Annotated in this window: 114 protein-coding genes and 3 tRNA genes (1 of these 117 only partly in view); 57 read left to right on the top strand and 60 right to left on the bottom strand. The window is 61.7% G+C overall.

Translation table 11 applies throughout. The features are described 5' to 3' along the window. The 8 genes from ACK1VC_RS10060 to ACK1VC_RS10025 form a co-directional block, all read right to left on the bottom strand. Positions 1-514, bottom strand: partial view of a DNA topoisomerase III gene (locus tag ACK1VC_RS10060; RefSeq protein WP_016488133.1) — the beginning only. It extends 1,448 nt beyond the left edge of the window; the window shows 514 of its 1,962 coding nt (coding positions 1-514); the start codon lies at positions 512-514; its stop codon lies beyond the left edge, outside the window. Positions 515-715: 201 nt separating this feature from the next. Continuing rightward, positions 716-1,144: a GNAT family N-acetyltransferase gene (locus tag ACK1VC_RS10055; protein ID WP_016488132.1), complete on the bottom strand. Its 429-nt coding sequence runs from the start codon at positions 1,142-1,144 to the stop codon at positions 716-718. Beyond that, entirely contained in the window at positions 1,137-2,303 is a 1,167-nt protein-coding gene (locus tag ACK1VC_RS10050) for a ribosomal protein uL16 3-hydroxylase (protein WP_016488131.1), read from the bottom strand. The genes ACK1VC_RS10055 and ACK1VC_RS10050 overlap by 8 nt, the downstream gene beginning before the upstream one ends. Before the next feature lie 81 nt (positions 2,304-2,384). Beyond that, on the bottom strand, positions 2,385-3,755 hold the full coding sequence (gene purB / locus ACK1VC_RS10045; RefSeq protein ID WP_024717417.1) for an adenylosuccinate lyase: 1,371 nt from the start codon (positions 3,753-3,755) through the stop codon (positions 2,385-2,387). A 214-nt stretch (positions 3,756-3,969) separates the two neighbouring features. After that, positions 3,970-4,596, bottom strand: coding sequence for a high frequency lysogenization protein HflD (gene hflD, locus ACK1VC_RS10040; RefSeq protein ID WP_016488130.1), 627 nt, complete (start codon positions 4,594-4,596; stop codon positions 3,970-3,972). Then, positions 4,593-5,717, bottom strand: a complete 1,125-nt coding sequence (gene mnmA, locus ACK1VC_RS10035; RefSeq protein WP_191086787.1) for a tRNA 2-thiouridine(34) synthase MnmA — start codon at positions 5,715-5,717, stop codon at positions 4,593-4,595. The genes hflD and mnmA overlap by 4 nt, the downstream gene beginning before the upstream one ends. Before the next feature lie 57 nt (positions 5,718-5,774). Then, positions 5,775-6,215: an NUDIX hydrolase gene (locus ACK1VC_RS10030; protein ID WP_095115618.1), complete on the bottom strand. Its 441-nt coding sequence runs from the start codon at positions 6,213-6,215 to the stop codon at positions 5,775-5,777. Between the two features lie 124 nt (positions 6,216-6,339). Beyond that, positions 6,340-8,565 carry an NADP-dependent isocitrate dehydrogenase gene (locus tag ACK1VC_RS10025; RefSeq protein WP_060517044.1) on the bottom strand — a complete coding sequence of 742 codons (2,226 nt, stop codon included), beginning with the start codon at positions 8,563-8,565 and terminating at the stop codon, positions 6,340-6,342. Positions 8,566-8,978: 413 nt separating this feature from the next. Here ACK1VC_RS10025 and icd point away from each other — a divergent pair, with 413 nt between their 5' ends. Continuing rightward, positions 8,979-10,235 (top strand): NADP-dependent isocitrate dehydrogenase, encoded by a 1,257-nt coding sequence (icd, locus tag ACK1VC_RS10020; protein WP_016488126.1) that lies wholly within the window; start codon positions 8,979-8,981, stop codon positions 10,233-10,235. 71 nt (positions 10,236-10,306) lie between these two features. Here icd and cspD read toward each other — a convergent pair whose 3' ends face one another. Then, positions 10,307-10,573 (bottom strand): cold shock domain-containing protein CspD, encoded by a 267-nt coding sequence (cspD, locus tag ACK1VC_RS10015; protein ID WP_016488125.1) that lies wholly within the window; start codon positions 10,571-10,573, stop codon positions 10,307-10,309. 230 nt (positions 10,574-10,803) lie between these two features. Between cspD and clpS the strand changes: the two genes are divergently transcribed. Beyond that, positions 10,804-11,166 (top strand): ATP-dependent Clp protease adapter ClpS, encoded by a 363-nt coding sequence (gene clpS / locus ACK1VC_RS10010; RefSeq protein ID WP_016488124.1) that lies wholly within the window; start codon positions 10,804-10,806, stop codon positions 11,164-11,166. 30 nt (positions 11,167-11,196) lie between these two features. Beyond that, positions 11,197-13,467 carry an ATP-dependent Clp protease ATP-binding subunit ClpA gene (gene clpA, locus ACK1VC_RS10005; protein ID WP_016488123.1) on the top strand — a complete coding sequence of 757 codons (2,271 nt, stop codon included), beginning with the start codon at positions 11,197-11,199 and terminating at the stop codon, positions 13,465-13,467. A 174-nt stretch (positions 13,468-13,641) separates the two neighbouring features. Here the strand turns inward: clpA and infA are convergent, their stop codons facing one another. The 3 genes from infA to aat form a co-directional block, all read right to left on the bottom strand. Continuing rightward, entirely contained in the window at positions 13,642-13,860 is a 219-nt protein-coding gene (gene infA, locus ACK1VC_RS10000) for a translation initiation factor IF-1 (RefSeq protein WP_002553999.1), read from the bottom strand. Positions 13,861-13,961: 101 nt separating this feature from the next. Further along, positions 13,962-14,669 carry an arginyltransferase gene (locus ACK1VC_RS09995; RefSeq protein ID WP_016488122.1) on the bottom strand — a complete coding sequence of 236 codons (708 nt, stop codon included), beginning with the start codon at positions 14,667-14,669 and terminating at the stop codon, positions 13,962-13,964. 56 nt (positions 14,670-14,725) lie between these two features. Beyond that, complete coding sequence (gene aat, locus ACK1VC_RS09990; protein ID WP_060517045.1) at positions 14,726-15,406, bottom strand: leucyl/phenylalanyl-tRNA--protein transferase; 681 nt, start codon at positions 15,404-15,406, stop codon at positions 14,726-14,728. Positions 15,407-15,788: 382 nt separating this feature from the next. On the opposite strand from aat, the gene ACK1VC_RS09985 reads away from it, so the two are divergent. The 6 genes from ACK1VC_RS09985 to cysG all read left to right on the top strand — a co-directional run bounded on the left by ACK1VC_RS09985 (position 15,789) and on the right by cysG (position 23,433). Next, the gene (locus ACK1VC_RS09985) at positions 15,789-18,335 is read left to right on the top strand and encodes a DNA translocase FtsK (RefSeq protein ID WP_371918306.1); all 2,547 of its coding nucleotides are present in this window, start codon (positions 15,789-15,791) and stop codon (positions 18,333-18,335) included. A 62-nt stretch (positions 18,336-18,397) separates the two neighbouring features. Beyond that, a complete protein-coding gene (gene lolA, locus ACK1VC_RS09980) occupies positions 18,398-19,021 on the top strand; it encodes an outer membrane lipoprotein chaperone LolA (protein WP_016488119.1) in 624 nt (207 codons plus the stop codon). Between the two features lie 12 nt (positions 19,022-19,033). Then, positions 19,034-20,359, top strand: coding sequence for a replication-associated recombination protein A (locus ACK1VC_RS09975; RefSeq protein ID WP_016488118.1), 1,326 nt, complete (start codon positions 19,034-19,036; stop codon positions 20,357-20,359). After that, complete coding sequence (gene crcB, locus ACK1VC_RS09970) at positions 20,356-20,730, top strand: fluoride efflux transporter CrcB (RefSeq protein WP_060517049.1); 375 nt, start codon at positions 20,356-20,358, stop codon at positions 20,728-20,730. The genes ACK1VC_RS09975 and crcB overlap by 4 nt, the downstream gene beginning before the upstream one ends. 30 nt (positions 20,731-20,760) lie before the next feature. After that, positions 20,761-22,041, top strand: a complete 1,281-nt coding sequence (gene serS / locus ACK1VC_RS09965; RefSeq protein WP_016488116.1) for a serine--tRNA ligase — start codon at positions 20,761-20,763, stop codon at positions 22,039-22,041. Continuing rightward, positions 22,042-23,433, top strand: coding sequence for a siroheme synthase CysG (gene cysG, locus ACK1VC_RS09960; protein ID WP_191086786.1), 1,392 nt, complete (start codon positions 22,042-22,044; stop codon positions 23,431-23,433). 130 nt (positions 23,434-23,563) lie between these two features. Here the strand turns inward: cysG and ACK1VC_RS09955 are convergent, their stop codons facing one another. The 8 genes from ACK1VC_RS09955 to ACK1VC_RS09920 all read right to left on the bottom strand — a co-directional run bounded on the left by ACK1VC_RS09955 (position 23,564) and on the right by ACK1VC_RS09920 (position 29,560). Continuing rightward, a complete protein-coding gene (locus tag ACK1VC_RS09955) occupies positions 23,564-24,523 on the bottom strand; it encodes a glutathione S-transferase family protein (protein WP_191086785.1) in 960 nt (319 codons plus the stop codon). A 94-nt stretch (positions 24,524-24,617) separates the two neighbouring features. Beyond that, entirely contained in the window at positions 24,618-25,619 is a 1,002-nt protein-coding gene (locus ACK1VC_RS09950; protein ID WP_095115714.1) for a glycosyl transferase family protein, read from the bottom strand. 11 nt (positions 25,620-25,630) lie between these two features. Next, positions 25,631-25,966, bottom strand: a complete 336-nt coding sequence (locus tag ACK1VC_RS09945) for a TusE/DsrC/DsvC family sulfur relay protein (RefSeq protein ID WP_016488112.1) — start codon at positions 25,964-25,966, stop codon at positions 25,631-25,633. Continuing rightward, positions 25,963-26,259, bottom strand: coding sequence for a sulfurtransferase complex subunit TusB (tusB, locus tag ACK1VC_RS09940; RefSeq protein ID WP_016488111.1), 297 nt, complete (start codon positions 26,257-26,259; stop codon positions 25,963-25,965). Before tusB ends, ACK1VC_RS09945 begins: the two co-directional genes overlap by 4 nt. Then, positions 26,259-26,618 (bottom strand): sulfurtransferase complex subunit TusC, encoded by a 360-nt coding sequence (gene tusC / locus ACK1VC_RS09935; RefSeq protein WP_191086783.1) that lies wholly within the window; start codon positions 26,616-26,618, stop codon positions 26,259-26,261. Before tusC ends, tusB begins: the two co-directional genes overlap by 1 nt. 1 nt (position 26,619) lies before the next feature. Then, positions 26,620-27,012, bottom strand: a complete 393-nt coding sequence (gene tusD / locus ACK1VC_RS09930) for a sulfurtransferase complex subunit TusD (protein ID WP_016488109.1) — start codon at positions 27,010-27,012, stop codon at positions 26,620-26,622. Positions 27,013-27,187: 175 nt separating this feature from the next. After that, complete coding sequence (locus ACK1VC_RS09925) at positions 27,188-28,567, bottom strand: nucleobase:cation symporter-2 family protein (RefSeq protein ID WP_023047266.1); 1,380 nt, start codon at positions 28,565-28,567, stop codon at positions 27,188-27,190. Positions 28,568-28,888: 321 nt separating this feature from the next. Continuing rightward, a complete protein-coding gene (locus ACK1VC_RS09920; RefSeq protein WP_003251184.1) occupies positions 28,889-29,560 on the bottom strand; it encodes a Bax inhibitor-1/YccA family protein in 672 nt (223 codons plus the stop codon). A gap of 134 nt (positions 29,561-29,694) precedes the next feature. On the opposite strand from ACK1VC_RS09920, the gene ACK1VC_RS09915 reads away from it, so the two are divergent. Then, positions 29,695-29,782: transfer RNA gene (locus tag ACK1VC_RS09915), tRNA-Ser, on the top strand. 90 nt (positions 29,783-29,872) lie between these two features. Further along, on the top strand, positions 29,873-30,121 hold the full coding sequence (gene trbK, locus ACK1VC_RS09910) for an entry exclusion lipoprotein TrbK (RefSeq protein WP_016488012.1): 249 nt from the start codon (positions 29,873-29,875) through the stop codon (positions 30,119-30,121). 367 nt (positions 30,122-30,488) lie between these two features. Here the strand turns inward: trbK and ACK1VC_RS09905 are convergent, their stop codons facing one another. The 3 genes from ACK1VC_RS09905 to ACK1VC_RS09895 are packed head-to-tail and all read right to left on the bottom strand — an operon-like array spanning position 30,489 to position 33,507. Continuing rightward, positions 30,489-31,799: an MFS transporter gene (locus tag ACK1VC_RS09905; RefSeq protein WP_096426452.1), complete on the bottom strand. Its 1,311-nt coding sequence runs from the start codon at positions 31,797-31,799 to the stop codon at positions 30,489-30,491. Positions 31,800-31,837: 38 nt separating this feature from the next. Then, positions 31,838-32,617 (bottom strand): SDR family NAD(P)-dependent oxidoreductase, encoded by a 780-nt coding sequence (locus ACK1VC_RS09900; protein ID WP_191086766.1) that lies wholly within the window; start codon positions 32,615-32,617, stop codon positions 31,838-31,840. Then, complete coding sequence (locus tag ACK1VC_RS09895) at positions 32,614-33,507, bottom strand: sugar phosphate isomerase/epimerase family protein (RefSeq protein WP_224372344.1); 894 nt, start codon at positions 33,505-33,507, stop codon at positions 32,614-32,616. Before ACK1VC_RS09895 ends, ACK1VC_RS09900 begins: the two co-directional genes overlap by 4 nt. Positions 33,508-33,633: 126 nt before the next feature. Between ACK1VC_RS09895 and ACK1VC_RS09890 the strand changes: the two genes are divergently transcribed. Then, positions 33,634-34,554: a LysR substrate-binding domain-containing protein gene (locus ACK1VC_RS09890; protein ID WP_096426450.1), complete on the top strand. Its 921-nt coding sequence runs from the start codon at positions 33,634-33,636 to the stop codon at positions 34,552-34,554. Between the two features lie 99 nt (positions 34,555-34,653). Here ACK1VC_RS09890 and ACK1VC_RS09885 read toward each other — a convergent pair whose 3' ends face one another. Then, positions 34,654-34,923 (bottom strand): DUF3077 domain-containing protein, encoded by a 270-nt coding sequence (locus ACK1VC_RS09885; RefSeq protein WP_145913974.1) that lies wholly within the window; start codon positions 34,921-34,923, stop codon positions 34,654-34,656. A 21-nt stretch (positions 34,924-34,944) separates the two neighbouring features. After that, positions 34,945-35,187, bottom strand: a complete 243-nt coding sequence (locus ACK1VC_RS09880) for a hypothetical protein (protein ID WP_060517118.1) — start codon at positions 35,185-35,187, stop codon at positions 34,945-34,947. Between the two features lie 405 nt (positions 35,188-35,592). Here ACK1VC_RS09880 and arfB point away from each other — a divergent pair, with 405 nt between their 5' ends. Continuing rightward, positions 35,593-36,006: an alternative ribosome rescue aminoacyl-tRNA hydrolase ArfB gene (gene arfB, locus ACK1VC_RS09875; protein ID WP_060517119.1), complete on the top strand. Its 414-nt coding sequence runs from the start codon at positions 35,593-35,595 to the stop codon at positions 36,004-36,006. 175 nt (positions 36,007-36,181) lie between these two features. Here the strand turns inward: arfB and ACK1VC_RS09870 are convergent, their stop codons facing one another. Continuing rightward, the gene (locus tag ACK1VC_RS09870; RefSeq protein WP_003251131.1) at positions 36,182-36,823 is read right to left on the bottom strand and encodes a 3-oxoacid CoA-transferase subunit B; all 642 of its coding nucleotides are present in this window, start codon (positions 36,821-36,823) and stop codon (positions 36,182-36,184) included. Positions 36,824-36,831: 8 nt separating this feature from the next. Continuing rightward, complete coding sequence (locus ACK1VC_RS09865; RefSeq protein ID WP_016488002.1) at positions 36,832-37,527, bottom strand: 3-oxoacid CoA-transferase subunit A; 696 nt, start codon at positions 37,525-37,527, stop codon at positions 36,832-36,834. A 367-nt stretch (positions 37,528-37,894) separates the two neighbouring features. Here ACK1VC_RS09865 and ACK1VC_RS09860 point away from each other — a divergent pair, with 367 nt between their 5' ends. Beyond that, positions 37,895-40,081: a methyl-accepting chemotaxis protein gene (locus ACK1VC_RS09860; protein WP_411911046.1), complete on the top strand. Its 2,187-nt coding sequence runs from the start codon at positions 37,895-37,897 to the stop codon at positions 40,079-40,081. Positions 40,082-40,210: 129 nt separating this feature from the next. Beyond that, positions 40,211-41,089, top strand: a complete 879-nt coding sequence (locus ACK1VC_RS09855) for a LysR substrate-binding domain-containing protein (RefSeq protein WP_191086765.1) — start codon at positions 40,211-40,213, stop codon at positions 41,087-41,089. A 222-nt stretch (positions 41,090-41,311) separates the two neighbouring features. Here the strand turns inward: ACK1VC_RS09855 and ACK1VC_RS09850 are convergent, their stop codons facing one another. After that, entirely contained in the window at positions 41,312-42,529 is a 1,218-nt protein-coding gene (locus ACK1VC_RS09850; RefSeq protein WP_191086764.1) for an amidohydrolase family protein, read from the bottom strand. A 282-nt stretch (positions 42,530-42,811) separates the two neighbouring features. On the opposite strand from ACK1VC_RS09850, the gene ACK1VC_RS09845 reads away from it, so the two are divergent. Next, positions 42,812-43,966, top strand: a complete 1,155-nt coding sequence (locus tag ACK1VC_RS09845; protein ID WP_191086763.1) for an MFS transporter — start codon at positions 42,812-42,814, stop codon at positions 43,964-43,966. A gap of 36 nt (positions 43,967-44,002) precedes the next feature. Here the strand turns inward: ACK1VC_RS09845 and ACK1VC_RS09840 are convergent, their stop codons facing one another. From ACK1VC_RS09840 to ACK1VC_RS09830, 3 genes are all read right to left on the bottom strand, one after another. Then, positions 44,003-44,896, bottom strand: coding sequence for an SMP-30/gluconolactonase/LRE family protein (locus ACK1VC_RS09840; RefSeq protein WP_060517130.1), 894 nt, complete (start codon positions 44,894-44,896; stop codon positions 44,003-44,005). A 26-nt stretch (positions 44,897-44,922) separates the two neighbouring features. Next, complete coding sequence (locus ACK1VC_RS09835) at positions 44,923-45,741, bottom strand: NAD-dependent epimerase/dehydratase family protein (RefSeq protein WP_016487995.1); 819 nt, start codon at positions 45,739-45,741, stop codon at positions 44,923-44,925. 74 nt (positions 45,742-45,815) lie between these two features. Continuing rightward, entirely contained in the window at positions 45,816-46,541 is a 726-nt protein-coding gene (locus ACK1VC_RS09830) for an oligogalacturonate-specific porin KdgM family protein (protein WP_016487994.1), read from the bottom strand. Positions 46,542-46,881: 340 nt separating this feature from the next. Between ACK1VC_RS09830 and ACK1VC_RS09825 the strand changes: the two genes are divergently transcribed. From ACK1VC_RS09825 to ACK1VC_RS09785, 9 genes are all read left to right on the top strand, one after another. Next, positions 46,882-48,036, top strand: a complete 1,155-nt coding sequence (locus ACK1VC_RS09825; protein ID WP_016487993.1) for a mandelate racemase family protein — start codon at positions 46,882-46,884, stop codon at positions 48,034-48,036. 69 nt (positions 48,037-48,105) lie between these two features. Continuing rightward, the gene (locus ACK1VC_RS09820; protein WP_019472022.1) at positions 48,106-49,716 is read left to right on the top strand and encodes an ABC transporter substrate-binding protein; all 1,611 of its coding nucleotides are present in this window, start codon (positions 48,106-48,108) and stop codon (positions 49,714-49,716) included. Between the two features lie 66 nt (positions 49,717-49,782). Next, positions 49,783-50,820, top strand: coding sequence for an ABC transporter permease (locus ACK1VC_RS09815; protein ID WP_023047279.1), 1,038 nt, complete (start codon positions 49,783-49,785; stop codon positions 50,818-50,820). Between the two features lie 55 nt (positions 50,821-50,875). Then, positions 50,876-52,486, top strand: a complete 1,611-nt coding sequence (locus ACK1VC_RS09810) for an ABC transporter substrate-binding protein (RefSeq protein WP_016487990.1) — start codon at positions 50,876-50,878, stop codon at positions 52,484-52,486. Positions 52,487-52,548: 62 nt separating this feature from the next. After that, positions 52,549-53,466, top strand: coding sequence for an ABC transporter permease (locus tag ACK1VC_RS09805; protein WP_023047280.1), 918 nt, complete (start codon positions 52,549-52,551; stop codon positions 53,464-53,466). Positions 53,467-53,477: 11 nt separating this feature from the next. Then, entirely contained in the window at positions 53,478-54,317 is an 840-nt protein-coding gene (locus ACK1VC_RS09800) for an ABC transporter ATP-binding protein (protein WP_031311759.1), read from the top strand. Between the two features lie 10 nt (positions 54,318-54,327). Further along, positions 54,328-55,104, top strand: a complete 777-nt coding sequence (locus tag ACK1VC_RS09795) for an ABC transporter ATP-binding protein (protein WP_191086761.1) — start codon at positions 54,328-54,330, stop codon at positions 55,102-55,104. Positions 55,105-55,173: 69 nt separating this feature from the next. Beyond that, positions 55,174-55,542, top strand: coding sequence for a 5-carboxymethyl-2-hydroxymuconate Delta-isomerase (locus ACK1VC_RS09790; protein ID WP_070086361.1), 369 nt, complete (start codon positions 55,174-55,176; stop codon positions 55,540-55,542). Between the two features lie 63 nt (positions 55,543-55,605). Beyond that, positions 55,606-57,420, top strand: coding sequence for a glycosyl hydrolase family 28 protein (locus tag ACK1VC_RS09785; RefSeq protein WP_095115595.1), 1,815 nt, complete (start codon positions 55,606-55,608; stop codon positions 57,418-57,420). Positions 57,421-57,423: 3 nt separating this feature from the next. Here the strand turns inward: ACK1VC_RS09785 and ACK1VC_RS09780 are convergent, their stop codons facing one another. After that, positions 57,424-58,170 carry a FadR/GntR family transcriptional regulator gene (locus ACK1VC_RS09780; protein ID WP_016487986.1) on the bottom strand — a complete coding sequence of 249 codons (747 nt, stop codon included), beginning with the start codon at positions 58,168-58,170 and terminating at the stop codon, positions 57,424-57,426. 96 nt (positions 58,171-58,266) lie between these two features. On the opposite strand from ACK1VC_RS09780, the gene ACK1VC_RS09775 reads away from it, so the two are divergent. Both ACK1VC_RS09775 and ACK1VC_RS09770 read left to right on the top strand, forming a co-directional pair. Continuing rightward, positions 58,267-58,986 (top strand): FadR/GntR family transcriptional regulator, encoded by a 720-nt coding sequence (locus tag ACK1VC_RS09775; RefSeq protein ID WP_191086760.1) that lies wholly within the window; start codon positions 58,267-58,269, stop codon positions 58,984-58,986. A gap of 171 nt (positions 58,987-59,157) precedes the next feature. Continuing rightward, positions 59,158-59,796 (top strand): TetR family transcriptional regulator, encoded by a 639-nt coding sequence (locus ACK1VC_RS09770; protein ID WP_016487984.1) that lies wholly within the window; start codon positions 59,158-59,160, stop codon positions 59,794-59,796. A 3-nt stretch (positions 59,797-59,799) separates the two neighbouring features. On the opposite strand, the gene ACK1VC_RS09765 is transcribed toward ACK1VC_RS09770, so the two are convergent. The 4 genes from ACK1VC_RS09765 to ACK1VC_RS09750 all read right to left on the bottom strand — a co-directional run bounded on the left by ACK1VC_RS09765 (position 59,800) and on the right by ACK1VC_RS09750 (position 65,669). Beyond that, positions 59,800-63,357, bottom strand: coding sequence for a molybdopterin cofactor-binding domain-containing protein (locus ACK1VC_RS09765; protein WP_191086759.1), 3,558 nt, complete (start codon positions 63,355-63,357; stop codon positions 59,800-59,802). Continuing rightward, positions 63,354-63,827, bottom strand: coding sequence for a (2Fe-2S)-binding protein (locus ACK1VC_RS09760; RefSeq protein WP_023048615.1), 474 nt, complete (start codon positions 63,825-63,827; stop codon positions 63,354-63,356). Before ACK1VC_RS09760 ends, ACK1VC_RS09765 begins: the two co-directional genes overlap by 4 nt. Before the next feature lie 243 nt (positions 63,828-64,070). After that, positions 64,071-64,547, bottom strand: coding sequence for a MarR family winged helix-turn-helix transcriptional regulator (locus ACK1VC_RS09755; protein WP_016487981.1), 477 nt, complete (start codon positions 64,545-64,547; stop codon positions 64,071-64,073). A 69-nt stretch (positions 64,548-64,616) separates the two neighbouring features. Next, a complete protein-coding gene (locus tag ACK1VC_RS09750; protein ID WP_016487980.1) occupies positions 64,617-65,669 on the bottom strand; it encodes a 2,5-dihydroxypyridine 5,6-dioxygenase in 1,053 nt (350 codons plus the stop codon). 321 nt (positions 65,670-65,990) lie between these two features. Between ACK1VC_RS09750 and nicC the strand changes: the two genes are divergently transcribed. From nicC to ACK1VC_RS09720, 6 genes are all read left to right on the top strand, one after another. Then, entirely contained in the window at positions 65,991-67,139 is a 1,149-nt protein-coding gene (gene nicC, locus ACK1VC_RS09745) for a 6-hydroxynicotinate 3-monooxygenase (protein ID WP_016487979.1), read from the top strand. Then, entirely contained in the window at positions 67,136-67,942 is an 807-nt protein-coding gene (gene nicD, locus ACK1VC_RS09740; RefSeq protein WP_060517150.1) for an N-formylmaleamate deformylase, read from the top strand. Before nicC ends, nicD begins: the two co-directional genes overlap by 4 nt. Before the next feature lie 13 nt (positions 67,943-67,955). Further along, entirely contained in the window at positions 67,956-68,708 is a 753-nt protein-coding gene (locus ACK1VC_RS09735; RefSeq protein WP_016487977.1) for a maleate cis-trans isomerase family protein, read from the top strand. Positions 68,709-68,722: 14 nt separating this feature from the next. After that, a complete protein-coding gene (locus ACK1VC_RS09730) occupies positions 68,723-69,364 on the top strand; it encodes an N-carbamoylsarcosine amidohydrolase (protein ID WP_016487976.1) in 642 nt (213 codons plus the stop codon). A gap of 207 nt (positions 69,365-69,571) precedes the next feature. Then, positions 69,572-70,885 (top strand): MFS transporter, encoded by a 1,314-nt coding sequence (locus tag ACK1VC_RS09725; protein ID WP_016487975.1) that lies wholly within the window; start codon positions 69,572-69,574, stop codon positions 70,883-70,885. A gap of 139 nt (positions 70,886-71,024) precedes the next feature. Continuing rightward, positions 71,025-72,317, top strand: coding sequence for an OprD family porin (locus tag ACK1VC_RS09720; protein WP_016487974.1), 1,293 nt, complete (start codon positions 71,025-71,027; stop codon positions 72,315-72,317). A gap of 97 nt (positions 72,318-72,414) precedes the next feature. On the opposite strand, the gene ACK1VC_RS09715 is transcribed toward ACK1VC_RS09720, so the two are convergent. Beyond that, positions 72,415-72,600: a hypothetical protein gene (locus ACK1VC_RS09715; RefSeq protein ID WP_016487973.1), complete on the bottom strand. Its 186-nt coding sequence runs from the start codon at positions 72,598-72,600 to the stop codon at positions 72,415-72,417. A 777-nt stretch (positions 72,601-73,377) separates the two neighbouring features. Between ACK1VC_RS09715 and ACK1VC_RS09710 the strand changes: the two genes are divergently transcribed. Beyond that, positions 73,378-73,572, top strand: coding sequence for a hypothetical protein (locus ACK1VC_RS09710; RefSeq protein ID WP_016487972.1), 195 nt, complete (start codon positions 73,378-73,380; stop codon positions 73,570-73,572). A 131-nt stretch (positions 73,573-73,703) separates the two neighbouring features. Here ACK1VC_RS09710 and ACK1VC_RS09705 read toward each other — a convergent pair whose 3' ends face one another. Continuing rightward, entirely contained in the window at positions 73,704-74,609 is a 906-nt protein-coding gene (locus ACK1VC_RS09705; RefSeq protein ID WP_016487971.1) for a LysR family transcriptional regulator, read from the bottom strand. Positions 74,610-74,707: 98 nt separating this feature from the next. On the opposite strand from ACK1VC_RS09705, the gene ACK1VC_RS09700 reads away from it, so the two are divergent. Continuing rightward, complete coding sequence (locus ACK1VC_RS09700; RefSeq protein ID WP_060517156.1) at positions 74,708-75,469, top strand: sulfite exporter TauE/SafE family protein; 762 nt, start codon at positions 74,708-74,710, stop codon at positions 75,467-75,469. Here the strand turns inward: ACK1VC_RS09700 and ACK1VC_RS09695 are convergent. The 4 genes from ACK1VC_RS09695 to ACK1VC_RS09680 all read right to left on the bottom strand — a co-directional run bounded on the left by ACK1VC_RS09695 (position 75,443) and on the right by ACK1VC_RS09680 (position 79,638). Then, positions 75,443-76,894 carry a GGDEF domain-containing protein gene (locus ACK1VC_RS09695; RefSeq protein ID WP_095115583.1) on the bottom strand — a complete coding sequence of 484 codons (1,452 nt, stop codon included), beginning with the start codon at positions 76,892-76,894 and terminating at the stop codon, positions 75,443-75,445. The two genes, ACK1VC_RS09700 and ACK1VC_RS09695, sit on opposite strands and share 27 nt — an antisense overlap. 137 nt (positions 76,895-77,031) lie before the next feature. Beyond that, a complete protein-coding gene (locus ACK1VC_RS09690) occupies positions 77,032-78,861 on the bottom strand; it encodes an SLC13 family permease (RefSeq protein WP_016487968.1) in 1,830 nt (609 codons plus the stop codon). Positions 78,862-78,986: 125 nt separating this feature from the next. Then, a complete protein-coding gene (locus ACK1VC_RS09685; RefSeq protein WP_060517179.1) occupies positions 78,987-79,379 on the bottom strand; it encodes a glycine zipper domain-containing protein in 393 nt (130 codons plus the stop codon). Between the two features lie 73 nt (positions 79,380-79,452). After that, entirely contained in the window at positions 79,453-79,638 is a 186-nt protein-coding gene (locus ACK1VC_RS09680; RefSeq protein ID WP_016487966.1) for a hypothetical protein, read from the bottom strand. Between the two features lie 224 nt (positions 79,639-79,862). Between ACK1VC_RS09680 and ACK1VC_RS09675 the strand changes: the two genes are divergently transcribed. Further along, a complete protein-coding gene (locus tag ACK1VC_RS09675; protein ID WP_016487965.1) occupies positions 79,863-81,023 on the top strand; it encodes a GGDEF domain-containing protein in 1,161 nt (386 codons plus the stop codon). A gap of 1 nt (position 81,024) precedes the next feature. Here the strand turns inward: ACK1VC_RS09675 and ACK1VC_RS09670 are convergent, their stop codons facing one another. Further along, positions 81,025-81,315: an RcnB family protein gene (locus ACK1VC_RS09670; protein ID WP_016487964.1), complete on the bottom strand. Its 291-nt coding sequence runs from the start codon at positions 81,313-81,315 to the stop codon at positions 81,025-81,027. A 116-nt stretch (positions 81,316-81,431) separates the two neighbouring features. On the opposite strand from ACK1VC_RS09670, the gene ACK1VC_RS09665 reads away from it, so the two are divergent. Beyond that, positions 81,432-81,782, top strand: coding sequence for a hypothetical protein (locus ACK1VC_RS09665; RefSeq protein WP_016487963.1), 351 nt, complete (start codon positions 81,432-81,434; stop codon positions 81,780-81,782). Positions 81,783-81,949: 167 nt separating this feature from the next. After that, entirely contained in the window at positions 81,950-82,771 is an 822-nt protein-coding gene (locus tag ACK1VC_RS09660) for a class I SAM-dependent methyltransferase (RefSeq protein WP_095115579.1), read from the top strand. On the opposite strand, the gene ACK1VC_RS09655 is transcribed toward ACK1VC_RS09660, so the two are convergent. The 4 genes from ACK1VC_RS09655 to ACK1VC_RS09640 form a co-directional block, all read right to left on the bottom strand. Next, positions 82,772-83,539, bottom strand: coding sequence for an SDR family oxidoreductase (locus tag ACK1VC_RS09655; protein ID WP_016487961.1), 768 nt, complete (start codon positions 83,537-83,539; stop codon positions 82,772-82,774). A gap of 36 nt (positions 83,540-83,575) precedes the next feature. After that, positions 83,576-84,643 carry a phosphotransferase family protein gene (locus tag ACK1VC_RS09650; RefSeq protein WP_016487960.1) on the bottom strand — a complete coding sequence of 356 codons (1,068 nt, stop codon included), beginning with the start codon at positions 84,641-84,643 and terminating at the stop codon, positions 83,576-83,578. Between the two features lie 217 nt (positions 84,644-84,860). Further along, entirely contained in the window at positions 84,861-85,178 is a 318-nt protein-coding gene (locus tag ACK1VC_RS09645) for an SCP2 sterol-binding domain-containing protein (RefSeq protein ID WP_016487959.1), read from the bottom strand. A 56-nt stretch (positions 85,179-85,234) separates the two neighbouring features. Then, positions 85,235-85,945 (bottom strand): histidine phosphatase family protein, encoded by a 711-nt coding sequence (locus tag ACK1VC_RS09640; protein ID WP_016487958.1) that lies wholly within the window; start codon positions 85,943-85,945, stop codon positions 85,235-85,237. Between the two features lie 436 nt (positions 85,946-86,381). Between ACK1VC_RS09640 and ACK1VC_RS09635 the strand changes: the two genes are divergently transcribed. The 12 genes from ACK1VC_RS09635 to ACK1VC_RS09580 all read left to right on the top strand — a co-directional run bounded on the left by ACK1VC_RS09635 (position 86,382) and on the right by ACK1VC_RS09580 (position 95,447). Next, entirely contained in the window at positions 86,382-87,662 is a 1,281-nt protein-coding gene (locus ACK1VC_RS09635; RefSeq protein WP_054903458.1) for a tyrosine-type recombinase/integrase, read from the top strand. A 205-nt stretch (positions 87,663-87,867) separates the two neighbouring features. After that, a complete protein-coding gene (locus tag ACK1VC_RS09630; RefSeq protein WP_135192339.1) occupies positions 87,868-88,305 on the top strand; it encodes a hypothetical protein in 438 nt (145 codons plus the stop codon). A gap of 97 nt (positions 88,306-88,402) precedes the next feature. Then, entirely contained in the window at positions 88,403-89,038 is a 636-nt protein-coding gene (locus ACK1VC_RS09625; RefSeq protein WP_054903457.1) for a hypothetical protein, read from the top strand. 765 nt (positions 89,039-89,803) lie between these two features. Beyond that, positions 89,804-90,205: a DUF6971 family protein gene (locus ACK1VC_RS09620; protein ID WP_054903696.1), complete on the top strand. Its 402-nt coding sequence runs from the start codon at positions 89,804-89,806 to the stop codon at positions 90,203-90,205. A gap of 54 nt (positions 90,206-90,259) precedes the next feature. Then, positions 90,260-91,261, top strand: a complete 1,002-nt coding sequence (locus tag ACK1VC_RS09615) for a hypothetical protein (RefSeq protein WP_054903676.1) — start codon at positions 90,260-90,262, stop codon at positions 91,259-91,261. 237 nt (positions 91,262-91,498) lie between these two features. After that, positions 91,499-91,972: a Rha family transcriptional regulator gene (locus ACK1VC_RS09610; protein WP_054903677.1), complete on the top strand. Its 474-nt coding sequence runs from the start codon at positions 91,499-91,501 to the stop codon at positions 91,970-91,972. 645 nt (positions 91,973-92,617) lie between these two features. After that, on the top strand, positions 92,618-93,637 hold the full coding sequence (gene sohB, locus ACK1VC_RS09605; protein ID WP_016487957.1) for a protease SohB: 1,020 nt from the start codon (positions 92,618-92,620) through the stop codon (positions 93,635-93,637). Between the two features lie 154 nt (positions 93,638-93,791). After that, a tRNA-Cys gene (locus tag ACK1VC_RS09600) sits at positions 93,792-93,865 on the top strand. A 42-nt stretch (positions 93,866-93,907) separates the two neighbouring features. Next, positions 93,908-94,114, top strand: coding sequence for a hypothetical protein (locus tag ACK1VC_RS09595; protein WP_191086758.1), 207 nt, complete (start codon positions 93,908-93,910; stop codon positions 94,112-94,114). A gap of 276 nt (positions 94,115-94,390) precedes the next feature. Continuing rightward, positions 94,391-94,699 (top strand): hypothetical protein, encoded by a 309-nt coding sequence (locus tag ACK1VC_RS09590; protein WP_023047941.1) that lies wholly within the window; start codon positions 94,391-94,393, stop codon positions 94,697-94,699. A 92-nt stretch (positions 94,700-94,791) separates the two neighbouring features. Then, positions 94,792-95,121: a hypothetical protein gene (locus ACK1VC_RS09585; RefSeq protein ID WP_082421997.1), complete on the top strand. Its 330-nt coding sequence runs from the start codon at positions 94,792-94,794 to the stop codon at positions 95,119-95,121. Between the two features lie 86 nt (positions 95,122-95,207). Next, entirely contained in the window at positions 95,208-95,447 is a 240-nt protein-coding gene (locus ACK1VC_RS09580; protein ID WP_016487953.1) for a hypothetical protein, read from the top strand. Positions 95,448-95,585: 138 nt separating this feature from the next. Here ACK1VC_RS09580 and ACK1VC_RS09575 read toward each other — a convergent pair whose 3' ends face one another. The 3 genes from ACK1VC_RS09575 to ACK1VC_RS09565 all read right to left on the bottom strand — a co-directional run bounded on the left by ACK1VC_RS09575 (position 95,586) and on the right by ACK1VC_RS09565 (position 97,181). After that, positions 95,586-95,948, bottom strand: coding sequence for a YceK/YidQ family lipoprotein (locus tag ACK1VC_RS09575; protein WP_016487952.1), 363 nt, complete (start codon positions 95,946-95,948; stop codon positions 95,586-95,588). 164 nt (positions 95,949-96,112) lie between these two features. Beyond that, a complete protein-coding gene (locus tag ACK1VC_RS09570) occupies positions 96,113-96,433 on the bottom strand; it encodes a hypothetical protein (RefSeq protein WP_016487951.1) in 321 nt (106 codons plus the stop codon). Between the two features lie 28 nt (positions 96,434-96,461). After that, a complete protein-coding gene (locus tag ACK1VC_RS09565) occupies positions 96,462-97,181 on the bottom strand; it encodes an SOS response-associated peptidase (protein ID WP_191086757.1) in 720 nt (239 codons plus the stop codon). Positions 97,182-97,283: 102 nt separating this feature from the next. On the opposite strand from ACK1VC_RS09565, the gene ACK1VC_RS09560 reads away from it, so the two are divergent. Then, positions 97,284-97,712: a LexA family protein gene (locus ACK1VC_RS09560; RefSeq protein WP_016487949.1), complete on the top strand. Its 429-nt coding sequence runs from the start codon at positions 97,284-97,286 to the stop codon at positions 97,710-97,712. Further along, a complete protein-coding gene (locus ACK1VC_RS09555) occupies positions 97,702-98,976 on the top strand; it encodes a Y-family DNA polymerase (protein WP_191086756.1) in 1,275 nt (424 codons plus the stop codon). Before ACK1VC_RS09560 ends, ACK1VC_RS09555 begins: the two co-directional genes overlap by 11 nt. A 106-nt stretch (positions 98,977-99,082) precedes the next feature. Here ACK1VC_RS09555 and ACK1VC_RS09550 read toward each other — a convergent pair whose 3' ends face one another. The 3 genes from ACK1VC_RS09550 to adhP all read right to left on the bottom strand — a co-directional run bounded on the left by ACK1VC_RS09550 (position 99,083) and on the right by adhP (position 101,164). After that, the gene (locus ACK1VC_RS09550) at positions 99,083-99,337 is read right to left on the bottom strand and encodes a hypothetical protein (RefSeq protein WP_191087917.1); all 255 of its coding nucleotides are present in this window, start codon (positions 99,335-99,337) and stop codon (positions 99,083-99,085) included. 532 nt (positions 99,338-99,869) lie between these two features. After that, on the bottom strand, positions 99,870-100,076 hold the full coding sequence (locus ACK1VC_RS09545) for a DUF6434 domain-containing protein (RefSeq protein WP_016487945.1): 207 nt from the start codon (positions 100,074-100,076) through the stop codon (positions 99,870-99,872). A 77-nt stretch (positions 100,077-100,153) separates the two neighbouring features. Further along, entirely contained in the window at positions 100,154-101,164 is a 1,011-nt protein-coding gene (gene adhP, locus ACK1VC_RS09540) for an alcohol dehydrogenase AdhP (protein WP_016487944.1), read from the bottom strand. 422 nt (positions 101,165-101,586) lie between these two features. Between adhP and ACK1VC_RS09535 the strand changes: the two genes are divergently transcribed. Continuing rightward, positions 101,587-101,784 carry a hypothetical protein gene (locus ACK1VC_RS09535; RefSeq protein ID WP_016487943.1) on the top strand — a complete coding sequence of 66 codons (198 nt, stop codon included), beginning with the start codon at positions 101,587-101,589 and terminating at the stop codon, positions 101,782-101,784. Position 101,785: 1 nt separating this feature from the next. Here the strand turns inward: ACK1VC_RS09535 and ACK1VC_RS09530 are convergent, their stop codons facing one another. Together ACK1VC_RS09530 and ACK1VC_RS09525 are read right to left on the bottom strand one after the other, a co-directional pair. After that, on the bottom strand, positions 101,786-102,199 hold the full coding sequence (locus tag ACK1VC_RS09530) for a DoxX family protein (protein ID WP_016487942.1): 414 nt from the start codon (positions 102,197-102,199) through the stop codon (positions 101,786-101,788). A 104-nt stretch (positions 102,200-102,303) separates the two neighbouring features. Then, positions 102,304-102,388, bottom strand: a tRNA-Leu gene (locus ACK1VC_RS09525). Positions 102,389-102,586: 198 nt separating this feature from the next. Between ACK1VC_RS09525 and ACK1VC_RS09520 the strand changes: the two genes are divergently transcribed. The 4 genes from ACK1VC_RS09520 (at position 102,587) to ACK1VC_RS09505 (ending at position 105,910) form a co-directional block, all read left to right on the top strand. Continuing rightward, positions 102,587-102,862 (top strand): hypothetical protein, encoded by a 276-nt coding sequence (locus ACK1VC_RS09520; RefSeq protein ID WP_016487941.1) that lies wholly within the window; start codon positions 102,587-102,589, stop codon positions 102,860-102,862. A gap of 70 nt (positions 102,863-102,932) precedes the next feature. Further along, the gene (locus tag ACK1VC_RS09515; protein ID WP_449117948.1) at positions 102,933-104,093 is read left to right on the top strand and encodes a two-component system sensor histidine kinase NtrB; all 1,161 of its coding nucleotides are present in this window, start codon (positions 102,933-102,935) and stop codon (positions 104,091-104,093) included. A 5-nt stretch (positions 104,094-104,098) separates the two neighbouring features. Then, positions 104,099-105,544 (top strand): ATPase domain-containing protein, encoded by a 1,446-nt coding sequence (locus ACK1VC_RS09510; protein WP_016487939.1) that lies wholly within the window; start codon positions 104,099-104,101, stop codon positions 105,542-105,544. A 12-nt stretch (positions 105,545-105,556) separates the two neighbouring features. Further along, the gene (locus tag ACK1VC_RS09505) at positions 105,557-105,910 is read left to right on the top strand and encodes a response regulator (RefSeq protein WP_016487938.1); all 354 of its coding nucleotides are present in this window, start codon (positions 105,557-105,559) and stop codon (positions 105,908-105,910) included. A gap of 36 nt (positions 105,911-105,946) precedes the next feature. On the opposite strand, the gene csrA is transcribed toward ACK1VC_RS09505, so the two are convergent. From csrA to modA, 5 genes are all read right to left on the bottom strand, one after another. After that, on the bottom strand, positions 105,947-106,144 hold the full coding sequence (gene csrA, locus ACK1VC_RS09500; protein ID WP_012051904.1) for a carbon storage regulator CsrA: 198 nt from the start codon (positions 106,142-106,144) through the stop codon (positions 105,947-105,949). A 253-nt stretch (positions 106,145-106,397) separates the two neighbouring features. Further along, positions 106,398-107,420: a DNA topoisomerase IB gene (locus tag ACK1VC_RS09495; RefSeq protein ID WP_197884532.1), complete on the bottom strand. Its 1,023-nt coding sequence runs from the start codon at positions 107,418-107,420 to the stop codon at positions 106,398-106,400. A gap of 57 nt (positions 107,421-107,477) precedes the next feature. Continuing rightward, positions 107,478-108,569 (bottom strand): molybdenum ABC transporter ATP-binding protein, encoded by a 1,092-nt coding sequence (modC, locus tag ACK1VC_RS09490; protein WP_016487936.1) that lies wholly within the window; start codon positions 108,567-108,569, stop codon positions 107,478-107,480. 1 nt (position 108,570) lies between these two features. Beyond that, a complete protein-coding gene (gene modB / locus ACK1VC_RS09485) occupies positions 108,571-109,251 on the bottom strand; it encodes a molybdate ABC transporter permease subunit (RefSeq protein WP_191086754.1) in 681 nt (226 codons plus the stop codon). Continuing rightward, the gene (gene modA / locus ACK1VC_RS09480; protein ID WP_060517203.1) at positions 109,251-110,009 is read right to left on the bottom strand and encodes a molybdate ABC transporter substrate-binding protein; all 759 of its coding nucleotides are present in this window, start codon (positions 110,007-110,009) and stop codon (positions 109,251-109,253) included. The genes modB and modA overlap by 1 nt, the downstream gene beginning before the upstream one ends. Between the last annotated feature and the right edge of the window lie 51 nt (positions 110,010-110,060).

Here is a 110,060-nt window from a genome sequence, read left to right as displayed (position 1 = left end):
GGCTCATGTTCATGCCGATGAGCCAGTCGGCGCGGGAGCGGCCCAGCGCCGAGTGGTACAGGTTGAACGTTTCGTGGCCTGGCAGCAGGCGCGCCAGGGCCTTGCGGATGGAGGTGTCATCCAGCGCCGACAGCCAAAGGCGCTGCACCGGGCCGCGGTAGCGGCAATGCTCGACCAGCTCGCGGGCGATCATTTCGCCTTCGCGGTCGGCATCGGTGGCAATTATCAGCTCCCGGGCTTCGCCGAGCAGGCGCTTCACCGCCTTGAACTGGCTGGCGGTTTTGGGCTTGACCAGCATCTTCCACGTGTCCGGGATGATCGGCAGGTCGGCCAGGTTCCAGCGCTTGTAGCGTTCGTCGTAGCTGTCGGGCGGGGCGGTTTCCAGCAGATGGCCGATGCACCAGGTTACGCAGACATCGGTACCTTGCCAGCAGCCGTCGCCCTTGCGAGTGGCGCCAAGCACTTTGGCGATGTCTTTTGCCTGTGAGGGTTTTTCGCAGAGGAACAGGCGCATGGCCGGGAACGCTTCATCGGGGGTGATGGGCACTAGGATGCGCAAGCGGGGGCGCGGAGGCAAGTTTTATCTGGATGGATGTACAGGTTTTTGTCAGGGGAAGTATCTTGGGCCTGTTCCGGCCCTTTCCCGGTTGAACCCGCTGCCACAAGGGCCCCCACAATTTGCAGATGTATGGGGCCCCTGTGGGCTGGTCATGGATCAGGCGTGCGAGTCGCGCACCATGTCCACGTGCGGGATGCCGGCTTCGAGGAATTCCTCGCTGACCACGCGAAAGCCCAGCCGCTCGTAGAACGGGGTGGCGTGCACCTGGGCGCTGAGCGTCTGCTGCTTCAGGTCGCGGTTCTGTGCTTCGACGATGACTGCATTGACCAACGCATCGCCAACCTTCAGGCCCCGCCAGTCCTTGAGCACGGAGATGCGACCGATGGTGCCGTCAGCCAGCAGGCGCGCGGTACCAATCGGATAGTCGCCTTCCTGGGCCAGGAAGTGGACGGCGTCCTGATCTTCCGAATCGAACTCCAGCTCTGGTGGAATGTGCTGCTCGGCGACGAACACCGCTTCACGGATACGGCGGATGTCGGCGTTGTCTTTGTGCCAGTCGGCAAGGCGAACGCTGATCTTATTCATTGGCGAATCCCAGGCTTCCTTGTTTGACCAGCTGCTGTACAAGCATAAGGCCATCTTCATCCTGCAGCCACTCGGCGAGGTTGTCGACATGCAGGGCATCGGCCGCGCACACCAGCTTCAGCAGCTCGCGCAGTTTGCCTGGCAGTGGGCAGCTACGGCCGCTGGCGAACAGCAGCAAGTCGTCTTCGAACTCTGACCAGGCCATGCGGGCGCTCGGGTTGCGGATCAGGATGGCGCCTTGCTCGAGGGCGTCGACCAGCTCCTGCTCGCTCAGCTCTTCGCCAACGATCTGTTCGGGGTAACGCGGCTCGGTCATGAACTGGCCGAACCAGGTCAGCAGCAGGTCCTTGTCGCCCATGTGCTTGTCGAGCAGGGCCTTGAGGCGGTCGAGGGCGTCGTGCTGGATCTGGTGTGGGTCGCTGACCGGCTGGGCGTCGGCGTCACTGTAGCGTTCTTCGTCCGGCAGGAACTGGCCCAGGAAATCGGTGAAGTGGGTCAGTACTTCGGCGGCGCTTGGCGCGCGGAAGCCGACCGAGTAGGTCAGGCAGTCGTCCACGGCTACACCGTAGTGGGCCAGGCGTGGCGGCAGGTAGAGCATGTCACCTGGTTCCAGGGTCCATTCGCCGCTCTGCTCGAAGTCGGCAAGGATACGCAGGTCGGCGTGCTCCAGCAGCGGGCTGTCGCTGCTGCACATCTGGCCGATCTTCCAGTTGCGCTGGCCGTGGCCCTGCAGCAGGAACACGTCGTAATTGTCGAAGTGCGGGCCAACGCTGCCACCGGGGGCGGCGAAGCTGATCATCACATCGTCGATACGCCAGCTGGGCAGGAAGCGGAAGTTTTCCAGCAGTTCGGCCACTTCCGGGACGAACTGGTCCACGGCCTGTACCAGCAGGGTCCAGTCCTTTTCCGGCAGCTCGGCGAAGGTGTCTTCATTGAACGGGCCGCGGCGCAGCTCCCACGGGTGTGCACCGTGTTCAAGCACGATACGCGACTCGACTTCCTCTTCCAGGGCCAGGCCAGCCAGTTCGTCGGGGTCGATCGGGCTGATGAAGTCCGGGAAGGCCTGGCGCACCAGCAGGGGCTTCTTCTGCCAGTAGTCGCGCATGAATTCGCGGGCCGAGATGCCGCCGAGCAGCTGCAGTGGAGTATCAGGATTCATGTTCAACCTATTGAAAAAACGTAGTTTTCGTCCGGGAATAAAAACGCCCGGCCAGGCCGGGCGTTGTATGCGACGGTCAGCTTAGATGCGTTTGGCCTGGGCTGCCGCGTTACCGATGTAGGTAGCGGGGGTCAGCTGCTTGAGCTCGGCCTTGGCTTCGGCTGGCATGTCGAGGCCGTCGATGAAGGTGAGCAGCGCGTCCGGGGTGATGCCCTTGCCACGGGTCAGCTCTTTGAGCTTCTCGTAGGGGTTTTCGATGTTGAAGCGGCGCATCACGGTCTGGATCGGCTCGGCCAGCACTTCCCAGCAGGCGTCCAGGTCGGCGGCGATGCGGGCTTCGTTGACTTCCAGCTTGCCGATGCCTTTCAGGCTGGCTTCGTAGGCAATGACGCTGTGGGCAAAGCCCACGCCCAGGTTGCGCAGCACGGTGGAGTCGGTCAGGTCGCGCTGCCAGCGCGAGATCGGCAGCTTGCTGGCCAGGTGCTGGAACAACGCATTGGCGATACCCAGGTTGCCTTCGGAGTTTTCGAAGTCGATCGGGTTGACCTTGTGCGGCATGGTCGAGGAGCCGATTTCGCCGGCAACGGTCTTCTGCTTGAAGTAGCCCAGCGAGATGTAGCCCCACACATCACGGTCGAAGTCGATCAGGATGGTGTTGAAGCGGGCGATGGCGTCGAACAGCTCGGCGATGTAGTCGTGCGGCTCGATCTGGGTGGTGTACGGGTTGAACTGCAGGCCCAGCTCGTCTTCGATGAAGGCGCGGGCGTTCTCTTCCCAGTCGATCTGCGAGTAGGCCGACAGGTGGGCGTTGTAGTTGCCCACGGCGCCGTTGATCTTGCCCAGCAGTGGTACGGCAGCGACCTGGGCGATCTGGCGCTCCAGGCGATACACGACGTTGGCCAGCTCTTTACCCAGGGTAGTCGGCGAAGCCGGCTGGCCGTGGGTGCGCGACAGCATTGGCACGGCGGCGTGTGTGTGGGCCAGGGTGCGGATGGCGTCGGCGATCTGGCGCATCAGTGGCAGCAGCACGTCGTCACGGCCGGCGCGCAGCATCAGCGCGTGGGACAGGTTGTTGATGTCTTCGCTGGTGCAGGCGAAGTGGATGAACTCGCTGACCTTGGCCAGCTCAGGCAGCTTGGCAGCCTGCTCCTTGAGGAGGTATTCGATCGCCTTGACGTCGTGGTTGGTGGTGCGCTCGATTTCCTTGACGCGCTCGGCGTGCTCAAGTTTGAAATCGGTGGCCAGGTTGTCCAGCAGGGCATTGGCTTCGGCGGTGAACGCCGGCACTTCGCCGATCTGCGGGTGGGCGGCCAGGCGCTGCAGCCAGCGCACTTCGACCAGGGCGCGGAAACGGATCAGGCCGAATTCGCTGAAAATGGGGCGCAAGGCCTGGGTTTTGCCGGCATAACGGCCGTCTACAGGGGAAACCGCAGTGAGCGAAGAGAGCTGCATGGGGTGTTCTCGGACAGTCAGGCTTTTGGAGGGCGCATATCATACATGAAAAATACGCCGAGGTCGGGTGGCTGACCAAAGGTCGGGCCTATTTGATGCTGGTGGCAAACCCTGTGGGAGCGGGCTTGCCCGCGAACACCGGCGAAGCCGGTGCCATCCACCGAGTCGCCTGCTTCGCGGGCAAGCCCGCTCCCACAAGGATCAGCGCAGCCCCTCAGCTGGCGCTGCGCATCATGTCGTACAGTTCGTTCAGCAGCTTGCGCCGGCTGAACACCAGCTGCCAGCGGTGACCGCCCAGCTGGCGCCACAGGCGTGCGGCGCGGATACCGGCCAGCAGCAGGGCGCGGATTTTCGAGGCGTTGCTGGCCTGCTGCAGGAAGCGCATGTCGCCATGCACCTGAATACGCTGGCGCAGGGTGCTCAGGGTGTCCTGGTACAAGGCTCCACTGGAAGCAATGACGTTTTCGTGAACCAGGCCAAAATGGTCAGCCTGGGACTGGATTTGTGGCAGGCGGTTGCCGATGGTGTCGAGCAGGTCGCCACGTTTGTTCAGCTGGCGCTCCAGGCCCAGCATCGACAGGGCATAGCGCAGTGGCTCGCGCTGCAGGCTGCTGGGGTCGCGCTCCAGGGCACCGGCCAGCGCACGGTAGCCGTCACGCAGGTTCAGGTCGTCACCGCCGAACACCTCCAGGGTGTTCTTGGGGTCGCGGACCAGCAGGCTGCCGAGCATGCAGCCGATGTTGGCCTCACTGGCCTGGCCGGTGCGGGCGATGCGGTCTACCAATACGGCGGCCTGAAACACACCGCCCAATGCAATCAGCTGCTCCTGCAGGTTGCTCATGCGCGCGGGCTCCAGGGCTCGGCGGCTTCGATCACGCCGCCGCCCAGGCATACTTCACCGTCATAGAACACTACCGACTGGCCTGGGGTAACGGCGCGTTGCGGTTCGTCGAACACAGCGCAGTAGCCGCTGGCCGTAAGCGCCAGGGTGCACTGCTGGTCGCTCTGGCGGTAGCGGACCTTGGCGGTGAGCTGGCGCGGGCTGCTGAGGTCGATGGGGTTGACCCAGAAGATGTCCGAGGCGAGCAGGGCGCGGGAGAACAGCCAAGGGTGTTCGTTACCCTGGCCGACCACCAGCACGTTGCGGGCCAGGTCCTTGTGCAGCACGTACCACGGCTCGTCACCGGCATCCTTCAGGCCGCCGATGCCAAGGCCCTGGCGCTGGCCGATGGTGTGGTACATCAGGCCATGGTGGCGGCCGATCACTTCACCTTCGGTGGTTTCGATGTTGCCCGGCTGGGCTGGCAGGTACTGCTTGAGGAAGTCGCTGAAGCGGCGCTCGCCAATGAAGCAGATGCCGGTGGAATCTTTTTTCTTGGCGGTGGCCAGGCCGTGTTTTTCGGCGATGGCGCGCACTGCCGGTTTTTCCAGCTCACCGACCGGGAACAGGGTGCGGGCAATTTCCTTCCCGCCGACGGCGTGCAGGAAGTAGCTCTGGTCCTTGTTCGGGTCCAGGCCCTTGAGCAGTTCGGTGAGCGCGCCAGTGTCACGACGGCGCACGTAGTGGCCGGTGGCGATCAGGTCGGCACCCAGTGACAGGGCGTAGTCGAGGAACGCCTTGAACTTGATTTCGCGGTTGCAGAGGATGTCCGGGTTGGGCGTGCGGCCGGCCTTGTATTCTTCAAGGAAGTGCTCGAACACGTTGTCCCAGTATTCGGCGGCGAAGTTGGCGGTGTGCAGCTTGATGCCGATGCGGTCGCAGACGGCCTGGGCGTCGGCCAGGTCTTCACGGGCGGTGCAGTATTCGGTGCCGTCGTCTTCTTCCCAGTTCTTCATGAACAGCCCTTCCACCTGGTAGCCCTGCTCGATGAGCAGAAGGGCGGAGACGGAAGAGTCCACGCCGCCGGACATGCCGACGATGACGCGGGTCTTGGCGGGGTCTTTGAGTGCTGGGCTGGTCATGGTTACCGGTGTGTATCAAGGGAAAAACGTCGATTCTATCAAACCCGTGGCGACGCGTCAGTCGCGTAGCAGGGTAAGGCTGTGCAAGGGGCCTTTGAGGTAGTCGTCAAGGCAACGTGGCACCAGCTCGCTGCGCCAGCGGGCCGGGTCGGCCAGCAGCTCGTCGCGGGTCAGCCACACGGCGCGGACGATGTCGCTGTCCAGCGCCAGGTCGGCGTGATGGCACACCGGGCGGGCAGCAAAGCAGATGCGCTGGTAGGTCACGCCGTTGCTGGGGGCAGTGTAGAGATAGATACCGACCACGCCGGTGAGCTCGACTTCCCAGGCGGTTTCTTCCAGGGTTTCGCGCAGCGCGGCCTGGGGCAAGGTTTCGTTGGGCTCCAGGTGGCCGGCGGGCTGATTGAAGACGTGCAGGCCGGCTTTGAATTCTTCGACGAAGAGGAACTTGCCCTCGTGCTCGACGATGGTGGCGACGGTGATGTGGGGTTGCCAGGTCATTTGCGGTGTCCTTTCAGAGGGTCGGGACCGCTTTGCCGGCGATGGCCCGCAAAGCAGCCCCAATGTCCAGAACGCAAAAACCCCGGTGCGTGGCCGGGGTTTTTGCTGTTACTTCAAGCGAACCTTACAGGGCAGCAATGGCGCTGTTCAGGGTCTGGCTTGGGCGCATCACCTTGGCGGTCAGCTCGGCATCCGGGGCATAGTAGCCACCGATATCGGCCGGCTTGCCCTGAACGGCGTTGAGCTCGGCGACGATGGTCGCTTCGTTCTCGGCCAGGGTTTTTGCCAGCGGTGCGAAGCGCGCTTGCAGCGCAGCGTCGTCGGTTTGAGCGGCCAGGGCTTCAGCCCAGTACAGGGTCAGGTAGAAGTGGCTGCCGCGGTTGTCGATACCGCCAACTTTGCGCGAAGGCGACTTGTTGGTGTCGAGGAACTTGCCGGTGGCCTGGTCCAGGGTGCTGGCCAGAACCTTGGCGCGCGGGTTGTCGTAGGTGTTGCCCAGGTGCTCCAGGGAAGCGGCCAGGGCCAGGAATTCACCCAGCGAGTCCCAACGCAGGAAGTTCTCTTCAACCAGCTGCTGCACGTGCTTGGGCGCCGAACCGCCGGCGCCGGTCTCGAACAGGCCACCACCGTTCATCAGCGGCACGATCGACAGCATCTTGGCGCTGGTGCCCAGTTCCATGATCGGGAACAGGTCGGTCAGGTAGTCGCGCAGCACGTTGCCGGTCACCGAAATGGTGTCCTTGCCTTCGCGGATGCGGGCCAGGGAGAACTTGATGGCGTCGACCGGAGCCAGAACACGGATGTCCAGGCCAGTGGTGTCGTGATCCTTCAGGTACTGCTGCACCTTCTCGATCATCACGCCGTCGTGGGCGCGGGCCGGGTCCAGCCAGAACACCGCAGGGGTGTTGCTCAGGCGGGCACGGTTGACAGCCAGCTTGACCCAGTCCTGGATCGGCGCGTCTTTGGTCTGGCACATGCGGAAGATGTCACCGGCTTCGACGTTCTGCTCCAGCACAACGTTGCCTTTGCCATCGACCACGCGCACGACGCCGTCGGCCTTGATCTGGAAGGTCTTGTCGTGGGAACCGTACTCTTCGGCTTTTTGCGCCATCAGGCCAACGTTCGGCACGCTGCCCATGGTGGTCGGGTCGAAGGCGCCGTGCTGCTTGCAGTCTTCGATGGTGGCTTGGTAGATACCGGCGTAGCAACGGTCCGGGATCACGGCCTTGGCGTCTTGCAGTTCACCGGCGGTGTTCCACATCTTGCCCGAGTCACGGATCATGGCCGGCATCGAGGCGTCGACGATCACGTCGCTCGGCACGTGCAGGTTGGTGATGCCTTTGTCGGAGTTGACCATGGCCAGGGCCGGGCGCTGGGCGTACAGGGCCTGGATGTCAGCCTCGATCTCGGCCTGCTTGTCGGCTGGCAGGTCCTTGATGCGGGCGTACAGGTCGCCGATACCGTTGTTGGCGTTGAAGCCTACTTCGGCCAGGGCTGCGGCGTGCTTGGTCAGCACGTCGTTGTAGAACTCTTCGACGATGACGCCGAACATGATCGGGTCGGAAACCTTCATCATGGTGGCTTTCAGGTGCACCGACAGCAGCACGCCGGCGGCCTTGGCATCAGCGATCTGCTCGGCGATGAAGGCTTTCAGGGCCTTGCGGCTCATGGTGGCGCAGTCGATGATTTCGGCGGCCTTGACGGCGGTTTTTTCTTTCAGGACGGTGGTGCTGCCGTCTTTGCCAACCAGCTCGATGCGCAGGCTGTCGTCAGCTTCGATCAGTGCGGCTTTTTCGCTGCCGTAGAAGTCGCCCTGGGTCATGTGGGCAACGTGCGACTTGGAGTCAGCGGACCAGGCGCCCATCTTGTGCGGGTGCTTGCGGGCGTAGTTCTTGACCGACAGCGGCGCGCGGCGGTCAGAGTTGCCTTCGCGCAGCACCGGGTTCACGGCGGAGCCCTTGATGCGGTCGTAGCGGGCGCGGGACTCTTTTTCGTCCGCGGTGGCCGGCTCGTCGGCGTAGTCAGGGATGTTGAAGCCCTTGCCTTGCAGTTCCTTGATCGCGGCCTTGAGCTGCGGTACCGAGGCGCTGATGTTCGGCAGCTTGATGATGTTGGCTTCAGGGGTGGTAGCCAGCTGGCCCAGTTCCGCCAGGTGATCGCCTACTCGCTTCTCTGCGCCCAGTTGCTCCGGGAAGGCGGCGAGGATACGGCCGGCCAGGGAGATGTCGCGAGTTTCGACGGCGATGTCGGCCGAAGCGGTGAAGGCTTCGACGATCGGCAGCAGCGAGTAGGTGGCGAGGGCGGGGGCTTCGTCGGTGAAGGTATAGATGATCTTGGAACGGGTGGGCATGCGGGTTAACTCTCTGTGTGCTGAGCGTGCTCGAGTCTCGTGGTGCGCAGGGTAGGCGCATCGCCCTGGCAGCGCCATGAGCGGAAAGTCGAGAGGCTGCGAGCGGTGATGGTGGATGCATCAGTCGAGCGTCAAGTGCTGGGGTGCGGTAACAGCCCAGGCTTTGTGGCCATTGCTGGCCTAGGGCGGTCCGCATTTTCCTGGGATTCGCCCCGATGACCCTTCGGTCGCGGCGGAGTATACCAAACCATTCGGGCTAATCAGCAAGGCCAAGTGATATCGGCCCATTTATAAGACCAAAGACGTAGCGGCAATGTGGCCGGTTGTCGCATGCCTTGCAGGTCGGCAGATGTGGTTTAGGCTCAGTGGATCGCACGATGTCCAATCACACCCGACAGCGGAGTAGTGCAAGCATGGGATACCAGAAAATCAAGGTTCCGACCGACGGCACCAAGATCACCGTCAATGCAGACCATTCGCTCAACGTTCCTGACAACCCCATCATTCCTTATATCGAAGGCGACGGGATTGGCGTGGACGTCTCGCCGGTCATGATCAAAGTGGTCGATGCCGCCGTGCAGAAGGCCTACGGCGGCAAGCGCAAGATCGCCTGGATGGAGGTGTATGCTGGCGAAAAAGCCACCCAGGTGTACGACCAGGACACCTGGTTGCCGCAGGAAACCCTCGATGCCGTGCGTGATTACGTGGTGTCGATCAAGGGCCCCCTGACCACCCCGGTGGGGGGTGGCATCCGTTCGCTCAACGTGGCCCTGCGCCAGCAACTGGACTTGTACGTGTGCCTGCGCCCGGTACTGTGGTTCCAGGGTGTGCCGAGCCCGGTGAAAAAGCCCGGTGATGTCGACATGGTGATCTTCCGGGAAAACTCCGAGGACATCTATGCCGGTATCGAGTGGAAGGCCGGTTCGCCTGAGGCGAACAAGGTGATCAAGTTCCTCAAGGAGGAAATGGGCGTCACCAAGATCCGCTTCGACCAGGACTGCGGCATCGGCGTCAAGCCGGTATCCCGCGAGGGCACCAAGCGCCTGGTGCGCAAGGCCCTGCAGTACGTGGTGGACAACGACCGCGAATCGCTGACCCTGGTGCACAAGGGCAACATCATGAAGTTCACCGAGGGGGCCTTCAAGGACTGGGGCTACGAGGTGGCCAGGGACGAGTTTGGTGCCGAATTGCTCGATGGCGGCCCGTGGATGAAGTTCAAGAACCCCAAGACCGGCCGCGAGGTCATCGTCAAGGACGCCATCGCCGACGCCATGCTGCAGCAGATCCTGCTGCGCCCGGCCGAGTACGACGTGATCGCCACCCTCAACCTCAACGGTGACTACCTGTCCGACGCCCTGGCGGCGGAAGTGGGCGGTATCGGCATCGCGCCGGGGGCCAACCTGTCCGACACCGTGGCCATGTTCGAGGCTACCCACGGCACCGCGCCCAAGTATGCCGGGCAGGACAAAGTGAACCCTGGCTCGGTGATTCTCTCGGCAGAGATGATGCTGCGGCACATGGGCTGGGCCGAGGCGGCCGACCTGATCATCAAAGGCACCAACGGTGCGATCGGTGCCAAGACCGTGACCTACGACTTTGAGCGCCTGATGGACGGCGCCACGCTGGTGAGCAGTTCAGGCTTTGGCGATGAAATGATCAAGCATATGTAGGCAATGCAAAACCGGCCGCTTCCAGGTAAAGAAGCGGCCGGTTGTTTCGTATACCGGCACAGCGCAGGCAGTCAGGCTTTGGCAGTTTCGCTCTGCGGCTCGCCCAGGGTTCTGGCACCCTCTGCCGCGGCCACCGCAGCGTCTTTGATGTCGACGGCGTGCAGACCTTTGGGGCCCTGTACGATGTCGAACACTACGCACTGGCCTGCCTTGAGGGTCTTGTATCCGTCCATTCGGATGGCCGAATAATGGGCGAACAGGTCATCGGATTTACCTTCTTCATTGATGAACCCATAGCCCTTGGCATTGTTGAACCACTTGACTTTACCGCTTGCCATCCCTATGTCCCTCTGCAAAGGACTCCATCACTGGAGTATCATCCACTTCATCCGCATACGAACCTTGCGAAAAATCTAGTTGACTGCGCGGATCTTTATCGACCACGGTGGGTTCTTATTGGTTGTAACACCGTTTTGCCGATAGTCAAGGTCGCCCGGCGCCTGCGCTGGATGCGGCCTGTGCCGTCAACCCACAACCTTAACCTGACGCTCATGATGAAATTCTTTCCATGCATGCACCTAGTGAGATTCGACTAACATTCAATCAGGATCGCCCGCAAACGAATGAGGACGACGGCTCGGGTCTTGCAGTCCAGGAAGCCAAGCCGATCCTGCAGGCGCCACCGATGTACAAGGTGGTTTTGTTCAACGATGACTACACGCCAATGGATTTCGTCGTCGAAGTGCTCGAGACGTTCTTCAGTCTGAACCGCGAGCTGGCGACCAAGATCATGCTGACCGTCCATACAGAAGGGCGGGCAGTGTGCGGATTGTTTACCCGTGACATCGCCGAAACAAAGGCTATGCAGGTCAACCAATACGCCAGGGAAAGCCAGCATCCGCTACTCTGTGAAATCGAGAAGGACGGTTAATCGCCGACCACTTGGGTATGAGGTGAAGCTATGTTAAACCGCGAGCTCGAAGTCACCCTCAATCTGGCCTTCAAGGAGGCCCGTTCGAAACGTCATGAGTTCATGACCGTCGAACATCTGCTGCTGGCACTCCTTGACAATGAGGCTGCCGCGACCGTTCTGCGCGCCTGTGGCGCCAATCTCGACAAGCTCAAGCACGACCTGCAAGAGTTCATCGATTCCACCACCCCGTTGATCCCTGTCAACGATGAAGACCGTGAAACCCAGCCGACCCTGGGCTTCCAGCGCGTGCTGCAGCGTGCCGTGTTCCACGTGCAAAGCTCTGGCAAGCGCGAAGTGACCGGCGCCAACGTGCTGGTGGCGATCTTCAGCGAACAGGAAAGCCAGGCCGTATTCCTGCTCAAGCAACAGAGCGTGGCCCGCATCGACGTCGTGAACTACATCGCCCATGGCATCTCCAAGGTGCCTGGCCATGGTTCGCACGCTGACAGCGATCAGGAAATGCAGGACGAAGAGGGCGGCGAAACGTCCTCGTCGAGCAACCCGCTGGACGCTTATGCCAGCAACCTGAACGAGCTGGCCCGTGCCGGCCGTATCGACCCGCTGGTAGGTCGCGAGCAGGAAGTTGAGCGCGTGGCGCAAATCCTTGCCCGCCGGCGCAAGAACAACCCGCTGCTGGTGGGTGAGGCGGGCGTGGGCAAAACCGCCATCGCCGAAGGCCTGGCCAAGCGCATTGTCGATGGCCAGGTGCCCGACCTGCTGGCGCAGAGCGTGGTGTACTCCCTCGACCTTGGCGCACTGCTGGCCGGTACCAAGTACCGCGGTGACTTCGAGAAACGCTTCAAGGCGCTGCTCGGCGAGCTGCGCAAGCGCCCGCAGGCGATCCTGTTCATCGACGAAATCCACACCATCATCGGTGCCGGTGCGGCGTCGGGCGGGGTGATGGATGCCTCCAACCTGCTCAAACCGTTGCTGTCGTCGGGTGAGATCCGTTGCATTGGCTCCACCACCTTCCAGGAGTTTCGCGGCATCTTCGAGAAGGATCGTGCCTTGGCACGGCGCTTCCAGAAGGTGGATGTCAGCGAGCCGTCGGTCGAAGACACCGTGGGCATTCTGCGCGGCCTTAAAGGGCGCTTCGAGAGCCACCACAACATCGAGTACAGCGACGAAGCCCTGCGCGCCGCCGCCGAACTGGCCTCGCGCTACATCAATGACCGGCACATGCCGGACAAGGCCATCGACGTGATCGACGAAGCGGGTGCCTACCAGCGCCTGCAGCCGGAAGCCAACCGCGTCAAACGCATCGACGTGCCGCAGGTCGAGGACATCGTTGCCAAGATTGCGCGCATTCCGCCGAAGCATGTCAGCAGTTCCGACAAAGAGCTGCTGCGTAATCTCGAGCGTGACCTGAAACTGACCGTGTTTGGCCAGGACCAGGCGATCGATTCGCTGTCGACTGCCATCAAGCTGTCCCGTGCCGGCCTCAAGGCGCCAGACAAGCCTGTCGGTTCGTTCCTGTTCGCCGGCCCAACCGGCGTCGGCAAGACCGAAGCGGCGCGGCAGCTGGCCAAGGCGCTGGGTGTGGAGCTGGTGCGTTTCGACATGTCCGAGTACATGGAGCGCCACACGGTGTCCCGCCTGATCGGTGCGCCTCCTGGTTACGTTGGCTTTGACCAGGGTGGCTTGTTGACCGAGGCGATCACCAAGCAACCGCACTGCGTCTTGCTGCTCGATGAAATCGAGAAGGCCCACCCGGAAGTCTTCAACCTGCTGCTGCAGGTGATGGACCACGGTACCCTGACCGACAACAACGGGCGCAAGGCCGACTTCCGTAACGTGATTTTGATCATGACCACCAACGCTGGCGCGGAAACCGCGGCACGGGCCTCGATCGGCTTCACCCATCAGGACCATGCGTCCGATGCCATGGAAGTCATCCGCAAGAGCTTCACGCCAGAGTTCCGCAACCGCCTGGACACCATCATCCAGTTCGGCCGCCTGAGCCACGAGACGATCAAGAGCATCGTCGACAAGTTCCTTATCGAACTGCAGGCGCAGCTGGAAGACAAGCGTGTGCTGCTGGAAGTCAGTGATGACGCCCGCGGCTGGCTGGCGGCGTCGGGCTACGATGTGCAGATGGGCGCGCGGCCGATGGCGCGGCTGATCCAGGACAAGATCAAACGGCCGTTGGCCGAGGAGATCCTGTTTGGCGAACTGGCCGAGCATGGCGGTGTGGTGCACATCGACCTGCGCGATGGCGAACTGGTGTTCGACTTCGAGACCACGGCTGAGGTTGCCTGACAAGCGAGGCCCTGTGGGAGCGGGCTTGCCCCGCGAACACCGGCGAAGCCGGTGCCATGCGCCGCGGGGCCTGCTTCGCGGGGCAAGTCCGCTCCCACAGAGAGGGTTGCAACCGTACAATTTCACAGGCACAAAAAAGCCCGGCACATGGCCGGGCTTTTTCATGGCTGGAGCTTAGCGCGCACGGTAGGTGATGCGGCCCTTGCTCAGGTCGTAGGGCGTCAGCTCGACGCGGACCTTGTCGCCAGTGAGAATACGGATGTAGTTTTTGCGCATCTTTCCGGAGATGTGCGCGGTTACGACGTGCCCGTTTTCCAACTCCACGCGGAACATGGTGTTGGGCAGGGTGTCGACGACAGTACCTTCCATTTCGAAGCTGTCTTCTTTCGACATGCAGTTGAGCCCTCGGATCCAGTGTTAGCCCGACGCATATCCGCACCGGGCAAAAAAGTGGCGCCGATTATGCCGGAAATCTGCGTGTCAAGCCAATGCTTTCAGTTAAGGGTGACCCAGCGCTGGTTTATCAGCAGCTCGATAGGCCGATACTGCGTCTTGTAGTTCATTTTCTTGCAGTTCTTGATCCAGTAGCCCAGGTAAACCGCCTCCAGGTCCTGGCGCACGGCTTCGGTGATCTGCCAGAGGATGGCGAAGCGGCCAAGGCTGCGTCGCTCCTCGTCCGGCTCGTAGAAGGTGTACACCGCCGACAGGCCGTTGGGCAGCAGGTCGCACACGGCCACCGCCATCAACCGGCCTTCCAGGCGGAACTCGTAGAACCAGCAGAACGGCAGGTCGCGTACCAGAAAGGTGGAAAACTGATCACGGCTGGGCGGGTACATGTCACCGTCGGCGTGGCGCGTTTCGATATAGCGCCGGTACAGCTCGAAGTACTCCTCCTTGAACGTGGGGCGCGCCGCGCTCACGGTCAGGTCGGCATTGCGCTTGAGAATGCGCCGTTGCTGGCGGTTGGGAATAAAGCGCGCCGCCGGGATGCGCGCCGGCACACAGGCGTTGCAGTTCTGGCAGTGGGGGCGGTACAGGTGGTCGCCACTGCGCCGAAAGCCCATTTCCGACAGGTCGGCGTACACCTTTACGTCCATCGGCTGGCTGGGGTCGAGGAACAGTGTGGTCGCCTGCTCGTCAGGCAGGTAGCTGCAGGAGTGGGGCTGAGTGGCATAAAACTTCAAGCGCGCCAACTCTGTCATGATCAACCCCTTCGGTGAGACTTTGTTTTAAGTGTAAGCCAGCTATGGCAACTCGCCTAGGCAACCCACGTTGCGCTGTTGGGCTGGTCGAGGTGGCGTGCCAGGTAGCCGGCGAACTCGGCGCGGCTGATGGCATGGGCGCCCAGGCTGTGCAGGTGGTTGGTGGGCATCTGGCAGTCGATCAGCACGAACCCGGCTTCACGTAGGTGGTTGACCAAGGTCACGAAGCCGACCTTGGAGGCGTTGTCGGCGCGGCTGAACATCGATTCGCCGAAGAACAGCTGGCCCATGGCCAGGCCGTACAGGCCGCCGACCAGCTCGCCGTCCTGGCGTACCTCCACCGAATGCGCGATGCCACGGCGGTACAGTTCGCAGTAGGCGTTGCGCATGGTGTCGGTGATCCAGGTGCCGTCGGCGTAGTCGCGTGGTGCGGCGCAGGCAGCGATGACGGCGGCAAAGTCGGTGTCGAAGCTGACCTGGTAGCGGCCTTGGCGTATCAGCTTGGCCAGCGAGCGGGAAACGTGCAGTTGGTCGGGCAGCAGCACCGTGCGCGGGTCGGGTGACCACCACAGAATGGGCTGGCCGTCCTGGTACCACGGGAAACAGCCATGGCGGTAGGCCTGCACCAGGCGCTCGGGGCTCAGGTCGCCGCCAGCGGCCAGCAGGCCGTTGGGGTCGTGCAGGGCCTTTTCCAGGGGCGGGAAGGTCAGCGAGTCGCGGGTCAGCCAGGTGAGCATGGTCTATCGTGCGGTGGGGGAGGGGAGAGGGCAGCATGGCGCGGGTGAAAAGCAGGGTCAATCTCTTTGGCTGCTTCGCGGGCACGCCCGCTCCCACAGAAACCCCACGGTCTTCAGGCTTGCGCAGGCCTGTGGGAGCGGGCGAGCCCGCGAAGAGGCCGGCACAGGCCAGGAAATCAGGCAATTTCCTGCACATTTATCAAGCCGCAGGCACCATCCGCTATATTTGCGGTCACACCTGTGCAAAAACACAGCATAAGCCTTTGTCACAAAAGAAAATGCATGCTCAAATTGCAGCCATGTGAAAGTCGCCCCCGGCAAACACCCATGCGGCGTGCCGCCATGGCGGCTGGCGGGCAGTAATGTTAAAAGTAGTGGTTCATTGGCCGCACAGCCGGCCGATCACTATTGGACGCGCACCACGCGCAGGAATAGACGCGTTTTGAAGAAATCCACCGCAACCCCAGCTCCTTTGCCTGTGCCCCTGTGGCGGCAGCAGCTGCATTATCGCCTCAAGGAAGGTGCGTTGATCGCGATCGGCGCCTTGTGCCTGTACCTGTGGATGGCGCTGCTGACCTACGACACTTCCGACCCGGGCTTCAGCCACACCAGCAACGTCGAGCAGGTGCAGAACGCCGCCGGGCGCGCCGGCGCCTACTTCGCCGACATCCTGTTCATGGTGCTGGGTTACTTTGCCTACATCTTCCCGCTGTTGCTGGGGGTCAAGACCTGGCAGATCTTCCGTGAGCGCCATCAGCCCTGGGACTGGAGCGGCTGGCTGTTCTCCTGGCGGCTGATCGGCCTGGTGTTCCTGGTGCTATCCGGCGCAGCGCTGGCACATATCCACTTCCATCCGCCGGCGAGCATGCCGTTTTCCGCGGGCGGCGCGCTGGGCGAAAGCCTGGGCGAGCTGGCGCGCAACCTGCTGAACGTGCAGGGCAGCACGCTGATGTTCATAGCCCTGTTCCTGTTCGGCCTGACCGTGTTCACCGATTTGTCGTGGTTCAAGGTGATGGACCTGACCGGCAAGATCACCCTTGACCTGTTCGAGTTGGTGCAGGGTGCCGCCAACCGCTGGTGGGAAGCGCGTAATGAGCGTAAACGCCTGGAGGCCCAGCTGCGTGAGGACGAGCCGGTGTTCAAGGCGCCGCCGATGGCCGCCGACAAGCGCGAGCCTGCCAAGCCGGCGTTGCGCGAGCGTCTTTTCAAGCGCGAAGAAGCGCCTGCTCAACCTGCCGCGCCACGCGAACCGACCTTGGCCCGTGAGCCCGTTGTGCCGCGCGAGCCGGTTGTACCGCGTGAAACCGTGCTGCCCCGCGAGCAGCCTGCAGCCCCGACGATCGTGCCTCCGGCAGCGGCCAGGGCGCCGGAGCCGAGCAAGCGGGTGATGAAGGAGAAGCAGGCGCCGCTGTTCGTCGACAGCGCCGTCGAAGGCACCCTGCCGTCGATTTCCATCCTCGACCCGGCCGAGCAGAAAAAGATCGAGTACTCGCCAGAGTCCCTGGCCAGTGTCGGCCAGTTGCTGGAAATCAAACTCAAGGAATTCGGCGTTGAAGTCTCGGTGGACTCGATCCACCCAGGCCCGGTGATTACCCGTTACGAAATCCAGCCGGCCGCTGGCGTCAAGGTCAGCCGTATCGCCAACCTGGCCAAGGACCTGGCGCGCTCGCTGGCCGTGACCAGCGTGCGGGTGGTCGAGGTCATCCCTGGCAAGACCACCGTGGGTATCGAGATCCCCAACGAAAACCGGCAGATGGTGCGGTTTTCCGAAGTGCTGGCCACGCCGCAGTTCGAGGAGCAGAAGTCCCCGGTCACCCTGGCCCTGGGCCACGACATCGGCGGCAAGCCGGTGATCACCGACCTGGCCAAGATGCCACACCTGCTGGTGGCCGGTACCACCGGCTCCGGTAAGTCGGTGGGTGTGAACGCGATGATCCTGTCGATCCTGTTCAAATCCGGCCCGGAAGACGCGCGGTTGATCATGATTGACCCGAAAATGCTCGAACTGTCGATCTACGAAGGCATCCCGCATTTGCTGTGCCCAGTGGTCACCGACATGAAGGATGCTGCCAACGCCCTGCGCTGGAGCGTGGCCGAGATGGAGCGCCGCTACAAGCTGATGGCGGCCATGGGCGTGCGTAACCTTGGCGGCTTCAACCGCAAGATCAAGGATGCCCAGGAGGCCGGCGAGATCATCCATGACCCGCTGTACCGCCGCGAGAGCATGGACGACGAGCCGCCTGCGCTGAAAACCCTGCCGACCATCGTGGTGGTGGTCGACGAATTCGCCGACATGATGATGATCGTCGGCAAGAAGGTCGAAGAGCTGATCGCCCGTATCGCCCAGAAGGCGCGGGCGGCCGGTATCCACCTGATTCTTGCCACCCAGCGCCCGTCGGTGGACGTGATCACCGGCCTGATCAAGGCCAACATCCCGACCCGCATGGCGTTCCAGGTATCGAGCAAGATCGACTCGCGCACCATCATCGACCAAGGTGGTGCCGAGCAGCTGCTGGGCCACGGTGACATGCTGTACATGCCGCCGGGTACCAGCCTGCCGATCCGGGTGCACGGTGCGTTCGTCTCCGACGACGAAGTGCACCGCGTGGTGGAAGCGTGGAAGCTGCGCGGCGCGCCGGACTACAACGACGACATCCTCAACGGCGTGGAAGAGGCCGGCAGCGGCTTCGAAGGCGGCGGTGGCGGTGGGGATGGCGAAGATTCGGAAAGCGACGCCCTGTATGATGAGGCCGTGCAGTTCGTGCTGGAAAGCCGCCGTGCGTCGATCTCGGCCGTGCAGCGCAAGCTGAAGATCGGCTACAACCGCGCCGCCCGCATGATCGAAGCCATGGAAATGGCTGGCGTGGTCACCCCGATGAACAGCAACGGCTCGCGGGAAGTGATTGCTCCGGGCGGCCCGCGCGACTGATGAACACCTTGCCGGGCGCCAACGGTGGCGCCCGGTCTTTTCAATGCTCAATGAGGATTACCATGCGCGCGATTCGCATGCTGTTGGTTTCTGCCCTTGCTCTGGGCAGCGTTTCGGCTTTTGCCGGTGAGCAAGATGTACAACGCCTGACCCAGCTGCTGGAAAAGTCGCAGACCATCGAGGCCAATTTCTCTCAATTGACCTTGGGTGCCGACGGCGCCAGCCTGCAGGAAACCGCTGGCCAGATGACAGTCAAGCGCCCGGGCCTGTTCTACTGGCACACCGATGCGCCGCAGGAGCAGGTGGTGGTGTCTGATGGCAAGATGGTTACCCTGTGGGACCCGGACCTGGAACAGGCCACCATCAAGAAGCTCGACGTGCGCCTGAACCAGACCCCGGCACTGCTGCTGTCCGGTGACGTGTCGAAGATCAGCCAGAGCTTCGATATCACCTCCAAGGAGCAGGGCGAAGTCATGGACTTCACCCTCAAGCCGAAGACCAAGGACACCCTGTTCGACTCGCTGCGCGTGTCGTTCCGCAAAGGCCTGATCAATGACATGCAGTTGGTCGACAGCGTCGGCCAACGCACCAACATCCTGTTCAATGGCGTCAAGGCCAACCAGGCGGTGCCGGACAGCAGGTTCAAGTTCGACATCCCCAAAGGTGCGGACGTGATCAAGGAGTAAGCGGAGCTCGTCATGGACCTGTTTCGAAGCGAACCCGTCGCCCAGCCCCTGGCTGCTCGCCTGCGCCCGTCCAACCTGGACGAGTACGTGGGCCAGGAGCACCTGCTGGCGCGCGGCAAACCGCTGCGTGAGGCGCTGGAGCAGGGGGCGCTGCACTCGATGATCTTCTGGGGGCCGCCTGGGGTGGGCAAGACCACTCTGGCGCGGCTGCTGGCGCAGTTTTGCGATGCGCACTTCGAAACCGTGTCGGCGGTGCTGGCCGGGGTGAAAGAGATTCGCCAGGCGGTCGAGGTGGCCAAGCAGCAGGCTGGGCAGTATGGCCGGCGCACCATCCTGTTCGTTGACGAGGTGCACCGCTTCAACAAGTCGCAGCAGGACGCCTTTTTGCCCTACGTCGAAGACGGCACCCTGCTGTTCATCGGCGCTACCACCGAAAACCCGTCGTTCGAGCTGAACAACGCGCTGTTGTCGCGGGCGCGGGTGTATGTGCTCAAGAGCCTGGACGAGGCGGCCCTGCGCAAGCTGGTCAACCGTGCGCTGACCGAAGAGCGTGGCCTGGGCAAGCGCAACCTGCAGGTGGGCGACGAGGCCTTCAAGATGCTCATGGCCGCTGCCGACGGGGATGGCCGGCGCATGCTCAACTTCCTCGAGAACGCCTCGGACCTGGCGGAAGACGGCAGCGAGATCGACGTCGAGATGCTGCAGAGCCTGCTGGGTGACAGCCGCCGCCGCTTCGACAAGGGCGGCGAGGCGTTCTACGACCAGATTTCCGCGCTGCACAAGTCGGTGCGCGGCTCCAACCCCGATGGCGCCCTGTACTGGTTTGCCCGCATGCTCGACGGCGGCTGCGACCCGCTGTACATCGCCCGCCGTGTGGTGCGCATGGCCAGCGAGGACATCGGCAACGCCGACCCGCGCGCGCTCAGCCTGTGCCTGGCAGCCTGGGACGTGCAGGAGCGCCTGGGCAGCCCCGAGGGCGAACTGGCGGTGGCGCAGGCCATCACGTACCTGGCCTGTGCGCCGAAAAGCAACGCGGTGTACATGGGCTTCAAGACTGCCCTGCGTGAAGCGGCCGAGCATGGCTCGCTGGAGGTGCCGTTGCACCTGCGCAACGCCCCGACCAAGCTGATGAAGCAACTGGGGTATGGCGACGAGTATCGCTATGCCCACGATGAACCTGATGCCTACGCCGCCGGTGAGGATTACTTCCCCGATGCGCTGGAGCCGCGCCAGTACTACCAGCCGGTGCCCCGTGGCCTGGAGCTGAAGATTGGCGAGAAGCTGCGCCACCTGGCCGACCTGGACCGTAACAGCCCCCGCCAGCGGAGAAAACCGTGATTGCACTCATTGCCGCGGTCAGCGCGGGCGGTGTTGCCGGCACCCTGTTGCGCTTCGCTACCGCCAACTGGGTAGCGGCCCACTGGCCACGGCACTTTTATGCCGGTACGCTGGCGGTCAACCTGGTTGGCTGCCTGCTGATCGGCTTGCTCTATGGCTTGTTCTTGCACAAGCCGCTGGCGCCGGTCGAATTACGCGCCGGCCTGATTGTCGGCTTCCTCGGTGGCCTGACGACCTTTTCCTCTTTCTCGCTCGATACCGTGCGCCTGATGGAAAGCGGGCAAATGCCCCTTGCCTTGGGCTATACCAGTATCAGCGTGGTGGGCGGGCTGCTCGCAACCTGGGCCGGCCTGTCCCTGACCCGATTCTGAACCAACACCTACCTATAACGAGAGAACGATATGCTCGATTCCAAACTGTTACGCGGCCAACTTCAGGAAGTGGCGCAACGCCTGGCCTCCCGTGGCTTCAGCCTGGATGTCGCGCGCATCGAATCACTGGAAGAGCGCCGCAAGGCGGTGCAGACCCGCACCGAGCAATTGCAGGCCGAGCGTAACGCCCGTTCCAAGTCCATCGGCCAGGCCAAGGCCAAGGGCGAAGACATCGCGCCACTGATGGCCGACGTCGAGCGCATGGCCAACGAACTGGCTGCCGGCAAGACCGAGCTGGACGGCATTCAGGCCGAACTGGACGGTATCCTGCTGACCATCCCCAACCTGCCGGACGCCAGCGTACCGGTCGGTGCCAGCGAAGACGACAACGTCGAAGTGCGCCGTTGGGGTACGCCGACCGCCTTTGACTTCGAAATCAAGGACCACGTCGCCCTCGGCGAAGTCAGCGGTGGCCTGGACTTCGAGGCCGCAGCCAAACTGTCTGGTGCCCGTTTTGCTGTACTGCGCGGCCCGATCGCCCGCCTGCACCGCGCCCTGGCGCAGTTCATGATCAACCTGCACACCGGCGAGCACGGCTACGAGGAGCACTACACCCCGTACCTGGTGCAGGCGCCTGCCTTGCAGGGTACTGGCCAGCTGCCGAAGTTCGAGGAAGACCTGTTCAAGATCACCCGCGAAGGTGAAGCTGACTTCTACCTGATCCCGACTGCCGAAGTGTCGCTGACCAACTTGGTAGCGGGTGAAATCCTCGACGCCAAGCAGCTGCCGCTGAAACTGGTTGCCCACACCCCTTGCTTCCGCAGTGAAGCCGGTGCTTCTGGCCGTGACACCCGCGGCATGATCCGTCAGCATCAGTTCGACAAAGTCGAGATGGTGCAGGTGGTAGAGCCGGCCAAGTCGATGGAAGCCCTGGAAGGCCTGACCGCCAACGCCGAGCGCGTGCTGCAGCTGCTCGAGCTGCCGTACCGCGTGCTGGCCCTGTGCACCGGCGACATGGGCTTTGGCGCCGTGAAAACCTACGACCTGGAAGTGTGGGTGCCGAGCCAGGACAAATACCGCGAAATCAGCTCGTGCTCCAACTGCGGCGACTTCCAGGCGCGCCGCATGCAGGCCCGCTGGCGCAACCCGGAAACCGGCAAGCCAGAGCTGGTGCACACCCTCAACGGCTCCGGCCTGGCCGTAGGCCGTACCCTGGTTGCCGTGCTGGAAAACTACCAGCAGGCTGACGGTTCTATCCGTGTACCAGACGTGCTGAAGCCGTACATGGGCGGCGTTGAGGTCATCCGCTAAATGGATTACCTGCCGCTGTTCCACAAGCTGCAGGGCGGCCGCGTGCTGGTCGTCGGTGGCGGTGAGATCGCCTTGCGCAAGGCGCGCCTGCTGGCGGATGCCGGTAGCGAGCTGCGCGTGGTGGCGCCGGACGTCGACGGCCAGTTGGCTGCGTTGGCCCGGGAAGGTGGCGGCGAGGTGCTGGTGCGTGGCTATCAGGCAGCCGACCTGGTCGGTTGCCGGCTGGTGATCGCGGCTACCGACGACCCTGGGCTGAACGCCCAGGTGTCGGCCGATGCGCAGGCCCTCAGCCTGCCGGTCAACGTGGTGGATGCGCCGGCCCTGTGCACGGTGATCTTCCCGGCGATCGTCGACCGTTCACCGCTGGTGATTGCGGTATCCAGTGGCGGTGACGCCCCGGTGCTGGCGCGTTTGATCCGCGCCAAGCTGGAGGCCTGGATTCCGTCGGCCTATGGTGAACTGGCCGGGCTGGCGGCGCGTTTCCGGCACAAGGTCAAAACCTTGTACCCGGACGTCAACCAGCGTCGCGGCTTCTGGGAAACCGTGTTCCAGGGGCCGATTGCCGAGCGCCAGCTGGCCGGGCAGGGTGCTGAAGCTGAACGCCTGTTGCAGGCGATGGTAGATGGCGCGCCGGTGCAGCAGGGTGGTGAGGTGTACCTGGTAGGTGCTGGCCCGGGCGACCCGGACTTGCTCACCTTCCGCGCCTTGCGCCTGATGCAGCAGGCCGATGTGGTGCTGTACGACCGCCTGGTGGCGCCTGCCATTATCGAGATGTGCCGGCGTGATGCCGAGCGCATCTACGTGGGCAAGCGCCGTGCTGACCATTCCGTGCCGCAGGACCAGATCAACCGCCTGCTGGTCGACCTGGCCAAGCAGGGCAAGCGCGTGTTGCGCCTGAAGGGTGGCGATCCGTTCATTTTCGGCCGGGGTGGCGAAGAGATCGAAGAGCTGGCCGAGCATGGCATCCCGTTCCAGGTAGTGCCGGGCATTACTGCGGCCAGTGGCTGTTCCGCTTATGGCGGCATACCGCTGACTCACCGCGACTACGCCCAGTCGGTGCGCTTTGTCACCGGGCACCTGAAAGATGGCACCAGCAACCTGCCGTGGAATGACCTGGTGGCGCCGGCGCAGACCTTGGTGTTCTACATGGGCTTGGTCGGTTTGCCGACCATCTGTGCCGAGCTGATTCGCCATGGGCGGGCGGCGAATACCCCGGCGGCGTTGGTGCAGCAGGGGACTACGCGTAACCAACGGGTGTTTACCGGTACCCTGGCGGATTTGCCGGAGCTGGTGGCCCAGCATGAAGTGCATGCACCGACCCTGGTGATTGTGGGGGAAGTGGTGCAGTTGCGTGACAAGCTGGCCTGGTTTGAAGGGGCGCAGAACAGCTGAAGTTGTTGGGGCCGCTTTGCGGCCCATTCGCAGCACAAGGCTGCTCCTACAGGGATCGCGTGAAGGCTTGCGTGATTCCTGTAGGAGCAGCCTTGTGCTGCGAATGGGCTGCAAAGCAGCCCCGACTTTCTCAAGCCTGCCAAATCCCTTTGCCCACCAACTTCTCCCGATCATGCGGCAAGCCAAAGTCCTGCAACGGCCCCTTAGGCACGATCCCGGTCGGGTTGATGGTCTTGTGGCTCATGTAATAGTGCTTCTGGATATGCTCCATATCCACCGTGCCCGCTACCCCCGGCCACTGGTACAGCTCGCGCAGCCAGTTCGACAGGTTGTGGTAGTCGCTGAGGCGGCGCAGGTTGCACTTGAAGTGCCCGTGGTACACCGCATCGAAGCGCACCAGCGTGGTAAACAGGCGTACATCGGCCTCGGTCAGGTACTCACCGGCCAGGTAGCGATTGCGGCTTAGCAAGTCTTCCAGGTAATCCAGCTCGTTGAACACATCGTCGAACGCCGCCTCGTAGGCGTCTTGCGTGGTGGCAAAGCCTGCGCGGTACACGCCATTGTTCACCGCCGGGTAAATGCGCTCGTTCAATGCCTCGATGGTCGGCCGCAGTGGCTCGGGGTAGAGGTCTAGCGTATTGCCGGTCAGCTCGTTGAACGCGCTGTTGAAGATACGGATGATCTCCGACGACTCGTTGTTGACGATGCGTTTCTCTTGCTTGTCCCACAACACAGGCACGGTCACGCGGCCCGTGTAATGCGGGTCATCCTGGGTATAGCGCTGGTGCAGGTACTGCAGGCCGTCTAGGTGGTCACCGCTGGAGCCTTGCTGCTGGTCGAAGGTCCAGCCATTGTCTTGCATCAGCCAGCTCACTACCGACACATCGATCAATGGCTCAAGGCCTTTGAGTGCGCGCAAGATCAGGGTGCGGTGGGCCCATGGGCAGGCCAGCGAGACGTACAGGTGGTAACGGCCGGCCTCGGGGGCGGGCAGCTGATTGCGGCGCTGGGCGTTTTCGCGTTTGAACGTGCCGTCCTTGCCGTTTTCATACCACTGGTCGTGCCAGCGGCCGTCGATCAAAAGGCCCATGGTGAGCTCCTGAAACAAAGTGGTTTGTCGTTGGAGCCCAGTCTAGGCCAAATCGTTCGAACAAATAGCGCAAAGATCGGGGTGCTATTATCGGCTAAATCGATCTATTGCGCGTATCCCAATAGCCTTGCGCTGTCGCGAACGCCTGCTCGCGGTCTTGCCCCAGGCCACGCAGGGCCAGGGCCATGGTCGCGATCAGGGCTTTTTCGCCATAACTGTCTTCCACTTCACCGCGCCAGAACGCCAGCAAGTGCTCGGCCTGCAGGCTGGCCGGTTTGACATGGCGGCGCTCGCTCAGCGCTGGCCATTCTTCGTCCCATGCTTCGCCCGCCGTCGTCCCGTAGAGGTGGCTGATGACATCGGGGTTGACTTCGATCTCACCGCCATCGCCCTTGATCACCACGGCATGGTCGCCCAGCAGGCGGCTGGCCTCACGGTGCACGGCCTGGTAACCCGGGTGGAAGATGCTTTGCAGGCCACAGCGTGCGCCCAGCGGGTTGAGCACCCGGGCCAGTGAGTGGATGGGCGAGCGCAGGCCCAAGGTGTTGCGCAGGTCGATCATGCGCTGCAACTGCGGCGCCCAGTCGTGCAGCGGGAAAAACGCCAGGTGATGCTGGTCCAGTGTATTGCCCACAGCAGCCCAGTCGCGGCACAGCGGGATCTGCAACAGGTCGAGCAGTTGCTCTGTATACATCCGCCCGGCGGTATGCGCGCCACCGCCGTGCATCAGGATGCGCACGCCATTGCCGGCCAGGCACTTGGCCGCCAGCAGGTACCAGGGCAGGTGGCGCTTCTTGCCGGCGTAAGTGGGCCAGTCCAGGTCCACCGCAATGCTCGGCGCCTGCAGGTGGGCGCGCAGGGCCTCGGTGAAGCCGGCCAGCTCTTCGGCGCTTTCTTCCTTGTGGCGCAGCAGCATGAGGAAGGCGCCCAGCTGGGTGTCCTCGACCTTGCCTTCCAGCAGCAGGGTCATGGCCGCGCGGGCCTCTTCACGGGTCAGGCCGCGCGCGCCGCGCTTGCCTTTGCCGAGAATGCGCACGAATTCGGCGAACGGGTGCTCGGCAGGGGTTTCAAGCGTGAGCGGGCGAACTTCTTTCAAGAGGGGCTGGGTCATATGCAGTTGGTCGGCTTGGGCAGGCCCGCCAGCTTGGCGGCAAGTTTGGCGGGGGTGCCATTGAACAGGCGGTTCAGGTGAGGGCTGTTGCCCTTTTCCGGGCCCAGCTTCAGGGCCGTGTACTTGATCAGTGGGCGCGTGGCCGGGGACAGCTGGTATTCCTGGTAGAACTGGCGCAGCAGTTCGAGGATTTCCCAATGGTCCGCCGTCAACGGGATACCCTCGCGCTCGGCTAAAGCCTCGGCGGCGGCGCGGGACCAGTCTTGCAGGTCGACCAGAAAGCCGTCCTTGTCCAGGGCGATCGCCTGATCGCCAACGTTGAGCGTACTCATAGCCAGCTGTTGACCTTGTCGTAAAGCAGCGACAGTTCGACGAACCCGGCGTAGTCCACGGCTTTGGCCAAGTCGTTGCCGACCGCGCGAGCTTGCACATCCTCATCCAGGGCGAACAGGCGCCGGGCCAGGCCGGCAGCTTGCAGTTGGCGATGCGGCTCGCTGCCGCTGCGCAGGGCATACACCGCATCGCCGCACAGCAGCAACGCGTCGTCTGTGCCGAGAAGGCGCAGGCAGCTGGCCAGGCGCTCGTCGCCAAACGGGGAGTGGGCAATTACATGCAGGGTTGTCATCAGAGCGTTACCACCTGGTCGAAACGGGCGATCAGCGCGGCCAGTGCCGCGTCATCCAGCACTTGCACCGGCAGCACCAGGGCATCGGCTGCCAGGCCGCGGCGGTTGAGGCTGTGGCTGCAGGCGAACAGTTCCTCGACCCCGAACATTGGCAGCGCCTGTAGGTTGGCGGCCAGGTTCTTCTGTTGCACGGCGGCGGGTTGCTGGCCGGGAGCGAGCTGGAACACCCCGTCGTCCAGGAACAGCATGCCTAACGGCAGGTCGAACGCCCCGCCGGCCAGGGCAATGTCCAGCGCTTCGCGGGCCGATGGGCCATTCCACGGGGCCTGACGGCTGATGATCAATAACGATTTGGCCATTTCAGTCGCCTCCGAAGCAGACAAGGCGGTCGGCAACCTGCGCCGCTTCATGCAGCTGGCCAAGCCCCGACAGTTCCCAAGGTTTGGGCAGGTTCACCGCCGGGCGCTGGTAACGGTTGGCTTCGGCCTCGTCGAGCACGCCACGGCGCAGGGCGGCGGCGATGCACACCACCGCGTCCAGCTGGTGGGTCTGGATAAAGGTACGCCATTGGCCTGCCACGTCCAGTTCGTCCTGGGGCGCGACCACGTTGGCCGAGGCACTGTGCACCCCGTCCTGATAAAAGAACAGCCGGGCAATCTCATGCCCGCCAGCCAGCACCGCCTCGGCGTAGCGCAAGGCGCGCCGCGAGGAGGGCGCATGGGCCGGGGAGAACACCGCGATAGCGAATTTCATGGCTAACTCATGCAAAGGAATGCCGCCATGATAAAGCAAAAAAGCCCGCGCCCGCTTGTGCAAGCGGCGCGGGCTTTCTGTGTATCCGTGTGTCCTACGCGACCCCTGTAGGAGCGGCCTTGTGTCGCGATGGGCTGCAAAGCAGCCCCATGGCCCTGTCAGAAGGCCACAAGACTCAACCCTGCTCCTTGCTCTCCGGCAAGAACCAGTTCAGCACCAGCGCACAGATCCCCCCGGTAGCCACACCCGACTCCAGCACATTGCGAATCGCCGCCGGCATATGCGCCAGGAACTCCGGCACCTGCGCCACGCCCAGGCCCAGCGCCAACGACACGGCAATGATCAGCAGTGCACGACGGTCCAGCCGGGTGCTGGCCAGAATGTTGATACCCGAAGCCGCAACCGCCCCGAACATCACCATGGCCGCACCACCCAGCACCGGCTCCGGCACCGCCTGGATCACCCCGGCAACGCTTGGGAACAGCCCCAGCAGCACCAGCATCACGGCAATCCACATGCCGATGTGGCGGCTGGCAATACCGGTCAGCTGAATCACCCCGTTGTTCTGGGCAAAGATCGAGCTGGGGAAGGTGTTGAACACACCGGCCAGCAGCGAGTTGGCACCGTTGACCAGCACGCCACCTTTGATCCGCTGCATCCACACCGGCCCTTCGACCGGCTGGCGCGACACCTTGCTTGTGGCGGTAACGTCACCGATGGCTTCCAGCGAAGTCACCAGGTAAATCACCAGCATCGGAATGAACAGCGCCCACGAGAAGCCCAGGCCAAAGTGCAGCGGGGTCGGCACCTGGAACAGCGCGGCTTCATGCATGCCGGTGAAGTCCAGGCGGCCCATGTAGCCGGCCAGCGCGTAACCGACCGCCAGGGCGATGACGATGGCGCAACTGCGCATCCACACTACGGGTACGCGGTTGAGGATCACGATGATCGCCAGCACCACGCCCGACAGCAGCAGGTTATCGCCATTGGCAAAGGTGCCATTGGCCATGGCGCCAAAGCCACCGCCCATGCTGATCAGGCCGACCTTGATCAAGGTCAGGCCGATCATCAGCACCACGATACCGGTCACCAGCGGGGTGATCAGGCGTTTGACGAACGGCAGGATGCGCGACACGCCCATCTCCACGAACGAGCCTGCAATCACCACGCCGAAGATGGCTGCCATTACACCCTCTACCGGCGTGCCTTGCTTGACCATCAGCGCGCCGCCCGCAATCAGCGGGCCAACGAAGTTGAAGCTGGTGCCCTGCACGATCAGCAGCCCGGCGCCGAACGGGCCAAAGCGCTTGCACTGGACGAAGGTGGCGATACCCGAGATCACCAGCGACATGGAAACGATCAGGTTGGTATCACGCGCAGAAACGCCCAGCGCCTGGCAGATCAGCAGGCCAGGAGTGACGATCGGCACGATGATCGCCAGCAGGTGCTGCAGGGCAGCCAGCAGGCCGATCAGCAGCCGTGGCTTGTCCTCCAGGCCAAGCACCAGTTCATTGGCAGGCGCCGCTGCGCCTGGGCTGTGTTCGTGTGAGCTCATTGCTGAAAGCCGCCCCGAAAGAAAAAAGGAGCGCATTCTACGGGGTGATAAGCGATTGCGGTAGAGAAAAGCACGATGTCTGCATGATCGGCGAGCATTTGCCTGATTATCTGACTTTTTAGTCAGCAATTGCGGTTGGCAGGGTTTTGAGGGGCAGGTGTCCTCCCTGAGTTATAGGGAGGGGCAGAAATCGAGCGCCGCCCGCGCGGCGCTCGATTTATCAGGCGCTGAACCTCTATCGACGTACACCCCGGACCCCAGTCCCCTTTCGAAAACCCACAAAAAAGCCCGCCGAAGCAGGCTTTCTCACACAGCAATCAATCAGTCATCACGACCCATGATGCCAAACAGCTGCAGCAGGCTGACAAACAGGTTGTAGATCGACACATACAGGCTGATGGTCGCCATGATGTAGTTACGCTCGCCGCCATGAATGATCGCGCTGGTCTGGAACAGGATGCAGACCGACGAGAACAGCACGAAGCCAGCGCTGATCGCCAGTTGCAGGCCGCTGATCTGGAAGAAGAAGCTGGCAACGACAGCACCCAGCAACACGAAGAAGCCTGCGGTGATGAAACCGCTGAGGAAGCTCATGTCCTTGCGGGTGATCAGCACATAGGCCGACAGACCACCAAACACCAGCGCAGTCATGGCAAACGCAGAGCTCACCACTTCAGCGCCACCGGCCATGCCCAGGTAACGGTTCAGGATAGGGCCGAGGATGAAGCCCATGAAACCGGTGAGGGCGAAGGTAGACACCAGGCCCCAGGCCGAATCACGCAGCTTGTTGGTCAGGAAGAACAGCCCGTAGAAGCCGATCAGCACCACGAACACGTTCGGGTAGCCGACGCGCATCTGCTGGGCAACGAATGCCATGACACCGCTGAAGGCGAGGGTAAGCGCCAGCAGGCTGTACGTGTTGCGCAGGACCTTGCTGATCTCCTGCTGCTCGACCTGCTGGCCGTGGTGGACGGCGTAATCCTGTTCGCGCATGGCGACACTCCTTGGTAAAACCTGTGGTTTCAGACGTTCAGATGCTAGGAGTCTAACAGAGCTCCTGCAACCCGCGACACAGAGAGTTTGACAGCGTGTTTCATTACGGTATTATGGCGGCCGCAAAACGAGCTGGAAGCGTGGCCGAGTGGTTTAAGGCAACGGTCTTGAAAACCGTCGATGGGCAACTATCCTAGAGTTCGAATCTCTACGCTTCCGCCATATTCAAAGCCCTGATTATTCAGGGCTTTTTGCGTTTTGGGGGCCTGTAAAACGGGCTTCTGAAGCGGGTTCATTCAAAGGAGTGAGTGAATGCCCAGTGTGCCTTTTGCACGTCTGGTTGCAGCGCGTGGCGTTGCCGTGAGCGTTACAGCCATTGCCGAAGACAGGGTGCCTGAACCCAACGAAGCGAATTGCTCGGGTGAAACCTATGAGCAAATCCTGGCGAGCCTCTCCAAGGAGTGGGACCGCAATGAGTTCATCGCCAACTGCAAGAGCTTCCATGCTGCCAAAAAGATGACCAAGTGGAAGTTCGAAAAGAGCCCACCTGACAGCTTCTGAGCCCAGCCCAAGCCCCGGCAGTGATGCTGGGTTTTTTTTGCATTAGATCGGGGCATTCGCGCTGCCTCGATGGCATACGAGGCCAGTGTCGATGACACCTCGATTGGCATAGGGGGCTGTGCGTTCCTCGGAGCACACGGAAGATGGTTTCAACCGCATTTACTTCGAAAAATCCCTCACATAACTGAGCGCGGTTCGCCTCAGGCCGGCCTTGCAGGCAATTTTGCGTGATGTGGGTTGGTGAGACGCACTGAACGGTATCTGCCGATAGTTGGAGGAGAGCTAGCGCCGCTCCCCCCGTGTAGGCTCAGTCTTGAACAAAGACGCTGATCAGCGCTTTGCCGCAGATACCAATCACTCCTTCACGTCAGTGCTGTGATTGCGGTTGCAGGCTGTAAGTTGGAGCTGAAGTGGCAAGGCTGGCAGGCCTTGACGACAAGGCTGCGATCGCCGCTATCAAGGCGAGGCCGCCAATGAAGCATGCGACCGGAATCCAATCGCTGCCGTTGGACATCAGCGCGTAGCACAGACTTGGCGAGAAGCCGGCAACGATGAAGCTCAGCTGAGTCGCCAGACCGACACCGGTGTAGCGCACGCGGATGCTGAACATCTCGGCGTAGAACGATGGCCACAGCGCATTGGGGGCGCTGTAAAGCACAGATTTGAGTACAACAGTGCTGAAGATGATCAGGCCGATGCTCCCGGTGGTGATTGACCACAGGAAGAAGAACACCCCCGCACTACAAGCGAATGCGCCAACCGTGAAAATTGTCTTGCGCCCGATTCGGTCTCCCAGCAAGCCGAACAAAGGCTGACAGACCAAGGCTACTGCCTGACTCGCTGCAATCGCAGTGAGCATGGATGGCCGATCGATCCCTTGGTTGTTGGTGGCCCAGGACAGCCCGAAAATCATCACAAGGGAGGAAACTGAACAGATCAATGCGCAGCAAAATACCGTAAAGAAAGCGCGACGTTCGTTGCGCATGAGTTCGACGACAGGCGGAAGGTCATTTGCTGGTTGGCTTGCTTTGAACTCGGGGCTTTCTTCCACGCCCCGACGGATGATCCAAGTGATCACGACCATTACTGCACTGAGCAAGAACGGAATGCGCCACCCCCAGCTTAGAAGCTGCTCTTCACTCAACATCGATAGAGGGATGAACACTGAGGTGGCGAGGATAGACCCCATCGAGGCGCCATTGATCAACCAGCTGGTGTAGAACCCCTTACTCTTACCCGGAGCATGCTCCATCGTCAGCAAGCTTGCCCCCACCTGCTCGCCACCTGCAGAGAACCCTTGGAGCAATCGACAAAACACCAACAGAGCGGGTGCCCACGCGCCGACAGTTGCATAGGTGGGCAGAAGGCCAATGGTAAACGTCGCTAAACCCATCAATAGCAGCGTCATCATCAGCACTTGTTTGCGGCCCCATTTATCACCCAGGTGCCCGCAAACCAATGCGCCGATTGGGCGCGCTATGTAGCCAACGCCGAAGGTGGCAAGCGCAGCAAGCGTTCCCGCCATAGGGTCGTTCGAGGGGAAGAACAGGGTGCTGAAAACCAGGGCCGCGGCTGAGCCGTAAATGAAGAAGTCGTAATACTCGACAACGCTACCCAGGAAGCTGCCGAAGGCAGCCCTGCGGGCCATGCGCCGTTGGTTCGTGGCATCTGAATGCATGATGGGACCTTTATTGTAATTGTCTTTTTCAGGAGAACTCAGCGACTGCCAAATGGCGCGAGCTGGCTGCCGCCGCAGACATGGATGACTTCGGCAGTTACGAATGCGGCGTCCTCAGATGCCAGATATGAAGTTGTTCCAGCGATGTCTTCTGGCTTGGCCAGGCGCTTGAGCGGTGTATTGCTGATTGATCCCTGCGCCATACGCTCGAAGCTCTCTGCATCACGCCCATCCAGTGTGAATGCGGAGGGTAAAAGGCCTGGCGCGATGGCATTCACCGTGACGTTGTGTGCGGCTAATTCTCTGGCCATCGATCGTGTCAGGCCTACCAAACCAGCCTTGCATGCCACATAAGCTGGAGGGCCGCCCGCGACCCAGCACCGCGAAACCATGTTGATCACTCGACCACTGGCCTGGCGCTGCCAGTAAGGTGCGACGTGCTGGCAGATCAGGGCTGGAGCGCGCAGGTTCACGGCCATCATGTGATCCCATTTCGCCACGTCGAAATCGTAGATAGAGCCTCGGTGATTGACCGCAGCGTTGTTGACCACGACGTCGATGCGACCGAACCGCTGCCCCACCTGCTCGACCATTTCACTGATCGATGAGGGGAGGCCGAGATCAGCCTGGACTGCCACCGCACTTTGGCCGGGCGCCAGTTGAAGCTGCTGGAGAAAGGCCTGAGTTGTGTCCAGGTCGATATCAACTGCGGCAATGTGCAACCCGTCTCTGGCCAAGCGAACGCAGATTGCGCGCCCCAGTTCTCCAGCGGCGCCGGTGACGAGTGCAACGCGGCGGGTTTCATGTGTTGTATTCATTGGCACGGTACCTCAAGGCTTGTATCGGAAGCGACGGTGGTCATTTTCATGTAGCGACGCACGAGATCCCGGTTCCGGGACAGCTTCGTTACGTCCGGATGGCTCGAGTCAAAATCCTCAATCGAGATCCAATCGTCGAAACCGTTTTTTTGGAGCGTTTTCAGCATGGATTGAAGTGGCAGCACCCCCTCATCTGGCGGACACCATTCCCAGCTCCAGCCCTCGCCCGGGGCCTGCGGGACATACGCGACATTTTTAACCTGTACGTGAGCGAGGTGATCGCCCATCAGGTCGAGGGATAACTGCACGTCCTCTCGGCCCTCGATTGCGAGGTTGCCAAGGTCGTAAATGATGCCTAGCTGGTGCGTGGGATAGTGCTCAGCGACGCGCATCGCAAGCGAAGGGCTTGAGCAGATGGTTCGCTGGTGGACTTCAAGGGCGAGCTGGATGCCCGATTGTTCGGCCAGCGGGACGATGTCATCCAGGAAGCGGCGCATTCTGGAGTAGCCCACGGCGTAACGCTGATGCTGGTAGCCAGGCGCCCAGAGTCGAAGCCGTGCTTGACCCGCTTGAGCTGCAAGGTCGATCAGGAGGCGAGCATTTTCAATGTCGCCGACCTCCAGGTAAGGACTAAGCCCGAAGATCTCGAGACCATGCGACTGGCAGTGCCGGTAGATACGATCGACTGCCTGGGGAGTCGGCGCCACGGTGCAACGATTATTGCTTCGCGCGTCCCATGGGCGTCTGCTATCCAGGCCATCGATACTCGCCACACGCCATTCCACGCCTTGGTAGCCTTCTCGCGCCAAGTGCTCCACGAGATGCTCTGGGGAAAGGGAGGGTAGCGAAGCGCTAGAGACGCCTAGGCGCGGCGTTTTTTGTTGTGTCATTGATCGGCACCTTAATCACACCCCGAGTTGGTGGGGTGGCTCGATGCTAAATCAAACTGCTGGTTCATTAAATTGATATAAAAGCCACCGTTGATTAACCTGTAGGTTGATCAAAGGAGTCGTTGCATGAAGCCATCCCCCATCAGCCTTCGTCACTTCAAGGTGTTCCTCGCTGTCGTCAGCTCTGGCAGCCTTGTGACGGCTTCCAAACTTCTTCACATCACGTTGTCGGCAGTATCCAAGAGCGTCAAGGAGCTTGAGCAGGAACTGGATGCCCAGTTGCTGGTGCGTGGGCGAAAAGGCATACAACTGACGCAAGCGGGGGAAGCGTTCAGCAAGCACGCTTCTCAGGCCATGGCCAGCTTCAGGCTGGCCATGGAGGACGTAAAAGACGCGCCCCAAGCGCCTCAGGTTCTGAAAGTTGGTGCATTACCGACTGCTGCTGGTTACATGCTTGCACCTGTCGTAGAGCAGATGCGTCAGCGATACCCGCACATTCAGGTGCAAGTCGCTTCCGGTATTTACGATTACCTGGTGGGCAAGCTGCGCACGCGTGAGCTTGATTTGATCGTTGGGCGCCTGATCGGACGGGACATGGTGGGTGTAGTGTTCGAGGCACTCTACGAAGAAGATCTGGTGCTAGTGGTGCGCAGCGGCCATCCGCTTGCCCAGCATCGGCATCTTGAGCTGGATGATCTGCGCCCCTACACGCTCGTCGTATCGCCGCATGGAACCTTGGTGCGGATCAGCGTAGACAACTTTCTACTCTCCAAGGGCGGGCTAGAGGGGTTTCAAATACAGGAATCCCTGAGTGAGACGTTCTCGCGGGTATACGTGCAGGATTACGATGGGGTCTGGTTTGTTCAGCGGGGGGTGGTTGACCTTGATATGCGCATGGGGCTGGTTAAACGACTGCCCTTCAGCAGCACGCTGCTTCGAGCTCCGATCGGATTAACATCTCCGACAGACCGGCCCCTATCAGAGGCGGCCACCGTTTTTGCCGAACTGCTGAGGCAATGGTGCGCACAAACACAATCTCAGAGTTGATTCTGAGCCCCGCCAAAGCCCCGGCAGAGATGCTGGGGCTTTTTTGCATTGGGTTGGGGCATTAGGCGCTTTTCGAGCCAATGCTGGAGGCCAGGCAAATCAGCGCATCATGCCCAGCTCGGCATCATCCATCAGTGCCTTGGCCAGCGCACTCAGATAATGAGCAGCCCAGATCATCATCGGTTTCTCTTCCATCAACCCGATAATCGTCAGCTCCCGCACGTACCCCATCAGCTCCGAGGATTGCTCCCGAGCGCTTTTGCAGGGAATCCCGGCTTCGATGCGAAACAGTGGGTGTGTCTGGTTTTCACCCTGGTAGAACGTGGTCTTGCCTACTGTGGTTTGTTCGGTCGATTCGTCAGTAGTCATGTGTCCATCTCCCGGATCGGCTCAGTGCTGCATTCGCAGCTCGTTCGGCACCTGTACCTGAATCAATGCGGACTCAAGTAACGAGCGCAGGGACTCAAGTTCATGGGTCGTCGCCATCATCAGTACCGCTGCAGGTGACTTGGGCTGCATCAGCATCGCTTGTTGCGAAATGGCTAGCGCGCAGACGGCATATTCCGCAGCTTGGATGAGGGTGTCTTCGAGGGAGTGGAGGGTGTGGGGTGGGTCGGGGACCATCTTTAACATTCCTATATCTCCAGATAGGCTGCGCCGATCCCGCTGTCAAACAGGTTAGGTGGCAGCTGTGCGTGGGTTGACAGACCGGCGGATATAGGAAGTTCCGGCGCACGCAAGCGTGCCCCACGCGCAGCCGCCATTGAGGGCGCCGCAGAACCTATATACCGTTACGGCCTGTCAAAGCCGTGTCGCTGATGAGCGGCGACCGGCCCAGACTAGAGCCCCAACAGGGCACCCGCAACGGAAAATAGGCGGCAACAGTATCTTTGGGAAATGCCCTACAAGAAAGCGAAAAATTCTGATTTTTCGACACAGATAGACATCATCTTGGGTGGGGATAGCTAGGAATCGTGCATTGTCCTATGGGAGCGCGGCCAAGGCTGTGATAATGGCGGCAATGACAAGGGCCATACCATGCTGACCATCTCCAATAACGTGCATCTGCCGGATGCCGAAATCGAACTGACCTACATCCGCGCGCAAGGCGCGGGTGGGCAGAATGTCAACAAGGTGTCCAGCGCCGTGCACCTGCGCTTCGACATCCCGGCCTCATCGTTGCCCGAGTTCTACAAGGAGCGGCTGCTGGCGCTGCGTGACAGTCGCATCACCGGCGACGGTGTGTTGATCATCAAGGCCCAACAATATCGCACCCAGGAGCAGAACCGTGCTGACGCACTGGCGCGTCTTGGCGAGTTGATCATCGCTGCCGGCAAGACCGAAAAGAAACGCCGCCCCACCAAACCGACCCTCGGCTCGAAGACCCGCCGGCTTGAAGGGAAAGCCAGGCGGAGCACTGTCAAGGCGGGTCGGGGCAAGGTGGATTTCTAGGGCGGTGTCGGACCGTCGCTGGCAAGTCTGGGCTCTGCGATGCCAGCGTGGCTAGTCCGGCTGCAAAGCGGCCCCCGGGTTTTGGCGTAACATCAACTATTGCTGGGGCTGCTTTGCAGCCCCTTCGCGGCACAAGGCCGCTCCTACAAAGGTCCGCGTAAGCCAACACGCAAGATCACTTGATCAGCGGCACACCGCTCAGCTTCTGCAACTCGTCAAAGTCGATATCCGCACAAATCTCGACCACTTTCAGCCCTTCAGGCGTTACTTCCAGTACGGCCAGGTCGGTGTAGATGCGGCTGACGCACGCAATGCCGGTCAGCGGGTAGGTGCACTCGGGCACCAGCTTGCTTTCGCCGGTCTTGGTCAGGTGGTCCATCATCACGAACACCTGGCGGGCGCCGGTGGCCAGGTCCATCGCGCCGCCTACGGCCGGGATCGAACCTTCGGCGCCGGTGTGCCAGTTGGCCAGGTCGCCCTTGACCGACACCTGGAAGGCGCCCAGTACGGCGATGTCCAGGTGGCCGCCACGCATCATCGAGAACGAGTCGGCATGGTGGAAGAAGGCACCACCGGTCAGCAGAGTCACGTGCTGCTTGCCGGCGTTGATTAGGTCATCGTCTTCCTCGCCCGGCGCAGGGCTTGGGCCCATGCCCAGCAGGCCGTTCTCGCTGTGCAGGAAGACTTCCTTGTCGCCCAGGTAGTTGGCCACCAGGGTGGGGGCGCCGATACCCAGGTTTACGTACGCGCCTTCCTGGATGTCTGCGGCCACGCGCTGGGCCATCTCGGTGCGGGAGAGCTTTTTGGTGATGGTCATGGCAGGCCTCAGACAGCGTTGGCAATCGAAGAAGCGGCAGCACCGGAAACGGCAACCACGCGCTGGACGAAGATACCCGGGGTGATGATGTGTTCCGGGTCCAGTTCACCGAGTTCGACAACCTGGTCGACCTGGGCGATGGCGGTCTTGGCAGCCATGGCCATGATCGGGCCGAAGTTACGGGCGGCCTTGCGGTAGGTCAGGTTGCCCCAACGGTCACCCTTGTGCGCCTTGATCAGCGCAAAGTCGGCATGCAGCGGCATTTCCAGCACGTACATGCGGCCGTCGATTTCACGGGTTTCCTTGCCTTCGGCCAGCAGGGTGCCGTAGCCGGTCGGCGAGAAAAACGCACCAATGCCCGAACCTGCTGCGCGGATGCGCTCGGCCAGGTTACCTTGTGGTACGACTTCCAGTTCGATCTTGCCGGCCCGGTACAGTTCGTCGAACACGTAGGAGTCGGACTGGCGCGGGAACGAGCAGACCACCTTGCGCACGCTGCCCGCCATGAGCAGGGCGGCCAGGCCGATCTCGCCGTTACCGGCGTTGTTGCTGATAATGGTCAGGTCGCGGGCACCGGTTGCGATCAGGCCATCGATCAGCTCGGACGGCATGCCGGCTGTGCCGAAGCCACCGACCATGATGGTCGAACCGTCGGTGATCCCTTCCACCGCGCTGGCGATGGACTCGTACGTTTTGTTGATCAAGGCGAGCTCCTGGTTGTTCCTGGAGTAGGGTTGTCGGGCTGGCCGGCGCGTTGAAGCGATCAGGCCTGTCAGCGCTTGAAATGGGTTGCTGACTTTCGCTATAGCGTGCCGCAAGATAGGGCAACAGTAGAGGGGGTTTAGCGGAATTTGTGCGATTATCGAACTGTTGTGCGATGTGCGAGCAGTTCTGGTGGCTATTTGTCACATTTCGGACAAGGGCCTGATTTCATCTGGTTTGCGCCTCGTTGGTGCATGCAGGGCCTGGCATAACCTTTCTTGCACAAGTGCTGTGCATTCAATGACTTGAATTCCCCATTTATCACCGCTCCCGCCGTTGGCGTGCGAATTGCTATCAGATTGCCATCCGATGTCGCGTATGGTGAAGATAATGTCGCTTTCCAGTGGTTCGATGGCGTTGTCATCGAGTGAGAAGGGCTGGTTGCCCTGGTTCGGTAAAACCGGAAAGCTCAGCATGGGCTGGGCATGTCGCCTGAACCGGGCGAGCTATCCGCAGATCGAACAAACCTTCGAAGCCATTGCCCAGACCCGCATGCGTTTGTTGCATGACTGGGCGAACGAGCACTGGGAGCATTTGGCTGAACTTGCAGAACAACTCGCGCAAGGGTTCGCTCAACCCGATAGCACGCTGCTGCGGGACAAACTGGCGCAGGCCGAAGACTTTTCCGAGTTGTTTGTCGTCGATGCTGCGGGCAGCATCATCACCTCGACCTGGCCACAACGTGGTACGCCACGTATCGAGCAGACTGCAGCGCTGGCCCAAGGGCTGAAGGCGCCCTTTCTGCATGGCCCTTACAGCGACCCGCTGACCCTGCGCATCGGCCCGTCGTCTTCACGCTTCCACGACGAAGTGACGCTGATGTTCTACCAGCCGGTGAAGGCTGGCGGTAAAGTCCTTGGCTGCCTGTGCGGTCGGGTACCCAACGATGTTCTGGGTGACCTGATCCAGCGCGAGGCCGGGCATATTTTCGCCGAGTCGGGCGACAACTACCTGTTCATGGCGCAGTCGCGCTTCGACCCGGCGATCCAGCCCGGCACGGCCCTGTCGCGCTCGCGCTTCGAGGACGGCACCTTCACCCACGGCGAAAACCTCAAAAGTGGAGTGCACACGCCTTGGTCCACCGTACAGGTCCAGCGCCATACCGAACTGGAACTGCGCTTCACCGACCCCTCCACGCGCGAACTGCACCCTGGGGTGAGGGAAACCATCAGGCGTGGTGCCAACCTGTTCGTGACCTACCCGGGTTACTCGGATTACCGCCACGTACCAGTGGTCGGCAAGGGCGTAACGTTCCAGTTGCCGGGCTCGCCTGACCGCTGGGGCATGATGTGCGAAGCCGACCTGGAGGAGGTCTACCGCCGCCGCTCGCTGAGTCATGGGTTGATGAAACCCTATGTGGCGACCATGGCCGGGTTGTTCGGCTGCAACTACCTGGTGCAGCACTATGCCGGCCTGGCGCAAGGGCTGAACGATGTTGTTCTGGGCCTGAGCATGCTCGGCGCCACGCTGTTGTTCGGCGTATTTGGGCCCAAGCGCCTGGCTGCCAGGCTTAACGGCATGAGCGGCGTGCTGCGTACCATCGCCGAGGGTGAAGGCAACCTGCGTCAGCGCCTGGACACCAGCACCCTGGGCAATGACGAGAGCGGCGACATGGCGCGCTGGATCAACAGTTTCATCGACCGCCTGGACGCGGTGGTGGGCCAGGTGGTCAAGGCCAGCCGCACGGTCGGCAGTACCAACCAGATGATGCTCGGGCGCAGCCAGGCGGCCAGCGTGAGCTCCTCCGATGTGGCTGATGCGGTGCATCAGATGATGATCATCATGGAGGAGCAGCTTGGCGAACTGCAGCAGGCGTCGGTCAGCGCCGAACAGATGAAGCAGGCCATGGACGAGGTGGTCAGCCGTGCCCGCGAGCAGTTTCTGGCGGTGCAGGCAGGCACCCAGTCCATTCGCGATGTGGTGGCGCGCTCGTCATCCAGCGTGCAGCGGCTTGACAGCCGCATGGTCGAGATCGACAACATCACCGGGCTGATCAGCGACATCACCAACCAGACCAACCTGCTGGCGCTCAATGCCGCCATCGAGGCGGCGCGCGCCGGCGAGCATGGTCGTGGTTTTGCGGTGGTGGCCGACGAGGTGCGCAGCCTGGCCGCGCGAACCGCGCGCGCGGCCGAAGACATTCGCCACATGGTCGAGAGCCTACAGGGCGAAACCCGCCAGGCCGTCAGTTTCATGGAGCAGGGCGTACAGGACGTGGACAACAGCCTGCGCCTTGCCGAAGACGCTTCGTCCGAGAACGTCCAACTGCACCAGGCCGTGGAAAGCATGTTCGCCATCATCCAGCAGCTCAACCGGCGAAGCGTGGAATATGGCAAGACCATCGAGCAGGTCAACCAGTCCTCCAGCGAGATGCAGCAGACCGCGGTGGTGCTGCAGAGCAGCGCGCAGAAGGTGCGGGTGGATGCTGGCAAGCTGCAGAAACTGGTGGGGCAGTTCGAGGTCAGTGGCGAGGGGAAGGGGGCCGCTGCAGCTTGAGCACAAGATCGGGTACGCGAAACGGTTCGTGCATGCGTACAAGGCATGCCGTGCCCTCGGGCAATGCATCATGCACTCCAGCTTCAGGCATCATGTACCCAGCCCCATCCAGAAAGCTGAACCCGTCAAATGCCAGACTCCATCAAACCCAACCGCGCCATCTATGACCTGGACATGCTCCGCACCGTGGTTATGGTGGCCGACTGCGGCAGTTTCACCACCGCTGCCGCGCGCCTGCACTCCACCCAGTCCACGGTCAGCCAGAAGGTGCGCCGGCTGGAGGAAATGGTCGGCCAGCAGCTGCTCGACCGCAGCAACCGCGAGGTGCACCCGACCGATGCGGGGGAAACCCTGCTGGGGTATGCGCGGCACCTACTGGCGGTGAGCAGCCAGTTGACCGAAGCCATGTCGGGCGGGGTGACGGTGACCGTGCGCATCGGCCTGCCGGACGATTTTGTCGCGGGCAAGACGATGCAGGCGCTGGCGGCGTTCAACCGCCGCAACCCGACGGTAAAACTGGAAATTACCGGAGGGCTTAGCCGGGACTTGATGAGCACCTATGACCGTGGCGAGCTGGACCTGGTGCTGATCAAGCAGCGGCGCCACAGCCGTGAGGCCAATGCGTGCCAGCCGGAGCGCATCGAATGGATCGACAGTGCGCAGTACCCGTGTTTTGCCCAGGACCCGATTCCGCTGGTGACCTTTCCGCCACGCGGGTTGTACCGGGATGACATGATCGGTGCCGTCGAGGCAATGGGGCGCAGTTGGCGGATCGCTTTTACCAGTTCGAGCCTGGCGGGGATTCAGGAGGCGGTGGCTAACGGGTTAGGGGTTAGCCTATTGCCGTCGCGGGTAGTGACGGGTGGGCATCGAGTGCTCGGGGCGGAGCAGGGGTTCAAGCCTATCAAGGTGTTCGAGGCGGCGATTTTTCATCGGCCTACCGCAGACCCTATGGTCGTGGCGCTGGCCGAAATCCTGATCGGGATCTTGCGGGCTGAGGCGCAGTAAGAATGCGCCTTCGCTCAGAGTGCAAAGTCTGAAACCGAGTCGCGTACTTTGTGGGAGCAACTGTCTTGCTCAAATCTGAAAGCTTTCGCGAGCACTGTGGAAGCGGGCATGCCCGCGAACACGGGCGAAGCCCGTGCCATCCACCGCGCCGCCTGCTTCGCGGGCTTGCCCGCTCCCACAAGGGGGCGCGCAGGGCTTAAAATCTGTGCTCTGCCAGGGGTTTTAACGGTGGATTTCCGTGGCGAACTGCGCAGCCTTCAACTGCAACTGCGCAGGCCCGCCCCAGAACGCGCCGTGGCGCACGATCACCCGTTCATGAATGGCCGCTGCCACCGCCGCAGCAGCATTCGGTGCCCTGAACAGAACGAAGCTGGCCTCGTTACCAACCTTCAACCCATAGTCCTGCTTGCCCATCACCCCGGCACTGGCTTCGGTCGCCATTTCCAGCGCAACCCGCAGCTCCTCATCGGTATTGAAGCCCGAGCGGTAGCTGACCAGCATGGCCCTTTGCAGCATGTCGCCATTGCCGTAGGGCCACCAGGCGTCCTGGATGTTGTCGTTGCCGGTAAATACCCGCACGCCGCCGTCACGCAGGCGCAGTACGGGTGGAAACGCATGTTCGCCGGGGGCGTTGGTCATGATGGAGATGCCTGCGCCGGCCAGCACTTCGGCCGTGCGGTCGACAACAGCATCGGATACGTCGCCCAGGCCATAGGCGTGGCTGACCGCCACCAGGCCTTGCATGCCCAGTGCCTGGGTGCGCGCAGCGATGCGTTGGAGCTGAGCGATGCAGATGTCGCCGGGTTCGTGCAGGTGGATATCAACCTTCACGCCATGGCGCTCGGCGATACCGAACACGATGTCCAGTTGGGCGTCGGCGTCGCCATCCAGTGTGGTGGGGTCGATGCCGCCGACCACCTGCACGCCTTCGCGGATGGCCGCTTCCATCACTTCAGCCGTACCGGGGCAGGTCACCACACCGGCCTGAGGGAAGGCCACCAGCTCGATGTCGAGCAGGTCTTTCCACTTGTCCCGGGCTTGGAGCATGGCGTGCAGGTTGGTCAGGCCGGTGGTGGCGTCTACGTCCACGTGGCAGCGCATCGCCAGGGTGCCGAACGAGGCAGCTTGGCACATCAGCGCATCGGCGCGCTCGACGATGGGTGGGGCACTGGCCAGTTCGCGTTTTTCCACGGCCAGGCGCTCGCGCAGGCTGGCGACCGGTTGGTGCGGTCGCCAGCGGTCGCCGACAAAGCTCTTGTCCAGGTGAATGTGGCCATCGACAAAGCCTGGCAGCACCAGCAGGCCTTCGAGGTCGATGGTTTCACGGGCTGGGGTGCTGGCGCGTTGCGGGCCGATGTGGGTGATGCGGCCGTTGGTTACGGCAATGTGCAGGGGCTTGCCATCGGCATCGATAGCGTTGATGAACTCACGGTCGTTCATGATCGGGCCTTTTTTACGGAGGCTTGGGTGACGTACCACGGTAGGGGGGGATGCGGGCCTGTCTCCAATTAATTATCAGGATCGGGTGCAGTGCATTTCTGGATGCAGGCAGGGGATGCTGACCTGTATTAAAAAGCCCACTGACGTGGATGCCGATAATTAACTTTCAAAGCCCGCAATGTCGGCCCACGATTGCCACCGAGACCCGCCTCGCCGCCAGCTACGGCGCCCTTCGGGCAGGTCGCCACACACAATAAAAACAAATGCCGTGTCGGGGTCCCCATGACGCAAGATTCCAAGCTGCTGCGTGCCGCGCTGATTTTCATCGCCTGTACTTCCTTCATCGTCTGTGGCGTACAACCCATCTTCATGGGTTTGGTCACAGAGCAGCTGAGCCTGTCGCTCGATCAGCAGGGCTGGGTGGTGTCGGTCGAGATGATCGGCATGACCCTGGGCACCTTGCTGTGCCCGGTGCTGATGAAGCGCCATGGCGGGCGCAGCCTGTGCCTGTTCGTTGGCGCGCTGTGCGTGGCATTGAGCATCGCGACCGCCTTTGCCACCACCAACACCGTGCTGCTGATCGTGCGCCTGGCGGCCGGCACCTGTGCGGGGCTGGTGTATGCCTATGCGGTGTCCACGCTGGGCCGCTTGCCCAACCAGGACCGTTCGTTCGGGTTGATGCTGTTGCTGCAAACTCCCGAGTACTCGTTGTTTTCCGCAGCGTTGCCGCTGCTGGCCGCGCAAAGTGGCACGGTGACCGCCTTGTGCGCGTTCGGCCTGTGGTACTTGCTCATCTGCGGCGCCAGCCTGGTGCTACCGCGTCGCCCGGCGGCGTTGCTGGCCAGCGGCGAAGCCTCACCTGCCCAGGGTGGTTCGGCGCGCACGGGGCGCACTGCGTTGCTGGGCATGCTGTTCATGCAGATCGCCATCTACTGCGTATGGGGCTTCATCGACCAGTTGGCGCGAGACCAGGGCATCAGCGGCGTCGGTATCGGCTGGGCATTCGGCCTGTCGGCCCTGGGTGGTTTGCCCGGGGCGGGGCTGCCTAGCCTGCTGGGGGCGCGGGTCAATCGCCAATTGATGATCGCCGTAGGGCTGGTGGCGGTGTTCATTTCCATCGCCATGCTTACGGGGCATACCCGCACGCCAATGCAGCTGTTCGTTGCGTTGTTGCTGATCAACTTTGGTTGGGTGCTGTCGTTGTCGTACTACATGGCGCTGATTACCACCAACGACCCGACTGGCAAGCTCACACCGCTGGTCAGCATCACGTTGATGGGGGCGGCAGCGGTGACGCCGGCGCTGATCGCCATGCTGGTGGAGGGCTCCAACCAGCAGCTGATTTTCCTGTTGGGTACCGGGGCGTTGGTGATTGCCTTTGCAGTCACTTGCCTTGGGGCAGGTCGCAGGGGGATGCCCAGCAAGGCTGCTTATTGAGCATACCCCTGGTGGCAGCCAATACCGGCCCAGGCTTCAGCCCCCGGCAATCGGCTCCGGCAAGCCCTTTACGCCGGGGTTGAGCGCGAACACGCCGCCGGCCAGGGGCTGGTCGCTCAGGTCGATGCCTTGTGGGCGAATCGACGTCACGAACAGCGTATCCAGCTGCGGGCCGCCGAATGCGCACATGGTCGGTTTCTTTACCGGTAGCGGCAGGGCGCGATCCAGCTTCCCTTCGGGGGTAAAGCGCAGTACCTGACCGGCATCGATCGCGCAAATCCAGTAGCAACCCTCGGCATCTACCGCAGCCCCGTCCGGTCGGCCGGGGTGCTGGTTCATGTCGACGAATATTCGGCGGTTGTGCGGTGTGCCGCTGTCGATGTCGTAGTCGAAGGCCCAGATCAGCTGAACGCTGGGGTGCGAGTCGGAGACATACAGTGTTTTGCCGTCCGGGCTGAACGCCATGCCGTTGGGCACGATCAGCTTGTCCAGTCGTGCTTGCATTGGCTTTACCGTTGCGTCCGCCGTCGCGTCATATCGGTAAAGCGCACCCACCGGCTCGGCGCCCATGTTTGTTTGCATCGTACCGGCCCAAAAGCGCCCCTGGCGGTCACAACGTCCGTCATTGAAACGCATGCCGGGCCTCGCGTGTTCGACGCTGGTGCGCTTGTCGGCAACCAGGCGACCGTCAGCCTGGGGGGTGAGGTGAAAGATCCCGCTCTCCATGGCCCCAAGCCAGTGGCCTTGCTGGCTACGGACGATGCAGCCGAGCATTTCGTCTGCGGCCCAGTGATGTGTCTGGCCGTCTGGTTGCCAGCGGTGCAGGCGGCCTGCCGGTATATCTACCCAGTACAAGGCATTTTCCTGCGGGTGCCAGACCGGGCTTTCGCCTGTGGCATTGCGTGCATCGGTAATCAGTTCGGCTGTCATGGAAGAATTACGCGCTCCATCAGGGTTTAGTCGTCAAAAGGGCCGGCAGCGGTGAAGGCGCCACCTTGCAGGTGGGCCGTCGGGTCATCTGTAGCGGGCTTTGGCTGCTGCTCCAGGGCCGGGCGGAAGCGCTCGGCACTGTCCTTCGGATTGAAGTCCAGGTGTGCGGCGTGGCGGTTGCTCCACCAGAGGTCGCGGTTGGCTGAGACACCGTACACCACGGTATGGCCGACGTTTTCGGCGAGCAATGCGCGATCTACCAGATGCGCCAGGTCGCCGTAGCTCAGCCAGGTGGACAGCATGCGCACATTGCGTGGTTCGGGGAATGAAGAGCCGATGCGCAGGCTGACGGTTTCGATGCCGTAGCGGTGGAAGTAGAACGTGGCCAGGTCTTCGCCGTAGGCCTTCGACAGCCCGTAGTAGCAGTCTGGTCGGCGCGGCGAATGCGCATCTACCTGTTCGCCTTGAGGGTAAAAGCCGGTGACATGGTTCGAGCTGGCGAACACCACGCGCTTGATGCCGTGCTTTCGGGCGGCCTCATAGATGTGGAAGGTGCCGACGATGTTGGCTTGCAGAATCTCTTCGAAGGCACGCTCGGTGGAGATGCCGCCCAGGTGCACGATGGCGTCCACATCCTCGGCCAGGGCCAATACCCCGGCCTTGTCGGCCAGGTCGCAGTTGATGACTTGCTCATGCTCGCCCGCAGCCGCTGCCATGGGGCTGATGTCTGATACGCGCACGATGTTGGCGTGTGCTTGCAGTGCTTGGCGAAGCACTTGCCCGAGCCCGCCGGCGGCGCCGGTGAGCAGCAGGCGGTTGAAGGGTTTGCGGTTGGTCGTGGTCATTGTCGGATGCCTTTTGCTGAAACTGCATGAGGGTGCCGTGGTGCAACGACACCGGCATGGTCGGGCGGTTGCCCTTACAGGAAGTTGTACTGGATACCCAGGCGCCAACGGGCCTGGCGATCGTCCGTGTAGCTGTTGACCTTGATGTCACCCACTTCCATGAATGGCGCCCACTGTTTGTTGAGCTTGTACTTGATGATCAGGTTCTGCTCGTAGTCGCGCTTCTTGTTGTCGTAGCGGATGTAGTCGGTGGTGAAGTGGATGTACTGGTATTCGAATGCCCACGGGCCGCTGGGGGTGTAGCCGAGCCAGCCTTCAAGGCGGGTGGTGTTCTGGTTGTCCTTGGCGCGGTCCGCTTTGCTGTGGTCGACCTGATCCCGGTCGAGGCTGCGTGCGTCGTGGCGTACGCGGGTGGCGACGTACCAGGTGTCGCTGAGCTTGTAGTTGTACTTCAAGCCGAACTTGTAGGTGGTTGCGTCCTTGGAGCTGTCCATCTGGAAGGCGGGGGTCCAGGTCGACCGGGGGCTCATCTTGTAGTTGTAGTCCACGGTGAACTCATGACCGTTGTTGACCATGTTGTCGTAGGCGACGTCTTCGCGGTCGCCGGCAGTTTTGTATTTGATTTCTGCGGCAAACCCCAGGCCGCTGTCCTTGCGGTAGCTCAGCTTTATCCGGTCGGAGTGAATGCTGTCGTCTTCGGTGTACCCATGCCGGTAGTTGATGCTGGCGGAGTCCGCGCAGGCGTAGAACGACAAGCCGAGGGTACTGGCGGCGATAAGGCGGCGAAGTGTGTTGTTCATGCGATCTCTTTTTTTGTTTTTGTTGAGGACGTGATGAGGCGTGTGATCGGGATGAGGTGGGTGGGGCGCTCCGTGATTTTTCAAATAAGTTATCGTACGACCAGGGGGCTGTCTACGAAATATTGAAATGTTGTCTGATCACCTTGATCGAAGGCTCTAAATCAGTAGTTATGGCTTTTGTTGTGCTTTGTGATGGGGGTCACATGGTGGGGTTTAGCAGGCTATTCACGACTATTTCGTCGGTTTGAAGTGGTGCTTTTCAAATGTTGTATGATGACGTAGGATTGCCCCCAGAGCGTGACTCACCCGCCACAAATCCAATAAGAAGGCTCAGACGTCCATGATCATTACTGCTGTAAACGTCCAGGTGTTTTCCTACCCCACGCGCCGCGCTGTAGACAGCGCCGGCCATGCCCATCCGGGCGACGTGACCCAGGCCAAGATGGCCTTGCTGCGAATCAAGACTGAGTGCGGCAACGAAGGCTTCGCCTTCGGCGCTCCCGAGCTGATCCGCCCGTACGTGCTGGATGGCTTCGTGCGCAAGGTGCTGGTCGGCGCCAATGCCTTCGACCGCGAAAAAATCTGGCACGACCTGGCGCACTGGCAACGCGGCAGCGCAAGCCAGCTCACCGACCGCGCCCTGGCACTGGTCGAACAGGCCCTGTGGGACTGGGCCGGGCGCAAGCTCAAGGTGCCGGTGCACAAGCTCATCGGTGGCTACCGCGACAAGGTCCCGGCTTACGGTTCGACCATGTGCGGTGACGAGCTGCCGGGCGGCCTGTCGACCCCTGAAGAATACGGCCGCTTCGCCGAGACCCTGGTCAAGCGCGGCTACAAGGCGATCAAGCTGCACACCTGGATGCCGCCGGTGTCGTTCGCCCCGAGCGTGAGCATGGACATCAAGGCCTGCGCCGCCGTACGTGAAGCGGTCGGCCCCGACATCGCGCTGATGATCGACGGCTATCACTGGTACAGCCGCACCGAAGCGCTGACCGTCGGCCGTGCGCTGGAGAAGCTGAATTTCGCCTGGTTCGAAGAGCCGATGATGGAAGACTCGGCCGAGTCCTACGCGTGGCTGGCCGCCCAGTTGGACATCCCCGTGCTGGGCCCGGAAAGCCTCGGTGGCAAACACCTGAGCCGCGCCAGTTGGGTCAAGAACGATGTCTGTGACATCCTGCGCGCCGGCGTTGCCGGGGTCGGCGGTATCGCCCCATGCCTGAAGGTCGCGCACATGGCCGAAGCGTTTGGCATGGATTGCGAGATCCACGGCAACGGCGCGGCCAACCTGGCGGTGGTCGGCGCGATCAAGAACTGCACCTGGTACGAGCGCGGCCTGCTGCACCCGTTCCTCAACTATGACGAAGTACCGGCCTACCTCAAGCGCCTGGTCGACCCGATGGATGAAGACGGCTTCGTGCACCTCTCCGACCTGCCTGGCCTGGGGGAGGAGATCGACTTCGACTACGTCGAGACCAACACGCTGCAGAGCTTCTGATTCGTGCATGGCGGCACGCCTTGGTGCGTGCCGCCCGAGAGTCCAATAACTATAAAAAGGCTATCTCACATGAGCGTTCTCCCCAAATTCTGGGCGGGGGTCCTGGCCGCATCGCTGGCGATGACGTCGGTACCTGCCGCTTTCGCCAAGACCCCCGCCGACCAGTTGATCGTCGGCATGAGCATGATCAACCTGCTGTCGCTCGACCCGGCCGCCGCCACCGGCCTGGATGTCTCCGAGGTCAATGCCAACCTCTACGACATGCTGCTGGTGCAGGACGTCAAGCAGCCGGACCAACTGGTACCGGCTCTGGCGCAAAGCTGGCAGGTTAGCGACGACCGCAAGACCCTGACCTTCACGCTGCGCCCCGGCGTGACCTTCCAGTCGGGCAACCCGCTGACTGCCGAAGACGTCGCCTGGTCGTTGCAGCGCGTGCTCAAGCTCAATCTGGCCCTGGCCTCGACATGGAAGGCTTACGGCTTCACCGCCGGCAACGCCGCCCAGTACCTGCGCGCCGCCGACGAGCACACCTTTGTCCTCGAGCTGCCGCGGCCAACCGACCCGATGTTGGTGCTCAACACCCTGGCGACCTCGCCCAGTGCCTTCATCCTCGACCGCAAAGTGGTTCAGCAACACCAGAAGGGCGACGACATGGGCGGCGCCTGGCTGACTACACACGCCGCCGGAAGCGGCCCGTTCATCCTCAATGACTGGCGCGCCAACGATGTGATCCTGATGAGCCGCTACGACGGTTACTGGGGTGGCCCGGCCAAGCTCAAGCGCATCGTCATGCGCAACATGACTGAGTCGCAGTCGCTGCGCCTGATGGTCGAGCGCGGTGACCTGGACCTGGCCAAGGGCATGTCCGCACCCGACATCGAAGCCCTGGAGAAGTCCGACAAGGTGCGCACCCAGACCGTGCAGCGCGGGACCCTCTACTACGTTGCCCTGAGCGTCAAGAACAAGCCCTACGATGACGCCCGTGTGCGCCGCGCGGTGCGTTCGCTGATCGACTATCAAGGCATCAACCAGACCGTCATGCCGCACTACGGCCAGCTCAACCAGCGCCCATTGCCGCTCGGCCTGCCGGCACGGCTGGACGATCCGGGCTACACCCTGAACGTCGCCGAGGCGAAAAAACTGCTGACCGAAGCCGGTTACCCGAATGGCTTCAAAACCACCATCCGCGTGCTCACTGAGCCGCCATTCATCAACATCGCCTCCAGCCTGCAGGCGACCCTGGCTCAGGCCGGCATCCAGGCGACCATCGTCACCGGCACCGGCAACCAGATCTACGGCGCCATGCGCGAACGCAGCTTCGACATCCTGGTCGGCCGCGGCGGTGGCGGGGCCGAGCGTCATCCGCATTCGAGCCTGCGGACCCTGGTGTACAACCCGGACAACCGCGACGAAGCCAAGCTGAGCAACTTCCAGGGCTGGCGCACGTCGTTCTACAGCCCCGAGTTGAACGCGCTGATCGAGCAGGCCGAAGTCGAGCCTGACAAGACCAGGCAACTGGCCCAGTACCAGCAGATCCAGAAGACCCTGGATGCGCAGGTCGGGGCGATCCTGCCGGTGTCGCAGATGACCGACACCGTGGTGGTCTACCACGATGTTCAGGATTACCAGACCCACAGTGCGGCCACCACCCGCTACAAAGACGTCTACAAGTCGCGATGAGCGGGAGCGGGGCGTGCGCGCCCCGAACGCCTCGGTGTTGGCTGAACGCATTTTCAGGAGCCTGTTATGTTAGTTTCGACTGCCTCTGTGCTGGGCACGCGCGTGTCTGGCACTGCCCGCCGGGCCAGCACGGTCCTGGTGACCCTGCTCGGTCTGTTGGCGCTGACCTTCTTCATTGGCCGGGTGATGCCGCTGGACCCGGTGCTGGCCGTGGTCGGTCCGGACGCCGACAGCTCTACCTACGACCAGGTGTACCGGGCGATGGGCCTGGACCAGCCGATCTGGGTGCAGTTCGGGCTGTACCTCAACGACCTGCTCCACGGTGATTTCGGCAACGCCCTGCTGACCGGCCACCCGGTGCTGGACGACATAAAGCGGGTGTTCCCGGCGACCATCGAGTTGGCCACCCTGGCGATCCTCTTCGGCATCGTCATCGGCTTGCCACTGGGCGTGGTCGCGGCCAGTAACCAGGGCCGCCTTGGCGACCATGTGGCACGGGTGATCACCCTGTTCGGTTACTCCACGCCGATCTTCTGGGTCGGCATGATGGGGCTGCTGGTGTTCTACGCCTGGCTCGGCTGGGCCGGCGGGGCAGGGCGCATCGACCTCGCCTACGACGGCATGGTGCCGGACATCACCGGCCTGCTGCTGATCGACACGGCCTTGGCCGGCGATTGGGAAGCCTTCACCAGCGCGCTGCGGCACATCGTCCTGCCGGGGCTGATCCTGGGCCTCAACTCGGTCGCCTACATCAGCCGCATGACCCGCAGCTTCATGCTCGAACAGCTGTCCCAGGAATACATCATCACCGCCCGGGTCAAGGGCCTGTCGCGCCGCCAGGTGGTCTGGGGCCATGCGTTTCGCAACATCCTCGTGCAGCTGCTGACGGTGGTCGCTTTGGCCTACGGCTCGCTGCTCGAAGGCGCGGTACTGATCGAAACGGTGTTTGCCTGGCCCGGTTTTGGTCAGTACCTGACCAGCAGCCTGATGCTCGGTGACATGAACGCGGTGATGGGCTGTGTGCTGGTGATCGGGCTGATCTTCGTCGCCCTGAACCTGATCAGCGACGCCCTGTACAAGGTGTTCGACCCAAGGACCCGTTAAGCCCCGCGCGGCCAGCGCGAACACAGTGCATGACTATAAAAACAAGGACAGCCACATGAAAACTGTACTTCCGATCCTGCGCCTGAGCCTGCTGGGTGCGATGCTGGCACTGGGGCCGATGGCCGCCGTGCAGGCCAAGACCCCCGCCGACCAGTTGATCGTCGGCATGAGCATGGTCAACCTGTTTTCCATCGACCCGGCCAACGCCCCGGGCCTGGATGCCTCCGGGGTCAACGCCAACCTGTATGACACGCTGGTCAAGCGCGACCAGGGCAACCCGGAAAAACACCTGCCACAGTTGGCCGAACGCTGGGAGATCAGCGAAGACGGCAAGCAAGTCACCTTCCACCTGCGCAGCGACGTCAAGTTCCATTCCGGCAACCCGCTCACCGCCGAAGACGTGGCCTGGTCGCTGTACCGCGTGATGAAACTCAACTTCGGCCTGGCCACCACCTGGAAGGCCTACGGCTACAGCGTCGACAACATTCAGGGGCTGATCCGCGCCACTGACCCGCACACCCTGGTGGTCGAGCTGCCACAGCCCGCCGACCCGCTGCTGCTGATCGACTCGCTGGCAATCTCGCCCAGCGCGGTCATCGTCGACCGCCAGGAAGCCTTGAAGCACGAGAAGGACGGCGACCTGGGCGCCGCCTGGCTAGTCACCAACGAGGCCGGCAGCGGCCCGTTCACCCTGACCAAGTGGAGCGCCAACGACGCCTTGGTGATGACCCGCTTCGACGGCTACTGGGCGGGCCCTGCAAAAATGAAGCGGGTGCTGGTGCGGCACATGACCGAGTCGCAATCACTCAGGCTGATGCTCGAGCGCGGTGACCTCGACCTGGTCTACGGCATGGCCGCGCCAGACATCAAGGCCATCGAGCGCTCGCCCAAGCTGCAGGTGCAACCGCTGCAGCGCGGCACTATGTACTACGTGGCGATGAGCATGAAGCAGCCCGAATTCGCCAACCAGAAAGTCCGCGAAGCAGTGCGCAACCTGATCGACTACAAAGGCATCGACGAGCAAGTCATGCCGCACTACGGCATGCTCAACCAGCAGCCGATGCAGCTTGGCCTCGACGCCCGCCTGCCGGACCCAGGCTACAAGATGGATGTCGCCAAGGCCAAGGCGTTGCTGGCCGAAGCCGGCTACCCGCAAGGCTTCACCACCACCATCCGGACCTTGTCCGAGCCGCCGTTCATCGACATCGCCGCGCGCATGCAGTCGACGCTCGCCGAAGGCGGGATCAAGGCCAGCATCGTCACCGGCACCGGCAACCAGGTGTATGGCGCGATGCGCGCGCGCAACTTCGAGATGATCGTCGCGCGCGGTGCCGAGCGCTACCCGCACCCGTACTTCAGCCTGCGCACCTTTGTCTACAACCCGGACAACAGCGACAGTGCGGGCCTGCCGAACTTCCAGGGCTGGCGCGCGTCGTTCTTCGATCAACAGCTCAATGCGCTGATCGACCAGGCGGGCGTCGAGCGTGACGCCGCCAAGCGCGTGAGCCTGTACCACCAGGCCCAGCAGCGCTACGACCAGCAGGTCGGGCCGATCATGATGCTCTCGCAGATGACCGACACCGCGGTGAGCGCGGTGGACGTCAAGGGCTTTACCGGCGATGACGCCGAGGCGACCCGTTACCTGGGCGTCTACAAGCAACGCTGAACCTGTCCGGGGGCGCCAGCGGGCGCTCCGGGCGGCCATGATTTCACACCGAGAACATGCCGATGATTGCCAACATGTCTTCTACCCAAGCAAGCGCCAAGCCGCAGGCCGACACCACGCCGGCTTCCAGCCTCGACGCCTTTTACAAAAGCAGCCTGCGGGTGCTGCGCCACCTGTTGCGCAACCCCATGACCCTGGCCGGGCTGCTGGTGGCCGTGCTACTGATCGTGGTCGCCACCTTTGCCCCGTGGATCGCCACCCATGACCCGGTGGTGCAGAACCTCGCCAATGCCCTGCAGGCTCCCGGTGCCGCGCACTGGTTCGGCACCGACGAATACGGCCGCGACATCTTCAGCCGGTTGGTCTACGGCTCACGCATCACCCTCTACATCATTACCCTGGTGACCGTTATCGTCGGACCGATCGGGCTGTTCATCGGCACTGTGTCGGGCTACTACGGCGGCATCGTCGACACGGTGTTCATGCGCATCACCGACATCTTCATCTCGTTCCCCAGCCTGGTCCTGGCACTGGCGTTCATCGCTGCCCTTGGCCCTGGCCTGGAGCATGCCGTGGTCGCTATCGCGCTGACCTCGTGGCCACCGATCGCACGGCTGGCAAGGGCTGAAACCCTGTCGCTGCGCAAGGCCGACTTCGTTGTCGCGGTCGAGCTGCAGGGCGCCTCGTCGACGCGCATCATCCTGCGTCACATTGTGCCGATGTGCCTGTCGTCGGTGATCATCCGCCTGACCATGAACATGGCCGGGATCATCCTCACCGCCGCGGCGCTGGGCTTCCTCGGCCTTGGCGCACAGGCGCCGCTGCCGGAGTGGGGCGCGATGATCTCCACCGGTCGACGCTACATGCTCGAATGTTGGTGGCTGGTGGCGGTACCGGGTGCGGCGATCATGCTGGTGAGCCTGGCGTTCAACCTGCTGGGCGATGGCCTGCGGGACATTCTCGACCCGCGTAGCGAGTAACTGGAGGCTTTATGTCGTCGCTCAAACTCAACGTCGAAGCGCTCAACGTACGCTTCGTCAACGGCAAGAAAGAAATGCACGCGGTGCGCGATGTGTCGTTCACCCTTGGCCGGGAAAAACTGGCCATCGTCGGCGAGTCCGGCTCGGGCAAGTCGACGGTCGGGCGCAGCTTGCTCAAGCTGCACCCCGGCAGCACGCAGATCACCGCCAAGGCCCTGCAGTTCGGCGATGTCGACCTGCTCAGCGCCAGCGAAAAGGCCATGCAGAAGATCCGTGGCCAGCGCATCTCGATGATCATGCAAGACCCCAAGTACTCGCTCAACCCGGTGGTCAAGGTTGGCGACCAGATCGCCGAGGCGTACCTGGCGCACCACAAGGCCAGCCGCAGCGAGGCACGCGAGCGGGTCATGCTGATGCTGGAAAAGGTCCATATCCGCGACCCGAAACGCGTCTACAACCTGTACCCGCATGAAGTCAGCGGCGGCATGGGCCAGCGCATCATGATCGCCATGATGGTCATCACCAACCCGGAGGTGATCATCGCCGACGAGCCGACCTCGGCACTCGACGTGTCGGTGCGCCAGCAGGTGCTCAACGTGCTCGAAGCGCTGGTGGTCGAGCAGCAGATGGGGCTGATCTTCGTCAGCCACGACCTCAACCTGGTGCGCAACTACTGTGACCGGGTGTTGGTGATGTACGCCGGGCGGGTGGTCGAGTCGCTCGCCGCGTGCGACCTGCAATATGCCGAACACCCGTATACCCGTGGCCTGCTGGCGGCCTTGCCGAGCATGGACAACCGCCGCCCGCGCTTGCCGGTGCTGCAACGCGACCCGCTCTGGCTCACCTGCTGAGGTAACTGACATGTCCATGATCCAAGCACAATCACTGAACCTGAGCTTCGGCGTTGGCGCCACACTCAACCAGGTGCTGCACGACGTCGACCTGACCGTCGAGGACGGCGAGTCGTTCGGCCTGGTCGGCGAGTCGGGCTCCGGCAAGACCACCGTGCTGCGCTGCCTGGCCGGCCAGTACCGGCGCTGGAGCGGGGCGCTGAGCATTGCCGGCGGTGCGTTGCAGCACAAGCTGCCCAAGGAGCATTTTCGCAAGGTGCAGATGGTCTTCCAGGACCCCTACGGCTCGTTGCACCCGCGGCACACCATCGACACAGCCTTGCGCGAGCCGCTGACCATTCACGGCATGGCTGATCGCGACGACCGGATCAACGACATCCTGGTCAAGGTCGGCCTCAATGACAGCTTCCGCTACCGCTATCCGCACCAGTTGTCAGGCGGGCAGCGCCAGCGTGTGGCGATTGCCCGCGCGCTGATCCTCGAGCCGCGTGTGTTACTGCTGGATGAGCCGACCTCGGCGCTGGATGTCTCGGTGCAGGCGGAAATCCTCAACCTGCTGGCAGACCTGCGCCAGCGCGAGAAGCTCACCTACCTGATGGTGACCCACGACCTGGGGGTGGTCAGCCACCTGTGCGACAAGGTCGCGGTGATGCAGCAAGGGCGCATCGTCGAGCGCCTCGACAGCCAAGCGTTGAGCCAGGACCTCGCCCGTCATGACTACACCCGCATGCTGGTCCAGGCCAGCCGCGACTTCAGCGCCGAATCGCCGCGCGCCGCCTCAGCCTGAACCCCTCCCAAGCCTTGCGCCTGAGCCTGCGGGGCAGGGCGCACAGGGCTGCCGATCAAGGAATCCACCATGCCTCATTGCATTATCGATTGCCCGGCCAGCTTGGCTGAGCGGGTTGGCGAGCAGACGCTGCTGGCCGCCGTGCACGACGCCATCGATGCCAGCGGGCTGTTCAAGCCCGGCGACATCAAGGCGCGGCTGAACACCTTCAGCCATTACCGCTGCGGCGCCGGGCAGGGTGATTTCGTGCATGTTGCACTGTACCTGTTCGCCGGGCGCAGCGCCGAGCAGCGGCGCAGCCTCGCCTCGGCGGGGGTGGCGGCGCTGGTCGGCCTGCTGCCCGAGGTCGAGGCGCTATCAATGGATGTGAGGGAAATGACCCGGGAGACCTTCGTCAACCGCAGCCAGTACCTCGAGCAAGCCGCGTTGACGGCCTGAGCCACGCGGTTCGGCCGCGCAAGCGTGGCGTTATCAATGGCAAAAACAAGGAAGATAAAAACCATGCCGTATGCACACCCTGCTGTCGCTGCACGCAAACACCCACTGGCGCGTGCACTGCTGAGTGCCCTGGCCATGGGCTGCAGCCTGCCGCTCTTGGCGCTGGACGCGCCCGCCAAACTCCTGGTGCCGACGCTGGCCTACGATGAGCAACAGATCATCCTGGTCTGGGAGAAGCCGGCCGACCACGCCGAGATCGTCGATTACCATGTCTATGCCAATGGCAAGCTGCTCGGTGGCAGCAACGCCAACAATGACCAGGTCTCACCGGCCAAGCCTTACATCGACCACTTCTACCAGCAGGACACGCAGAACTTCCATCACCGCATCGCCATTCACAGCTTCACCGCCCAGGGGCTTGCGCCCGATACCGAGTATCGCTTCACCGTGCGCTCGGTCGATAGCAAAGGCAAGGAGTCTGCTGATAGCCCCGTGGTTGTGCAGCGAACCACGGCCGTACCGGCACTGTTCAATGTGCAGCGCTACGGTGCCAAGGGCGATGGCAAGGCGCTCGACACGGCCGCCATCCAGCGTGCCATCGACGCTTGCAGCAAGGACTGCAAGGTGCTGCTGCCTGCCGGCACGTACAGGAGCGGGGCGCTCTACCTCAAGAGCAACATGACCCTGGAAATCGCCGAGGGCGCTACCCTGCTGGGCTCCGAGCGTGCCGAGGACTACCCGCGCGAAGGCTATATCCAGTACCCGTATTCCACCACCGTGCGCCCGGCCTCGCTGATCAACGCGTTGCCGCGCGACCCGCAAGCGCATCAGGCCTTCGAGAACATCCGCATCGTTGGCAAGGGCACGATCGACGGCAATGGCTGGAAGCGTAACCCGGATGTGCTCGACGAGCGCGGGCGAGCCTTGCCCTTCTACCTGCCCAGCGACAACACCCGCTACATGCACGACGGCGTGCTGGCCAAGGCGCAAGTAGAGCGGGCGGTTGCCGAGGGCATGAATGTCAAGGACGCGTACGGCCAGATGCGCTCGTCGCTGATTACCCTGCGCAATGTGGAAAACGTGTTCTATGGAGGCTTCACGGTGGTCAACCCGGCCTATCACGGCATCATGAACCTGGAAACGCAGAATGTGGTGCTGGCCAACACCACGCACCGTACCTACGACGCCAACAACGGCGACGGTATCGAGTTTGCCAACAGCCGCGGCGCGCTGGTGTTCAACAACTTCTTCGACACCGGTGACGACTGCGTCAACTTCGCCGCTGGCACTGGTGCGGGTGCGGTCCACCAAAAGCCGCAGGAAGATGCCTGGATCTTCAACAACTATTTCCGCAAAGGCCATGGAATGATCGTGGCGGGCAGCCACACCGGCGCCTGGATCCAGAACATCCTGGCCGAAGACAACGTTTCGGACGGCACAGATACCGGCTTGCGCATGAAAAGCACCAACTTCATGGGCGGTGGCGCACGCCACGTGACCTTCCGTGATTCAGCCATTCGCAATACCGCAAAACAGGCCTTCATCTTCACCCTGGATTACAACGACCCGAATGCCAAGCTCGACTACAAGCGCTCGACGGTGGCGGGGCAGTTTCGTGACATCACGGTCAGCGATGTGAGCGTGGAAAACGCCAGCACCGCTGCCATCGAGGTGAAGGGCGATAGCAGCCATGACGCCTGGCATCAGGGGCTGGTGTTCGAGCGTGTACGTTTCAGCGGGCCGGCCCCGGTCAAGATCGATGGCCTGAAAGATTCGCGCTTCGTCGGGCTTCGCTTCACCCACACCGGGGGCGCCAACCCTTGGCAGGTACAGGGCAGCCAAGGGCTGGCCTTCACGGATGTGGAGCCTGCGCCTTAGCTTTCAGGCCTCGCTGTAAAAAGCCTGTAGCCGTTGCGCCTCACGCAGGCGCGTACGGCTGTTGCTCAGGTGCAGGTACATGGCAGCGCGCGCCGCATCAACCTGGCGGCTGGCGATGGCATCGTAGATCTGCTGATGTTCGGCGTTGATACCGGCCAGGTAGGTGCTGCGGTTGCTCTGGCCGGTGTAGGCAGAGTTCATGCGCGTGCGGGGGATCATCTTGGTGCCCAGATGCTTCATGATATCGATCAGGTACTGGTTGCCTGCGGCCTTGGCAATTTTCAGGTGGAACTGGAAATCAGCGTTGGTGGTGCTGCCGGATTTTTCCGGGCCCTGCATCAAGGCTTCAAGTGCTTGATGCAGTTCTTCCAGCGCTTGCGGCGTGGCCCGTTCTGCGGCCATGCCGGCGGCTTGCACTTCAAGGCTCAGGCGGTATTCCAGCAGATCGAGCACATCGGACAGCAGGCTGATGGTTGCCGGCCCCACGTTGAAGCTCTCCGGTGCCGGCATGTCCAGCACGAAGGTGCCGACACCATGGCGAGTCTCGACCAGGCCCGCGGCCTGCATGCGTGATAAAGCCTCGCGTATCACCGAGCGGCTGACACCTTCGGTTGCGATTAGCGTGGCTTCGGTGGGCAGCTTGTCGCCACGCTTGAGTGTGCCTTCGCGCATGCGCTCGGCGAAGCGTTCGACCAGCGCTTCGGCCAGGCGGCGGGGCGGTTGAGAGGGGCTGGCGGTGTGGTCTGGCATTGCTGTGCTCGCGTCTGAACAGCGGCCAGTATAGTGCGTTTTGGCACCAGGCTGCGGGTATACTCCGGGGTCTTCCGCTTATCAAGGGTTCACACAATGGCATCCGCCACCCCGGAAAAACGCCTGAATCTCGCCCAGCAACTGGTGCATGACCTGTCGCAGCAGATTCGCTCGGGTGAATTGCCAGCGGGTAGCAAATTGCCCACTGAAGAAGCTGTGACCAAAGCGCGAGGCGTAAGCCGTACCGTGGTGCGTGAAGCCATTTCTCGGTTGCAGGCCGAAGGCCTGGTCGAAACCCGTCGTGGTATCGGTACCTTCGTTGTAGACGCCATCCCGGCAGGTGACTTCCAGAGTACCAGCCCTGGAATGGGCGATGCTTACAACGAGGTGGCGATCATCGAGCTGCGGCTTTGCCTGGAGGTCGAGGCGGCTGCCATTGCTGCCCAGCGTGCTACCGCAGGGCAACTGGCTGCCATGCGGGCGGCGCTGGATGAGGCTGTTGATACGCAGTCAGCGCCCTGCATGCGAACCGACTTCGAGTTTCACCTGCGCATAGCCCAATGCACGGGCAACAGTTTTTTCATCGACACCATGACCCACCTTGGGCATACCTTGTTGGCGGTGGCGCAGCAGGCCATGCCCGCGTGCGATGCCCAGCAGCGGGCACTGGAGGCGCTGGAGCGCGAGCAAGTGCATGCCGCGGCCACCCGCAAGGATGCCGGTGCTGCCCGTGCTGCCATGCGGCTGCACCTGGTCAACTGCCTGACACGCGCCCAGCGAAGCATCACCCAAGACGAACGGGGTGCCGAGCCGTAGGTGGCAGCACGGTGCACAGCCACACCGTATCCCCGGCCCTGGCCCGTTGCCGTGCCCTGTCGCATGTTCAGCTCCCCCGCGTTTATCGTGTCAGCCCAGCCGAAAAAGCCGCGCAATGGCCCAACGTCTGTGGCAGTGTTGGGTATCTGGCCAGCCCCCTCAGGGATCGACATGCAAACTCGCAAAACCGGTGTTCGCGCCCAACAGGCCGACCGCACCCGGGACAACATTCTCAAGGCTGCGGTGAAGGTCTTCAGCAAGGAAGGCTTCACCGGTGGGCGCATCGAGCAGATCTCCACACTGGCCAAGTCCAACGACCGGATGATCTATTACTACTTCGGCAGCAAGGAAAAGCTGTTCATCAGCGTGCTGGAGCACATCTATGCCAGCTTCAACCAGGCCGAAGCCAAGCTGCGCATCGATCTCGGCGACCCGGAACAGGCCCTGCGTGAGCTGGTGGCGTTCATCTGGGACTACTACGTGCGGCACCCCGAATTCGTCACCATTCTCGCCACCGAAAACCTGCATCAGGGCCAGCACGCGCGCAAGTCGCAGAACCTCAAGGCGCTGTCCGGCGAAGCGGTGGGCGTGCTGCGGCCGATCATTGAAGCAGGCCAGGCCAAGGGCCTGTTCCGCGACGACATCGACATCACCCACGCCTACCTGATGATTGCCTCGCTCTGCTATTTCTATAATTCCAACCGCCATACCCTCAGCTCGTTTCTGGCCGTGGACCTGGCCGACAAACAGGCCAAGGCCGACTGGCTGGTGTTTATCAGCGACCTTGCCCTGCGCGGCCTGCGCCGCTGACGCTCAGTGGCTGCCGGGGTTGGCGCGCACCTGCGCGGCCTTGGCCGCCAGCCCTTGCCAGGCCGGCTTGTCGGCAGCGAAGCGCTGGCGCAGATAAGCTGCCAGGTCGGCGACCTGGCGGTCCGACAGGCTGTCCTTGAAGCCGGGCATGTAGCCCAGGTCACGGGTGGCCGGGGTGGCAATGCCGTGCAGCACCACGCGCAGCAGGTTGTCCGGCAGAGCGCTGTGGACGTTGCTGTTGACCGCCATCGAGGGGCTGACGCCAAACAGCTTCGGCCCCAGCCCATCGCTGTGGCAGGCCATGCACGCGCCTTTGAATACCCGCTCGCCGTTGCTCAGCGACACCTGCGTGTCCACTTGGGGCGCGGCCTTGGTGGCCACTGCCTGCGGCTCGCCGTCGAGTGAGCCGAGGTAGTGGGCAATGGCACGCACGTCACGCTTTGGCAGGGTGGCCAGTTCGCTGACCACCGGGCCCATGGGGCCGGCCGCCACACCGTGCTTTTCGGAGAAGCCGGTGCTCAGGTAGCTGAACAGCTCGTCTTCGCTCCACGGCGTGGATGATTTGCCCAGCGCATTCAGGGCCGGGGCTTCCCAGCCATCGACCATGCCGCCGGCCAGGTAGCTGCTGCCGCCTTTTTCCGCCCCCATCAGGTTGCGCGGCGAGTGGCAGGCTGTGCAGTGGCCCAGGCCGTCGACCAGGTAAGCGCCGCGGTTCCACTGCGCACTGCGCTGCGGGTCGGGCTGGTATTCGCCGCGTTGCAGAAACAGCGCATTCCAGCCGGCCATGAGCGGCCGCTGGTTGAACGGGAAGCGCATCTGGTTGGCGGGTGCTTCCTGGCGTACCGGGGTCTGCGACATCAGGTAGGCATACAGCGCCTGCATGTCGGCATCGTTGATGTTGCGAAACGAGGTGTAGGGAAAGGCCGGGTACAGGTGCCGACCGTCGCGGCTGATACCTTCGCGCATGGCCCGCTCGAAGGCGCCGAACGACCAGCGGCCGATGCCGGTTTGCGGGTCGGGCGTGATGTTGGTGCTGTACAGGGTGCCGAACGGCGTTTCCATCGCCAGCCCACCTGCATTGACGTTGCCACCGTTGACCGTATGGCACACGGCGCAGTCACCGGCCGCGGCCACCTGGCGCCCGCGCTCGAGCATCGCGGCGCTCCAGCTGCCAGCGCCTGGCGGGGTTACCGGGGCGATTTCGGCGCGCCAGGGCAAGGCGGTGGCGAGCACACCCAATGCAGCGCCGAATACCCCGGCCAGCGAGCCGAACCACCACTTTGAACGTTTGGGCGTGGGCTGCGCTGGTGCATCAGGGCCCTGACGTTGGCCATCGAGGGCGGCACGCACCCGTTCTGCCGTGATCGGCAGCTCGCGAAAGCGAATGCCGGTGGCGTCAAAAATGGCGTTGGCGATGGCCGCCGCGCTGGGTACCGAGGCCGACTCGCCACTGCCCATTGGCGGCTCGTGCTGGCGGGGCAGCATCATCACGTCGATGGCCGGCAGTTCGGGGAAGGTCAGGATCGGGTAGCCGCCCCATTCCTTGCTGGCCACGGTCGACTCTTCGAAGCTGACCTGCTCCTTGAGCACCCGGCTGGTGGACTGGATGACGTTGCCGTGGATCTGATGGCGCACGCCTTCAGGGTTGACCATCATCCCGGCATCGTGGCCGATCACCACGCGGGTGACGGCCACTTCACCGGTGCGCCGGTCCACTGCGACATCGGCCACCCATGCCGCCCAGGCCGCGCCAAACCCTGGGAACTTGCTATGGATATAGCGCGCGTAGGCAAAGCCCCTGCCGCGCAGCACGTCACCTTCGGCCTGCGCCTGCATGGGGCGGGTATGCGGCTGCCATTCGGCGCGTTCGGCGGTGGCCTTGACCAGGTCGATGGCGCGCGGGTCGGACAGGTGCCTGAGGCGGTATTCGACCGGGTCGACGCCAGCGGCAAAGGCCAGCTCATCGATGTACGACTCGTGGGCGAAGCTGTTGGGCATGGCCGACACGCCACGCATCCACGAGGCACGTACCAGTGGCGTCATGTCGTTTATGGTGACGCGCATGTGTTCGTAGTCATAAGGCGGGATCGAGGTGCGGTCGCCCATTTCGAACAGGGCCGGCACCGGCTCCACGGCGCCGGTCAGCAGCAGGGCCAGGGTGGGGGCGCCATTGGACGGGTAGCTGGTCTGGAAGTCATAGGCGGCCACGCTGCCATCGGCGTTCAGGCCGCCGTCGATTTCCATCAACTGCGCAGTGCCCTTGGGCTCCCACACGTGCTCCTGCTCGCGGGTCAGCTGCACCCGCACCGGGCGCTGTACCGCCCGCGACAGCAGCACCGCATCGGCGCACACGTCATCGGCGCAGTTGCGACCATAGCAACCGGCGGCCTCCATGCGAATGATCTCGATGCGGGCTTCGTCGCACGCCAGCAGCCAGGCCAGGTCGGCGCGCAGCAGGTGCGGGTTCTGCGTGCCGGACCACACGCGGATCGGCCCGTCGGTGAAATCGGCCAGCGCGCACGACGGGCCGATCGATGCGTGCAACTGGTACGGCCATAGGTAGCTGCGGCTCAGGCGCTGGCTGGCATTGGCGAGGCCACCGTCAACATCGCCCTGGTCCAGCACGGTACGTTGTACGCGCGGGTTGTCGCGGATGGCCTGGGCGACATCGCTGAGGTCGGGCAGTTTGCCTGTGAATGGCTTCCAGCTGATTTTCAGCGCCTGGGCTGCGCGGATCGCTTGCTCTTCGCGCTCGGCCACCACGCCGACAAAGTCGCGGATGACGACCACGGCCACCACGCCGGGCAAATGGGCGATGGACGATTCATCCACCGCCAGCAGGCTGTTGCCGACAAAGTCGCCACTGTCGTGGCCGGCGTAGGGCGGGCGGATCACCCGGCCGTGAAGCATGCCGGGCAGGCGCATGTCATGCACATAGGTCAGCTCGCCGGTGGCCTTGCCGGGGATGTCTACCCGTGCGGTGCTACGCCCGACCAGGCGGTAGTCCTCGATGGCTTTTAGCGGGGCATCGTCGGCAATGGGCAACTGGTGGTTTTCGCCTTGCACCAGTTCGGCAAAGCTCAGGGTGCTGCCGTTGCTGGCAATGACTGCGCCGTTTTCAATGCGCAGCGCTTCGGCCGCGCAGCCAAGCCGTTGCGCGGCCTGTTGCAACAGAAAGCGCCGCGCCGTGGCGGCCGCCTTGCGCAGTGGCACGGCAGAAATCTGCAGGGTGGCGCTGGCAATGGTCGCGCCCTGGTTGGGGGCCCGCTCGGTGTCGCCCAGCACCATGTGCACCTGGTCCATGCGCAGGTCCAGCTCCTCGGCGACGATTTGCGCCAGCGAGGTACGGATGCCAGTGCCCAGGTCGACGTGGCCGTTGAAGGCGTAGACCATGCCGTCGTCGCTGACAGCGATAAACAACGCCAGCTCGCGCGCCTTGACCACAGGGGTAACACCCTTGGCCACGGGGCCCGAGGGAGGGGTGATCTGGTCGACGATCAGCAACACACCCGTCTTGGCCAGCAACTGGTCGCGGCTGGGCACCTGTTGTGAGTGGTTCATGCTTTCCTCCGGGGGTCGGCGGCGCGGCGCACGGCGCGCAGGATTTCGACGTGGGTGCCGCAGCGGCACAGGTTGCCGGACAGTTCGTTGCGAATCTGTTCGTCGCTGGGGGCGGGAATGCGGTCGAGCAGGGCCTTGGCGGTCATGATCATGCCGTTCATGCAGTAGCCACACTGGGCGGCCTGTTCGTCGATAAACGCCTGTTGCACCGGGTGTGGGGCGGCCTTGCTGCCCAGCCCTTCGAGGGTGGTGATATCGCGGCCCGCAGCACCGGCCAGGGGGATGACGCACGAGCGCGCGGCCACGCCGTCGATGATCACCGTGCACGCCCCGCATTCACCCAGGCCGCAGCCATATTTGGGCCCATTCAGGCACAGGTCGTTGCGCAGGATCAGCAGCAGCGGGGTGTCGGGCATGGCGCTGACTTCGACAGGCTGGCCGTTGATCCGCAGGGAGATGGTTGTTTGCATTGTTGGCTCATCTCTGGAGGTTGCTTGCGCTACCAAAGGACTCACATGGCGCGAGATTTTCGGTAAGTACTCACTACATGAAATGAGTGAGCAAGAAGCAGGCCAGAGAGGAATTTGCAGAGCGCTGTGATGGGGGGTATGGCGGAAGATCATCGGCGCCTGGGAAATCGAGCGCCGCGCGGGTGGCGCTCGATTTCGAAGGCTGCGTATCTGTGACGGCAAGCGCGGCAGTTACAACCAATTTCAGCCCAGGTTCTCGTCGCTGTCGATCATCTTGCGCAGCAGGTACAAAATGGCCACGCGTTCGCCGGCATTCAGGCTGCCCATGCTCAATTCGCTGATCTGCCGGGCGCAGGGGATCATTGCGTCGAGCAAGGCCGCGCCGCTGTCGGTGAGTTCGACAATGACCTTGCGCCGGTCGCCCGGGTCTGGCGACAGCTGCACCAGTTCGCGGGTTTTCAGGCGCTCGACGATGCCGCGGATGGTGGCCTGGTCCACTGCGGTGGCCTTGATCAGTTCGGCCTGGGAGCTGGGGCCGTGGTCACGCAGGGCGCACAGGGTGACGAACTGGATCGAGGTAAGCTGCGGGTCGCAGGCCTGCTGCTGGAAGATCGCCGTGTGCCGTTGGTAGGCCTTGCGGAGCAAATGGCCGACCTGTTCGGTGACGTCATAGGGGGTGGTGTCGAGCGGGGCGCTGCTGGGTGTGGTTTTCTTTGGCATAGGATGGCTTGGGCTGGTGGAAAGGTGCTGGCCGGCCGCCAATAGCGGAGCGCCCGGCCAGTATAACCACTATCGTGCCCGCGACTCCTCTGGTGCGACCACGTCGCCGGCCAGCACCACGGCCTTGTCATCCAGATAGATATCGCAGTTGCGCAGCGGGATATCCAGGTGGCATGGGGTCTTGCGCTTGCCGCCGACCTCGGTATTGGGGCCGGTGGAGAACAGGAAGTTGCCGTAGAACGCACGGGCGTCCATGCACATGCCGTCGTTGCGGTCGTGCAGGCCCATGGCCGTCCACTGCGCGCGCGGCTGCAGGCCCCAGCCGATGTGTGAGATGCCGTATACCTCGGGGTCGTTGAAGTACCTCATGTATTCGCGCAGGTATTCGGCCTCGAAGCCGCCGTGGATACCGGTGATAAAGCCTTTTTCGATCTCCAGGGTGATGCGCTCGCGGCAGTAGTTCTTGAATGGCAGGATGATGTCGCCCACGTCCAGCACCAGCGTGCCCTCGGCGCTGTCCTCGTTGGGCCAGGTGAACAGGAAGCCGCTGGGCCAGTGATCCCAGCGCCCCGGTTCGTCAGCATAGCCGTACTCGGTCACGGCCGGGTACTGGCCGAGCGGGGCGTGAAAGTCGCTGCCAGCCTTGGACCGCACATGCATGCTACGGGCCTGCTTTAGCAGGGTTTCGGCGGCCAGCACCCGGTGTTTGTCGGCTTCGGTTGGCAGCATGCGTGCCAGCACCTCGGGTGGCTCTACGGCCAGCAGGATGCGCGTGCCAGTCTTGAGGATCTGCTCCTGCTCGGGCGAGTGCAGCAGCATCATGGTGTCGACGACCAGGTCGGCCGCTTCCAGCGCCCGCTGCGCCGCCAGGTTGCCGGTCAGCGCGGTATCGCCACAGTAGGCCGTCATGTCGTTGCCCATGGCGGTGGGGTGGTTGAACGCTGGCAACTCTACGGCATACACCTTGGCCTTCAAGCGCTGGGCGGCTTCCATGGCGGCGTTGACCGTGCGCGGGTCTGAGTAGTGGCTCTTGAGCACGGCCACGCTCTGCGTTTCATCCACACGAGACAGCTTCAGTACGTGCTCGAACATCTGGGTCAGTTGTGCATTGCTCACCGGCATCGGGGTTCTCCTGGGTGACGTTGACAGGGGTGCACCATGGCAGTGCCAGGTGCGTCATCTCGGTGCAAAACAACAGTGTGTACACCCTACTTTTGCAGATGTAAGCGCATCCGGTCAGCAAGCGCAAGTTATCTGTCACAACGTTACCTATCCACACAGTGCTCAATATTTCCGGTAACAAGGCGCCGAATGTACTTTCGCCTGGCTGCTTTAAAAATATTTTCACAGGCCTCTTTCCAAAAGTGATTTGTAGCGTATACGCTCTAAATCGTCAGGCGGTCGAACCGCTGGCCACACATCAGAACAAGAGGAGACATACCCATGCGGGGTAGGCAGAAAATCGCAATCGTCGGTGCAGGTCTGGGTGGGGCAGCCGCCGCCACGTTGCTGCAGCAGGCCGGGTTCGATGTCGAAGTGTTCGAGCAGGCGCCGGCGTTCACCCGCCTTGGGGCAGGCATTCATATCGGCCCTAATGTGATGAAGATCTTCCGCCGCATGGGGCTGGAGCAGAAGCTGGAGCTGATGGGCTCACACCCGGACTTCTGGTTCAGCCGCGATGGCAACAGCGGTGATTACCTGGCGCGTATCCCGCTGGGCGAGTTTGCCCGGCGCGAGTACGGCGCTGCCTATATCACCATCCACCGTGGCGACCTGCATGCCCTGCAGATCGAGGCAATCAAGCCGGGCACCGTGCACTTCGGCAAGCGCCTGGAAACGATTGTCGACGAAGGCGACCAGGTACGCCTGACCTTTGCTGACGGTACCCACACCGTGGCCGACATCGTCATTGGGGCCGACGGCATTCACTCGAAGATCCGTGAAGAGCTGCTGGGGGCTGAAGCGCCGATCTACAGCGGCTGGGTGGCGCACCGGGCGCTGATCCGTGGCGTGAACCTGGCGCAACATGCCGATGTGTTCGAGCCTTGCGTCAAATGGTGGTCCGAGGACCGCCACATGATGGTCTATTACACCACCGGCAAACGCGACGAGTACTACTTCGTCACCGGTGTGCCACATGAGGCGTGGGACTTCCAGGGTGCGTTCGTCGACAGCAGCCAGGAAGAAATGCGCGCGGCCTTCGAAGGCTACCACCCAACCGTGCAGAAGCTGATCGACGCTACCGAGTCGATTACCAAGTGGCCGCTGCGCAACCGCAACCCGTTGCCGTTGTGGAGCCGTGGCCGCCTGGTGTTGCTGGGCGATGCCTGCCACCCGATGAAGCCACACATGGCCCAGGGGGCGTGCATGGCCATCGAGGACGCGGCCATGCTGACCCGTTGCCTGCAAGAGACCGGGCTGTCCGACCACCGCACGGCGTTTGCGCTTTATGAGGCCAACCGCAAGGAGCGGGCATCGCAGGTGCAGGCGGTGTCGAACGCCAACACCTTCCTCTACAGCCAGGAAGACCCGGCCTGGGTCTACGGTTACGACCTGTACGGGCAGGCGCTGAAAAGCGGGGAGGCAGCATGAGCACCTTCGTCGCTGGCGGTAACGTCAGCGCCAATGGCATCCGCCAGCACTACCTGCGCTATGGCGGCAAGGGCCACGCGTTGATCCTGGTGCCGGGCATCACCAGCCCGGCGATTACCTGGGGCTTCGTCGCCCAGCGCCTTGGGTTGTACTTCGACACCTACGTGCTGGATGTGCGCGGGCGCGGCTTGTCTTCAAGCGGCCCCGAACTGGACTACGGCACCGACGCCTGTGCTGCGGACATTCCGGCTTTTGCCGCAGCGCTGGGCCTGGACAGTTACCACCTGGTCGGGCACTCGATGGGCGCGCGCTTTGCCATTCGCGCGGCGGCCCAGGGAGCACCGGGGCTGCAGCGGCTGGTGCTGGTAGACCCGCCAGTGTCCGGGCCGGGCCGGCGTGCCTACCCGAGCAAGCTGCCGTGGTATGTGGATTCGATCCGCCAGGCCACTGTGGGCATGAACGGCGACGACATGCGCGCCTTCTGCGCTACCTGGAGCGACGAGCAGCTGGCGCTGCGCGCCGAATGGCTGCACACCTGTTACGAGCCAGCGATCGTGCGGGCCTTCGATGATTTCCACGACGTGGATATCCACCAGTACTTGCCCGCAGTGCGCCAGCCGGCATTGCTGATGGTGGCCGGGCGGGGCGGGGTGATCGAGCCCCGTGACATCGCCGAAATTCGCGAGCTCAAGCCGGATATCCAGGTCGCGCGCGTGGACAACGCCGGCCACATGATCCCTTGGGATGACCTGGACGGTTTCTTTGCCGCCTTTGGCGACTTCCTCGACCAACCCCTCGTCTGACGGAGCACGAGACATGACCAAGCTATACCGCATCGGCCAGATCGTGCCGAGCTCGAACACCACGATGGAAACCGAAATCCCGGCGATGCTCAATGCCCGCCAGGCGATCCGCCCCGAGCGCTTCACCTTCCATTCCAGCCGCATGCGCATGAAGCAGGTGAAGAAGGAAGAGCTGGCCGCCATGGACGCCGAGTCCGACCGCTGCGCCGTGGAGCTGTCCGACGCCAAGGTCGATGTGCTGGGCTACGCGTGCCTGGTGGCGATCATGGCCATGGGCCTGGGCTATCACCGCCAATCGGAAAAGCGCTTGCGGCAGGCTACCGCCGACAATGACGCACTGGCACCGGTGATCACCAGCGCCGGGGCGCTGGTGGAGGCCTTGCATGTGATGAAGGCCAAGCGCATTGCCATCGTCGCGCCGTACATGAAGCCGTTGACCGAGCTGGTGGTGAACTATATCCGCGAGGAAGGCTTCGAGGTGCAGGACTGGCGCGCGCTGGAAATCCCTGACAACCTCGCCGTGGCCCGCCACGACCCGGCCAACCTGCCAGGCATCGTCGCCGGCATGAACCTTGAGGGCGTCGATGTGGTGGTGCTCTCGGCCTGCGTGCAGATGCAATCGCTGCCGGCCGTGGCCAAGGTTGAGGCGCAAACCGGCAAGCCGGTGGTGACCGCTGCCATCGCCACCACCTACGCCATGCTCAAGGCGCTGGACCTGGAGCCGGTCGTGCCGGGCGCCGGTGCCCTGCTGTCGGGCGCCTACTGAAATTGGGGACGGACATGAGCGACGCACAAAGCGCACGTGACAACTACCAGGGCGTGTGGGGCCAGCGCATCGGCTTTGGCCGCAAGCCGGCCCTGCTGATGATCGACTTCATGCAGGGCTACACCACCCCCGGCGCACCGCTGTACGCCCCGGGCGTGGTTGCGGCGGTCGAGCAGGCCGCCGGCCTGCTGGCGCTGGCCCGCGACTGCGGTACCCTGGTGGTGCATACCAACATCCGCTACCAGCCGCCGCATTTTGCTGACGGCGGCGTGTGGGTGCGCAAGGCGCCGGTGATGAAGGACATGGTCGAAGGCAACCCGCTGGCGGCTTTCTGCGAGGCCGTTGCGCCACAGGCAGGGGAGGTGGTGCTGAGCAAGCAGTACGCCAGTGCCTTCTTCGCCACCAGCCTGGCCCCGCTGCTGCATGCTCAAGGCGTGGATACCGTGGTGCTGGCCGGCTGCTCGACCAGCGGCTGCATCCGCGCAAGTGCGGTGGATGCCATGCAGCACGGGTTTCGAACCATCGTGGTGCGCGAGTGCGTCGGTGATCGCCACAACGACCCGCATGAAGCCAACCTGTTCGACATCGACAGCAAGTACGGCGATGTCGTCACCCGGCAGGACGCCATGCAGCAACTCAGGCACCTGGCCGGCTGAGTGCCGGGCAGCCCTTACCCATAACAATCAAGGAACGGTGCGGGAAGCCCGTCCATGACCGCCTGCTGTCCGGGCGGTCGCCCCGCAGGAGCACTCGGGGTCTTCAGGCGCTGCCCAGGCACGCCGCGTATAGTGCGCGGGGTGCCCGGCGCGTCGAACACTGCTGGCCTTAAAACAACCACAAAGTCGCCCGCCAGGAGACAGGAAATGCCAATTGCGAATGCAACCACGGTCCACAGTGACATCGACCATGGCACGAAAGCGCTGTACAGCAAGATCACCTGGAGGCTCATCCCCTTCCTGTGCTTCTGCTACCTCGCAGCTTATCTGGACCGCATCAATGTCGGCTTCGCCAAGCTGCAGATGCTCGAAGACCTGCAGTTCAGCACAGCGGCCTATGGCCTGGGTGCCGGGCTGTTCTTCGTCGGCTATATCATTTTCGAAGTGCCGAGCAACCTGATCCTGCAGCGCGTTGGCGCCAAGCTGTGGATCGCCCGCATCATGATCACCTGGGGCCTGCTGTCGGCCTGCACCATGTTCGTCAGCACCACCACGCAGTTCTACATCCTGCGTTTCCTGCTCGGCGCGGCCGAGGCCGGCTTCCTGCCGGGCGTGCTGTTCTACCTGACCATGTGGTACCCCACCTACCGGCGCGGGCGCATCATTGCCCTGTTCATGATCGGGCTGCCCTTGTCGAGCGTGATCGGCGGGCCGATTTCTGGCTGGATCATGGGCAATTTCGACCAGGTGCATGGCCTGCACGGCTGGCAGTGGCTGTTTTTGCTGGAGGCGATCCCCAGCGTGCTGCTGGGCATCCTCACATTCTGGGCATTGCCCAACCACTTCCAGCAGGCCAAGTGGCTGTCGGCTGAAGACAAGGCCCAACTGGCGGCAGACCTGGCCGCCGACGATGCCGAGGGCAAGGACAGCAAGCACAGCTTCCGTGACGGCTTTTTCAACCTGAAGGTATGGATGCTGGGGGGCATCGACTTTTCGATTTTGCTCAGTGCCTACGCCATGGGGTTCTGGATGCCGACCTTCATCCGCGATGCGGGCGTCAGCGACACCTTCCACATCGGCTTGCTCACGGCCATTCCGAGCCTGGCCGCCCTGGCCGGCATGCTGATGATCGGGGCCAGCTCCGACCGCCACCGTGAGCGCCGTTGGCACATCATCGTGCCGTTCATCATTGGTGCAATTGCCATGGCCAGCAGCACCTTGTTCAGCCAGAACCTGGTGATGACCGTGGTGCTGTTCGCCATTGCCTCGGCAGCGATCATCGGCGCGGTGCCGGTGTTCTTCAGCCTGCCGGCCACCTTCCTTAAAGGTACTGCAGCCGCCACCGGCTTTGCCCTGGCCTGTTCGGTCGCCAACATCGCGGGCCTGGTGAGCAACTCACTGATGGGCGTGGTCACCGACCTTACCGGGACCTCGCACGCTGCCCTGTGGGTATTTGCCGGGTGCCTGATCCTCAGCTGCTTCCTGGTCATCGCCTTGCCGGCGAAGCTGGTCAACCGCTAGCGGCCCAGCGTTTCAAGCAACGGCAGGGCAGGCGGGCCGGGTGCCCGCCTGCCGCCCCCCCTCTCGCTGCAACCCCACGTGGGTGGCCATACATGGCCGCCGCGCCGGGTTGCTGTTGCCCGAATCCAGGAGTAGCCCCATGCAAGGTTTCACTGCACCGCGTTTTTCTTCGTCTGCGCGTCTGGCCGGCGGTTGTATTGCCGCCGCATTGTGTGCGGAGGCCTCGGCAGAAGAGGCCGGTTTTATCGAAGGTGCTCGCGCCACGCTGCAGGCGCGCAATTACTTCTTCAGCCGCGACTATGCCGATATCAAGGGTGCCAGCACCCAGTCGCGTACTCAGGAATGGGCGCAGGGTTTCATCCTCAATGCCAGTTCCGGTTATACCCAGGGCACCGTTGGCATCGGTGTGGATGTTATCGGCCTGCTCGGTTTCAAGCTCGACAGCAGCCCGGCGCATGCCAGGTCCGGGTTGCTGCCCAGCCTGGACAGCGGCAAGTCGGCGGACGAATACAGCCGGCTTGGGGCGGCGATCAAGTTCAAGGTGTCGCAAACCGAGCTGAAGGTGGGCGAGTTGATGCCCAACCTGCCTGTGCTGCTGTTCAGCGACTTGCGTCTGCTGCCGCCCACCTACCAGGGCGCGATGCTGGAGTCGCGCGAGTTTGCCGGGTTGACACTGAGTGCCGGCCAGTTCCGCTCCACCAGCCTGCGCGACTCCTCCAACAGCCAGAAGATGTACGCGCTGGTCAACGACCCGATCAACCCGGCGCGGCTGGCGCGTTTTACCAGTGATCGCTTCAACTACGTTGGCGCCGACTATGCCTTCAACGATAACCGCACCAGCGTTGGCCTGTGGCAGGCGCAGTTGGAGGATGTCTACCAGCAGCGGTTTTATAGCTTCAAGCACGCCGAGCCGGTCGGGGACTGGACGCTGGGGGTGAACGCCGGCTACTTCGATGCCCGCGAGGACGGGCGCAAGATCGCCGGCGATTATGACAACCATGCGTTGTTCAGCCTGTTCTCGGCCAAGACCGGCGGGCATACCTTTTACGCGGGCTACCAGCAGATCGGCGGCGAGGACGGTTTTATCCAGGTGGGAGCCAACACCAACCCGATGGGTAATACGCTGCCGACTTATGAGTTTTCCGCGCCGGGCGAACGCTCGTGGCAGGTGCGGCATGATTACAACTTTGTCGCCTTGGGGCTTCCGGGCCTGACGTCGACCCTGCGTTATGTGAAGGGGCGGGATGTAGACACCGGGCTGGGCTATGAAGGGCGTGACCGCGAGCGCGATCTGGACTTGGCCTACGTGGTACAGAGTGGGCCGCTGGCCGGCCTTGGGGTACGGGTGCGCAACGTGATGGCGCGCTCCAATTACCGGACCGACATCGACGAGAACCGGTTGATCCTCAGTTACACAGTCAAACTGTTCTGAAGTGATTGCCCGAGCTGCGCGCTTTTGCAGGAGCCGCGTTGTATCGCGACAGGGCTGCTCCTGCAAGGCTGGGCATACTTTGTGGGAGCAGCAGCGGTCACTGCAAGGTCACGGGCCTCAGGCTATCCGGCAACTGCCTGATAGCCGCCTCAATCCGTGCAATAGGGCCAGCGAGGCGGTCCGCTTCCTGGTCTTTGCCCTCACTTCTCAGGCGGTCACACTCAAGACGCAGGTCGAGCAATTTTTTCTGTAGCTTCAGGGCCGAAGTGTTGAACGGGTCCATGCTTTTCTCACGCTGTAGGCTTCCGTGCCGTTGTAGGAAAAATAGACCGTAGCAGCTCGGATTTGCTGGAGAAACTGATGTTTCATACAGGTGATTCCCAGTGCCGCGATTCTTCCTACAGCGCAGAGTAAACAATCCTACAAACTACGTTTCAATTCATGTGCTCCCGATTGCGCTCAACTTCCCGCCCCAGCTGGGTGCATTCACCCTTCGAGGGGCAGGCCACCCGGCGTGGTTGCAATCGGAGCCTTTAGTCCTTTTTGAAATCTCATGTAGCAATTGTCGCCCTGCAGGTCAGTGACCATCGGCGCAAAAGCTTCAGCAACTGACCTCATAAGCGCTGCCCGCCCCGGACGTTGAAAGTTTAAGCAATAAGCACCATGAAGAATCTGCACAGTCCATCTGATCCGCTTTTTTTCCACAAACCTGAATCTGTAACCGTATCAGCCCAAGCCTGACAATAAGCCCATTCCCGCATCAAAACTGTAGAGGTTCCAATGGGCAAGCTGGCGCTGTTCCTGGGTGGTTTTCTGCTGCTGACCATTCTGATTGGTATTCTTGGCACCATTCCGCCAAGCTGACTGCAACTGCGTTTTCCCCCCGCGGCCCGTCTATTTCAAGTGGCGGGCCCAATCCCTGAGCAATTGGCCAGTATTCTCCCTTCCTGCACTGCTGGACCAGCGGTAGGTGCAAGTCATTCTCAAGTGCAAAAGCCTCGTGTAGTCTCCCGCCGCCGCTCATTCGGGCCGGTCATTTTGCCTTGGAGTCGATACATCAATGGAATACAAGAAAGGCACTTCAGCCGTGCTGGAGTGGCGTAGCCGTTTTCTTGCTGAAGGCACACTTGATGAGCAGGTTTATGACCAGGCACTGCGCGATGCCTTGCTGTTGGAGCAGGCTGGAGTGATCAGTACGTCGGAGTGGATCGAGCTGGTCAAGCTGGCAAACACCGCGTTGCTGGTTGTGCGATAAGTCGTTCTTTGCGTTGGGAAATCTGTCCACAAAAAACGTGGGTAGGTCTGTGGATAAAGTGCTGAAAGCCAAGCCCGCTGCGGTCTCTGTTAAATTGAGCAGAAATTGAACAGTCATTTCAGGGGGCTGTTTCAGCAGGCGAGGCCGGCGCGGCGCAACGCCGTCAGCAAGTCGCGCACCCGCGCTGGCAGCTCGCCGGCAGGGTACACGGCATGCATTTGCGGGTCCTGGCCGCTGCTGGAAGTCAGGCGGTAGTGCGGGCACACGCGCACCAGCCGTCCGGCCCTGACCTGCGCTTCGCCAACCCAGGCAGCCAGGCGGGCGATGCCTGCGCCGGCCAGGGTGCTGTGGTACACCGCGTCACCTGAGTCCAGGCGCAACCTGGGCCTTGGGCGCAGGCTGGTGATCTGGCCGTCGCGGTAAAAATGCCAGGCCTTGAGGATGCGCGGGGCGGTGTGCAGGATCAATGCATGCCCTTCGAGGTCTTCCGGTTGCTGTGGCGTGCCGGCCACGGCCAGGTACGCCGGGCTGGCATACAGGTGGCGCTGGTAGGCCCACAGCGGGTAGCCGATCAGCTCGCTTGATTGCGGGAAGGCCCCACGCACCACGAAATCGAACTTGCCTTGCAGCGGGTCGAGGGTTTCGTCGCAGTACGTTATGTCCAGGGTCACCCCGGGGTGGCAGCGGGAGAACTCGGCAAGCACCTGTGGCAATACATGTTCACCCAGCAGTTGCGGTACGGCAAAGCGTATCCAGCCTTGGGCGCTGCCGCTGAGCGCGGCCAACGCGTCGGCAGCATCACGTTGCACATCCAGCAAACGTTCGGCATGGGGCAACAGGCGCTCGCCGGCTTCGGTGAGGGTTACGGCGTTGGCGTTGCGGTTGAGCAGCTTGCTGGCGGCGTTGTCTTCCAGGGTTTGTACCGCGCGGGTTACCGCACTGGGCGAGCGCCCCAGTGCACGTGCGGCGGCCACGAAGCTGCGCTTGTGGGCCACGCTGACGAACGCCTGGATTTCCCGCAACATGTCCAATGCCATTGCCTGCTCCTTGTTGCAGTTTTTGCAATATGGCATTTCAACACATGCGCGGCACTTTGATTAGCCTTGCAGGCGTCTTCACTGCCTGGAACCGCGTCATGATGGATATTGCTGTGCTTTCTGTGTTCGCCTTTGCCGCTGGGCTGATCGACGCCGCAGTGGGGGGCGGGGGGCTGATCCAGATCCCGGCCTTGTTCAACGTGCTGCCTACCGCGCAACCAGCGGCCTTGCTCGGCACCAACAAGCTGGCGTCGGTCTGTGGGACGGCCTTCGCGGCGCGCTCGTTCATTCGCAAGGTGACGCTGGATTGGGGGCTTATCGTGCCAGCGGCGCTCAGCGCCTTTGTCATGTCGTTCGCTGGGGCTGCCACGGTGTCACTGGTACCGCCCAGTGTGATGCGCCCGGCAGTGCTGGTGCTGATCGTGCTGATGGCCATCTATACCTTCTGCAAGAAGGATTTCGGCACCCTGCACAAGCCCGCGCAGATCGGCCGCAAGGAGCAATGCCTGGCGGTGCTGATCGGCGGTGCGATCGGCTTTTACGATGGCCTGTTCGGTCCAGGCACCGGCAGCTTCCTGATCTTTCTGTTCATCCGCTTCTTTGCGTTGGACTTCCTGCACGCTTCGGCCTCGGCCAAGGTGGTGAACATTGCCACCAACCTGGCGGCGCTGGTGTTCTTCGTGCCCTCGGGCAACGTGCTGTATGCCATTGCCCTGCCCATGGCTGCGTGCAATGTGCTGGGGGCTCTTACCGGCACCTGGCTGGCGGTACGCAAGGGCGCAGGCTTTGTGCGCGGGCTGTTCCTGATACTGCTGTGCGTGTTGATCGCCAAGCTATCGTGGGACTTGCTGGTTGCGTGACTCAGCCTCCTGGCGCTGTGCTTCGGCCTGCTCGACGCGGTTGCGGCCATGGGCCTTGGCCCGGTACAGCGCCTGGTCGGCACTTGCCAGCAACGCGTCCAGGCTGGGGGCCGGGATATTGGCGTCGCAGCCGGCCAGGCCGATACTCACGGTGATCTGCAGGCGCTGGTCGGCCTGCACCACGTGCAGGTCCTGTATGGCACGGCGCAGGCGTTCGGCGGTGAACTTGGCACGTTCAGGCGCAAGCCCCGGGAGGATGACGACGAACTCCTCGCCGCCCAGCCGCGCGAGCAGTTCATCGTTGTGCAACTGGTCCTGCAGGGTGCTGGCAAACTGGCGCAGCACCTGGTCCCCGACCCCGTGGCCATGGGCATCGTTGATCGACTTGAAGTGGTCGATATCCAGCATCATCAGGGTTAGCGGCAGCGCCTGGGCATGCTGCTGGCGGCTGTCCAGCAATGCGTTGGCGCGGCGGGTGAAGGCACTGCGGGTGAGCACGCCGGTAAGGTGGTCGATGGTGGCCTGATGCGCCAGGCGCGCCATCAGGCTGCGGTTGGCCTGGCTGACACAGGCCACCACCAGCGGGCCGAGCACCAGCATCGCAATGCCCAGGCGCGCCGACATCAGCGTGGTCACACCGGGCTCGCTTTGCGGCACGCTGAAGTGCATGAGGTTTTGCGCCACCGCCACAATCAAGGTACTGCCAGCGGTAAGTGTCAGCAGCGAAACCATGAACGGCGAGTAGGTCCACGCACACCACAGCAAGGCGGCAATCGGGAAGGCAATGGCACCGGGGCCGCCAAAGGCAATGCTGACCGCCAGCGAGGCCAGCAGCATCAGCAGTGGCGCCAGGCGGATGGCTTGGGCGCCACCCCGCACCAAAGCCCGCGCCGAGGGTGCTGTAAGCAGCACCGGCAGTACCAGCACGCTGGTCGAAAACTGTTCGCTGAACCAGGCGAGCCAGGTGGCACGCAGGGATTGCTCGAACCACGGTGCGGCCATGACCGCTGCCATGCTGGCCGCCACCATGGCGGCGGCGGCACAGGCGGCAAACACGCTGAGTACGCCGTGCGGGGTGCGCATGCGCCGGTGCAGCCGCGGCAAACGCGATAGCAACTGCCAGAGGGTAACCACCACGCCAAGATTGCACAGGTTGAACCACAGGGCCGGCACCCAGGCACTGCCACACAGCAGGTCGGCACCGACCATGGCCAGCCAGACCAGGCTGAAGCCGGTCAGCGTGGCCTGGCGCGGGTAGCGCAGCAGCACGCCGGCCAACACAGCATTCACTGGCCAGAACAGCGACAGCGATTCGATCGGGCGTGCCAGGATACCGCCCAGGGTGAGGGCAAAGGTCAGGCAAAACAGAACGACATAAGGCAACAAGCGCGATTGGGCTGGAAAAACCATGAACTCGACCGGCAAGCGGAAACGAAATCCAGGACAACGCCTTGAAGCACCTGGGGCAATAGCCCGCAGTGTGTTTCGTCAGGCCACTTGATGTCAATCTGCCGCGATCGGTCGAGATAATGTCAAATTGCCTTTAGTCTATAGCGCTTTTCTCATAGCCCGAAGAACCACGGCACCATCACGACGGTGACCAACATCACCAGCACGGTGAAGGGCACGCCAATTTTGACGAAATCAGCGAAGCGGTATTGCCCCGGGCCCAGCACCAGTGTGTTGACCGGGGATGACACCGGTGTCATGAACGCCGCCGATGCGGCCAGCGCCACGGTCATGGCAAACGGGTAGGGCGACATGCCCAGCTGCGCTGCGGTGCTGACAGCCACGGGTGCCATCAGTACCGCAGTGGCCGTGTTGGAAATGAACAGGCCGATCACCGCTGTAACGGCGAACAGGCAGGCAAGAATGGCACTGGGGCCGGCACCACCCAGTACGCTTACCAGCCCACCCACCGCCAAATCGATGCCACCGGTTTTCTGCAGTGCCTGGGCGAATGGCAGCATGCCGACGATCAGCACCAGGCTTTGCCAATGAATGGCTTTATAAGCGCTGTTCATGTCGATACAGCGGCCGGCCCCCATCAGCAGGCAACCGATCAGCGCCGCGATGACATTGGGCACGGCACCGCTGACCATCAGCCCGACCATTACCGCCAGGCTAAGCAATGCCTGCGGCGCGCGGGTGCGGGCTGGCGCGACCTGATCGATCTCGGCGGGCAGGCTCAATACCAGAAAGTCTTTGGGCTGGCTTTGCAACTGGCGTACCGCCTTCCACGGGCCGACCACCAGCAGGGTATCGCCAAGGCGCAGTTTTTCGTCTACCAGTTGCTCTTCGATTGCCGCCTGTTCGCGGCGCAGGCCGACCACGTTGAGGCCGAAGCGGGTGCGGAAGGCCAGTTCGAGAACGCTCTTGCCGATCAACTGCGAGCCCGGCGGCAGCGAGACCTCGGCCATGCCCAGCTCCTGGGACTGGTCGATGAAATAGGCCGCCTTGAAGTGCAGGGGCTCCAGTTGCATGGTCTGGCACAGGCTGCGCAGGTTGTCGCGGTTGGCGAACAGGTCGAGCAGCAGCACATCGCCCTGGTGCAGTACGGTGTTGGAGTCGGCGCCGATCACCCGTGTGGTGAACTTGTGCTGGCGCTCGATGCCGATCACGTTGGCGCCGTGCCGGGTGCGCAACTCCAGCTCGCCGAGGGTATGGCCGATCAGCGGTGAATCAGGGCGTATGCGCAGGCGCCGTTCACGGCCGTTGAGCTTGTAGTCCAGCACCAGGTCCAGCAGTGTCCGGCGGGTTTCCACGCGGCCGTCCTTGCGCACTTCGCCGTTCAGCCAGTGCCGGGTCAGCAGCATGTAGCCGATCCCCAGCACCAGCACCACCAGGCCGAAAGGGGTAAAGCTGAAGAAACTGAAGCCCGCTTCGCCATTGCGCACCAGCTCGCTGTGCACCACCACGTTGGGCGGTGTGGCCACCAGGCTGAGCATGCCACTGATCAGCCCGGCAAATGCCAGTGGCATCATCAGACGGCTGGGCGACAGCTGCAGGCGCGCGGCAATGCTCAGCACTACCGGGATGAAAATGGCCACCACACCGGTGGAGCTCATCATCGACCCCAGCCCGGCCACGGCCACCATCAGCAGCACCAGCAGACGTGTTTCGCTATTGCCGGCCCGCTCGCTCATCCATTCGCCGATGCGGTAGGCAATGCCGGTGCGCACCAGGCCTTCGCCGATCACGAACAGGGCGGCGATCAGTACCACGTTGGGGTCGCTGAAGCCGGCCAGGGCCTGCTCAACGGTGAGGATGCCGAGTAGGGGCAGGGCGAGGATCACCATCAGCGCGACCACGTCCATGCGTGGGCGATTGATGATGAACAGGGTAACGACGATGGCCAGCAGGCCGAGGACCCAGAGCAGATCTTGGTTCATGGGGAGGGGGTGTTCCTTCACACGGGGCACGATAGACAGTAGCAGCCAGTGTGCCAGTTCGTGATGAAGGGGGTGTTGATGTGCTGCAACAAAAAGGGCCGCTATACGGCCCTTGAGTCAGGTAATCAGTGACGGTGACGGCGGTGCTTTTTGCTGCCGCGGTTGTCGTCACCCAGGTGGTTGCCGAGGGCCCCACCGGCTGCGCCGCCCAGGCCAGCACCGACCGTGGAGCCGGTCTTGCCGCCCACCGCGCCGCCTAGCAGCGAGCCGCCAGCCGAGCCCAGGCCACCGCCGATGGCGGCTTCGGTACGATTGCCCTTGCGTGCACCTACCGCGCTGCCGGCTGCGCCGCCCACGCCAGCACCGATGGCCGCGCCGGCCTTGCCGCCGAGTTGTTGACCAACAACGTTACCCAGCACACCACCCAGGCCACCGCCAATGGCGGCAGTACCGTCGCCGGCGAAAGCGCCCTGGCACAGCAGCAGGCCGAGGGCAAGGGAAGGCAGAGTCAGACGCATGATACGAACCTCAAAGGAATCATCAGGTTAAGGTGCCGCGCAACGGGCGGCAGGTCAGGGGTGCAAAGACGCTTCAGCGGTAGTCGCGGTCACCGCGGTACTGACGATTGTCATCGTCATCGCGGTCATGCCGATGGTGGTGGCGATGGCCACGGTCGCGGTCACGCCAGCCATCGTCGTCATCATGGTAGCGATGGCTGTGACAGCCTGCGGTCAGCAGGACTGCAGCAATCAGCGAAAGGCTTGCAAGGCGGGTCATCACGATATAGGTCCTTGATCCGCAAAGGTTTACGGGGCACTTGCTGAGACTGGGAATGATCCATTTGGTTTCCCGGGCAGGCAAAAATTTGTCGCGCCAGTGATGGGCGGCGTGCTTGCAGGCTGTTGTTCTGTCCCATTCGGTCATGGTCGAGTGCGCCATGGCCCTCTAGACTGTGGGGTAAGCCGCAGCGAAGACGGCAATCTGCCACTCGGTGAATCACGATGATCGCCCACACCCCCACGTTGTTTGCCGCCGTTGCCTTGGTCGCAACTATTCTAGCTTTCTGCCTGTTGCTGGTGGGGCGTAGCAACCGCCGTGACAACCTGCTGCTAACGGGTTGCGGGCTGCTGGTGCATGCCCTGGCTTATGTCTGCTACACCGTCTATGCCCAGGCCCCGCTGTGGGTCAGCTATGGTCTGGGCAACAGCTTGCTGTCGCTGGCCCTGGCGTTCTACACCGCCAGCTTGTTCCGGGTGCGTGAGCAGGTGGTGCCCTGGCGTGTCATCTTCGTCATTCCTGCCTGCATGCTGGGGGGGCTGGTGCTGCTGCTCGATACGCTGGAGCCGCGCATGCTGCTGGCGACGCTGGTATTGATGCTGCAGTGCTCGATGATCCTTTACTGGGCGTGGCGCCATGCCGAACGGCCGGGCAGGGCCCACCTGCTGCTGCAGATCGGTGCGCTGATCAGCCTGGTCGGCCTGGGTATGCGTGTGGTGGCGGTGGCCAATGGCACGGCAGTGGAAATGCGTTATGACACCAGCAACCTCAAGCAGAGCATTTCCGTGGCAATCGGCACGGCGACGGTAATGATGTATTCGATCGGGCTGGTGCTGATGGCCAAGGAGCGTAGCGAGTCCCGCTTGCAGCACCTGGCCCTGCACGATGTGCTGACCGGCACATTCAACCGCAGGGCGATCCTGGACCGGTTTGCGGTGGAACTGGACCGTGCTCGCCAGCAACAGGCCAGCCTGGCCGTGGCAATGATCGACATCGACCATTTCAAACGCATCAACGACCTGTATGGGCACCTGGCTGGCGACGAAGTGCTGTGCCATTGCGTGCGCCAGTTGCAGCAGCGGCTGCGTCAGGGTGACAGCCTGGGCCGTTATGGTGGTGAGGAATTCCTGCTGTTGTTGCCGGGCACTGACCGCAGCGGGGCGATGGCTGCGCTGCAAGGCCTGCGCGAGGCTATTGCGCGCAGCCCGGCCCGTTTTGCCGATGACCAGATCGAACTGCGCTTCAGCGTGGGCCTGTGGTGTGGCGTACCAGGTCCCAAAGATAGCACCGCCAACCTGCTGGCCCAGGCGGATGCCGCGCTGTACCAGGCCAAGGCCGCCGGGCGCAACACGGTGCACATGGCGGCATTGATCCAGGCGGGTTGAATCAGGACGCCGGCTGGATCGCCAGTACTACACCGTTGGTGATCTGCACCAGCACGTAGTGCTCGCCCATGCGTACCCAATGGCTTTCTTTCTCGGGGGCGGGCAGGCCTTTGGCTTTCCAGTCCTTGATGGCCTGCTCGTCACGTTTGTACTGGTCCGGTGCCTTGTCGCCCACTTCAAGCGTGCGGTTGTGGGTTTCCGGGGCGGTGATGCTTTCTTCGCTGGAGGGCGCGGCGCTGACGGCCAGGGGCAGGCAGGGCAGGGCGGCAAGTAGCAGATAGTGAAGCTTCATGTGGTGCTCCTTATGGCGGCGTACCTTATCTGCGACAGCGGCATGTGCGTGACAATTCACTCGCAATGCCCGCGAGTGCTAGAGTCGCATCTTTTTCGATACCCTGAGGATGGAACATGCGTGCGATTTTGCCGATGGCCGCGGCGCTGATGCTGGTCGGTTGTGCTTCTGCGACCATGGAGACGGCCCGCGGCGGCAAGCCGACTGCGCAGCTCGATTCAAGCAAGGCGCCGGAGCTGGTGGCGCAGTGTATCCAGTTCAGCTGGCAGGAAGAGAAGGTGTTCGGCGATGATGCCAGTGGCTACCTGCAACCGCGCAAGCAGGGCGGGTTCACCGTGTATACCCGTGAGGCAGAGGCGTTTGTGGATGTCTATCCACAGGCAGGCGGGGCTCGGGTGGATTACTACGCGCAGAAAAACGACGGCGTGGCGCTGCAGCGCCGGGCAGCGGCGGCGACCTGTTTGTAAAGGCCGCAGCCTGTATTGGCTTCATCGCCGGCCTGTAGGGGCGGCCAGTGCAGTCCAGTTATTGCTCAGTGGGTGCTTTGCGGGCTTTACAATTTTTAGCAAGGCAGTGGTGTCTTAGAGGGGCAGGTGGCGGCTAGCATGAACCGTTACCACTCAAGGAAGACACCATGGACCGTTCACTGCAACTCAACCGCAGCAGTTGGGACGAACGCGCCCCGCTGCACGCTGCCTCGAAGGACTACGAAGTCGAGACTCTCGTCCAGCGCCCTGGGCACCTGTCCGAAACCGTGCGCTTCGATTTGCCTTTGCTCGGCGACATCAATGGGCTGAGGACCGTCCACCTGCAGTGCCACATTGGCACCGACACCCTATCGCTGGCGCGCCTTGGCGCCAAGGTCTGCGGCCTGGACTATTCCGCGGCTTCGCTGGCCGAGGCACGGGTACTGGCCGAGCGTTGTGCGGTGGCCATCGAGTATGTCGAGTCTGACGTCTATGCCGCCGACACGGTACTGCCGGCAGGCACGTTCGACCTGGTCTACACCGGTATCGGCGCGCTGTGCTGGTTACCCCGCATCGAGCCGTGGGCGCGTGCGGTCGCGGCGCTGCTGAAACCGGGCGGGCGGTTATTCCTGCGCGATGGGCACCCGATGCTGATGGCCGTCAATGAAGACCACCAGGACCGCCTGCAGCTCGAATACCCGTACTTCGAGCACGAAGCCCCGACGGTGTGGCACAACGACCAGACCTATGTCGAGACTGAAGAGCGCCTTGCCCACACTGAAACCCACGAATGGAACCACGGCTTGGGTGAAGTGGTTACTGCCTTGCTGGCGCATGGGCTGCAACTGACGGTGCTGGTCGAGCACCAGAGCATCCCTTGGGAGGCCCTACCGGGGCAGATGGTCAAGGGCAGCGATGGCGAGTATCGCTTGCGCGAGCAGCCTGCACGCCTGCCCCTGAGCTACAGCTTGGTGGCGGTCAAGGCCTGATCAGGAAAGGAACCCGCCGTCGACGTTGAGTGCCGTGCCAGTGGTGTAGCTGGACGCATCGCTGGCCAGGTACAACACCGCGCCGGCCATTTCCTTGGGGTCGGCTACGCGCTTGAGTGGGATCTGCTGCAGTGCGGCGTTCAGGATGGCATCGTTTTTCACCAGTGCAGAGGCAAACTTGGTGTCGGTCAGGCCCGGCAGCAGGGCGTTGCAGCGAATGCCGAACTGGGCGCACTCCTTGGCGAAGACCTTGGTCATGTTGATGACTGCCGCCTTGGTCACCGAATAGATGCCCTGGAAGTGGCCGGGGGACACACCGTTGATGGATGCCACGTTGATGATGCTGCCACCGCCATGCTCGCGCATCAGCTTGCCGGCTTCTACCGACATGAAGAAGTAACCGCGGATGTTCACGTCCACGGTCTTCTGGAAGGCATGCGGATCGGTGTCCAGCACGTTGCAGAACTGCGGGTTGGTGGCGGCGTTGTTGACCAGGATGTCCAGGCGCCCGAATTGTTCGCGGATGCCGGCGAACACCTGCTGGATCTGTTCCAGCTCTCCAATGTGGCAGGCCACCGCCGTCGCCTTGCCACCCGCCGCGATGATCGCCTCGGCCACCTGCTGGCAACCGTCGAGCTTGCGGCTGGAAACGATCACATGTGCACCTTGCTGGGCCAACAGGTGGGCGATGGCTTCGCCAATGCCGCGGCTGGCGCCGGAAACGAAGGCAATCTTGCCGTCGAGGTCGAACAGGTGGGTCTTGGACATGCTGTTTTCCTTGTTATCCGTCGTCGTGGGCGTTGCTCAGAGGCTGGACCTGGCAATGACCTGCAAGGTCATCTGCTCGAGCAAGCGGTTCATGTGGATGAATTGGGCGAAACGCTTGTCCTGGGTCTGGCCGTGGTAGTAGCGGTAGTAGATCTGCTGGACGATGCCGGCCAGGCGGAACAGGCCATAGCAATAGTAGTAATCGAAGTTGTCCAGCGTGATGCCTGCGCGTGCCGCGTAGTAATCCACGAACTGGCGGCGGGTGAGCATACCCGGCGCGTTGCTCGGCTGGCGGCGCATCAGTTGCACCGGCGCCGGGTCGTCGGCTTCGATCCAGTAGGCCAGGCTGTTGCCCAGGTCCATCAGCGGGTCGCCCAGGGTGGCCATTTCCCAGTCCAGCACACCGATGATGCGCATAGGGTTGTCGGCGTCGAGGATGACGTTGTCGAAGCGGTAATCGTTGTGCACGATGGCGGGCTTCGGGTGGTCGGCAGGCATTTTTTCGTGCAACCAGGTGGTCACCTTTTCCCAGCGCGGGGCATCCGGGGTCAGGGCTTTTTGGTAGCGGCTGGTCCAGCCCTCGATCTGGCGCTGTACATAGCCTTCCGGCTTGCCCAGGTCGGCCAGGCCACAGGCGTTGTAGTCCACCTGGTGCAACTCGACCAGGCGGTCGATAAAGCTTTTGCACAGGGCCTCGGTGCGGCTGGCGTCAAGGTTCAGCCCGGCAGGGATGTCCGAGCGCAGGATGATGCCCTTGACCCGTTCCATGACGTAGAACTCACCGCCAATCAGGCTGCTGTCGGTGCAGTGCACATACGCCTTGGGGCAGAAGGGGAAGCCGCTGTTCAACTGGTTGAGTATGCGGAACTCGCGGCCCATGTCGTGGGCCGACTTGGCCTTTTGCCCGAATGGCGGGCGGCGCAGCACAAAGTCCCGGCCCGGGTAGCTGACCAGGTAGGTGAGGTTGGAGGCCCCTCCTGGAAACTGGCTGATGCGCGGCAGGCCGTCCAGGTCGGGGATGTTGGCCTTGAGGTAAGGGTCGATGACGGCCGCGTCGAGTTCTTCGCCGGGGCGTACCTGGGTGGACTGGTCGGTGAGCGTCATGCGTTTTCCTTATTTTCGATCCCAAGGACTATTGGCTAATCTAATGGCCTGCCGGCGCTGGAACAAGCGTGCCAGGTGCCATATAGGTGAGGGTGTTGCTGGTTGATCAACTGCCCTTATGTCAACGACCAACGTGCCAGCGCAGGCTTTGGGGCAGGCAAAAAAAAACCGAAGCCGCCAAGGCTTCGGTCTTTCGATCATCCGGTGTACCCAGCCCTCAGGACGGGAACAGCTCGCTGAGCTTCATCGACAGCATCATGTCGCCTTCAACGCGCAGCTTGCCGCCCATGAAGGCCTGCATGCCATCGGTTTCACCGCTGACGATGCCCTTCAGGGTTTCGCTGTCCATCACCAGGGTGCAGTTGGCGTCCGGGTTTTCGCCTTCCTGCAGGTCGCAGGTGCCGTCTTTGACGATCAGCGCGTATTGCTTGCCTTCGTCGGTGATGTTGAAGCCGAACACCAGGTCCAGGCCGGCGGCAGCGGATGGGTTGAACTTCTCTTGCATCTTTTTGACGGCATCAGCTACGGAGGTCATGGCGCATTCCTTATAGAGTTATTTACACGTCCCCGCAGGGACACAACAAGCCGGGCTCATCGATAGGTGACAAGCTCCGGTACCTTCAACAGCTGCACATGGGCCTGGCTGTTGAAGGAGGCCAGTGCCACGTCGCGGCCGCGGAACTTCAGCTGGCTGAGCGACGTGTTGATGATTTGCCAGTTCAGCGCGAACGCCTGGCTGGGGGTAATACGGGTAACCAGGTGCAGCAGGGCGGCAATGGTGCCGCCCGAAGTGAAGATGGCGACATTGTCACCGCTGCCGGCGGTATCGAGCACGCGCTCCAGGCCACCTTGTACACGGCGAGTGAAAGCCTGCCAGCTTTCCAGGCCATCGTCCGCCTGTTCGCCCGCGTGCCAGCGCTGCACCATCAATGCGAACAGGCGCTGGAATTCGCTGCGATGCTGCGCAGCATTGCGCAGTACATGCAGGGCATCGGGCTCTTCTGGCAGCAGCCCAGGCAACAGGGCGCGGATGACGCCATCGGCATCGAACTCATTGAACGCCGCGTCGGTCTCAACAGCCGGCACCGGGCAGCCGCTGGCATGCAAGGCCTGCAGGGCCAGGCGCGCGGTATCCTGCTGGCGGCGCAGGTCGCCTGCCACGCAACGGTCCAGCCGTACACCCAACTGGGCCAGGTGCTCACCCAGCGCGTGGCTCTGGCGCACGCCCACGGGCGAGAGGACGTCGTAGTCATCAGCACCGAAAGAGGCTTGGCCATGTCGGATCAGGTAGAGGTTGCCCACGAAAGGTTCCGGCCTGTTTGGAGGTTGCTGCGAGGTTAGGATGCAGCACACGGGCTGTCAACGAAAAAACATACAAGCGTTTGAAAAGGTTGTTTGAAAGGTGTTGCCAGCGTTTACACCGGCTGGCAGCACCTTTGGCGCAGCGGTATGCTTGCAACAGTTAACGCGCCGCCTTGGCGCAGGTATTTAAGGAGTCAACGTGGAGTTTCTTGCCAACTGTCCTTGATCTCGGGTAAAGCCAAGCAGCACGGGGCTTCCACCCAAAATGTCCATCCTTACCGCTGAATCCAGTGTCACAAATCGTCCCAACGTGTCACAAATCGCAGTGCCCTACGTCTACCGTAGAGCCTCTGGGCGCTATCACCTTCGAGTTCGCCTCAAGGGCTGCCACACCTCCTGCACGATCTCGCTCAAGACCACCAATCGACCTGCTGCCATGACAACTGCCAAGCACCTGCTTCAGACCCTCAAAGCGTTCCACCTCGACAACCCAGAGGCATCTTGGGGGGAACTACGGGATAACCTTCGGGACATCGCTGAGGAAGCCTTGGGCAACCCACAAGGCGAAGCCTATGGGCTGGTCCTGTCTGAGGTCTCCGAGAACCTCGCTCAGATAGCCGAGACGATGCCCATGAGGTTAGCCCAAGCGCAGGCCGTTCTGATGGCTCAGAGGGTTCTGGAGGCTGCTCAAGGGCGGCACAGCGGAGACCTGAGAGAGCTGGTCGAGCTGCTCAATGGGGACCTGAAGGGACCTATAGGCAGTGTTAATCAAGTAGGAGATGTCGATAGTCGTGAGCCTGTGCCTGTCCCTGTCCCTATCTGTAAGTCGCTCTCCACGGACAGCTCTACGACCACATTCCAGTCCCTCTACGAAGCCTTCAAGGCTGAGCGTGGCGGGGACAAGTCGGCCAATACCTTGAAGAACTGGAAGAGCAGCACCAGCACCATCGTTGCGCACCTCAGGGACACCGATATGTCCAAGCACACAAGGGCAACCTTTGTGGGCCTTCGTGATGCTCTCTTGGCTGATGGTCGTAAGCCATCCTCTGTTAACAAGGTCATGACCCATGCCTCCACTGTCATTGGCTGGGCTGTGGCTACGGGTCTCATTGAGCGTGACTACTCCAAGAAGCTGACTATCACCAAAGGGGCGGATAGCGACCGCACAGCCTTCACTGGGGACCACCTAAAGGCTCTCCATGACTGGGCAATGGGCAACCTTGGGAACGACTGGAAAGCATCTGTCATTGCCCTTGGGGTTGCCACCGGGGCACGCATTGGAGAGATTCACCAGCTCACCGGCAGTGACATCTATGAGGATGGCGGTCACTGGGTCATGGACATCAACGACAAGGACGGGAAGACCCTCAAGAACTCATTCAGTCGTCGCACAGTGCCACTGCTGGGAATCCCAGAGGACCACCTTGAGAAACTCTCGCAGACCCAAGGGCGGTTGTTCACTCAGTCCAAGAGTGGCTTCGATCAACTCACCAATCAGATGATCCGAGACCTGCTGGGCACTAAGACCGGGGGAGGGCTGTCGTTCCACTCGTTGAGGCACTCTATGGCGTCCGATCTGAAGGCCGCTGGCGTGTCTGTGGGGATCGTCCAGGCCATCTTGGGGCACAGCTCTGGGTCACTTGCATTCGATGTCTACGGGGGCAATGCGGCTGCTTCGAGGGGCCTTATGGTCGAGGCGCTGGGGATGATTCGATAACGGGGCGCGTCTCAGGGAGCACCACAAAGACCTAAATGCCGGATTACAGAGGGCTCCTAAGCGGCTCTCCTTGAAGTGCTTGTGGAGGCGTTCCGTTTAGATATCCGTTAAAATCAAATTGCCATCAAGCCAGACTAATAGGTAAGCTGCTTGTACAGGGAAGTGAAAGCGCCTCAAAAGGTTTTTCTTAAGATGCTTCGCGCCCATGTTGAAAGAAAACTTAAGAATTGTAGGTCGATCAATGAATGCAAGGGAAATAGTTTGTGCGGCAATCCTGGTGCTCCCTGTGGTGGCGTTGGGGGGGCAGGTTGAAGATGAGTTGTATGGGCTAACTAAAAAGACAAGCTCTAACTTCTGCTTTATCACTATACAGAACGACTCTGCGAAAAGTGATGCATTAAATCATTTGAGGATTAGCCCGTCTTCAGTATGTGAGTGCACGTCAATTGAAACAGCTAACGCGATGCAAGCTAATCCGCATTATCATGCCTACCTCAGGAATCTAATTAGAAACGCCAACATTCAGCAAGGTCAGCCACCATCGTTTGAGTACAGTCCAGATCAAGATGTTGCAGTGGCGGAGTATACCAAGGTGTTTAATAATTCTTGGGTTAATTGTGTGACTCGCTTAAAAAAGAGCTGAAGCGCAAGGCTTGAGCTTAAAGCTGTTTCGTAAGTAGGTGTCGTAAAAACCCTCACTATGGCTGCACGTTCGCAGCGGCCATATGAGGACCACTATCATGACCCTGCTCACCCAACCCGGACCATTACACCGCCACGTCGATCACGAAACCGGCACCATCCTTCACATTGACCCAATCACTGGCGAGGTCATCCGCCGCAAGGACATGGTACGACCCGCAAACCTCGAAGCCCAGTATCAGGCATGGGCCGCTGAGCGTCGTGCCGATGAGTCCCTCTCTGAGGACCAACAGAAAGCCGCCAAGGGCCTGACCAACGGCACCCAAGGGCAACCCCAAGAGACCCCAAGCGATGAACCCAAGCGAGGCCGTGGACGCCCAAAGGCCACCTTCGCTAACCCTGTCGCAGCCTACATGCACCTCCTTGCGATTCCCGATCCGCTGCCATGGGTAGACGACATCATTACCGGGTCAATCATCACCAGTGCCGGAGTCACCAACGGAAAGATCAACGTCAAGGCACGAGCGGTCATCGGTGCGTTGTTCCTTTCGGAGATCACAGCGGACGCCTGTAAGACCAATGAGTATTCCTTGAGGACCGCCCAGCGAATCGCCAAGGCTGCTCGACACGCTGCCCATGGGATCGCTTCGTATGTCGAGAGACACCCAGACATCAAGGCTGAGATTGTGGCTGAGGTAGGCGCAGAGGCTCTATTCCGGGGCTTAGCGACTTAACGCCGGATAATATAAAGAAAATCTCAACGACCATCTTCAGGTCAAAGCATCGACCAGACCCAGAGGGAGAGGGGTTGTTAATTACAACTCCCCTCATCTCAAAGGGCATCTTTAAGAACACCTCAAAGGAGACCTTCCAACATGACCAGCATTGTCTGCCCAGCTAACTCACGCCTCACCGAACAAGATATGTCAGTCTTGTCTACTGTATTCCCTCGACCAGCTCGAACCCAGCTCATCGAGTTGCGTCGTGCCCTTAGTGACCATCGCTCCAACTTCAGGACCTACAAGGCTGGACAGGTCACCTTCGATATGGACGGTGTGGCCCAACGGGTCCTCGCTAAGTGCCCCCAAAAGACTCTCGACCGTTTGAATCAACTACTTGAACAAGGGTTGTGTCTTCAAGCCATCGCCTCGACTCACTTGAGGATTCCATTGAGTGGCTCTGAGGGAATCTCACTCACAACTTAAAGATGTCCGTCAAGACTGTCGTTAAAAACCCTCACTATGGGTAAGACAGGAAGACCAACAACAAAATAATTTCTCTCTGCCATTGCTGCACAGCCGTTGCCACGGTTGAACCCTTCGCAATACCGATGCCCTTCAGGCCCGCCATGTCCTGATCCGTCATCAACACCACTCAAATCAAGAACTCATTCGTCAGCCTTGGAAGGTGCCCACGCGGCTCACTCCTTGCCGTCTTGTCGTGCGCGTCTATGGCACCAAGGCTGAGCGAATGGGTCACCTCACAGGAGAACCCAAACCATGAAAATCACTATCACGAAAGTCCTGAAGAACGAAGTCACCGTGTCGGGCCAGACCCTGAACCGTGAGTACGTCGAGAACATCATGCTGCCCATGCTGGTCGCCCAATGCGGGACCGTTAAGGGCCAGCAATTCGAGATCGTTAAGGCGTTCGATGAGGCCGGTCTGTCGCTCCAAGCGATTCCTGTAGTTGCCCGAGAGTACCGCCAGCATCAGTACGAGGACGCCCAAGAGAAGGCCCGTAAACAGGCTGAGGCCAATGCCCATGCTGAGCGGTGCCGTGAGCATACGCCCCGAGAGATCGCCCAAGCGAAGGCTGATCGGGAAGCCCGAAACGCTGCCATTCGTGAGCATGGTCAGAAAATTCTGGCTGCTCGTCGTAGCAATAGCGGTGGCTGGTAACAGCACTTCCCTCGACACACACACTTCATTCATCTATTCAGGAGAATCATTATCATGAAACAACCATTCCAGTACGCCAAGCCATCGACCTACACCACCGCCATCACCGATGAGCACACTGGGTCGATTCGATTCAACACCGCCGATGTTCGACCTGAGACCCAAGCGGCCACCGATGTGTCCGTCTATGTGGAAGCCCTTGTGGAAGCCGCTGAGGACTATTTGAACGGCGATGAGTGGCGAGAGGCTGCCATGGAGGCAACCCCTTGCGAGTTCCGTCCGGCTGGCTCTGAGGCCACTGGGCAACAAATCATCACCATGGCCGACCGCTCTGTCACCTTCGACCCTCGTAAGAACTGGGATAACCAGACCGTCGAGAAGGGCGAGGTCCTGGCCGGTTCTGTGATCTTCACCGAGGCGACCGACAAGGCATTGGTCATCAGCCACCGAGCTACGATCTTTGACCACAACCTGATGGCAGGCTTCACCGTCCAGTCTATGGAGCAAACCGCTGACAAGATGCTTCGTGACATTGAGCACAGCGCAGCCGGTAAGGTCGCTGCCATCTTGGCGACTGCCCCAAGCACTGAGAGCGTCTCTGAGGCCAAACCAACGGGTAAGCCTGCTGAGATCGCTGAGGACCTCATCGACATCCTCACGACCCACGTTAACCAGACTGTAGGGACCTCGCTGAGCGACTTCGTGATCCTGCTGCCCGTGTCACTGGTGGCTGTTCTTGAGCGTGCTGCTCAACGTGCTGGTCAGGACTCTATCGAGGACCTCATTGGCGCAGGCGTACAGCCGTATACAGGCACTGACCACGGCGTCTTCATGTTGCCCAAGCTTTTCACCTCGCTGAGCTACCGTGAGCGCCAAGACGGTAGCATCTGGAAGATTGAAGCGACTCGCAACCCAAACGCCCAAGGCTGGGACCTTGAGATCGTGGCTGTGGTGGACATCATCGCCAATGGCATGGTCAAGGTAGCTCTGACCGAGGATCGTCTTCAGACCGTTCAAGTGCCGTTCCCGCTGGTCACTCGCATTGCCCTGAGCTGATCTAAGGGAAACCCTGAGCTGATCTAAGGGAAACCCTGATAGCCCCGTAAGGCCGGACCTAAAGAGGGACCGGCAGGGGCACAGCTTCACCTATCCGCATCATCGCCCGTCGCTGGGCATCTATCTAACCGAAAGTCTTTCTGTTTGTTCCTTCATGCCACCGGCAGAACCCTTGGTCGGGTCTTTCGGCTGCCGGTGGGAGCGAACTTGAGGGAGCAAACAAGAGGAAAACAGACTATGACCATGACCACCAATACAGCGACCATCTTCGAGAACATCTCCAAGGCCGGAGCGGTATCCTCAACGACTCTCAACGGCTTACCCGGTATGTCGTCCTTGGAGATCGCCGAGATCACCGGTAAGCGCCATGACCATGTACTCAGAGACATCCGAAAGATGCTCAACGAGCTGGAAAGGGAGACCCCAAATCTGGGGGCACCTCAATGGGTCGAGGCCAGCTACCAGTCCAGTCAAAGCAAGTTATTACCGCTGACCATTCTCGACAAAGAGCTGACCTTTACGCTGCTCTCCCGGTATTCCTTCAAGCTGTCCAACATGATCGTCAAGCGCTGGCTTGAACTGGAAGGCTCAGGGTTTGAACGTGTGTCGATACAGGCTGCTGTGGTTCACCTGCTCGAACGAGAGAAGGACAACTATCGAATCGCAATGAGGGACATCAAGGCCGCTGCAAGGCGTCTCAAGGCCCGCTGAGGTCGTTGATTGATACTTCCTCAAACGAAGCGTGACGGGCTATGCTCAATAGCTAAGTTGCCCACAAAAAGGTCCCGCGATGAGTGTCACACTGTGCTACACCTACAAGGGCAAACGGGTAGTCACTAAGGTGCCTGTCGAGTCTCTGACACCACATGCGGCGCTATGCTATGCCTTGCTTCAATCAGGCGCTTCTAATGACCAATCTCAAGGGAGGTGGCCGCATACCTATGAGCGCCTCCTTGAGGTAGCCCTGCAACACGAACTCACAGACGTTCGCTTTCACAAGTCACTCTAACCCTTCAAGGAGAACCCCATGGACCACCTACAGGCCCTCTACTGGGTCTGTCTGGCCGTTCAACTGGGGTTCTGGTTGTGGTCGCATAGGCCCCCTTGAGAATCCGACAGAAAAATCTGAAAGGTCACCTATTCAATCATTCCCGCGCAGGTTCCCCCGTAGGCCCTCGCATGGGTGCCCGTAGGCGCGATAGGGACCCCTCACGGGCAGGTGATAAGGACCCAGAAGAAAGCCCGAAAGGTGCGCCGCTGAGCCTGCCTCAAGTGCTTCGGAATGTCACAAGACCGTACCAAAGTGTCACAAGCCATGGTAGCGTAGCCCTTTAATTCCGGGCATTGAGGACTACTGTGGAGTTTCTTGCCGAATACGCAAGCTTTCTCGCCAAAACCGCCACCCTGGTCATCGCCATCCTCGTGGTGCTGTCGGCTATCGCCGGGTTGCGCAGCAAGGGGCGGCGCAAACCGGGTGGGCAACTGCAGGTCACCCGCCTGAACGAATTCTACAAGGACCTGCGCGAGCGCCTGGAGTCCGGCCTGCTCGACAAGGCTCAGCTCAAGGCTTTGCGCAAGCAGCAGGCCAAGGCGGAAAAACAGCAGAAGAAAGGCAAGGCCGAGGAAAAGGGCCGGGTTTTCGTGCTGGACTTCGATGGCGATATCAAAGCCTCTGCCACCGAAAGCCTGCGCAACGAAATCACCGCGCTGCTAACCCTCGCCACCCCGCGTGACGAAGTGGTGCTACGCCTGGAAAGCGGTGGTGGCCTGGTACACAGCTACGGTTTGGCGGCGTCGCAACTGGCGCGCATTCGTCAAGCGGGCATACCGCTGACAGTATGCATCGACAAAGTGGCCGCCAGCGGTGGTTACATGATGGCCTGTATCGGCGAGAAAATCATCAGTGCGCCATTTGCCGTACTGGGTTCGATCGGGGTGGTGGCGCAGCTGCCCAACGTCAACCGCCTGCTGAAAAAACACGATATCGACTTCGAAGTGCTGACCGCCGGCGAGTACAAGCGCACCCTGACCGTGTTTGGCGAGAACACTGACAAGGGCCGGGAGAAGTTCCAGGAAGACCTGGACGTTACCCACCAGTTGTTCAAGGACTTTGTTGCCCGCTATCGCCCGCAACTGCACATTGACGAAGTGGCCACAGGCGAAGTCTGGCTGGGCGTGGCAGCACTCAACCGCCAGCTGGTGGACGAACTGCAGACCAGCGACGAGTACCTTAGCGCCCGCGCGCGCAACGCCAACCTGTTCCACCTGCACTATGCCGAACGCAAGAGCCTGCAAGAGCGAATCGGCATGGCGGCGAGTGGTGCGGTGGAGAACACAGTGGTGGGCTTGTGGAGTAAACTCGGCCGCCTGCGCTAACACCTTGAACCCGTTGAAATTTTTTTTCGTTCAGGGGGTTGCAAGGTTAAAAGAATGAAGACATAATGGCGCCCATCGAAACGCAGCAAACTTTGAAAAAGGTTCAGCGTTTCAAGGAGATAGCAAAGCGCAAGCAGCTAGATCCGACCTTTGAGGCCGAGTAGCAAAGTGGTTATGCTCCGGATTGCAAATCCGTCTACGCCGGTTCGATTCCGACCTCGGCCTCCACCATTCGAAAGCCCCGCAGATTAACGTCTGCGGGGTTTTTATTTGCGCCTAAAAAAGCCGCACCGTTTCCGGATCCTGTGCCCGCTGCGCTGCGCGGTGATTGATCCGGGACTGACCCCCCCGCTGAACATCTCCATCAATCCCGCGAGCGCGTCGAAAGGCTCGACCTCTGAGATCCGCGCGACCTTGGCGCTGTTCATCCAGTGGCCGCGCTTAATCCAGATGCCGCAATTCTGGATCGTCCCGTAGCGTCGTCGATGACTTGGCCAGCCCCAGTGATCGCCTTATAAATCTGTAAACACGCCTGCGGCATCCGCAACCGGAACCCTGGCAATATCGATTTCAGATCGCGTTGGCATGAAATCCTGAACCATCAGAGCGGTGCTGCTGCTGGAGGGGGCAGCGGAAAAAATGAGCTTTTGTTCGCGGTCGGTGGTCAAGCTAGTTGGATAGGCCTAATTACAAATGAAGGGGTCTGCCAGTCCTGGTTACATCAACCACCCACCGGCGATGACGGAGAGCTATATGCGAATGAGGGGCCACGTGTACTGGGCTTGGGCTGAACCGGCGTTGCACCACCAAAGTCATGAAGAAACACTGAGTGACGGCACTCGCATTGACGTTCAGGTGAGGCGTTGCCGACCTGGCGGGACGCAGATTTTCTTGGGGGTTTATGCTTGGTCAGGGATGGCGTTGTACGAAGAGGCATTCAACTCTCGGCCTGGCGAGTCGATGACCAGGGCGCTGGCATGGGGCGTGGGCCTGGCTCGCCGCGTGGCGATTGAAGGGGTGGCAATGGGCGCCATCACCGGTTCAACCGAAAAGCAGTTGTAAAAAAATGTAACGCAGAGCTTCTGCAGTGGATTCGGTGGAACAGCTGTGTATGCTGTCCCGCCAGTCAAGAATTTGAGCTCAAGGTCCTTTCCATGCGCAATCGCGGCAAAGTCTACTGGGAGTGGGCCAATCCTGAGATGTATTTTCGGAACTACGATGAGCGCCTGACCTGCGGCACTTTAATCAACATCCAGGCGCGGCTCTCGCCTGAAAACGCTACTCAACTTTTCTTGGGTATCTATGGAGAAAAAGGCGTGCTCTTGCTTGAAGAGCTTCACCCAAACTGCTGTGGCCAAAAACCGTCTGTAGCGATTGCTTGGGCGATCGAGCGTGCTCACGGCTGGGTCGCACAGGCGTTTCCGGCGCCAAAAGCACCAGGGCCTGAACCCCTTCCCCGCAGAGGTTCGCGTCTTCACAGATAACGATGCCGGGAAAACGGAACGCTCCTCAGATCGCATCAGTCGTATCTCTATCAGACGCGCATCGAGGCGCCCAGTTGGAGAAAGTGATGAGCCTTCAGTCCACCAGTCATGACCTTTACGTGCATTCCTATCTCGGTTACCAGGCATCGATTTACGTGCTGTGGGAGTCGAGCGTTGAATTTCCAACCGGGATGTTGGTTGAAGTAGGGAAACCAGGTGCAACGGCGCGAACCCTGCGTGTGAGCCGCCCATTCTCCTCTTCGACAGAAGCCATTCTCGAAGGGAAGGTTATGGCGGAACAGTACGTGGAAAGTCAGAAAAGTTGAGTTTGGCCTGGCAGGCGCGTTCGCCGAGGTCGGTGATCGGGTGGCGCAGCGCGGTACATGCTGCACAACCCGGCTGTCCCCCAGCTAGCCGCGCCTGTGTCGCGCAGGCCCTGAGCGATTACAGCCCCGAGATCACTATCAGTTCGACGGCCCAGGCTGATCCGATGGCTGACTCATCTGTGGGCTGAAGCTTGGTATCACCATATTGCCGAGCTTGTATTGCTGATAGCTGGTGTAGGGCAGAACAAGCGTATCAGCCACGCCCGACGCAGCCATATCTACCAGAATTTGATAGGGGTCTGAATGTACTCCCGTTCTTTCAGGTCCAGTCAAGTTGCAAAACTGGTAGGCGACCCCGCTATACATCCGGGGGATAGCGGGGCAATAAGAATTCCATTCAGCCAGGTCGCCCATGGCCTTTGATTCACTGGAAACGGTGCGTACCGTCCCACAACCGCCAAGCATCATGAGCAGCGCCAATCCCGTCCACAGCTGTTTCATCAGACCATCTCCTTGGTGATGGCCGGATAATAGCGCATTAATGAATGCCCCCGCGTCGTGCGGGTTTGGCCAAGACTCGCGGTAGCGATTGCCCCCTGCTTCACCGAATCGCACAGCTCACTCTGCAGGGGGCACAGGCTTGCGCCAGACAACCTTGGTGACGCCTAAAGCTTGTATTGAATGGTGTAGGACGCATCGGTTCTGGGCTCTATCAGAATAGGTATGCCGAAGAGCTTCCCTTGGCAATCACTGACAATACCGCGATACACCGCCCCCTGCCGGAGCTGGGCCCACAAGCCTTCGTCATGTATCGCGATACGCAATACATGATTGTTCGGGTCTTCTCTAACCTGAGCAACATGGTAATCCAGGTCGCATCCGAACTCAGCACTGGTAAATTCTGGATCGTAGCCGATCAGCACTCCGTGCCTTTTCAGATCGTCACGGATACGCTCAATCACGTCGTCTGCTTCTTGTTTTAGCATGATGGTTCTCTCGCGGTGTTTCACCTTGTCAAAACTCTAGCTGACCCTGATGGTTTTCGCCGTCTATTGCCGCAATCAACGATTCCCCCTCATTCCTGACATTGCCCACCGCCTTGCCTACCGGATACCAACGAAAATCCTCAGCCGGCCTGCAACCCGCTGTAACAATTGCTGCCGCGCGCGCCGGAGATGTTGCCGGGTCCAGCCATTCTTTGGCGGTCTCCGGTTTGAGTACCAAAGGCTTTCTGTCATGTATGTCGATGAGCCCCTGGTCCGCCGCTGCGGTTATGATGACAAAGCCATCGCTCTCATTGGGCTCCATGCCCTGGTGCACTTCAGCGAGCGCTGCGAAGTAGAGCGGCCCTCCATCAGCGCTTGTGATGTAGTAAGGCTGCTTGCGCTTCGGGTCCGCGGGGTCGGCTACCCACTCGAACCATCCGTTTGCCGGCGCCAGCGCTCTGCCACCTGGCCACAGGCCTTTGAAAAATTTCCCCGTTACCACCGTTTCCGCCCGAGCATTGATCGGGTCGGGCCTTTTTCCCTTTGCCCAGAATGGCGACCATCCCCACTTGACCCGATCCACGCTGAGCGCGCCTTCTATCTGACGTATCACCTCCACCCGGGTCGACGGCGCCACGTTGTAGCGACTGATGGACGCGTGGTCGTAGCCATTGATTACCACCAGATCCAGCGATAGCTGGCGCAGGTAGTGGTCCATCGACTCGTACATCGAATACCGTCCGCACATTTTCCACCTCTCGCCCGTCAGAAATTTCGCTGGCCAGGATTGACCGTGCACCTGATGCCAGATTTACTGTATATACATACAGTCTGTACTGGGCCTTTCATCATGACCATCACGTTATTGGGTGCGCCAGCCGGCGGCACCGAACCACTACCGCTCTATTCATTCCACGTTCCGGCCGGCTTCCCGTCGCCTGCTGCAGACCATCTGGAAGGCCATATTTCCCTCGATGAGTTATTCGACCTCCGTGCACCCCATGTGTATCTGGTGAAAGTGGAGGGGGACAGCATGCAAGGGGCGGGGATCTATTCAGGTGACATCGTCATCGTAGACCGCGGCCGTGAAGCCGGGCACGGCGATGTGGTGATTGCCGCCGTCAATAGTGAACCGGTCTGCAAGCGCCTTTACCGTCGCGACGGCGTGGTGATCCTGAAGTCAGAAAACCCCGCCTATCCGCCACGCTATGTCATGGAAGGCGACGAGCTCGTCATCTGGGGCGTGGTTCGATACAGCGTTCGCGATCATGCGCAGTGACCCGGTATTTGCACTGATCGATTGCAACTCGTTTTACGCGAGCTGCGAGCGGGTATTTCGGCCGGATCTGACCAAGACCCCTATCGTGGTGCTGAGCAACAACGATGGCTGCGTGATCGCCAGGTCATACGACGCCAAGCCATACGTGAAGATGGGTGAACCGTACTTCCAGGCGAGGGACAAGCTGCGTCGGCACGGCATCATGGCCTTCAGCAGTAATTACGCGCTGTACGGCGACATGAGCGAGCGTGTCATGTCCCTGATCGAATCGATGGTGCCTAACACTGAGGTCTACAGCATCGATGAATGCTTCGCCGATCTGTCGGGTATTCAGGAAAACCTGACCCAGTTCGGACGCAAGCTGCGGGCCAGGATCTTCCAGTGCACCGGTATCCCCGTGGGGGTCGGCATCGCTGGCACAAAGACGCTCGCCAAGCTGGCCAATCATACGGCGAAGCGCCTGCATGCGCAGACGGGCGGGGTGGTCGACATTACCGATCCGTTCAAGCGCGATTGGGTGCTGCGCAACACCGAAGTGAAGGAGGTGTGGGGCATTGGCCGGCGAATGACCGCCCACCTCGAGGCAATGGGCATTCATACGGCGATGGACCTGGCCAAGGCTGACGCCCGCACGCTTCGACAGAAATTCAGTGTGATCGTGGAGAAGACTGCCCGCGAGCTGGCGGGCACGCCGTGCCTGGAGCTGGACGAGGCCGAACCCCCTAAACAGGAAATCTGCTGTAGCCGGATGTTCGGCAAGCGGCTGACAGAGCTTGCGCCCATCCAGCAGGCAGTGGCCACTTACGTTGGCCGAGCAGCGGAGAAGCTCCGGGTTCAGGGCTCAGTGTGCAAGCGCATGCGTGTGAGCATTCGCACCGGCATGTTCAACCCGGATGAGGCGCACCACGCACAAGGCGCGCTGGTGGAGCTGCCATACCCAACCTGCGACACGCTGCTGATGACCCGACTGGCTACCGACGCGGTCGGGCAGGTCTTCAGGCCAGGGTTTCGCTACAGCAAGGCAGAGGTGCTGCTGATGGACCTGCGGCAACCAGATGAATTTTCAGGGGACTTGTTTGCGCCCAGGCAATCGGTGGCATGTCACCGATTGATGCAGATGATGGATGACATCAACCAGCGCTGGGGGCGAGGGACAATGCGAGCCGCCAGCGTGCCGGCAACACCGGACTGGGGCATGAGGAGAGAGATGATGAGCCAATCCTATACCACGCGGATTGATCAGCTGTGGACGGTCAAATGTTGAACCTGTCATCGGCTTGGCCCCGTCTGCTTCCCCTTCCATAGGCGTGTGGTGTACAGAAGAGGGGGACCGGCGGAGGAGTCTCGCTCCAAGCCGCCGGCCATAAAGGTCATTGCTCTACGATGCAGATCCAGCGGTGGTTGTATCTGTAAGGCGCTCTGGTAAATGCAACCTCTGATACCAGGTTCATGCCGTGCTGCTTAAGCGCCTCGGTCAGTTGAGCGAGTGTCTCTGCTTGGATAGTCATTGCTGTCACCTCGTCAGATTTACTGCGTTCATTATTCTTGACCGAACAGGCAGCTACCGAATTCATTTTTTTGAGTGACGGTTTCGAGCCTTTACGCGCAGCCAGTGCCCATATCATGCGCAAGCGCTATCGCTTTCTGTGTATTGGGTTACATCGGTGGGGTAAGGGCGACGAGCCGCGAAAAGCAGTGAACTTCTGAGAGGGGTAATCGCTCTGAGGTTGGCCGTTACGTTAGATGCGTGGCGCCCCCCCTCTCTCAACGCTTATCTGCGGAATGACTGACATGTTTTCGGAAGACTTTTACGGCGTGTTTCTGGTAGCTGAGGCCGTGCTGGCATTCACTGTGCTGGCCGTTGCTTTTCACTGGAATCGAAGCGCATAACCCCTCAAGGATGGCGTCCTGCGTGCCCTCTCCCAGGCACTTATCTTGAACCTCTGCTCTGAAACGCTGGTCTTCAGCATGAGAGGCATCCTTCTTCGGCTTCCTCATCAAAGATTGAAATGTTCTGAAGCTAGGGTTGTACCGAAGCCAATTCCATTATTGACGGAGTCAGGAAATGGATTATTCCAGCATGGTTGAATCGTTGGACAAAATGCTGAAAGACGCGGCTGGCGCGCAGTCCGGGTTGCAGGGGGCAGGTGCCGGTTGTCATCGATGGAGTCGCTGCCATTCGTCCGCGACTTCGCCCATCGTCGACGGTGCCCCGGTTTTGATCCATGCCATAAAGGAGCGGTCGAACCGGAATGACGGGCCGCACTCACTGAGCAGAAACTGACGCACTTTGTGCGTGTTGCGGTAATGCTTGTCTAGCGCGGTGGTGCGGGTAATCGGCCCGGCGTGCCAGTCGACGCTCATGGTCTGCTCCTTGACTGCGAAAAGGCACAAAGCCCGTAGACCAAAAATCTACAGGCCTTGTCGGCGTGTGAAAATAGTCAGTCTTCGAACTGGATCACCATGCGGCCTTTGATCGTGCCCTCCAGCATCTCGTCAAAGATCTGGTTGATATCTTCGATCGGTCGCAGCGTCACCTTGGGCACGACTTTGCCTTCTGCGGCAAACTGGAAGGCTTCCTGCAGGTCCTGGCGTGTACCGACCAATGAGCCCACTACTTCAATCCCATCCAGCACCAGGCGGGGAATGTTCAGGTCCATGGACTCCGACGGAAGCCCGACAGCAACCAGTCGCCCGCCAGCGCGCAAGGCATCGACGGCCGAGTTGAATGCGCCTTTGGCGACGGCAGTCACTACGGCAGCGTGGGCGCCACCGGTCTTGGCCTGGATAACCTTCGCGGCGTCTTCGTTGAGCGGGTTGACCACCAAATCTGCGCCCATTTCGCTGGCGAAGCGCAGTTGCTGTTCATTGACGTCGATGGCGATCACTTTCGCGTTGAAGACGTTCTTGGCGTATTGCAGGGCCAGGTTGCCCAGCCCGCCGAGGCCGTAGATGGCGATCCACTGGCCGGGGCGGATGTTGGAGATTTTCACCGCCTTGTAGGTCGTGACGCCAGCGCAGGTAATGCTGCTGGCGGCAGCGGAATCGAGGCCGTCGGGTACTTTGACCGAGTAATCGGCGTTGACGATGCAGGCCTCTGCCATGCCGCCGTCCACGGTGTACCCGGAGTTCTTCACCTCGCGGCACAGGGTTTCGTTGCCGCTGTTGCAGTACTCGCAATGCCCGCAACCCTGATAGAACCAGGCAACACTGGCACGGTCGCCCGGTTTGAGCGAGGTAACCCCCGGCCCGACTGCCTGGACCACGCCGATACCTTCATGGCCCAGCACGACGCCGGTCTTGTCACCGAAGTCGCCATTCTTTACGTGCAGGTCGGTGTGGCACACACCGCAGCATTGCATCTTCAGCAGCGCTTCGCCGTGTTCGAGGGGGCGCAGGGCTTTCTCTACTATGTCCACGCGACGGCCTGGTGCAACGACAGCAGCTTTCATAAGAGCCTCCGTGTCTATCTGAGTGAGCTTGGGTTATCGCCGGGTTAGCATAGCCCTTGGCGGGCCGGGCAAAACTGCTACAGGTCATGCGCGGCTGGATTAGCAGGTGTAGCAGCGGCCCTGCGTATGCTTCATGAACACGTCGCAAAAAGAAAAGCCCGCGGCAATGATGCGGCGGGCTTCAAGAACGTACGGAGCAGGGTCAGTGTGCCGGTCTGGTTGTGAGTATTTCGTGAAGCTCAGGTCATGAGGCTGTCGTGTTCCCTGGGCCATAAAAAAGCCCGCCATGAAAGGCGGGCAAAAGACGTTTGAAGGGAGAGCCTGCAGGCTGCACCCGGCCGGTTAACCCAGGATTAAGCGGAACACATTGACCTTGGCACCTGATCAGCCTATACAGGCCTGCCATCACCCCAGGAGCCAGCATGCACGACCAAGACGACCTGCACGAACCCGAGCATGATCACTTGCTTGACCATGAATTTCTCTACGAAGACATGGAGCCCGAGGCGGATGCCCAAGGCGCCGAGGATGAAGTGGAAGAAGATGAGGAAACGCTGGATGACCTTGATGATGAAGAGCGTGATCACCCAGCCTGGTTCGATGACTGCGAAGACGACTGACTCAGCGCCCGTCCACCGAGAAACGCCCAGGGCCGCTCACTGCCAGCAACAGCAAGCCACCCATGATGGCAAGGTTTTTCAGGAACTGGGTCATGTTGGCGCTGCGTTCGGGGTCGACCATGTTCCAGAACGGGTGGCCCAGCAGTGCCGTACCCAGCACGAACAGTGCGAATAGAAATGCCAGCGGGCGGGTGTAAAAGCCCAGGATGAGCAGGATGCCGACGACGAACTCCATGAGCACGGCAATCGCTGCCGCCAGCATGGGGGCAGGGGCGCCGAGCGACGTCATGTAGCCAACCGTGCCATCAAAGCCGGTCAGCTTGGCCCAGCCAGACAAGACGAACAAAATCATCAGCAGTACGCGGGCAATCAGGATAATGATGTCGCGTTGGCCATCTAGCAGCGAGTAGCGCATGGCGGCGTTCCAGTGGAAGAGGACACGCTCCACTTTAGCAGCTGCGCCAAGGATTGCTGGCAGGCAGCAAAAAGGCGCCGCAAGGGCGCCTTTTCGAGGAAGTTTGGTGCGAGTGGCGGGACTCGAACCCGCAAGGCTCACGCCGACAGATTTTAAGTCTGCTGTGTATACCAATTCCACCACACTCGCACGCTTGAAAGGGTCGTGACGACCAGCCCGCTTCTAGGCAGAAGGGCTTTGCAATCAAGCGCGCTTTATAACCCATTGTTATATTTGAGTCAACTGCAGCACCTATGATCAACAGAAGGGTTGGACCACTGGGCAATTGACACCTTGGTGTCATTACGCCACTGTTGCCGCCTTTATTGGATCCAAGAGTATGCCGCGATGACTCGGTCTGACCCTTGCACGCAAGTGGCGCGCCCACGGCTGTTCTGGCGGCTGCTATTTGCCCAGGTGATGGTGTTGGGCGCGTTTCTGTTCCTCAGCCTGATAAGCCTGGGTGGCTACCTGTTGATGCTCGGTTTCGATGCTGAGCACCCACAGCCGCAGCGGTGGATGGCTTTGGTGGGCGGAGGGGTTATCATGCTGGTTGGCCTGTGGCTGTTGAGGGTGGCGATGCCACGGCGCATCAGCCCCGTGCTGGTCGAGCCTGAACGCTGACCATCGCTAGCCGCTGGCGGGCACCCTCGGCTAACGTTTATGTCCCTTGCGCTGTGCCAGTGGAGTCTTCATGGTTTCAGCTGACTGCCTCGACAACCCCGTCATGCCTGAACACCGCTATGAGCAGCTGGTTCAGTCTGTGGTGGATTACGCCATCTACATGCTGAATACGTCTGGCCATGTGGTGTCGTGGAATGCCGGGGCGCAACGGATCAAAGGCTACCGCGCCGATGAAGTGATCGGCCAGCATTTCTCGCTGTTTTTCACCCCCCAGGACTGCGCCGACGGCCGCCCTGAGCGCTTGCTGCGCCAGGCGCTGGAGGAAGGAGTGGCGCAGGATGAGGGCTGGCGCGTGCGCAAGGATGGCACACAGTTCTGGGCCCTGGCGGCGCTGGATGTGATCCGCGATGACCAAGGGCAGATCATCGGCCTGGCCAAGGTCACGCGGGACATCACCGACCGCCGCGAGTCGGCGATGCAACTGGATGCAGTGCGCGCCCAGTTGTTCCAGGCGCAGAAGCTGGAAGCCCTCGGCCAGTTGACCGGGGGGCTGGCGCATGATTTCAACAACATGCTCACCATCATCATCAGTTCCGCGCGACTGGCGCTCGCCAGCAAAGACCCGGCGCGCATCGAGCGCATGTTGCAGCACATTCTCGTCGCCGGGCAGCGGGGCACTGAACTGACCCAGCAGCTGCTCAGCTTTGCTCGCCACCGTCAGCTCGATTTAGCGCGTGTCGCACCGGCAGACCTGGTCGCTGCTACCCGCGGCCTGTTGGAGCACGCACTGCCCAGCTCGATAGAGCTACAGGTGCAGTTGGAAGCGGACTTGCCGTTTATTGAAGTGGATGCCGGGCAGTTGCAGATGGTGCTGCTGAACCTGCTGTTCAACGCCCGCGATGCTATCGCAGAGGAGGGCCGGATAGGTCTGACAGTCGATGTGGTTGAGCTGGCTGGCGAGGTGGGAGGGCTGCACGGCAGCTTTGTGCGCTTCGTGGTGGAAGACAGTGGTGGAGGGATTGCACCAGAAATTCTGCCGCGCATCTTCGAGCCATTCTTCACGACCAAGGCGTTCGGCAAGGGTACTGGCCTGGGCCTTAGCCAGGTATATGGCTTTGCCAGGCAGAGCGGTGGCGCTATCCACGTCGACAGTGAGCCCGGCCATGGAACTTTCATGCAGCTTTACTTGCCAACGTATCAGGACAAGACCAACAGCCCACTCGACAGGTAAGCATCATGGCGCAGGCACTCAGGCGGTTGGTGACAGGTATCGAAGGGCTCGATGCGCTGCTCAAGGGGGGGCTGGTAGCCGGAGCCTCCTACATCATTCAAGGCCCGCCGGGTGCCGGCAAGACTATCCTGGCCAATCAGCTGGCCTACGGGCACGTGCGCTCGGGTGGCCGCGTGCTGGTCGCCACCTTGTTGAGCGAGTCGCATGAGCGGCTGTTCCAGTACCTGTCCACCCTGGACTTTTTTGACCCGACGCTGGTTGGCGATCAGATACAGTTTGTCAGTGCCTTCGATACCCTTGAGCAGGAAGGTCTGGATGCTGTGGTGCGGCTGCTGCGCCAGGAAATCGCCCGGCAGCAGGCCAGCCTGCTGATTGTCGACGGTGTGCTCAATGCCCGGGTGCGTGCCGAAACCACGCTGGACACCAAGAAATTCGTCTCCGAGCTGCAGGGCCATGCGGCCTTTGCCGGCTGCACCGTCCTGCTGCTCACCAGTGCGCGGCTGGACGAGGGCAGCCCGGAGCACACCATGGTCGACGGGGTAATCGAGTTGGGTGAGCAACTGGTGGGCAGCCGCGCCGTGCGGCATATCCAGTTGCGCAAGACCCGCGGCAGTGCGGCGTTGTCGGGGCGCCATGAATGCCTTATCAATGAAAGCGGCATGCAGGTCTATCCGCGCCTGGAGGCGTTGTTCAGCCACCCGAGCCAGATGGGCAGCGCCACCCCGGCGCGCATCAGCAGTGGTGTGTCATCCCTGGATGAGATGCTCGAAGGCGGCCTGGCGATGGGTTCGGTCAGCCTGTTGATCGGGCCCTCTGGTATTGGCAAGACATCATTGGGGCTGGCCTTTCTTGGCGCCAGCACCGTGCAGGCGCCGGGGCTGCATTTCGGCTTTTATGAAACGCCCGAACGCCTGCGCAACAAGGCTGCGTCGCTGGGTTATGACTTTGCAGCGATGGAGCAGGACGGTAGCCTGCAGTTGTGTTGGCAGCCGACTACCGAGGGCCTGCTGGACCAGATCGGCGCGCGCCTGCTCGAACGTGTCGAGGCGCAGGGCAGCAAGCGCGTGCTGATTGACAGCCTCGGGGCATTCAGTCGCCTGGCCGTCGATCCGGCGCGGCTCAATGGGTTTTTCCGCGCCATCGCCGGCGAGCTGCGTGCGCGTGATGTGAGCGTGATGTTGACTTGGGAAATGCGCGACATCTTCGGCGCGGAAATCAGCGCGCCGGCCCCGGACCTGTCGAGCATTGTCGACAACCTGATGCTGATGCGCTTCGTCGAGCTGGATTCTCAACTACGGCGCATGCTGTCGATCCTCAAGGTGCGTGACAGTCACCATGACCCGGCCTTGCACGAACTGTTGATCGGGCCGCAGGGCATTAGCTTGCGCAAGGCGTTCGAAGGCGCCAGTGGTGTGCTCTCGGGAACGCCCGTGCCGCAGGGGAGCGGGTGACGGAGCAAACCGATGAACACCATCCTGATCGTCGATGACGAATACCTGATTGCCGATATCCTTGGTTTTGCCCTGGAGGACGAAGGCTATCTGGTAGAAAAGGCGAGCAACGGCTGCAAGGCACTGGAGGCCTTGAAGGAAAAGCGCGTTGAGCTGGTGATCACCGACTACATGATGCCGCTGCTCAATGGTGAGGAGCTGGTTCGTGCCATGCGCCAAGACCCATTGCTGTGCGAATTGCCGGTCATTCTGATGAGCGGCGCACAGGCCAGCCAAGGATGCCCGGCCCTGTTCGCCGCCATATTCGACAAGCCTTTCGACATGGACGAGATGATCGCCAAGGTGCGCCAGTTGTTGGGCACCTGAGCCTGGCGATCAAGCGCAGCCATGTTCCCTGGGGGCTCAGTGTGAGTCTTCGTGTTTCTCCGGGGCCGGGCTGCCAGCCTGAATACGCTTGAAGATCTCTTCGCGATGGACCTGAACATCTTTCGGTGCATCGATACCGATCCTCACCTGCATCCCTTTGACGCCCAGAATGGTGACTTTGATGTCATCGTTGATGACGATGCTTTCGCCAACCTTACGGGTGAGTATCAGCATGTAGTTCTCCTTGGTAATGTAAGAGTCCGCCGGCCTATTTGCCGCAGCGGTGGGAGCTTGTCCCTCTTCCTTCTCATTAAAGACGCTTTCGGCGGATAAGAATTCCCAGACAGACAAATTCTGTTGCGTGTCTTCACTTGCAGGGGCCGGTGCAAACCGTCAACGGTTTGTCGGCCAAGGTGCTCGATGGCAAGGATAGGGGGCTTGGACGCTAATGGGAAATTTCTTCGCATCATGGGCTAGATAGACAGGCTTAATGGTCATCCTGTTCCTCAAGCGCCTGAAGAAACAGCAATAATGCCACTTCTTCGGGGTCCAGGCCTTTGCGTACACGGTTTTTTGGCAAACTGGCCAAACGCCCCAGTGCATAGTGCTCCAGTACTGCCGGGTGGATATAGCAGCGCCTGCAGACTGCCGGCGTATTACCCAAGCGCGTTGCGACCTGGCGGACTATCGCCGCGACCTGGCGTTTGGCTTCGCTTTCCGGCTCCCAGGCCAGCGGTTTAAGTAAGTCCAGCGCCAGGCTGCTGCCGGCCCAGGTGCGGTAATCCTTGGCGGTAAAGTCCGCGCCGGTCAGTTGCTGCAGAAACTGGTTCACCTCACCCGAGCCTACGCTATGGCGCTGGCCGTCTTCATCCAGGTACTGGAACAGCGCTTGCCCAGGTAACTCCATGCAGCGTTTGAGCAGGCTGGCCAGGCGCCGGTCGTTGAGGGTGACATTGTGTTCGACGCCGCGCTTGCCGCGAAACTGGAAGCGGATGGTGCTGCCTTTGACTTGTACGTGGCGGTTGCGCAGGGTGGTCAGGCCGTACGACTGGTTATCGCGCAGGTAGCGCTGGTTGCCGATGCGGATCAGGGTGTGGTCCAGCAGGCTCACCACCAGCGCCATGACTTTTTCCCGGTCCAGCCCTGGGCGAGCCAAGTGGGCCTCCAGTTGCGCGCGCAGCTTGGGCAGCGCTTTGGCGAAGGCCAGCATGCGCCCGTACTTGTGCTCGTCGCGCAGTTCGCGCCACTGCGCGTGATAACGGTACTGCTTGCGGCCACGGGCATCACGGCCGGTTGCCTGCAGGTGGCCCTGCGGGTCGGTGCAGATCCACACATCGGTATAGGCCGGGGGGATTACCAGGGCGGCGATGCGTGCAAGGGTTTCGCTGTCGCGTACCCGTTGGCCATCGGGATCCAGGTAAATGAAACGGTCGCGCCAGCGTCGCCGGGTCAGGCCCGGCTGGCTGTCGTCAACGTAATGCAGCGTGCGCGGCAGGGGGCAGTCGAGCATAGGGTGCGGGCCTTGATCGGGTCACTGATCAATGGACAACACCTGAGCGCAGGATGCTCAGCCTAAAAGGGCCACCGACTTGATCTGGGCGAACAGTACCTGGCCCGGGTGCAAGCCGAGCTGGTCTGCCGAGAAGCGGGTGATGCGCGCAAGCAGGGCATTGCCACCGGCATCCAGGCTGACCAGCACATGCGCCGGGTTGTCCGCCGGGCGGCTATCACGCACACGCACTGGCAGGCGGTTGAGGATGCTTGACGTACTGTCTGCCGCCAGTGCCAGGCTTACGTCCCGGGCCTGCACCTTGACCCGCAGCGTACTGCCCATCGTATGCGCCGGGTGGGCGATGCGCAGCAGCGGCCCGCTACTGCCGGGCAGGCGCAAGTCGAGCAGGTCGTAGTGCGGATCGTGCCCCACCACCATGCCCTCGAACACCACGCCAGCATCGTCGCCCTGGGCCAGCGACAGGTCCAGGCGGGCCAGGGTTTCGCCGATCGGGCCGCTGGCGACCGCCCTGCCTTGTTCAAGCAAGACCAGATGGTCGGCCAGTCGCGCCACTTCATCCTGGGCATGGCTGACGTACACCAACGGGATGTCCAGTTCGTCGTGCAGGCGCTCCAGGTAGGGCAGGATCTCGCGCTTGCGAGGCCCGTCCAGCGCCGCCAGCGGCTCATCCATCAACAACAGCCGTGGGCTGCTGAGCAAGGCGCGGGCAATGCCCACCCGCTGCGCCTCGCCGCCAGACAAGGTTGCCGGGCGGCGCTCCAGCAAGTGGCCGATACCCAATAGCTGGCAAGCCTGGTCGAGGCTGACCTTGCGTTCAGCAGCCGCTACCCGGCGCCAGCCGAATTCCAGGTTACCGCGTACCGACAGGTGCGGGAACAGGCTGGCCTCCTGGAACACGTAGCCCACCGGGCGCAGGTGCGGCGCCTGGAAGTAGCCGCGGGCGCTGTCTTCCCAGACTTCGCCATTAACCTCGATGTAGGCACTGGCGGCCCGTTCCAGGCCGGCCAGGCAGCGAAGGCAGCTGGTCTTGCCGGAGCCCGAGTGGCCGAACAGCGCGCTGATGCCGCGCCCGGGCAGGTGCAGGTCAACGTCCAGGGTGAAGTCGTCGCGCGCCAGGTTCAGGCGCGCCACTATCGATGCGGTCATGTCAGCTCCAGCCAGCTTTGCCGCGGCGTCCGGCGTACAGCAAGAGCAGCACCAGGAAAGAGAACACCAGCATGGCACCGGCCAGCCAGTGGGCTTGCGAATACTCCATGGCCTCGACGTGATCGAAGATTTGCACCGACACCACTCGGGTCTTGTCGGGAATGTTGCCGCCGATCATCAGCACCACGCCAAATTCGCCCACGGTATGGGCGAAGCCGAGGATGCTGGCCGTGACGAGGCCGGGGCGGGCGAGCGGCAGCACCACATGAACGAAGGTGTCCCATGGGCTGGCGCGCAGGGTAGCGGCGACTTCCAGCGGTCGCTGGCCGATGGCGCCAAAGGCATTCTGCAGCGGCTGCACGACGAACGGCATGGAGTACACCGTCGAACCGATCACCAAGCCTGTGAAGCTGAACACCACGCTGCCCAGGCCCAGTGCCTGGGTAGCCTGGCCTAGCCAGCCGTGTGGCCCCAGGGCGATCAGCAGGTAAAAGCCGATCACCGTCGGAGGCAGTACCAGCGGCAGTGCCACTACCGCACCCACCGGGCCGCGTAGCCATGAGCGCGTGCGCGCCAGCCACCAGGCGATGGGGGTGCCGATGACCAGCAGGATCAGCGTGGTCAGGCTGGCCAGCTTGACGGTCAGCCAGATGGCACCCAGGTCACTGGCGTCCAGGGGCATCAGCGTTCATAGCCGTAGGACTTGATCACCGCTGCGGCTTTCGGACCTTTCAGGTATTCGACCAGCGCCTTGGCGGCAGCATTGTCCTTGCCTTTGTTAAGGATCACGGCGTCCTGGCGGATCGGGTCGTGCAGGTTGGCCGGTACGATCCAGGCCGAGCCGTTGGTTACCTTGCCGTCCTTGTAGATCTGCGACAGCGCAACGAAGCCCAGCTCGGCATTGCCGGTGGAGACGAACTGGAAGGCCTGGGTGATGTTCTGGCCTTCGACAATCTTGCCCTTGGTGGCTTCGGTGAGCTCCAGCTTGTCCAGCACCTGGGTGGCGGCCAGGCCGTAAGGTGCCGCTTTCGGGTTGGCGATGGACAGGTGTTTGTAGTCGTTCTTCTTCAGCACGTCACCCTTGGCGTCTACGTAGCCTTCTTTCGCCGACCACAGGGCCAGGGTGCCGATGGCGTAGGTGAAGCGCGACCCGGGGACAATTTCCTTTTCTTCTTCAAGCTTCTTCGGGGTGCTGTCGTCAGCGGCGAGGAACACTTCGAACGGTGCGCCGTTCTTGATCTGTGCGTAGAACTGCCCAGTGGCGCCGTAGGCCGCGACCAGTTTGTGGCCAGTGTCTTTTTCGAAGTCCTTGGCGATGGCCTGGATGGGGGCAGTGAAGTTGGCTGCGACCGCGACCTGGACTTCGTCGGCCCAGGCAGTGTTGAAGGCGAACAGGGTGGCCAGGGCGGTGGCGGCCAGGTGGGAGGGGCGGATACGCATCAAGACAGCTCCTTGGGGTTATCGTTATGTCCTGAACTATATAGCGATAGG

The organism is Pseudomonas sp. XP2 (assembly GCF_053557975.1).
This window is presented reverse-complemented; position numbering and strand designations above follow the sequence as displayed.

Excerpts from the sequence above, each read along its gene's own strand:
- ACK1VC_RS10055 (WP_016488132.1), bottom strand. The coding sequence starts at position 1,144 with ATGAATAAGATCAGCGTTCGCCTTGCCGACTGGCACAAAGACAACGCC.
- ACK1VC_RS10050 (WP_016488131.1), bottom strand. The coding sequence starts at position 2,303 with ATGAATCCTGATACTCCACTGCAGCTGCTCGGCGGCATCTCGGCCCGC.
- purB (WP_024717417.1), bottom strand. The coding sequence starts at position 3,755 with ATGCAGCTCTCTTCGCTCACTGCGGTTTCCCCTGTAGACGGCCGTTAT.
- hflD (WP_016488130.1), bottom strand. The coding sequence starts at position 4,596 with ATGAGCAACCTGCAGGAGCAGCTGATTGCATTGGGCGGTGTGTTTCAG.
- mnmA (WP_191086787.1), bottom strand. The coding sequence starts at position 5,717 with ATGACCAGCCCAGCACTCAAAGACCCCGCCAAGACCCGCGTCATCGTC.
- ACK1VC_RS10030 (WP_095115618.1), bottom strand. The coding sequence starts at position 6,215 with ATGACCTGGCAACCCCACATCACCGTCGCCACCATCGTCGAGCACGAG.
- ACK1VC_RS10025 (WP_060517044.1), bottom strand. The coding sequence starts at position 8,565 with ATGCCCACCCGTTCCAAGATCATCTATACCTTCACCGACGAAGCCCCC.
- icd (WP_016488126.1), top strand. The coding sequence starts at position 8,979 with ATGGGATACCAGAAAATCAAGGTTCCGACCGACGGCACCAAGATCACC.
- cspD (WP_016488125.1), bottom strand. The coding sequence starts at position 10,573 with ATGGCAAGCGGTAAAGTCAAGTGGTTCAACAATGCCAAGGGCTATGGG.
- clpS (WP_016488124.1), top strand. The coding sequence starts at position 10,804 with ATGCATGCACCTAGTGAGATTCGACTAACATTCAATCAGGATCGCCCG.
- clpA (WP_016488123.1), top strand. The coding sequence starts at position 11,197 with ATGTTAAACCGCGAGCTCGAAGTCACCCTCAATCTGGCCTTCAAGGAG.
- infA (WP_002553999.1), bottom strand. The coding sequence starts at position 13,860 with ATGTCGAAAGAAGACAGCTTCGAAATGGAAGGTACTGTCGTCGACACC.
- ACK1VC_RS09995 (WP_016488122.1), bottom strand. The coding sequence starts at position 14,669 with ATGACAGAGTTGGCGCGCTTGAAGTTTTATGCCACTCAGCCCCACTCC.
- aat (WP_060517045.1), bottom strand. The coding sequence starts at position 15,406 with ATGCTCACCTGGCTGACCCGCGACTCGCTGACCTTCCCGCCCCTGGAA.
- lolA (WP_016488119.1), top strand. The coding sequence starts at position 18,398 with ATGCGCGCGATTCGCATGCTGTTGGTTTCTGCCCTTGCTCTGGGCAGC.
- ACK1VC_RS09975 (WP_016488118.1), top strand. The coding sequence starts at position 19,034 with ATGGACCTGTTTCGAAGCGAACCCGTCGCCCAGCCCCTGGCTGCTCGC.
- serS (WP_016488116.1), top strand. The coding sequence starts at position 20,761 with ATGCTCGATTCCAAACTGTTACGCGGCCAACTTCAGGAAGTGGCGCAA.
- cysG (WP_191086786.1), top strand. The coding sequence starts at position 22,042 with ATGGATTACCTGCCGCTGTTCCACAAGCTGCAGGGCGGCCGCGTGCTG.
- ACK1VC_RS09955 (WP_191086785.1), bottom strand. The coding sequence starts at position 24,523 with ATGGGCCTTTTGATCGACGGCCGCTGGCACGACCAGTGGTATGAAAAC.
- ACK1VC_RS09945 (WP_016488112.1), bottom strand. The coding sequence starts at position 25,966 with ATGAGTACGCTCAACGTTGGCGATCAGGCGATCGCCCTGGACAAGGAC.
- tusB (WP_016488111.1), bottom strand. The coding sequence starts at position 26,259 with ATGACAACCCTGCATGTAATTGCCCACTCCCCGTTTGGCGACGAGCGC.
- tusC (WP_191086783.1), bottom strand. The coding sequence starts at position 26,618 with ATGGCCAAATCGTTATTGATCATCAGCCGTCAGGCCCCGTGGAATGGC.
- tusD (WP_016488109.1), bottom strand. The coding sequence starts at position 27,012 with ATGAAATTCGCTATCGCGGTGTTCTCCCCGGCCCATGCGCCCTCCTCG.
- ACK1VC_RS09925 (WP_023047266.1), bottom strand. The coding sequence starts at position 28,567 with ATGAGCTCACACGAACACAGCCCAGGCGCAGCGGCGCCTGCCAATGAA.
- ACK1VC_RS09920 (WP_003251184.1), bottom strand. The coding sequence starts at position 29,560 with ATGCGCGAACAGGATTACGCCGTCCACCACGGCCAGCAGGTCGAGCAG.
- trbK (WP_016488012.1), top strand. The coding sequence starts at position 29,873 with ATGCCCAGTGTGCCTTTTGCACGTCTGGTTGCAGCGCGTGGCGTTGCC.
- ACK1VC_RS09905 (WP_096426452.1), bottom strand. The coding sequence starts at position 31,799 with ATGCATTCAGATGCCACGAACCAACGGCGCATGGCCCGCAGGGCTGCC.
- ACK1VC_RS09900 (WP_191086766.1), bottom strand. The coding sequence starts at position 32,617 with ATGAATACAACACATGAAACCCGCCGCGTTGCACTCGTCACCGGCGCC.
- ACK1VC_RS09895 (WP_224372344.1), bottom strand. The coding sequence starts at position 33,507 with ATGACACAACAAAAAACGCCGCGCCTAGGCGTCTCTAGCGCTTCGCTA.
- ACK1VC_RS09890 (WP_096426450.1), top strand. The coding sequence starts at position 33,634 with ATGAAGCCATCCCCCATCAGCCTTCGTCACTTCAAGGTGTTCCTCGCT.
- ACK1VC_RS09885 (WP_145913974.1), bottom strand. The coding sequence starts at position 34,923 with ATGACTACTGACGAATCGACCGAACAAACCACAGTAGGCAAGACCACG.
- ACK1VC_RS09880 (WP_060517118.1), bottom strand. The coding sequence starts at position 35,187 with ATGTTAAAGATGGTCCCCGACCCACCCCACACCCTCCACTCCCTCGAA.
- arfB (WP_060517119.1), top strand. The coding sequence starts at position 35,593 with ATGCTGACCATCTCCAATAACGTGCATCTGCCGGATGCCGAAATCGAA.
- ACK1VC_RS09870 (WP_003251131.1), bottom strand. The coding sequence starts at position 36,823 with ATGACCATCACCAAAAAGCTCTCCCGCACCGAGATGGCCCAGCGCGTG.
- ACK1VC_RS09860 (WP_411911046.1), top strand. The coding sequence starts at position 37,895 with ATGTCGCGTATGGTGAAGATAATGTCGCTTTCCAGTGGTTCGATGGCG.
- ACK1VC_RS09855 (WP_191086765.1), top strand. The coding sequence starts at position 40,211 with ATGCCAGACTCCATCAAACCCAACCGCGCCATCTATGACCTGGACATG.
- ACK1VC_RS09850 (WP_191086764.1), bottom strand. The coding sequence starts at position 42,529 with ATGAACGACCGTGAGTTCATCAACGCTATCGATGCCGATGGCAAGCCC.
- ACK1VC_RS09845 (WP_191086763.1), top strand. The coding sequence starts at position 42,812 with ATGACGCAAGATTCCAAGCTGCTGCGTGCCGCGCTGATTTTCATCGCC.
- ACK1VC_RS09840 (WP_060517130.1), bottom strand. The coding sequence starts at position 44,896 with ATGACAGCCGAACTGATTACCGATGCACGCAATGCCACAGGCGAAAGC.
- ACK1VC_RS09835 (WP_016487995.1), bottom strand. The coding sequence starts at position 45,741 with ATGACCACGACCAACCGCAAACCCTTCAACCGCCTGCTGCTCACCGGC.
- ACK1VC_RS09830 (WP_016487994.1), bottom strand. The coding sequence starts at position 46,541 with ATGAACAACACACTTCGCCGCCTTATCGCCGCCAGTACCCTCGGCTTG.
- ACK1VC_RS09825 (WP_016487993.1), top strand. The coding sequence starts at position 46,882 with ATGATCATTACTGCTGTAAACGTCCAGGTGTTTTCCTACCCCACGCGC.
- ACK1VC_RS09820 (WP_019472022.1), top strand. The coding sequence starts at position 48,106 with ATGAGCGTTCTCCCCAAATTCTGGGCGGGGGTCCTGGCCGCATCGCTG.
- ACK1VC_RS09815 (WP_023047279.1), top strand. The coding sequence starts at position 49,783 with ATGTTAGTTTCGACTGCCTCTGTGCTGGGCACGCGCGTGTCTGGCACT.
- ACK1VC_RS09810 (WP_016487990.1), top strand. The coding sequence starts at position 50,876 with ATGAAAACTGTACTTCCGATCCTGCGCCTGAGCCTGCTGGGTGCGATG.
- ACK1VC_RS09805 (WP_023047280.1), top strand. The coding sequence starts at position 52,549 with ATGATTGCCAACATGTCTTCTACCCAAGCAAGCGCCAAGCCGCAGGCC.
- ACK1VC_RS09800 (WP_031311759.1), top strand. The coding sequence starts at position 53,478 with ATGTCGTCGCTCAAACTCAACGTCGAAGCGCTCAACGTACGCTTCGTC.
- ACK1VC_RS09795 (WP_191086761.1), top strand. The coding sequence starts at position 54,328 with ATGTCCATGATCCAAGCACAATCACTGAACCTGAGCTTCGGCGTTGGC.
- ACK1VC_RS09790 (WP_070086361.1), top strand. The coding sequence starts at position 55,174 with ATGCCTCATTGCATTATCGATTGCCCGGCCAGCTTGGCTGAGCGGGTT.
- ACK1VC_RS09785 (WP_095115595.1), top strand. The coding sequence starts at position 55,606 with ATGCCGTATGCACACCCTGCTGTCGCTGCACGCAAACACCCACTGGCG.
- ACK1VC_RS09780 (WP_016487986.1), bottom strand. The coding sequence starts at position 58,170 with ATGCCAGACCACACCGCCAGCCCCTCTCAACCGCCCCGCCGCCTGGCC.
- ACK1VC_RS09775 (WP_191086760.1), top strand. The coding sequence starts at position 58,267 with ATGGCATCCGCCACCCCGGAAAAACGCCTGAATCTCGCCCAGCAACTG.
- ACK1VC_RS09770 (WP_016487984.1), top strand. The coding sequence starts at position 59,158 with ATGCAAACTCGCAAAACCGGTGTTCGCGCCCAACAGGCCGACCGCACC.
- ACK1VC_RS09765 (WP_191086759.1), bottom strand. The coding sequence starts at position 63,357 with ATGAACCACTCACAACAGGTGCCCAGCCGCGACCAGTTGCTGGCCAAG.
- ACK1VC_RS09760 (WP_023048615.1), bottom strand. The coding sequence starts at position 63,827 with ATGCAAACAACCATCTCCCTGCGGATCAACGGCCAGCCTGTCGAAGTC.
- ACK1VC_RS09755 (WP_016487981.1), bottom strand. The coding sequence starts at position 64,547 with ATGCCAAAGAAAACCACACCCAGCAGCGCCCCGCTCGACACCACCCCC.
- ACK1VC_RS09750 (WP_016487980.1), bottom strand. The coding sequence starts at position 65,669 with ATGCCGGTGAGCAATGCACAACTGACCCAGATGTTCGAGCACGTACTG.
- nicC (WP_016487979.1), top strand. The coding sequence starts at position 65,991 with ATGCGGGGTAGGCAGAAAATCGCAATCGTCGGTGCAGGTCTGGGTGGG.
- nicD (WP_060517150.1), top strand. The coding sequence starts at position 67,136 with ATGAGCACCTTCGTCGCTGGCGGTAACGTCAGCGCCAATGGCATCCGC.
- ACK1VC_RS09735 (WP_016487977.1), top strand. The coding sequence starts at position 67,956 with ATGACCAAGCTATACCGCATCGGCCAGATCGTGCCGAGCTCGAACACC.
- ACK1VC_RS09730 (WP_016487976.1), top strand. The coding sequence starts at position 68,723 with ATGAGCGACGCACAAAGCGCACGTGACAACTACCAGGGCGTGTGGGGC.
- ACK1VC_RS09725 (WP_016487975.1), top strand. The coding sequence starts at position 69,572 with ATGCCAATTGCGAATGCAACCACGGTCCACAGTGACATCGACCATGGC.
- ACK1VC_RS09720 (WP_016487974.1), top strand. The coding sequence starts at position 71,025 with ATGCAAGGTTTCACTGCACCGCGTTTTTCTTCGTCTGCGCGTCTGGCC.
- ACK1VC_RS09715 (WP_016487973.1), bottom strand. The coding sequence starts at position 72,600 with ATGGACCCGTTCAACACTTCGGCCCTGAAGCTACAGAAAAAATTGCTC.
- ACK1VC_RS09710 (WP_016487972.1), top strand. The coding sequence starts at position 73,378 with ATGGAATACAAGAAAGGCACTTCAGCCGTGCTGGAGTGGCGTAGCCGT.
- ACK1VC_RS09705 (WP_016487971.1), bottom strand. The coding sequence starts at position 74,609 with ATGGCATTGGACATGTTGCGGGAAATCCAGGCGTTCGTCAGCGTGGCC.
- ACK1VC_RS09700 (WP_060517156.1), top strand. The coding sequence starts at position 74,708 with ATGATGGATATTGCTGTGCTTTCTGTGTTCGCCTTTGCCGCTGGGCTG.
- ACK1VC_RS09690 (WP_016487968.1), bottom strand. The coding sequence starts at position 78,861 with ATGAACCAAGATCTGCTCTGGGTCCTCGGCCTGCTGGCCATCGTCGTT.
- ACK1VC_RS09685 (WP_060517179.1), bottom strand. The coding sequence starts at position 79,379 with ATGCGTCTGACTCTGCCTTCCCTTGCCCTCGGCCTGCTGCTGTGCCAG.
- ACK1VC_RS09680 (WP_016487966.1), bottom strand. The coding sequence starts at position 79,638 with ATGACCCGCCTTGCAAGCCTTTCGCTGATTGCTGCAGTCCTGCTGACC.
- ACK1VC_RS09675 (WP_016487965.1), top strand. The coding sequence starts at position 79,863 with ATGATCGCCCACACCCCCACGTTGTTTGCCGCCGTTGCCTTGGTCGCA.
- ACK1VC_RS09670 (WP_016487964.1), bottom strand. The coding sequence starts at position 81,315 with ATGAAGCTTCACTATCTGCTACTTGCCGCCCTGCCCTGCCTGCCCCTG.
- ACK1VC_RS09665 (WP_016487963.1), top strand. The coding sequence starts at position 81,432 with ATGCGTGCGATTTTGCCGATGGCCGCGGCGCTGATGCTGGTCGGTTGT.
- ACK1VC_RS09660 (WP_095115579.1), top strand. The coding sequence starts at position 81,950 with ATGGACCGTTCACTGCAACTCAACCGCAGCAGTTGGGACGAACGCGCC.
- ACK1VC_RS09655 (WP_016487961.1), bottom strand. The coding sequence starts at position 83,539 with ATGTCCAAGACCCACCTGTTCGACCTCGACGGCAAGATTGCCTTCGTT.
- ACK1VC_RS09650 (WP_016487960.1), bottom strand. The coding sequence starts at position 84,643 with ATGACGCTCACCGACCAGTCCACCCAGGTACGCCCCGGCGAAGAACTC.
- ACK1VC_RS09645 (WP_016487959.1), bottom strand. The coding sequence starts at position 85,178 with ATGACCTCCGTAGCTGATGCCGTCAAAAAGATGCAAGAGAAGTTCAAC.
- ACK1VC_RS09635 (WP_054903458.1), top strand. The coding sequence starts at position 86,382 with ATGACAACTGCCAAGCACCTGCTTCAGACCCTCAAAGCGTTCCACCTC.
- ACK1VC_RS09630 (WP_135192339.1), top strand. The coding sequence starts at position 87,868 with ATGTTGAAAGAAAACTTAAGAATTGTAGGTCGATCAATGAATGCAAGG.
- ACK1VC_RS09625 (WP_054903457.1), top strand. The coding sequence starts at position 88,403 with ATGACCCTGCTCACCCAACCCGGACCATTACACCGCCACGTCGATCAC.
- ACK1VC_RS09620 (WP_054903696.1), top strand. The coding sequence starts at position 89,804 with ATGAAAATCACTATCACGAAAGTCCTGAAGAACGAAGTCACCGTGTCG.
- ACK1VC_RS09615 (WP_054903676.1), top strand. The coding sequence starts at position 90,260 with ATGAAACAACCATTCCAGTACGCCAAGCCATCGACCTACACCACCGCC.
- ACK1VC_RS09610 (WP_054903677.1), top strand. The coding sequence starts at position 91,499 with ATGACCATGACCACCAATACAGCGACCATCTTCGAGAACATCTCCAAG.
- ACK1VC_RS09590 (WP_023047941.1), top strand. The coding sequence starts at position 94,391 with ATGCGAATGAGGGGCCACGTGTACTGGGCTTGGGCTGAACCGGCGTTG.
- ACK1VC_RS09585 (WP_082421997.1), top strand. The coding sequence starts at position 94,792 with ATGCGCAATCGCGGCAAAGTCTACTGGGAGTGGGCCAATCCTGAGATG.
- ACK1VC_RS09580 (WP_016487953.1), top strand. The coding sequence starts at position 95,208 with ATGAGCCTTCAGTCCACCAGTCATGACCTTTACGTGCATTCCTATCTC.
- ACK1VC_RS09575 (WP_016487952.1), bottom strand. The coding sequence starts at position 95,948 with ATGAAACAGCTGTGGACGGGATTGGCGCTGCTCATGATGCTTGGCGGT.
- ACK1VC_RS09570 (WP_016487951.1), bottom strand. The coding sequence starts at position 96,433 with ATGCTAAAACAAGAAGCAGACGACGTGATTGAGCGTATCCGTGACGAT.
- ACK1VC_RS09565 (WP_191086757.1), bottom strand. The coding sequence starts at position 97,181 with ATGTGCGGACGGTATTCGATGTACGAGTCGATGGACCACTACCTGCGC.
- ACK1VC_RS09560 (WP_016487949.1), top strand. The coding sequence starts at position 97,284 with ATGACCATCACGTTATTGGGTGCGCCAGCCGGCGGCACCGAACCACTA.
- ACK1VC_RS09555 (WP_191086756.1), top strand. The coding sequence starts at position 97,702 with ATGCGCAGTGACCCGGTATTTGCACTGATCGATTGCAACTCGTTTTAC.
- ACK1VC_RS09550 (WP_191087917.1), bottom strand. The coding sequence starts at position 99,337 with ATGATATGGGCACTGGCTGCGCGTAAAGGCTCGAAACCGTCACTCAAA.
- ACK1VC_RS09545 (WP_016487945.1), bottom strand. The coding sequence starts at position 100,076 with ATGAGCGTCGACTGGCACGCCGGGCCGATTACCCGCACCACCGCGCTA.
- adhP (WP_016487944.1), bottom strand. The coding sequence starts at position 101,164 with ATGAAAGCTGCTGTCGTTGCACCAGGCCGTCGCGTGGACATAGTAGAG.
- ACK1VC_RS09535 (WP_016487943.1), top strand. The coding sequence starts at position 101,587 with ATGCACGACCAAGACGACCTGCACGAACCCGAGCATGATCACTTGCTT.
- ACK1VC_RS09530 (WP_016487942.1), bottom strand. The coding sequence starts at position 102,199 with ATGCGCTACTCGCTGCTAGATGGCCAACGCGACATCATTATCCTGATT.
- ACK1VC_RS09520 (WP_016487941.1), top strand. The coding sequence starts at position 102,587 with ATGACTCGGTCTGACCCTTGCACGCAAGTGGCGCGCCCACGGCTGTTC.
- ACK1VC_RS09515 (WP_449117948.1), top strand. The coding sequence starts at position 102,933 with ATGGTTTCAGCTGACTGCCTCGACAACCCCGTCATGCCTGAACACCGC.
- ACK1VC_RS09510 (WP_016487939.1), top strand. The coding sequence starts at position 104,099 with ATGGCGCAGGCACTCAGGCGGTTGGTGACAGGTATCGAAGGGCTCGAT.
- ACK1VC_RS09505 (WP_016487938.1), top strand. The coding sequence starts at position 105,557 with ATGAACACCATCCTGATCGTCGATGACGAATACCTGATTGCCGATATC.
- csrA (WP_012051904.1), bottom strand. The coding sequence starts at position 106,144 with ATGCTGATACTCACCCGTAAGGTTGGCGAAAGCATCGTCATCAACGAT.
- ACK1VC_RS09495 (WP_197884532.1), bottom strand. The coding sequence starts at position 107,420 with ATGCTCGACTGCCCCCTGCCGCGCACGCTGCATTACGTTGACGACAGC.
- modC (WP_016487936.1), bottom strand. The coding sequence starts at position 108,569 with ATGACCGCATCGATAGTGGCGCGCCTGAACCTGGCGCGCGACGACTTC.
- modB (WP_191086754.1), bottom strand. The coding sequence starts at position 109,251 with ATGCCCCTGGACGCCAGTGACCTGGGTGCCATCTGGCTGACCGTCAAG.
- modA (WP_060517203.1), bottom strand. The coding sequence starts at position 110,009 with ATGCGTATCCGCCCCTCCCACCTGGCCGCCACCGCCCTGGCCACCCTG.